The sequence below is a fragment of the Massilia sp. Se16.2.3 genome (assembly GCF_014171595.1).
In the GTDB taxonomy this organism is placed as follows: Bacteria; Pseudomonadota; Gammaproteobacteria; order Burkholderiales; family Burkholderiaceae_D; genus Telluria.
Genome location: NZ_CP050451.1, coordinates 3,870,827 through 3,986,169 on the forward strand (window position 1 = coordinate 3,870,827; position 115,343 = coordinate 3,986,169).

Annotated in this window: 87 protein-coding genes, 22 pseudogenes and 2 riboswitches (2 of these 111 running past the window's edge); of the genes and pseudogenes, 21 read left to right on the top strand and 88 right to left on the bottom strand. The window is 65.1% G+C overall.

Annotated elements, in window-relative coordinates; genetic code table 11:
• The 5 genes and pseudogenes from G4G31_RS17625 to guaB form a co-directional block, all read right to left on the bottom strand.
• Window positions 1–1,986, bottom strand: partial view of a hypothetical protein gene (locus tag G4G31_RS17625; protein WP_182988742.1) — the 5' portion only. It extends 1,314 nt beyond the left edge of the window; the window shows 1,986 of its 3,300 coding nt (coding positions 1–1,986); its start codon is at window positions 1,984–1,986; the stop codon falls past the left edge of the window.
• Between the two features lie 292 nt (window positions 1,987–2,278).
• Window positions 2,279–2,541: pseudogene (locus G4G31_RS17630) on the bottom strand (GMP synthase (glutamine-hydrolyzing)); the annotation flags it as partial.
• A gap of 118 nt (window positions 2,542–2,659) precedes the next feature.
• Window positions 2,660–2,986, bottom strand: a complete 327-nt coding sequence (locus G4G31_RS17635) for a hypothetical protein (protein ID WP_182988743.1) — start codon at window positions 2,984–2,986, stop codon at window positions 2,660–2,662.
• A gap of 201 nt (window positions 2,987–3,187) precedes the next feature.
• Complete coding sequence (guaA, locus tag G4G31_RS17640; protein ID WP_182988744.1) at window positions 3,188–4,798, bottom strand: glutamine-hydrolyzing GMP synthase; 1,611 nt, start codon at window positions 4,796–4,798, stop codon at window positions 3,188–3,190.
• 195 nt (window positions 4,799–4,993) lie between these two features.
• The gene (gene guaB / locus G4G31_RS17645; RefSeq protein WP_182988745.1) at window positions 4,994–6,454 is read right to left on the bottom strand and encodes an IMP dehydrogenase; all 1,461 of its coding nucleotides are present in this window, start codon (window positions 6,452–6,454) and stop codon (window positions 4,994–4,996) included.
• 150 nt (window positions 6,455–6,604) lie between these two features.
• On the opposite strand from guaB, the gene G4G31_RS17650 reads away from it, so the two are divergent.
• On the top strand, window positions 6,605–7,132 hold the full coding sequence (locus tag G4G31_RS17650; protein WP_182988746.1) for a DUF4124 domain-containing protein: 528 nt from the start codon (window positions 6,605–6,607) through the stop codon (window positions 7,130–7,132).
• 52 nt (window positions 7,133–7,184) lie between these two features.
• Here G4G31_RS17650 and G4G31_RS17660 read toward each other — a convergent pair.
• The 3 genes and pseudogenes from G4G31_RS17660 to G4G31_RS17670 all read right to left on the bottom strand — a co-directional run bounded on the left by G4G31_RS17660 (window position 7,185) and on the right by G4G31_RS17670 (window position 9,368).
• Window positions 7,185–8,404, bottom strand: a pseudogene (locus G4G31_RS17660) (diguanylate cyclase).
• 219 nt (window positions 8,405–8,623) lie between these two features.
• The gene (locus tag G4G31_RS17665) at window positions 8,624–8,944 is read right to left on the bottom strand and encodes an RnfH family protein (protein ID WP_182988749.1); all 321 of its coding nucleotides are present in this window, start codon (window positions 8,942–8,944) and stop codon (window positions 8,624–8,626) included.
• On the bottom strand, window positions 8,937–9,368 hold the full coding sequence (locus G4G31_RS17670) for a type II toxin-antitoxin system RatA family toxin (RefSeq protein WP_182988750.1): 432 nt from the start codon (window positions 9,366–9,368) through the stop codon (window positions 8,937–8,939). Before G4G31_RS17670 ends, G4G31_RS17665 begins: the two co-directional genes overlap by 8 nt.
• Window positions 9,369–9,466: 98 nt before the next feature.
• Here G4G31_RS17670 and smpB point away from each other — a divergent pair, with 98 nt between their 5' ends.
• Complete coding sequence (gene smpB, locus G4G31_RS17675) at window positions 9,467–9,916, top strand: SsrA-binding protein SmpB (RefSeq protein WP_182988751.1); 450 nt, start codon at window positions 9,467–9,469, stop codon at window positions 9,914–9,916.
• A 173-nt stretch (window positions 9,917–10,089) separates the two neighbouring features.
• Here smpB and G4G31_RS17680 read toward each other — a convergent pair whose 3' ends face one another.
• Window positions 10,090–11,256: a multidrug effflux MFS transporter gene (locus tag G4G31_RS17680; protein ID WP_182988752.1), complete on the bottom strand. Its 1,167-nt coding sequence runs from the start codon at window positions 11,254–11,256 to the stop codon at window positions 10,090–10,092.
• 165 nt (window positions 11,257–11,421) lie between these two features.
• A pseudogene (gene lepB, locus G4G31_RS17685) lies at window positions 11,422–12,097 on the bottom strand (signal peptidase I).
• A 499-nt stretch (window positions 12,098–12,596) separates the two neighbouring features.
• Between lepB and G4G31_RS26650 the strand changes: the two are divergent.
• Complete coding sequence (locus G4G31_RS26650; protein ID WP_229425629.1) at window positions 12,597–12,701, top strand: excalibur calcium-binding domain-containing protein; 105 nt, start codon at window positions 12,597–12,599, stop codon at window positions 12,699–12,701.
• A gap of 16 nt (window positions 12,702–12,717) precedes the next feature.
• Here G4G31_RS26650 and G4G31_RS17695 read toward each other — a convergent pair whose 3' ends face one another.
• From G4G31_RS17695 to G4G31_RS17705, 3 genes are all read right to left on the bottom strand, one after another.
• Window positions 12,718–13,380 carry a metallophosphoesterase gene (locus G4G31_RS17695; protein ID WP_182988754.1) on the bottom strand — a complete coding sequence of 221 codons (663 nt, stop codon included), beginning with the start codon at window positions 13,378–13,380 and terminating at the stop codon, window positions 12,718–12,720.
• 84 nt (window positions 13,381–13,464) lie between these two features.
• Window positions 13,465–13,641, bottom strand: a complete 177-nt coding sequence (locus tag G4G31_RS17700; protein WP_182988755.1) for a hypothetical protein — start codon at window positions 13,639–13,641, stop codon at window positions 13,465–13,467.
• Window positions 13,638–14,831 carry a PepSY domain-containing protein gene (locus G4G31_RS17705; RefSeq protein WP_182988756.1) on the bottom strand — a complete coding sequence of 398 codons (1,194 nt, stop codon included), beginning with the start codon at window positions 14,829–14,831 and terminating at the stop codon, window positions 13,638–13,640. Before G4G31_RS17705 ends, G4G31_RS17700 begins: the two co-directional genes overlap by 4 nt.
• A gap of 108 nt (window positions 14,832–14,939) precedes the next feature.
• Between G4G31_RS17705 and G4G31_RS17710 the strand changes: the two are divergent.
• A pseudogene (locus tag G4G31_RS17710) lies at window positions 14,940–17,131 on the top strand (TonB-dependent receptor).
• A gap of 169 nt (window positions 17,132–17,300) precedes the next feature.
• Here the strand turns inward: G4G31_RS17710 and G4G31_RS17715 are convergent.
• The 10 genes and pseudogenes from G4G31_RS17715 to ppsA form a co-directional block, all read right to left on the bottom strand.
• Complete coding sequence (locus tag G4G31_RS17715) at window positions 17,301–18,125, bottom strand: SDR family oxidoreductase (protein ID WP_182988757.1); 825 nt, start codon at window positions 18,123–18,125, stop codon at window positions 17,301–17,303.
• A complete protein-coding gene (locus tag G4G31_RS17720; protein ID WP_182988758.1) occupies window positions 18,122–19,042 on the bottom strand; it encodes an SPFH domain-containing protein in 921 nt (306 codons plus the stop codon). The genes G4G31_RS17715 and G4G31_RS17720 overlap by 4 nt, the downstream gene beginning before the upstream one ends.
• Window positions 19,043–19,081: 39 nt before the next feature.
• Window positions 19,082–19,504, bottom strand: a complete 423-nt coding sequence (locus G4G31_RS17725; RefSeq protein ID WP_182988759.1) for an NfeD family protein — start codon at window positions 19,502–19,504, stop codon at window positions 19,082–19,084.
• 28 nt (window positions 19,505–19,532) lie between these two features.
• Window positions 19,533–19,838, bottom strand: coding sequence for a hypothetical protein (locus G4G31_RS17730; protein WP_182988760.1), 306 nt, complete (start codon window positions 19,836–19,838; stop codon window positions 19,533–19,535).
• A gap of 235 nt (window positions 19,839–20,073) precedes the next feature.
• Window positions 20,074–20,487, bottom strand: a pseudogene (locus G4G31_RS17735) (PPC domain-containing DNA-binding protein).
• 40 nt (window positions 20,488–20,527) lie between these two features.
• The gene (locus tag G4G31_RS17740) at window positions 20,528–22,435 is read right to left on the bottom strand and encodes a S41 family peptidase (RefSeq protein ID WP_182988761.1); all 1,908 of its coding nucleotides are present in this window, start codon (window positions 22,433–22,435) and stop codon (window positions 20,528–20,530) included.
• Between the two features lie 562 nt (window positions 22,436–22,997).
• Entirely contained in the window at window positions 22,998–23,156 is a 159-nt protein-coding gene (locus G4G31_RS17745; RefSeq protein ID WP_182988762.1) for a hypothetical protein, read from the bottom strand.
• Between the two features lie 278 nt (window positions 23,157–23,434).
• The gene (locus G4G31_RS17750; protein ID WP_182988763.1) at window positions 23,435–23,968 is read right to left on the bottom strand and encodes a hypothetical protein; all 534 of its coding nucleotides are present in this window, start codon (window positions 23,966–23,968) and stop codon (window positions 23,435–23,437) included.
• Between the two features lie 498 nt (window positions 23,969–24,466).
• A pseudogene (locus G4G31_RS17755) lies at window positions 24,467–25,003 on the bottom strand (putative PEP-binding protein); the annotation flags it as partial.
• 1,667 nt (window positions 25,004–26,670) lie between these two features.
• Window positions 26,671–29,025, bottom strand: coding sequence for a phosphoenolpyruvate synthase (gene ppsA, locus G4G31_RS17760; RefSeq protein WP_229425630.1), 2,355 nt, complete (start codon window positions 29,023–29,025; stop codon window positions 26,671–26,673).
• A gap of 337 nt (window positions 29,026–29,362) precedes the next feature.
• On the opposite strand from ppsA, the gene G4G31_RS17765 reads away from it, so the two are divergent.
• A complete protein-coding gene (locus G4G31_RS17765) occupies window positions 29,363–30,214 on the top strand; it encodes a pyruvate, water dikinase regulatory protein (RefSeq protein ID WP_182988765.1) in 852 nt (283 codons plus the stop codon).
• A gap of 560 nt (window positions 30,215–30,774) precedes the next feature.
• Here G4G31_RS17765 and G4G31_RS17770 read toward each other — a convergent pair.
• The 7 genes and pseudogenes from G4G31_RS17770 to G4G31_RS17795 form a co-directional block, all read right to left on the bottom strand.
• On the bottom strand, window positions 30,775–31,038 hold the full coding sequence (locus G4G31_RS17770; RefSeq protein WP_182988766.1) for a hypothetical protein: 264 nt from the start codon (window positions 31,036–31,038) through the stop codon (window positions 30,775–30,777).
• A gap of 164 nt (window positions 31,039–31,202) precedes the next feature.
• The gene (locus G4G31_RS27690) at window positions 31,203–31,616 is read right to left on the bottom strand and encodes a formate dehydrogenase accessory sulfurtransferase FdhD (protein ID WP_267873625.1); all 414 of its coding nucleotides are present in this window, start codon (window positions 31,614–31,616) and stop codon (window positions 31,203–31,205) included.
• Window positions 31,609–31,974 carry a formate dehydrogenase accessory sulfurtransferase FdhD gene (locus G4G31_RS27695; RefSeq protein WP_267873676.1) on the bottom strand — a complete coding sequence of 122 codons (366 nt, stop codon included), beginning with the start codon at window positions 31,972–31,974 and terminating at the stop codon, window positions 31,609–31,611. The genes G4G31_RS27690 and G4G31_RS27695 overlap by 8 nt, the downstream gene beginning before the upstream one ends.
• Before the next feature lie 87 nt (window positions 31,975–32,061).
• Window positions 32,062–34,364: pseudogene (locus G4G31_RS17780) on the bottom strand (FdhF/YdeP family oxidoreductase).
• 112 nt (window positions 34,365–34,476) lie between these two features.
• On the bottom strand, window positions 34,477–35,709 hold the full coding sequence (locus G4G31_RS26655; protein WP_229425075.1) for an ATP-binding protein: 1,233 nt from the start codon (window positions 35,707–35,709) through the stop codon (window positions 34,477–34,479).
• A gap of 15 nt (window positions 35,710–35,724) precedes the next feature.
• Window positions 35,725–36,171, bottom strand: a pseudogene (locus G4G31_RS29340) (hypothetical protein); the annotation flags it as partial.
• A pseudogene (locus tag G4G31_RS17795) lies at window positions 36,063–36,908 on the bottom strand (PAS domain-containing protein); the annotation flags it as partial. The pseudogenes G4G31_RS29340 and G4G31_RS17795, both read right to left, overlap by 109 nt.
• A 96-nt stretch (window positions 36,909–37,004) precedes the next feature.
• Here G4G31_RS17795 and G4G31_RS17800 point away from each other — a divergent pair.
• Window positions 37,005–37,836 (top strand): annotated as a pseudogene (locus tag G4G31_RS17800) (metallophosphoesterase).
• A 66-nt stretch (window positions 37,837–37,902) separates the two neighbouring features.
• On the opposite strand, the gene G4G31_RS17805 reads toward G4G31_RS17800, so the two are convergent.
• The 18 genes and pseudogenes from G4G31_RS17805 to rpsB form a co-directional block, all read right to left on the bottom strand.
• On the bottom strand, window positions 37,903–38,895 hold the full coding sequence (locus tag G4G31_RS17805; RefSeq protein WP_182988768.1) for a hypothetical protein: 993 nt from the start codon (window positions 38,893–38,895) through the stop codon (window positions 37,903–37,905).
• A gap of 467 nt (window positions 38,896–39,362) precedes the next feature.
• Window positions 39,363–39,950 carry a DUF6151 family protein gene (locus G4G31_RS17810; RefSeq protein ID WP_182988769.1) on the bottom strand — a complete coding sequence of 196 codons (588 nt, stop codon included), beginning with the start codon at window positions 39,948–39,950 and terminating at the stop codon, window positions 39,363–39,365.
• 89 nt (window positions 39,951–40,039) lie between these two features.
• Window positions 40,040–40,824, bottom strand: a pseudogene (locus tag G4G31_RS17815) (TrmH family RNA methyltransferase).
• Entirely contained in the window at window positions 40,821–41,540 is a 720-nt protein-coding gene (gene rnhB, locus G4G31_RS17820; RefSeq protein WP_182988770.1) for a ribonuclease HII, read from the bottom strand. The pseudogene G4G31_RS17815 and the gene rnhB overlap by 4 nt, the downstream one beginning before the upstream one ends.
• Before the next feature lie 106 nt (window positions 41,541–41,646).
• Complete coding sequence (lpxB, locus tag G4G31_RS17825; RefSeq protein ID WP_374011253.1) at window positions 41,647–42,822, bottom strand: lipid-A-disaccharide synthase; 1,176 nt, start codon at window positions 42,820–42,822, stop codon at window positions 41,647–41,649.
• Entirely contained in the window at window positions 42,806–43,606 is an 801-nt protein-coding gene (gene lpxA / locus G4G31_RS17830) for an acyl-ACP--UDP-N-acetylglucosamine O-acyltransferase (RefSeq protein WP_182988771.1), read from the bottom strand. Before lpxA ends, lpxB begins: the two co-directional genes overlap by 17 nt.
• Entirely contained in the window at window positions 43,606–44,103 is a 498-nt protein-coding gene (gene fabZ / locus G4G31_RS17835) for a 3-hydroxyacyl-ACP dehydratase FabZ (RefSeq protein ID WP_182988772.1), read from the bottom strand. Before fabZ ends, lpxA begins: the two co-directional genes overlap by 1 nt.
• Window positions 44,100–45,143, bottom strand: coding sequence for a UDP-3-O-(3-hydroxymyristoyl)glucosamine N-acyltransferase (gene lpxD, locus G4G31_RS17840; protein ID WP_182988773.1), 1,044 nt, complete (start codon window positions 45,141–45,143; stop codon window positions 44,100–44,102). Before lpxD ends, fabZ begins: the two co-directional genes overlap by 4 nt.
• Window positions 45,144–45,213: 70 nt before the next feature.
• Window positions 45,214–45,741, bottom strand: coding sequence for an OmpH family outer membrane protein (locus G4G31_RS17845; protein WP_182988774.1), 528 nt, complete (start codon window positions 45,739–45,741; stop codon window positions 45,214–45,216).
• Between the two features lie 34 nt (window positions 45,742–45,775).
• A complete protein-coding gene (bamA, locus tag G4G31_RS17850) occupies window positions 45,776–48,130 on the bottom strand; it encodes an outer membrane protein assembly factor BamA (protein WP_182988775.1) in 2,355 nt (784 codons plus the stop codon).
• A gap of 188 nt (window positions 48,131–48,318) precedes the next feature.
• Complete coding sequence (rseP, locus tag G4G31_RS17855; protein WP_182988776.1) at window positions 48,319–49,656, bottom strand: RIP metalloprotease RseP; 1,338 nt, start codon at window positions 49,654–49,656, stop codon at window positions 48,319–48,321.
• A gap of 13 nt (window positions 49,657–49,669) precedes the next feature.
• Entirely contained in the window at window positions 49,670–50,845 is a 1,176-nt protein-coding gene (gene ispC / locus G4G31_RS17860; RefSeq protein WP_182988777.1) for a 1-deoxy-D-xylulose-5-phosphate reductoisomerase, read from the bottom strand.
• A gap of 9 nt (window positions 50,846–50,854) precedes the next feature.
• Window positions 50,855–51,688 carry a phosphatidate cytidylyltransferase gene (locus G4G31_RS17865; protein WP_182988778.1) on the bottom strand — a complete coding sequence of 278 codons (834 nt, stop codon included), beginning with the start codon at window positions 51,686–51,688 and terminating at the stop codon, window positions 50,855–50,857.
• A gap of 50 nt (window positions 51,689–51,738) precedes the next feature.
• Window positions 51,739–52,491 (bottom strand): polyprenyl diphosphate synthase, encoded by a 753-nt coding sequence (uppS, locus tag G4G31_RS17870; protein ID WP_182988779.1) that lies wholly within the window; start codon window positions 52,489–52,491, stop codon window positions 51,739–51,741.
• Window positions 52,492–52,586: 95 nt separating this feature from the next.
• Complete coding sequence (gene frr, locus G4G31_RS17875; protein WP_182988780.1) at window positions 52,587–53,147, bottom strand: ribosome recycling factor; 561 nt, start codon at window positions 53,145–53,147, stop codon at window positions 52,587–52,589.
• A 31-nt stretch (window positions 53,148–53,178) separates the two neighbouring features.
• Window positions 53,179–53,895 carry a UMP kinase gene (pyrH, locus tag G4G31_RS17880; RefSeq protein WP_182988781.1) on the bottom strand — a complete coding sequence of 239 codons (717 nt, stop codon included), beginning with the start codon at window positions 53,893–53,895 and terminating at the stop codon, window positions 53,179–53,181.
• A gap of 371 nt (window positions 53,896–54,266) precedes the next feature.
• Entirely contained in the window at window positions 54,267–55,178 is a 912-nt protein-coding gene (gene tsf / locus G4G31_RS17885) for a translation elongation factor Ts (protein ID WP_182988782.1), read from the bottom strand.
• 209 nt (window positions 55,179–55,387) lie between these two features.
• Entirely contained in the window at window positions 55,388–56,137 is a 750-nt protein-coding gene (gene rpsB, locus G4G31_RS17890) for a 30S ribosomal protein S2 (RefSeq protein ID WP_182988783.1), read from the bottom strand.
• 495 nt (window positions 56,138–56,632) lie between these two features.
• On the opposite strand from rpsB, the gene map reads away from it, so the two are divergent.
• Genes map through G4G31_RS17905 form a run of 3 tightly spaced genes read left to right on the top strand, consistent with a single transcriptional unit; the run spans window position 56,633 to window position 60,849 of the window.
• Window positions 56,633–57,457 carry a type I methionyl aminopeptidase gene (map, locus tag G4G31_RS17895; RefSeq protein WP_182988784.1) on the top strand — a complete coding sequence of 275 codons (825 nt, stop codon included), beginning with the start codon at window positions 56,633–56,635 and terminating at the stop codon, window positions 57,455–57,457.
• Window positions 57,458–57,462: 5 nt separating this feature from the next.
• Window positions 57,463–60,051, top strand: coding sequence for a [protein-PII] uridylyltransferase (locus tag G4G31_RS17900; protein ID WP_182988785.1), 2,589 nt, complete (start codon window positions 57,463–57,465; stop codon window positions 60,049–60,051).
• Between the two features lie 51 nt (window positions 60,052–60,102).
• Window positions 60,103–60,849, top strand: coding sequence for a pseudouridine synthase (locus G4G31_RS17905; RefSeq protein WP_182988786.1), 747 nt, complete (start codon window positions 60,103–60,105; stop codon window positions 60,847–60,849).
• Window positions 60,850–61,280: 431 nt separating this feature from the next.
• Here the strand turns inward: G4G31_RS17905 and G4G31_RS29345 are convergent, their stop codons facing one another.
• The 9 genes and pseudogenes from G4G31_RS29345 to G4G31_RS17945 form a co-directional block, all read right to left on the bottom strand.
• Entirely contained in the window at window positions 61,281–61,742 is a 462-nt protein-coding gene (locus G4G31_RS29345) for a hypothetical protein (protein ID WP_374011324.1), read from the bottom strand.
• Between the two features lie 22 nt (window positions 61,743–61,764).
• Window positions 61,765–61,812 (bottom strand): annotated as a pseudogene (locus tag G4G31_RS29350) (hypothetical protein); the annotation flags it as partial.
• 898 nt (window positions 61,813–62,710) lie between these two features.
• Window positions 62,711–63,319 carry a PH domain-containing protein gene (locus tag G4G31_RS17915; protein ID WP_182988788.1) on the bottom strand — a complete coding sequence of 203 codons (609 nt, stop codon included), beginning with the start codon at window positions 63,317–63,319 and terminating at the stop codon, window positions 62,711–62,713.
• 93 nt (window positions 63,320–63,412) lie between these two features.
• Window positions 63,413–64,099: a hypothetical protein gene (locus G4G31_RS17920; RefSeq protein ID WP_182988789.1), complete on the bottom strand. Its 687-nt coding sequence runs from the start codon at window positions 64,097–64,099 to the stop codon at window positions 63,413–63,415.
• Window positions 64,096–64,614, bottom strand: a complete 519-nt coding sequence (locus G4G31_RS17925) for a hypothetical protein (protein ID WP_182988790.1) — start codon at window positions 64,612–64,614, stop codon at window positions 64,096–64,098. Before G4G31_RS17925 ends, G4G31_RS17920 begins: the two co-directional genes overlap by 4 nt.
• Before the next feature lie 98 nt (window positions 64,615–64,712).
• A complete protein-coding gene (locus tag G4G31_RS17930) occupies window positions 64,713–65,126 on the bottom strand; it encodes a hypothetical protein (RefSeq protein WP_182988791.1) in 414 nt (137 codons plus the stop codon).
• Between the two features lie 104 nt (window positions 65,127–65,230).
• Window positions 65,231–65,671 carry an FAD-dependent oxidoreductase gene (locus G4G31_RS17935; protein WP_182988792.1) on the bottom strand — a complete coding sequence of 147 codons (441 nt, stop codon included), beginning with the start codon at window positions 65,669–65,671 and terminating at the stop codon, window positions 65,231–65,233.
• Between the two features lie 33 nt (window positions 65,672–65,704).
• Complete coding sequence (locus tag G4G31_RS17940; RefSeq protein WP_182988793.1) at window positions 65,705–66,469, bottom strand: hypothetical protein; 765 nt, start codon at window positions 66,467–66,469, stop codon at window positions 65,705–65,707.
• Complete coding sequence (locus G4G31_RS17945; protein ID WP_229425076.1) at window positions 66,430–66,663, bottom strand: FAD-dependent oxidoreductase; 234 nt, start codon at window positions 66,661–66,663, stop codon at window positions 66,430–66,432. Before G4G31_RS17945 ends, G4G31_RS17940 begins: the two co-directional genes overlap by 40 nt.
• A gap of 228 nt (window positions 66,664–66,891) precedes the next feature.
• Here G4G31_RS17945 and G4G31_RS17950 point away from each other — a divergent pair, with 228 nt between their 5' ends.
• Together G4G31_RS17950 and G4G31_RS17955 are read left to right on the top strand one after the other, a co-directional pair.
• Window positions 66,892–68,391 (top strand): peptide MFS transporter, encoded by a 1,500-nt coding sequence (locus tag G4G31_RS17950; protein WP_182988794.1) that lies wholly within the window; start codon window positions 66,892–66,894, stop codon window positions 68,389–68,391.
• Between the two features lie 59 nt (window positions 68,392–68,450).
• Window positions 68,451–68,996 (top strand): GNAT family N-acetyltransferase, encoded by a 546-nt coding sequence (locus G4G31_RS17955; protein WP_182988795.1) that lies wholly within the window; start codon window positions 68,451–68,453, stop codon window positions 68,994–68,996.
• Here G4G31_RS17955 and G4G31_RS17960 read toward each other — a convergent pair.
• The 3 genes from G4G31_RS17960 to G4G31_RS17970 are packed head-to-tail and all read right to left on the bottom strand — an operon-like array spanning window position 68,944 to window position 72,162.
• A complete protein-coding gene (locus G4G31_RS17960; protein ID WP_229425077.1) occupies window positions 68,944–70,266 on the bottom strand; it encodes an ATP-binding protein in 1,323 nt (440 codons plus the stop codon). The genes G4G31_RS17955 and G4G31_RS17960 overlap by 53 nt on opposite strands.
• Before the next feature lie 42 nt (window positions 70,267–70,308).
• Window positions 70,309–71,778, bottom strand: a complete 1,470-nt coding sequence (locus tag G4G31_RS17965; RefSeq protein WP_182988797.1) for an ATPase domain-containing protein — start codon at window positions 71,776–71,778, stop codon at window positions 70,309–70,311.
• Entirely contained in the window at window positions 71,779–72,162 is a 384-nt protein-coding gene (locus G4G31_RS17970) for a hypothetical protein (protein WP_182988798.1), read from the bottom strand.
• A gap of 270 nt (window positions 72,163–72,432) precedes the next feature.
• On the opposite strand from G4G31_RS17970, the pseudogene G4G31_RS17975 reads away from it, so the two are divergent.
• Window positions 72,433–74,227: pseudogene (locus G4G31_RS17975) on the top strand (DUF885 family protein).
• A 182-nt stretch (window positions 74,228–74,409) separates the two neighbouring features.
• Window positions 74,410–75,365: pseudogene (locus tag G4G31_RS17980) on the top strand (chemotaxis protein CheB).
• A gap of 54 nt (window positions 75,366–75,419) precedes the next feature.
• On the opposite strand, the pseudogene def reads toward G4G31_RS17980, so the two are convergent.
• The 9 genes and pseudogenes from def to G4G31_RS29365 all read right to left on the bottom strand — a co-directional run bounded on the left by def (window position 75,420) and on the right by G4G31_RS29365 (window position 86,779).
• A pseudogene (gene def, locus G4G31_RS17985) lies at window positions 75,420–75,957 on the bottom strand (peptide deformylase).
• A pseudogene (gene galU, locus G4G31_RS17990) lies at window positions 75,944–76,856 on the bottom strand (UTP--glucose-1-phosphate uridylyltransferase GalU). Before galU ends, def begins: the two co-directional pseudogenes overlap by 14 nt.
• Before the next feature lie 44 nt (window positions 76,857–76,900).
• Window positions 76,901–79,252, bottom strand: a pseudogene (gene ligA, locus G4G31_RS29355) (NAD-dependent DNA ligase LigA); the annotation flags it as partial.
• 7 nt (window positions 79,253–79,259) lie between these two features.
• Window positions 79,260–80,456 carry a cell division protein ZipA C-terminal FtsZ-binding domain-containing protein gene (locus G4G31_RS18000; protein WP_182988799.1) on the bottom strand — a complete coding sequence of 399 codons (1,197 nt, stop codon included), beginning with the start codon at window positions 80,454–80,456 and terminating at the stop codon, window positions 79,260–79,262.
• Window positions 80,453–83,976, bottom strand: a pseudogene (smc, locus tag G4G31_RS18005) (chromosome segregation protein SMC). The gene G4G31_RS18000 and the pseudogene smc overlap by 4 nt, the downstream one beginning before the upstream one ends.
• A 244-nt stretch (window positions 83,977–84,220) precedes the next feature.
• Window positions 84,221–84,469, bottom strand: coding sequence for a hypothetical protein (locus tag G4G31_RS26675; protein ID WP_229425696.1), 249 nt, complete (start codon window positions 84,467–84,469; stop codon window positions 84,221–84,223).
• Window positions 84,456–85,052: pseudogene (locus G4G31_RS26680) on the bottom strand (DUF1631 family protein); the annotation flags it as partial. The pseudogene G4G31_RS26680 and the gene G4G31_RS26675, both read right to left, overlap by 14 nt.
• A gap of 13 nt (window positions 85,053–85,065) precedes the next feature.
• Window positions 85,066–85,566 (bottom strand): annotated as a pseudogene (locus G4G31_RS29360) (DUF1631 family protein); the annotation flags it as partial.
• Complete coding sequence (locus G4G31_RS29365) at window positions 85,502–86,779, bottom strand: DUF1631 family protein (protein ID WP_374011254.1); 1,278 nt, start codon at window positions 86,777–86,779, stop codon at window positions 85,502–85,504. The gene G4G31_RS29365 and the pseudogene G4G31_RS29360, both read right to left, overlap by 65 nt.
• A gap of 292 nt (window positions 86,780–87,071) precedes the next feature.
• Here G4G31_RS29365 and G4G31_RS18015 point away from each other — a divergent pair, with 292 nt between their 5' ends.
• Complete coding sequence (locus G4G31_RS18015; RefSeq protein WP_182988800.1) at window positions 87,072–88,385, top strand: methyl-accepting chemotaxis protein; 1,314 nt, start codon at window positions 87,072–87,074, stop codon at window positions 88,383–88,385.
• Window positions 88,386–88,607: 222 nt separating this feature from the next.
• Complete coding sequence (locus G4G31_RS18020) at window positions 88,608–88,811, top strand: hypothetical protein (protein ID WP_182988801.1); 204 nt, start codon at window positions 88,608–88,610, stop codon at window positions 88,809–88,811.
• A 355-nt stretch (window positions 88,812–89,166) separates the two neighbouring features.
• Here G4G31_RS18020 and G4G31_RS18025 read toward each other — a convergent pair whose 3' ends face one another.
• Window positions 89,167–89,727, bottom strand: a complete 561-nt coding sequence (locus tag G4G31_RS18025) for an ATP-dependent Clp protease proteolytic subunit (RefSeq protein WP_182988802.1) — start codon at window positions 89,725–89,727, stop codon at window positions 89,167–89,169.
• Window positions 89,728–90,002: 275 nt separating this feature from the next.
• Window positions 90,003–90,089, top strand: a riboswitch (glycine riboswitch).
• An 18-nt stretch (window positions 90,090–90,107) separates the two neighbouring features.
• Window positions 90,108–90,210, top strand: a riboswitch (glycine riboswitch).
• Window positions 90,211–90,265: 55 nt separating this feature from the next.
• Between G4G31_RS18025 and gcvT the strand changes: the two genes are divergently transcribed.
• The 3 genes from gcvT to gcvP all read left to right on the top strand — a co-directional run bounded on the left by gcvT (window position 90,266) and on the right by gcvP (window position 94,845).
• Window positions 90,266–91,384 (top strand): glycine cleavage system aminomethyltransferase GcvT, encoded by a 1,119-nt coding sequence (gene gcvT / locus G4G31_RS18030; RefSeq protein WP_182988803.1) that lies wholly within the window; start codon window positions 90,266–90,268, stop codon window positions 91,382–91,384.
• Window positions 91,385–91,434: 50 nt separating this feature from the next.
• Window positions 91,435–91,815: a glycine cleavage system protein GcvH gene (gene gcvH / locus G4G31_RS18035; RefSeq protein WP_182988804.1), complete on the top strand. Its 381-nt coding sequence runs from the start codon at window positions 91,435–91,437 to the stop codon at window positions 91,813–91,815.
• A 144-nt stretch (window positions 91,816–91,959) separates the two neighbouring features.
• The gene (gene gcvP / locus G4G31_RS18040) at window positions 91,960–94,845 is read left to right on the top strand and encodes an aminomethyl-transferring glycine dehydrogenase (RefSeq protein ID WP_182988805.1); all 2,886 of its coding nucleotides are present in this window, start codon (window positions 91,960–91,962) and stop codon (window positions 94,843–94,845) included.
• A 195-nt stretch (window positions 94,846–95,040) separates the two neighbouring features.
• On the opposite strand, the gene G4G31_RS18045 is transcribed toward gcvP, so the two are convergent.
• The 3 genes from G4G31_RS18045 to G4G31_RS18055 form a co-directional block, all read right to left on the bottom strand.
• Window positions 95,041–95,835, bottom strand: a complete 795-nt coding sequence (locus G4G31_RS18045) for a methyl-accepting chemotaxis protein (protein ID WP_182988806.1) — start codon at window positions 95,833–95,835, stop codon at window positions 95,041–95,043.
• 56 nt (window positions 95,836–95,891) lie between these two features.
• Entirely contained in the window at window positions 95,892–96,185 is a 294-nt protein-coding gene (locus G4G31_RS18050) for a HAMP domain-containing protein (RefSeq protein ID WP_182988807.1), read from the bottom strand.
• 112 nt (window positions 96,186–96,297) lie between these two features.
• A complete protein-coding gene (locus G4G31_RS18055; RefSeq protein ID WP_182988808.1) occupies window positions 96,298–96,750 on the bottom strand; it encodes a hypothetical protein in 453 nt (150 codons plus the stop codon).
• A gap of 751 nt (window positions 96,751–97,501) precedes the next feature.
• On the opposite strand from G4G31_RS18055, the gene G4G31_RS18060 reads away from it, so the two are divergent.
• On the top strand, window positions 97,502–97,942 hold the full coding sequence (locus G4G31_RS18060; RefSeq protein WP_210283915.1) for a DUF3108 domain-containing protein: 441 nt from the start codon (window positions 97,502–97,504) through the stop codon (window positions 97,940–97,942).
• A gap of 145 nt (window positions 97,943–98,087) precedes the next feature.
• Here the strand turns inward: G4G31_RS18060 and G4G31_RS18065 are convergent, their stop codons facing one another.
• From G4G31_RS18065 to G4G31_RS18080, 5 genes are all read right to left on the bottom strand, one after another.
• On the bottom strand, window positions 98,088–99,770 hold the full coding sequence (locus tag G4G31_RS18065) for a peptide chain release factor 3 (RefSeq protein ID WP_182988810.1): 1,683 nt from the start codon (window positions 99,768–99,770) through the stop codon (window positions 98,088–98,090).
• 178 nt (window positions 99,771–99,948) lie between these two features.
• Window positions 99,949–103,572 (bottom strand): PilC/PilY family type IV pilus protein, encoded by a 3,624-nt coding sequence (locus tag G4G31_RS18070; protein ID WP_229425080.1) that lies wholly within the window; start codon window positions 103,570–103,572, stop codon window positions 99,949–99,951.
• A 452-nt stretch (window positions 103,573–104,024) separates the two neighbouring features.
• Window positions 104,025–104,537: a hypothetical protein gene (locus G4G31_RS26695; RefSeq protein WP_229425081.1), complete on the bottom strand. Its 513-nt coding sequence runs from the start codon at window positions 104,535–104,537 to the stop codon at window positions 104,025–104,027.
• Between the two features lie 136 nt (window positions 104,538–104,673).
• A complete protein-coding gene (locus G4G31_RS18075) occupies window positions 104,674–105,264 on the bottom strand; it encodes a hypothetical protein (protein WP_182988811.1) in 591 nt (196 codons plus the stop codon).
• Entirely contained in the window at window positions 105,248–106,432 is a 1,185-nt protein-coding gene (locus G4G31_RS18080; RefSeq protein ID WP_182988812.1) for a PilW family protein, read from the bottom strand. The genes G4G31_RS18075 and G4G31_RS18080 overlap by 17 nt, the downstream gene beginning before the upstream one ends.
• A 37-nt stretch (window positions 106,433–106,469) precedes the next feature.
• Between G4G31_RS18080 and G4G31_RS18085 the strand changes: the two genes are divergently transcribed.
• On the top strand, window positions 106,470–106,841 hold the full coding sequence (locus tag G4G31_RS18085) for a hypothetical protein (RefSeq protein ID WP_182988813.1): 372 nt from the start codon (window positions 106,470–106,472) through the stop codon (window positions 106,839–106,841).
• A gap of 17 nt (window positions 106,842–106,858) precedes the next feature.
• On the opposite strand, the gene G4G31_RS18090 is transcribed toward G4G31_RS18085, so the two are convergent.
• The 5 genes and pseudogenes from G4G31_RS18090 to G4G31_RS18105 all read right to left on the bottom strand — a co-directional run bounded on the left by G4G31_RS18090 (window position 106,859) and on the right by G4G31_RS18105 (window position 110,159).
• Window positions 106,859–107,503: a Tfp pilus assembly protein FimT/FimU gene (locus G4G31_RS18090; protein ID WP_182988814.1), complete on the bottom strand. Its 645-nt coding sequence runs from the start codon at window positions 107,501–107,503 to the stop codon at window positions 106,859–106,861.
• Window positions 107,500–107,931, bottom strand: coding sequence for a type IV pilin protein (locus tag G4G31_RS18095; protein ID WP_182988815.1), 432 nt, complete (start codon window positions 107,929–107,931; stop codon window positions 107,500–107,502). The genes G4G31_RS18090 and G4G31_RS18095 overlap by 4 nt, the downstream gene beginning before the upstream one ends.
• Before the next feature lie 166 nt (window positions 107,932–108,097).
• Window positions 108,098–108,498, bottom strand: a pseudogene (locus G4G31_RS29370) (sensor histidine kinase).
• A gap of 118 nt (window positions 108,499–108,616) precedes the next feature.
• Window positions 108,617–109,600, bottom strand: a pseudogene (locus tag G4G31_RS26710) (sensor histidine kinase N-terminal domain-containing protein); the annotation flags it as partial.
• Entirely contained in the window at window positions 109,488–110,159 is a 672-nt protein-coding gene (locus G4G31_RS18105; protein ID WP_182988816.1) for a response regulator transcription factor, read from the bottom strand. The pseudogene G4G31_RS26710 and the gene G4G31_RS18105, both read right to left, overlap by 113 nt.
• A 268-nt stretch (window positions 110,160–110,427) precedes the next feature.
• Here G4G31_RS18105 and G4G31_RS18110 point away from each other — a divergent pair, with 268 nt between their 5' ends.
• The gene (locus G4G31_RS18110; RefSeq protein ID WP_182988817.1) at window positions 110,428–111,237 is read left to right on the top strand and encodes a Crp/Fnr family transcriptional regulator; all 810 of its coding nucleotides are present in this window, start codon (window positions 110,428–110,430) and stop codon (window positions 111,235–111,237) included.
• Here G4G31_RS18110 and G4G31_RS18115 read toward each other — a convergent pair.
• The 5 genes from G4G31_RS18115 to pheT all read right to left on the bottom strand — a co-directional run.
• Entirely contained in the window at window positions 111,194–112,702 is a 1,509-nt protein-coding gene (locus tag G4G31_RS18115) for a CHASE3 domain-containing protein (protein WP_182988818.1), read from the bottom strand. The genes G4G31_RS18110 and G4G31_RS18115 overlap by 44 nt on opposite strands.
• Before the next feature lie 433 nt (window positions 112,703–113,135).
• A complete protein-coding gene (locus tag G4G31_RS18120) occupies window positions 113,136–113,768 on the bottom strand; it encodes a response regulator transcription factor (protein ID WP_056334485.1) in 633 nt (210 codons plus the stop codon).
• Between the two features lie 192 nt (window positions 113,769–113,960).
• Window positions 113,961–114,365 carry a MerR family transcriptional regulator gene (locus tag G4G31_RS18125; RefSeq protein ID WP_182988819.1) on the bottom strand — a complete coding sequence of 135 codons (405 nt, stop codon included), beginning with the start codon at window positions 114,363–114,365 and terminating at the stop codon, window positions 113,961–113,963.
• Window positions 114,366–114,421: 56 nt separating this feature from the next.
• Window positions 114,422–114,781, bottom strand: a complete 360-nt coding sequence (locus G4G31_RS18130; protein WP_182988820.1) for an integration host factor subunit alpha — start codon at window positions 114,779–114,781, stop codon at window positions 114,422–114,424.
• 116 nt (window positions 114,782–114,897) lie between these two features.
• Window positions 114,898–115,343 carry the 3' end of a phenylalanine--tRNA ligase subunit beta gene (gene pheT, locus G4G31_RS18135; protein ID WP_182988821.1) on the bottom strand. The gene runs 1,996 nt beyond the window's last position, so only the last 446 of its 2,442 coding nucleotides appear in the window; the start codon falls outside the window, past its right edge; its stop codon occupies window positions 114,898–114,900.

Below are 115,343 nucleotides of genomic sequence, written 5' to 3' on the forward strand. Positions count from 1 at the left end.
TACCTCTAAGGCCTGTACGTCGACATAAAGCTTGCCAGTTTCAATCTTTGCCCTAAGCTTTTCGGAAAACAGCGTCTCAAGAACCTTATCGCGCTCAGCCCTTAACTCATCCGCATTCCCTGCCCTTGCCGCGATTAGAAAATCAATGATAGCAACACGCTCGTGTATCACCTCATCATTATTCTGAAATTCTATAATGTTGTCCAACTGAGCAGGAACACAAATGTAGCGTAAGAAATAAGCTTCGGCACAGTTCACCTCACCCGCTTCGAAAACTTTCGATGGCTGAAATTGATTTGCATGTTCTAGAAACTCCTCAAACAATTCCGACTTTCGATCCTCCAATCCTAGAACTTGCTCTTTAGAGCAGATATCAAGGACCACCATGGAAAGGACATATTCACGCCGTGTTGACTGACTGTGCTCGATTATACGACTGCATAATTCATTTACTGGCATGTGATCGAAGGCTAGGCTATTCTTTAAATACTCATCGATGAAGAATGCCGCTGCGTCATAGACTCGATTCTTAGCTAACAGATGCGACGATTTTGTGACAAGATAATCGGAATAGATCGGAAACAACGAGGGCTCAATCGAATGCACGTCATCAATTCCGCTGGCGTACCGAAGTACTCGGTAATCTGGTACGGAGTCCGGCACAACTGAGCTTGCTAAAGATTGAAGGCTGGTTCCTCTGGCTTTAGGGGTATTATATCTACCAAGACATTGCGTTTGCCTGCGAAGCAACTCTAGGCGGCCGAGATCATTTGACCCCTGCAATAATGAAAGATGAAATATTAAGGACTTAGCCCAAGGTTCCCGCCTGAACTTAATGCAGATCCGCCGCAGGTACGAGCCACTTTCTCGGCCTATTGGATCTAAAACCAATATTTTTGCGAACTCATTAGCAATTGCGTCGTAAAACGTATGCCCGTCTCCGATTATGCCGCAGTAGACTTTTGCACGAGCATATAGCTCAATGAGGCCTACAACAAGCTCACGCCCCTCATTAATTGCCTGTCTAATCAATGCGATGACTACTTCATACTCTCCACGTGTGTAGCTCGCAAGGATCTCAGAAACCCCTGGATCAATCTCTTCGTTAACGACGACCGCATTTATGAGCTCTGTATCCCCAACAGATTCAGCAAATGCCAATGTAGCATCAATCCACTCAGCATCGGTGTTATTCCTAGCCGCACTATCCATCACGATGGAACGCCATAACATATATTGGTCTAATATTGACCAATCAGAGTAATCTCGTATTGGAGCAAATTTTGGCGTCCGGCCAGGATCGTAACTTATAGGCAACTTATCACAGGACTCAACCGCCCCGTGTTCTTTCGCCGAAGATATTGAGGAACTCCTGTATTCTTTAAGCCTACCTAAAACTGTGTTCACATAAACATTCACAGAATTTGGCTCAGATAAGAGCAACATATCTTTAGTGATATTTGATAGTGCAAGATGGGGGTATTGATCTGGCAATTCCTTGATTATTTTCTTTGTATCTTCGCCACGAAGTTCTTTTCGTATATGAATGGAGTATTCAGTTCCCCACCAAGATTGCGATATATTTCCCACTTCTTCCAGGACATTCAGTGCCCCATCCGAATCACCTAGCAAAACCTTCGCATTAGCCGCAGCACGAAGCTTTAAAAACTTACTAATCTCCGAGCAGTTCCTTTGCAGCAGAGCGAATAGCCAATGTGGGTACGCGGCTGGGCTAACATACTGATAAACGTGCACTGCTCCGTGGAATTTCGTGCCAGTCGGGAAGAGTGGATTAAAGCTTGCCGGCAGCCCGCGATAGGACGCGACCTCTGAAATGAGGTCGAATCGCCCATGAAACGAATAGTGCTTCAGCTGCACCAATATTCTTTGACGTACGAGCGCGTCAGTTTCTCCTCTTGCCTTCACGAAGATCCGCGGATCGATAGCCAATTTGCTTGGGCGAACCTTATCGTTTTTGCGTCTCATAAATTTTTGTTTGTGTTGCAGATTGCTGCAAACCTGTAATCGAAAAAACGTTAGCTCATCGGAGCTAAATATCTAGCGCCTCTGCGTGCCCCTGCTATGTGACATCGCGCCCACTGTATTTTTAGCCTTCGAATGCAAGCTGCCAAGCGACCCAATATCGGGACGAAATCGGGCATAGGGACGACAGCGCTGTAACAATCCGCGATTTGCACAAGGAATCGATAGCTTATAACAAAATAGCCCCTCACGGAGGGGCCTTTTTCTATTCTTCAAGAGAGCTTCGCTAGCCAAGCTATTCCCACTCAATCGTCGCCGACGGCTTTCCCGGATTATCATAGCCAACGCGATTGATCCCGCGCACCTCGTTGATGATCCGGCTCGACACTTCACCGAGCAGCGAGTTCGGCAAACGCGCCCACTGCGCCCTCATAAAGGCGGGCGTCGACACCCCGTACACTGCGACAACGTATTCTAGCTGCGCCCGTCGCCCATCACGCGGACCGACTTCGCCGCCAAGTCCACGGCTAACGCTTGGCTGGTCGCTTCGTACCAGGTCACTGGCGCCTTGCTGGCGTCTATATCGGCCACTGGCGTCAGCTCGAACGGGTGTTGTGCAGTTCTTCGATAAAGGTGGCGACTGGTTACCGTCGCAGACAGGTCTTTCCACCTTACTCTAGTCCTCCTCGAGATACTTAATGACCGTTTGCACCTCTTTCGCGGCAACCTTCAGCAGATGTGAGTAACTCTCATGTCGTCGGGATATCTCATAGCTTTTCCCTTTAACGCCGACCTCAAACACGACGGCAGAGGCATCCTCGTCGGGCTTTGCGACTACGGGGCACCAACCCGCATACGTAATATTTTCTATCTTCTGAAGCGGCGATTTTGTGGCGTTAATGATGTTTTGCGCATCCAATTTGCTTTGCGCGGCGATCACCCGCGTCGGCGCACCGTGGCCGTCGCGAAGGGAAAACTCGTACATTCTGGACTTCGATGGCATGGAATCTCCTCTGTGCCGTAAAATTTGGTATCGCAATGGAAAAGCCACAGAATAACCTTAGGCGGCCGAATATTATTCGATTTTCAAAGTTATGCCTCCATGTCACAGGGTTATTCATCCGCAGCGGAAGACTTATAGATTCGAGAAAACCCGCTGGAGCGGGTTTCGGCGCTTCTTAAAATACCACTCCAGCAGCAATGTTCACTCCCACTCAATCGTCGCCGGCGGCTTCCCCGAAATATCATACACAACGCGATTCAGCCCACGGACTTCGTTGATGATCCGGTTCGACACCTTCCCCAGCAGCGAATGCGGCAGATGCGCCCATTGCGCCGTCATGAAGTCCAGCGTCTGCACCGCGCGCAGGGCCACCACGTATTCGTAGGTACGCCCGTCGCCCATCACCCCCACCGATTTCACGGGCAGGAACACGGCAAACGCCTGGCTGGTCGCTTCGTACCAATTCACCGGCGCCTTGCCTGGGTCGATACCGGCGACAGCCGGCAGCTCGAACGGCGTATTGCGCAGTTCTTCAATGAAGATGGCGTCGGCTTCGCGCAGCAGGTCGGCGTATTCCTTTTTCACTTCGCCGAGGATGCGCACGCCCAGGCCCGGGCCCGGGAACGGGTGGCGGTAGACCATGTTGTGCGGCAGGCCGAGGGCGACGCCGAGTTTGCGCACTTCGTCCTTGAACAGTTCGCGCAGCGGTTCCAGCAGTTTCAAATTCAGGGTTTCCGGCAGGCCGCCCACGTTGTGGTGGCTCTTGATGGTCTGGCCTTTTTTACCTTTACCGGCCGATTCGATCACGTCCGGATAGATCGTGCCCTGCGCCAGCCATTTGGCATTGGTCAGCTTGCCGGCTTCGACCTGGAAGACTTCGACGAATTCGCGGCCGATGATTTTGCGCTTCTGCTCGGGGTCGGTGACGCCGGCCAGGTGCCCAAGGAACTGCGCTTCGGCATCGACGCGGATGACTTTGACGCCCAGGTTCTTCGAGAACATGTCCATCACCATCTTGCCCTCGTCCTTGCGCAGCAAGCCGTGGTCGACGAATACGCAGGTGAGCTGGTCGCCGATGGCGCGGTGGATCAGGGCTGCGGCCACCGACGAATCGACGCCGCCAGATAAACCCAGGATGACGTCGTCGCTGCCGACCTGCGCGCGGATCTTTTCGACGGCTTCGCTGATGTAGTCCGGCATGTTCCAGTCGGATTTGCAGCCGCAGATTTCGTGGACGAAACGGCCGATGATGGCTTCGCCTTGCGTCGTGTGCGTCACTTCCGGGTGGAATTGCAGGGCGTAAAAGCGGCGGTCTTCGTCGGCCATGCCGGCGACGGGGCAGCTGTCGGTGGAGCCCATCAGTTTGAAGCCTTGCGGCATTTCCAGGACCTTGTCGCCGTGGCTCATCCAGACCTTCAGCATGCCGTGGCCTTCATCGGTGACGAAGTCGTTGATGCCGTTCAGCAGTTTGGTGTGGCCGCGGGCGCGGACCTCGGCGTAGCCGAATTCGCGTACCTTGCCGTTTTCGACCTTGCCGCCGAGCTGGGCGGCCATGGTTTGCATGCCGTAGCAGATGCCGAGCACGGGGACGCCGAGCTCGAAGACGGCTTGCGGGGCGCGTGGGGAGTCGCCTTCCAGGGTGGAGTTGTGGCTGCCCGAGAGGATGACGCCGGCGGCACCGTAGTTGCGCACGAAGTCATCGCCGATGTCGTAGGGAAAAACCTCGGAGAAGACGCCGGCGTCGCGGACGCGGCGGGCGATGAGTTGGGTGACCTGGGAGCCGAAGTCGAGGATGAGGATTTTGGAGTGCATTGGGGCAGTCAAAAAGAGTAAGAATTTTTGGTCGCAGGTGGGTGACGCGTCGCGGGGTTTCACATCGTGATACCGCGTGGGCGGAGCCCACCCTACGATTCGGGGCCGATCCAGCAGAATGGCAAGCGCATATTCGTGGCCGATTCAACGGCCGGGCAAGCGCATACAAAAAGCGGCCTTCCGGCCGCTTCTCGATTACTCCGAACGGTAGTTCGGCGCTTCCTTGGTGATCTGGACGTCGTGGACGTGCGATTCGCGCATGCCGGCGGACGTGATCTCGACGAATTCCGCTTTTTCGCGCAGTTCGTCGATGGTGGCGCAGCCGCAGTAGCCCATCGACTGGCGCACGCCGCCGACCAGCTGGAAGATGATCGCGAGTACGCTGCCCTTGTAGGCGACGCGGCCTTCGATGCCTTCGGGGACGAACTTGTCGGCCTTGGACGAGGCGTCCTGGAAGTAGCGGTCGGCCGAGCCTTCGGCCATCGCGCCCAGCGAACCCATGCCGCGGTAGGATTTGTAGCTGCGGCCCTGGTAGAGGATGACTTCGCCCGGCGCTTCTTCGGTACCGGCGAACATCGAGCCCATCATGACGGTGGAGGCGCCTGCGGCGAGTGCCTTCGAGACGTCGCCCGAGTAGCGGATGCCGCCGTCGGCGATGCAGGGCACGCCAGTCCCGGCCAGCGCTTCGGCCACATTGGAAATCGCCGTGATCTGCGGCACGCCGACGCCTGCGACGATGCGGGTGGTGCAGATCGAACCTGGCCCGATGCCGACCTTCACGGCGTCCGCGCCGGCCTCGACCAGCGCTTTGGCGGCCGCCGCGGTGGCGATGTTGCCGCCGATCACGTCCACGTGCGGGTAGCGCGTCTTGATCGATTTCACGGTATCGAGGATGCCTTGCGAGTGGCCATGGGCGGTGTCGACCACCAGCACGTCGACGCCGGCAGCAACGAGCAGCTCGACGCGCTCCTGGTCTTTCGCGCCCACGCCAACCGCGGCGCCGACGAGCAGCTTGCCCTGGGCATCTTTCGATGCGAACGGGTGCTCGTGGGATTTCAGGATGTCTTTCACGGTGATCAGGCCGCGCAGCTCGAAGGCGTCGTTGACGACCAGCACGCGCTCGAGGCGGTGCTTGTTCATCAGGCGCTTGGCTTCTTCGGTGTCCGCTTCCTCGTTCACGTAGACGAGTTTTTCGCGCGGGGTCATCTTGGTGCGGGTTTCCGCATCCAGGTCTTCCTCGAAGCGCAAGTCGCGGTTGGTGATGATGCCGACCACCTGCTTGCCTTCGACGACCGGGAAACCGGAAAAGCCGTGCTGATGCTGCAGGGCGATGACGTCGCGGATCTTCATGCTCGGTGGCACGATGATCGGGTCGCGCAGGACGCCGGCTTCGAAACGCTTGACGCGCGCTACTTCACGGGCCTGGTCGGCTGGACGCAAGTTCTTGTGGATAATGCCGATGCCCCCTTCCTGTGCCATCGCGATTGCCAGGCGGGCTTCCGTCACGGTGTCCATCGCGGCCGAGAGCAGCGGGATGTTGAGCGTGATGTTGCGGGTCAGCTTGGTGCGAAGGGAAGTGTCGGCCGGAAGAACATTGGAGTAGGCCGGGACGAGCAGCACATCATCGAACGTGAGTGCTTTTTGGAGTAGACGCATAGCATTTTCCTATAGGCGCAAAAGCGAATTATACAGAAAGCAGCGAAATCCGTCGCACGTTGGTAAAAATATGACCGCCAAGTCAGGTCCTGATTGACAGCGCTGCCCGATCATGGCGAAATCGTGTAGTTACGTAAGGAAATATTCTTCATGAGCTCATTGCCGTCCCTGTCGCCCCGTTTGGCCGCCCTCGCCCTCTTCTTCTGTGCAGGTCTGGCCCAGGCGCAATTCGTCTGGATCGCCCCGAACGGCACCCGTCATTACTCCGACCAGCCCCCTCCTCCCGGTACGCCGGCCTCCAGAATCCTGAAGTCGCCGCGCGGTGCCGCGCCGGCCCAAGTCATGCCGCCAGCCGAGGCAGGCGCGGACGCGCCGGCCGAGAAGCCGGCCGAGAAGCCGGTCGAGAAGCCGAAGCCACCGACCCTGGCCGATCGCGAACGCGACTACGTCAAGCGCGGCAAGGAGCGCGCGGAAGCCGAGAAGAAGGAACAGGACGGCGCGAAAAAGGCCGCTGCGCGGGTGAAGCATTGCGAAGAAGTACGGAGCGTGAGCCGCCTGTACGATTCGGGCATCCGCATCAGCGAAGTCGGGCCGGACGGCGAAAAGCGTTTCATCAGCGACGCCGAGCGCGCCGAGCGCAAGGCGCGTGCCGACGCAGCGATGAGCGAGTGCCGCTGAGCTCACCCAGCCCTGTCGTGTGAACCGGTAGCCCGGGCTTGCAGCCCGGGGCTTACCCCAAGCTCCCCTTCGCCCCGCCAGCCTTGCGCCGCACCGTGACCGCGCTGCGGGTCGGCGGCGCACTGACGACGCGGTTGCGCCCGCCTGCCTTGGCGTCATACAGGGCGGCATCCGCCCGTTCAATCAGCTCGGCCAAACTCTCGCCGGGTTCGAGCGTGGCAACGCCGATACTCACCGTATGCGCCACCCGCACGCCCGCCGGCGCCAGCGCGGTCGAACCGTCGAGCGCGCTTCGCAGGCGCTCGGCGACGGTCGCGGCCGTGCGGGCATCGGCGTCCGGCAGCAGCACCGGGAATTCCTCGCCGCCCATGCGTGCGCAGCAGTCGACCTGGCGAATCACCTCCTGCGTATGCTTGACCATGTCGCGCAGCACCGGTCGCCGACGGCGTGGCCATGGGTGTCGTTGATGCGCTTGAAGTGGTCGGCATCGAAGATCAGCAGCGACAGGTCCGCGTCCTTGCGCAGCGTGCGTGCGTGCTCGCGCTCGGCGAAGCGGAAGAAGGCGCGGCGCGACCAGGCGCCGGTCAGGTGGTCGTGGTCGGCATCGTAGGCGGTTTCGCGCAGCACCCGGGCATTGGCCATCATCACCGCACCCAGCGTCAGGGCCGGCAGCGCCAGCGCGCCGACGGCCAGGAAACCCACGTTCCAGGCCGATGGGTCGAGGAAGGGCAGCTGGGTATTGAGCTTCGGCGTAATTTGCAGCCCGTAATAGGCCACGCGCGCGCCGTGGCAGATGGCCAGGAAGTAAGCCGCGCGACGGGTGAACCGGAAGGCGTAGCGCAGACGGGGCTCGCCCGTGGTGGGAATGCTCAGGCCGATGGCCACGCAGAGCGCAGCCTGGAAGCTCGACACCAGCACCGAGCGGATGGGCAGCGCGTCGACGCCGAAGTGAAAGAGTGCAAGGCCGGCGAGCGTCGCCATCAGCGCCGCGGCCAGGCGCCCGTTCGGCACCGGCAGCGCAAAGTGGCGGCGAAAGCCAACGTACATGACGGCAATCGACCCGAGGTAACAGGTATTCGCGACTTCGATCGAGAGGAAGTCGGGCAATACGCCACGCGAGGCGAACAGCAGGATCGCCATGACTTCCAGGGCATTGGCCTGGCCCCACTCGCGTATGCCGGCCACCCCACTGTCCCTGAGTGAGGACAGTACCAGCAACATCACGACCGACAAGGCGGTCGTCACCAACAGCAGACTCAGAATACTCAGCATGTCGACATCGAAAGGCAGAAGGCGGCACGGCGCCGGACTCCGGCGTACCCGATTAGGGTGCAAGGAGGCAAGCCATCGATACTAGCAAGTTTCTTTTTTATATGATTTTCGGTAGGAATGAGGCGAAAACCGGGGGTGGCGCCAGCCAGGCCCGAGCGGCGTGGCTGCCCTCGCCGGCCGCGGGTGCGGGGTGCGCTCGGGCGGGGCGTCCGCGGCGCCTCAGGCTGCAGGACGTGCGGCCGCGGCGTCCTTCTTGGCGGCACGCTTGCGGCGCGAGTCTTTCGGGTCGGCTACCAGAGGCCGGTAGATTTCGATGCGGTCGCGCTCGCGCAGTACCGTGTCGAGGGTTTTCTTCTTTGCGTAGATGCCGACCGGCTGGGTGACCAGGTTGATGTCCGGATAGGCCGCCAGCACGCCGGAGAGCTCGATGGCCTGGCCGATTGTCGTGCCGGGCGCTACCCGCAAGGCCTTGAGGAACTCGTCCTTCGCGGTGGCGTAGCAGACATGGACCTGGACGGTCTCGGCCAGCGGTTCAGCCATACACCGCCTCGGCGCGCTTGCAGAAGGAGTCGACCATGCTGTTGGCGATCATGCCGAACACGGGGCCGACCAGCTGCTCGAGGATGATGCTGGAGAACTCGTAATGCATGTCGAAGTCGATCTTGCAGGCGTCGGCGCGCAGGGCCTTGAAGTTCCAGGTGCCCTCCAGCATCTTGAAGGGGCCGTCGACGAGGTGCATCTTCATCTGCGTCGGACGCAGGTTGTGGTTCGAGGTGGTGAAGCTCTGCTTGACGCCGTGGAAGTTGATGCCGAGACTGGCCACCAGCTTGTCCTCGGTGCGCTCGATCAGCTTGACGCCGTTGCACCAGGGGAGGAACTTTGGATAATCTTCCACTTTCGCCACCAGATCGAACATCTGTTCGGCGCTATATCCGAGGAAAACTGATTTGTGCACTACTGCCATTGGTCAACCGTTTGTTATGATGTTGGACAAGTTGCATTTTGCACTCTTCACGAGTGCGGCAGCGCTAGTTTAACCGACCCGCGGATTTTCGCTATTTCATGAGCATCGCTGACAATAAAAAAGCATTTTTCGACTACTTCATCGAGGACCGTTACGAAGCGGGCCTGGTGCTCGAGGGCTGGGAAGTCAAGGCCATTCGCGAAGGACGCGTGAACATCAAGGAAGCCTACGTGGTCGTGCGCGGCGACGAGCTGTTCCTGTTCGGCTGCCACGTCAGCGCCCTGACCACCGCCTCGTCCTTCAGCCACCCCGAAGCGCTGCGCACCCGCAAGCTGCTGCTGCACCGTGCCGAAATCGACAAGCTGCGGGGCAAGGTCGAGCGCTCCGGCTATACGCTGGTGCCGCTCAACCTGCACTACAAGGGCGGCCGCGTGAAGTGCGAAGTGGGTCTTGCCAAGGGCAAGAAGCAGCACGACAAGCGTGCCACCGAGAAGGATCGCGACGCCAAGCGCGAAGTGCAGTCGGCGTTGAAGACGCACCGGCGGTAATTGCCCGCGCGAGACGCGGGCGCGAGTTGCGGAAACGACGCGTTGGATCACCTGGCGACACCGCGTGGGCACAAGTGCCCACCCTACAAACGCAACTTTCGTAGGGTGGGCACTTGTGCCCACGCGGTGTCATCGCCCGAAACCCGGCGCCGGAACCACGACGCCCAACTCCATCACGCCAGCTTGCTCGCCCGCCAGGCTGCAAAGCTGAGCACCAGCCCCGCCCCCACCCCGCAGGCCAGCTTGAACGCGCTCTCGAACAGCAGCGGCGCCACCAGCCCCGACACCAGCGCGAACGACATCATCTGGATGAAACCCAGCATCGACGAGGCCAGCCCGCGGTTGTCCGGGAACAGCCCCAGCGCATTCATCTGCACCGCCGGCATCGCCACGGCGAGACCAAAGGTATAGATCGCCAGCGGCAGCACCGCCCAGGGCACACTTGCGGCGAAAAAGGCGTTGTAGCCGATATTGAGCACGCTTGCCACCAGCATGGTGCCGAACCCGATCCACTTCATGCGCCCGGCCGGCATCTTCGACGCCCGTTTGCCACCCCAGGCCGACCCGAGCACCATGCCGCCGATCAGCGGGATGAACATCCACGCGAACGCCGTCTCCGGCAGGCCGAGGATGACCATCACGAAGTTGGCGGCCGACCCGATATACAACGACAGGCCGCCGAAAGCGAAGCCCACCGACAGCGACAGCAGCAGGAACTGCGGATGGCGCAGCACCTTCAGGTAGTTGCGCGCGATCGTGCCGGGGTGGAAAGCATGGCGCTTCTCGACCGGCAGGCTTTCCGGCAGCAGGCGCCAGGTGAGTACGATCAGGAGGATGCCAAAGGCGGCCAGGAACCAGAAGGTCGAGCGCCAGCCGAAGTGCACGTGCAGCCAGCCGCCCAGCACGGGCGCGATGGCCGGCGCCAGGCCGAACACCATCATGATGTGCGACATCATCTTCTGCGCCTGCGGCCCTTCGAAACGGTCCTGCACGATGGCCTGGCCGATCACCGAGCCGGCACCAGCCGAGAGCCCTTGCAGCGCGCGGCAGGCCAGCAGGAAGCCGAAGGTGGGTGCGAATGCCGCGCCGACCGAGGCAATCGTGTAGAGCACCAGGGCGACCATGATCACGCGGCGCCGGCCGAAGGAATCGGACAGGGTGCCGTAGAACAGCATCATGAAGGCAAAGCAGAACAGGAACACCGACAGGGTCTGCTGCACGGCCACCGGCCCGACGCCGAAGTCGCGCCCGATGGCGGGCATGGACGGCAGATAGGTGTCGATGGCGAGGGCGCCGGCCATGCCCAGGCAGGCAAGGACGACGGTGAGGATTCTGTACATGGGAGGCTTTCGAAAACGAAGGCGCCGCCAGGCAGTAACGGGGCGGCGCGCGAGCCGGAATTGTACAGTTATTCGACGTTTGCCACAGGCGAGGGCCGCGGTGGCTGGCTGGAGGTCAAGCGCCGCGGGAGGCCAAGGGCGAGCGGCGCGGTACCCGCATGCGCCTTACTTCGTGTCGCCCAGCGCCATGCCGAAGCGCTCGAAACGCGGAGCCCAGTTGCCCAGGGTATCGGCCGACACCAGCACGCGCACCGCGCGGCCGATCAGGAGTTCGCGCGGCACGAAACCGATGTAGCGCGAGTCGGCGCTGTTGTCGCGGTTATCGCCCAGCATCAGGTACTGGTCCGGCGGCACCGTCACGGGACCGAAGTTCTTGCGCGCCGACACCGCTCCCGGGATGATCTGGATCGTGCGCGCGTGGCCGCCGAGCGACTCGTGCAGGCGCAGCGCCTCCACCGGCTGCGTGCCGATCGCCTCGACCCCGGCGCGGCGCGTCGTAGTCGGCGCCCTCCCCGTTGATATACAGGCGCTCGTTGCGCAGTTCGACCCGGTCGCCCGGCAGCGCCACCAGGCGCTTGATCAGGCGGGTGCCATCCAGGGGCGAGCTGAAGGTGACGACATCGCCGCGCTGCGGCTCGCCCGTGTGGGCCAGGACGTGGTCGGTCAGCGGCACCTTCACGTTGAAGGCCAGCCGGTTCACGAAGACGACGTCCCCTTCGAGCAGGTTCGGCCGCATCGACGCCGAGGGAATCGGATTCCAGTCCGCGACGGCCGTGCGGAACACGCCGAAAAGCAACATAAACAGCAAAAAGCCTTTGTTGGCGCGGATGAAACTCTTCATGACAGACTCCCTTTGTGGTTGGTATGGGAGACCTTATACCGGGGGCGACTTTGGCGGGGCTTAAGGTTTGGACAACATCAGTCTGGCTTAAGAATTCGGAGAATGGACCAGTCGACACGTCAAGCTTGCGTCGTCAGCGGACCTGCAATCGAGAGCAGTGGAGGTCAGCGAAAATTTTCGTAATAGCAACACTTCAGGTACACTGATCATGTATGGACGTCTGCTGTCAGAGAGCAGCAGGCGTTTGCACACGCCTGAAGAGGCGTGAGCGTTCGCCAAAATTTGTATTCATCACATGAAAAAAATAATCGTGCTGGTCATCCTCGCGGCGCTGGCCTGGAGCGCTTACGACAGGTATCAGCGAAACGCCGAACAGCGACAAATAGCGCAAGAACATGCCGTCGAGGTGGATGATCCCGATGAGGATATTCGTGCGATCGATTTCAAACATGTTAGCCAACCGGCGTTCGCCTGCGACGGCCGTACTCACTGCAGCCAAATGACATCGTGTGACGAAGCAAAATATTTCGTCGATCACTGCCCTGACGTCAAAATGGATGGCGATCATGATGGCGTCCCATGTGAACAGCAGTGGTGCAGTTGACCGCCACGGCAGACGGTCAATTGATCTGCTTTAGGGTCAGCGCCCGCCCAAACACCGCACCTGTATCAATGTAGTGCACGTTCCCCAGCGACATCGGCCGCAGCACGGGCGTGTGCCCGACAAATACCCGGTCGACACCCCCGACACCCGCGTCATCCATGGCCGTAATACGCTCACGGCTGAGCAGACATACTTCCGCGATTGCCGATGCGTCGTCGCCGCCCAGTTCCGACACCATCTCCTCCCAGGAATCGAATGGACAGTCAGCGTGGACAATGCCGACCAGGCCTGAGGGCGTCTCCACTTCCAGCGCGATGGGCAGCGCCTCGAACTGGGCGGCAATCTCGATCTGGCGCGCATAATCGAGGTCGAGGAACCAGGCCCCGCCGTAGATCCGGTAGTCGTCCGGATCGACGTTGCCCTCGAGGTAATCGATCGCAAACTGTTCGTGATTGCCGCGTACGGCGTGGAACCATGGACGGCCGAGCCAGTCCACCACGCCCAGCGACTCGGGACCACGATCGACCAGGTCGCCGACGCTGAACAGGCGATCGCTGTCCGGATCGAACTTCAGCCGATCCAGCTCGGCCGACAGTTTGCTGAAGCACCCATGCACGTCGCCGACGACGAAATCACGGCCGTGCTGGTTTGCATGCACACGCTGAACGGAAACAGGCATAGAAGTAAGCGCATTCGTTTGTAGAGACAACCCTCAGGATAATCGCCGGTGCGACGGCTGCTGTCGCATCGCGTCCTCAAGCCGCTAGCCGCGCTTGCGGCGCAAGCCAAACCACAGAGCGCAACAGACCGGCACCGCCAGCGCGCAGGCGGAGACGATATCCCAGATGCCATCGCCCAGCAGCGCGCTCACCAGCCCGACCATCGTCAGCACGCCCAGCAGGATCGGCACGCCCCACAGTTGCGTGAACGCGCGGTTCAAGGCCCTTCCCCTTCATGCGCCAGCACGGGCGCGGCCTTCTCGCGGGCCTGTGCGACGGCCTGGAGGTGGCGCCTGGCGGCCCTGCCGCGCTGCACCCACAGGTACAAGCCGCTGCCCAGCACGATAATGGTGGCGATGTCGAGCAGCGCCCACAGCAGCTTCATCGGCGCGCCGCCATAATCCCCGAAGTGCAGCGGCTGCGAGATCAGGAGCGCCGTCAGGTACCGGGGCAGCGCGCGCTGGTCGGTGATCTGGCCGGTCTGGGCGTCGATCAGCACCGGCTTGTACAGGCGCGACGAAAACGCCTCGCTGCCGCGCATATAGATGCCGTAGTGATGCGGGCTGGCGAAGGGCGTGCCCGGAAAGGCAACGAAGGCGACGCGCATGCCGGGCGCCGCGCTTTCGGCCAGCTTGATGGCCGCGTCCATCGACGCGCGTTGCGTGGGCGGCGCCGCGCCACGATAGGGTTCGAGCATGGCGGCGATCTCGGTGGCTTGCCAGACCTTCAGCAGCAGGTCGGCCCAGGTGTTGACCATGCCGGTGGCGCCCACCACCAGTGCCCACACCAGCGTGACGATGCCCAGCAGGTTGTGCAGGTCCAGCCACTTCAGGCGCGCGCTGCGTTCGCGCCGCACGGTGCCGAATTCAAGTTTGCGCATGAAGGGCGCATACAGCACCACGCCGCTGACGATGGCGACGATCAAGAGCAGCCCCATCAGGCCGAGGAAGAGCTTGCCGTACAGGCCGGCGAACAGGTCGACGTGCAGGCGGAACATGGTCGACATGAAGGCGCCGCCCTCGAAGGCGGGCTCGGTGATGACCCTGGCAGTGCGCGCGTCCACCGCGATCGGCTTGTAGTGTTCGTCCGTCGGCGTGTCGCCCAGGGTCACGTTCCAGATCGCCGGCTCGTCGATCTCCTGCGAGATGTACATCACCAGCTTGTTCGGGTAGAGGGCGCGCGCGGCGCCAATGACGGCGTCGACGTTCGCGCGCGGCGGTGCGGCGGCAAGTTCCGGCGCGACGGCCGGCGCGAGGGCCGGCGCTTCCACGTCGTTGCCCAGCAGGTGGCCGATCTCGTGGTGGTAGATCAGCGGCAGGCCGGTCAGGCACAGGAGCAGCATGAAGCTCGTTGCGACCAGGCTGCTCCATTTGTGGATCCAGCTCCAACGGCGTATTGACAGGCTTGACATGCGTGATTTGGTAGGACGATGGGCTACAGATAATAATGGTTCTCATTTACAGCCGCAAGCGATGCATGCATAATAATGATAACTATTCTCATTTGGAAACACCGCCTCATGACTACACGCTTCACCCTCACTCCCCTTGCACTGGGCGCCGCCCTCCTCGCAACCAGCCACCTTGCCCACGCCCAGGACGCGGCCACGACCGAACAACCGATCCAGACCGTGGTCGTCACGGCCTCGGCCGACGCATCCGCCCAGGGCCTGCCGAAGGAGTATGCGGGCGGCCAGGTGGCGCGCGGCGGGCGCATTGGCCTGCTCGGCAATGTCGACATGATGGACACGCCCTTCAACACCACCAATTTCACGCAAGCGCTGATCCAGGACCAGCAGGCCAGGAGCGTGGCGGACGTGGTGCAGAACGACCCTTCCGTGCGCGTGGCGCGCGGCTTCGGCAACTACCAGGAGCTGTACGTGATCCGCGGCTTCGCGGTGAACTCCGACGACATGGCCTATAACGGCTTGTACGGCCTGCTGCCGCGCCAGTTCGTCGCGACCGAACTGCTCGAGCGCGTGGAAGTCTTCCGCGGCGCGAACAGTTTCGTCAACGGCGCCGTGCCGGGCGGCGGCGGCATCGGCGGCATGATCAACCTGGTGCCCAAGCGGGCGCCGAACGCGCCCCTGAACCGCGTTACGCTGGGCGTCGAGAGCGGCGGCCAGGTCTACGGCGCGGTCGATGTCGCGCGCCGCTTCGGCCCTGAGGACCGCGCCGGCCTGCGCATCAATGCCGTGCGCCGCGATGGCGACACCGCGATCGACCGCGAGGAACGCACACTGTCCGTGTTCTCGGTCGGTGCCGACTACCGCGGACGGGATGCTCGCGTCTCGGCCGACGTCGGCTACCAGGACCATGCCTTGAACAAGGCCCGCCCGAGCGTGACGGTGGCCGCCGGCCTGCCGATCGTCGCCGCGCCCGACGCAAGCAGCAACTGGGCCCAGCCCCGGACGGTGTCGGAAGAGCGCGACCTGTTCGGCACGCTGCGCGCGGAGGTCGACCTGGGCCAGGATGCCGTGGCCTGGGCAGCGCTGGGCGCGCGCCGTGGCGACGAATCGAACGTGCTGGCGTCAAGCACAGTGAGCGACACCCTCGGCAATGCCGGCATGAGCCGCTTCGACAACGTGCGCGAGGACGACGTGCGCACCGGCGAAATCGGCGCGCGCACCGGCCTGCGCACCGGGCCTGTGAAACACACGCTGTCGGCGACGGCTTCTGGCTTTCACGCGGAATCGCGCAACGCCTTCGCCCTCGGCGGCGCCTTCATCGCCACCAACATCTACCGCCCCATCGATGCACCCGCCCCTGCCTACATGGCCTGGCCGGGCGGCGACATGGCCAACCCGAACCTGACGCGCAAGACCATCCTCTCGAGTGCCGCCGTGGCCGATACCCTCTCCTTTGCCGGCGACAGGCTGCTGCTGACGCTCGGCCTGCGCCACCAGCGCATCAAGGATTATGGCTATGCCTATGACGGCGGCGCGCCGCAAACGGCCTACGAAGAAAGCGCGAACACGCCGATGGTCGGCCTGGTCTACAAGCCGGCACCGGGCGTGTCGCTGTATGCGAACTATATCGAGGCGCTGCAGCAGGGCCAGGCCGGTTTCGGCGCGGCGCTGTCGCCGCCGGTGCGCCTGGTGAACGAGGGCATCCCGCTCGCGCCCTACGTGTCGCGCCAGCGCGAAGTCGGCATCAAGCTCGATGGCGGCAAGCTGGGCATGAGCGCGGCGCTGTTCACGACCACGCAGCCGGTCGGTTCCATCCAGGGCGATACCTTCGGCCTCTTCGGCGACCAGCGCAACCGCGGCGTCGAGATCTCGGCCTTCGGCTTGCCGGCCAGGGGCCTGCGCCTGCTGGGCGGCGTGACGCTGCTGGACACGAAGCAGCGGCGCACCCCGAACGGCGCCTTCGATGGGCGCGAAGCGATCGGCGTGCCCAACATCCAGGCCAACCTGGGCGCGGACTGGGACGTGCCGGTGTGCAGGGGCTTTCCCTGAACGCGCGCACGGTCTACACCTCGGCGCAGTTCGCCGACGCCGCCAACCTGCAGAAGGTACCGGCCTGGACGCGCCTGGACCTGGGCGCCAGCTGGAGCACGCGCCTGTTCGAGCGCGCGCTGACACTGCGCGCGCGCATCGACAACGTGACGGACAAGAACTACTGGGCTTCCAGCGGCGGCTACCCGAACTATGGCTACCTGGTGGCCGGCGCGCCGCGTACCTTCACGGTATCGGGATCGGTCGATTTCTGACTCGGCCGCGTGGGGGCGCCGTGGCCAATGGCCGCGATGACGGCTTCTTTGCCGCGTGCCCACCCTACGGTACTCCGGCGCCACGTGTTCGGGATACGCAGCTGCCGCGTGTGCACGGGGCGCCCACCCTACGATGCAGGGGAGACTGCGTTGGCACCATGACTCCGCTTCAGTGCGGTTTGACCTCGTCCTTCAGTGCCGCCAGCGCCATCCGCTCGACCAGGCCCGGCGCCAGCAGTTTGAGGAAGCGCCCGAGTTTGCCTTTGGTGGTCATCACCACTTCGCGCTTGCGCGCGTTCATGCCCGCGATGATCAGACGTGCGCATTCCTCGACGCTCATCGCGTCCTCTTCCTTCAACCCGCTCGCGCCCGCAGCCTCGCCCTGGGCATTGAAGCCGCGGTAGCGGATTTTGGTGGCAACCACGCCCGGGTAGGCTGTCGTCACGGCGACGCCCGCGCACTTCAGTTCGGCCCGCAGCGCCTCGAAAAAGCCCGTCACCGCGAACTTGGTCGCACTGTAGGCCGTGCGCCCCGGTACGCCGACCAGGCCCGCCAGCGAGGACACGGCGACGATGCTGCCGCGCGCATTCTTGAGGTGCGGGAGCGCGGCCTGGGTGCACCAGACGCTGCCCCACAGGTTCACCCGCATCAGCTCCTCGTACCAGCCGAGGTCTTCCACTTCCTCGAAGAGCGCATGCGCCGAGCGGCCGGCGTTATTCACCAGCACGTCGATGCGTCCGAAGCGTTCGGCCGCGGTCACGATCAGGCGGCGGCACTGGATCTGCACGCCGACGTCCGTCGGCACCGCGAGCGTCTGCGCGCCCGGGGCGGCGCATTCGGCGGCGACTGCCTCCAGCTGGGCCGCATTGCGGGCAGCCAGCACGAGCGCAACGCCGGCGCCCTCCTTCGCTGCCAGCTGGCGCGCCATCTCGGCGCCGATGCCGTCCGAGGCGCCGGTGATGACGATGACTCTCGGCGTTCGTGCCCCGATCATTTTTGCGCTTTGACGATCTGCATCGCGCTGGCAATCAGGCCGCTCATCTCGCCCGGGTTGGCCGGCACGATGATGGAGTTGTTCGTCTTGGCCAGCTTGCTGAAGGCGTCGACATAGTGTTCGGCCACGCGCAGGTTCATCGCGTCCTCGCCGCCCGGCTCGCGAATGGCCGCGCCCACCTGGCGCAGCGCCGTGGCGCTGGCTTCGGCCAGGGCGACGATCGCGTTCGCCTCGCCCTGCGCGCGGTTGATGGCCGCCTGGCGCTCGCCTTCCGAGCGGGCGATGGCCGCTTCGCGCTCGCCGCTGGCGATGTTGATCTGCTCCTGGCGGCGGCCTTCGGAGGCCGCGATCAGCGCACGCTTTTCGCGCTCGGCCGTGATCTGGCGCTGCATCGAATGCAGGATCTCGGCCGGCGGGGTCAGGTCCTTGATCTCATAGCGCAGTACCTTCACGCCCCAGTTCGCGGCCGACTCGTCGATCGCGTTGACGATGGTGGTGTTGATGTGGTCGCGTTCTTCGAAGGTCTTGTCCAGCTCCATCTTGCCGATGACGGAGCGCAGCGTGGTCTGCGCCAGCTGGGTGATCGCCTGGACGTAGTTCGAGGCGCCGTAGGACGCCCGCATGGCGTCAGTTACCTGGTAGTACAGGATGCCGTCCACCTGCAGCTGGGTGTTGTCCTTGGTGATGCAGACCTGGGGCGGCACGTCGAGCGGGATTTCCTTCAATACGTGCTTGTAGGCGATGCGGTCGACGAAAGGTACGACGATGTTCAGGCCCGGCGCAAGCGTGGCGTGGTACTTGCCCAGGCGCTCGACCACCCAGGCATGCTGCTGGGGCACGACGTTGATCGTCTTGAAGACGAACACGACCGCGATGACGAGGATGACGATTGCCACGATTTCGAACGAGTATTCCATAAGCATCCCTTATAAGTCGATTGTTAGTATTTGCTGATCTTATGCATTTGCCACGATCAAGCGGTTGCCCTGCACCTCGACGATGCGGTATTCGCCCGCTTCCGGCAAGGCGCCTGGGCCGAGTTCGACATCCCACTGGGCCCCGCGGTACATCACGCGCGCACGGCCGTTCTGCCAGCCTGGGACGGTGACGCGGCCGCCAATGTCGAGGTTGACGTTGACGTCGCGGCTGGCGCTCTCGCGCGCCGGGCGGCCAAAGCGGCTGCGGTGCAGCAGGCTGGTGGCGACCAGGCCGACGGCGGCGGCAACCAGGGTCGGGATCGCCCCACTAGCCCCCATGAGCGCGGCAATGCCACCGAAGGCCAGGCCGATGGCGATCATCAACAGGTAAAAGGTACCCGTGAACAGTTCCGCCACCACCGGGATCCCGGCCCCGATCATCCAGTTCATCCAGTCCGTCATTTCGTTCTCCTCGGTTGGTGCAGCCTGCTTACTTCGTGGCCGGCTTCTTGACCAGTACTTCCGACTGCGGCGCCGCCTCGATCGTGCAGGAACGGGTGCAGCGCGCGTACTTGTCTTCGCAGGCCGCCGCGTAGCGCATCCGGCGCGTGTCCGTGTTCCGCTGCTCGGTGGCGCGCGTTGCCGGGCTCGGCACCTGGGTCTTTTCGGCCGTGCGCGCGATCTCATTGCGCTGGCGCGACTCGAGCATGATCGGACCGTCGTATTCCTCGCGCGCCAGACCATGAATATCTGCCTTGCACGAACGGCGCTCGCTATCGCACACCGACTTGCACATGCTCGGCTCCGCGGCGAGGCATGCGTTCGACAACAGGAAACCCGCTACGACGCCCAACCACGATTTACCGCGCATCACACTCTCCAGTCAATTCGAAAAAAAACCCCCGCCGCCGCTGGGCAGACGAGGGTTTCCAAAAGTCTAACGGGTTCCGTTAGCGAGTCAAGTTATTTGTTGCTTTTAGGCTATTAACATACTCGTCATACCGTTGGCACGGCCCTGGAGTGACGATCGATCAGGCCACGTCCGGATTTCCCATCGTGCGGATCACCAGCTCGTTGCAGCCGGACTGCGCGTCCGGCTGACGGCTGAACGCCACATCCGGCAGCAGCGCCAGCAAGACCTCCGCCGTCGTGCGCACGATGCACCCAGCCGCGACGTGCCCGCCCATGACGCGCCCCCCTGCGCGTCCGCGACGCTCATGTGCAGGTGCGCACCGTCCGGCGACAGCGAACCCGCCAGCGTCAGGATTTCGAGGTCACCGCGGATTTCGGTGGGTTCGTCCAGGCCGGCATAGCGGATGCGGGCCAACGAGACTGCCGATGCCCTGCAGGACGAAGCCGGCCCGGACGCCTTCGGCGGCCAGCACCGCTTCGAGCGCGCGGCGCAGGTCCTGCTGCGGATACAGGCGAAGGGGCATGGTGTGCATGGAATTATCCAGATCCCGGTCAGGTGAAAACCAGCCGCTGCTAGGGTCGCGCAGCTTGCGTACCTGTCCGATTGTCGGCCTTGCCCGCATCGCCCGCAAGGCCGGCGGCGGGCGCGGTCGTGTCGGCCATGACCCGCACGGCTTCCTCGAGCTGCAGCGCACGTGCCGCATAGGCTGGCAGAATGTCGCCTTCCCTGCGCCGTTCGGCCTCGTCGAGCGACACCTCGCCGCCGCTGCGCAGCGCCAGCGCCCGCGCTTGCCCGTCGACGAGCTTCTGGTAGCGTCCATCGGCCGCCATGCGCGCGCGATGCTGGGCCGACACCGATGGCAGCATGGCGGCGGCCGCACCCTCCTTCGGCGCAGCCGGTACCTGCAGCGGCGTGCCCGGGAATGGGTGGGTCCTGACTTCCCCAGCACCGGCCTCGGCCGCGCCGGGGATGGCGATATCGGGTGCCAGCCCACGGCCCTCGAAGCTGCTCCCGTCGATTCGGTAGAGCTGGGACACCGTGATCGAGAGCTCGCCCAGGCCCGGCGCGAAGCGGTCGAGCGGGATCAGCGTCTGCACGGAGCTGCGGCCCCCGCTGGCCTCGCCGAGCACCGGGGCGCGGCCGCGGTCCTGCAGGGCGCCTGCCACCAGCTCGGCACCGGCCGCCGTGCCGCGGTCCACCAGCACACCCAGCTGACCGCTCCAGGCCGGCGTGCCCTCCGGCACGAATTCGCTGGTGAGCTCACCCTTCCCCGAACCCTGGAGCGCGGCCAGTCCCTTGGGCAGGAACAGCCTCAGGAACTTGACCGACTCCATCAGCGAGCCGCCACCGTTGCCGCGCAGGTCGAGCAACACGGCGTCCACCTTCGCCTCCCTGAAACCCTGCAGCAAGCTGGCGGCCTCGCGCGACGTGCTGGCGTAATCCTTGATACCGGCATTCCGGCTCGCCGCATCCTCGAACATGCCCGGAACCTCGACGATGCCGACACGGTAGCTGGCGTTCCCCTTCGTCACGGTCTCGATGCGGCCACGTGGCGCCTGGCCAGCTTCGCCAGGCAAGGCGCGGACCAGGCTGACACGCTTGCGCGCGGCGTCGAGGCGGGTGCCGGCAGGCAGCGTTTCCAGCACCACGGTCGAGCCGGGCGCACCGCGCAGCGCGTCGAGCAGGTCGCGGCTGCTCCAGCCGAGCACGTCGGCCATCGACCCGTCGGCCCGGCTCACGCCGACGATGCGCTCGCCGGGCTGGAGCTGGCCCGAGCGCGCGGCCGCACCGCCTGGTGTCAGCGCCAGCACCTCGACCGGCGCTCCGCTGGCGAACAGGGTCACGCCGATGCTCGCGCCGTCCTGTTGCGTCGAGGTCGCACGGGCGCCCGCCGCCGGGAAATAGCGCGCATCCGGATCGAAGGAACGGGCATAGGCATTCATGTAGAGCTCGAAGACATCGGCCTGGGTGCGGGCTTTGGCCTCCGCCAGGCGCGTGCTGTAGCGGCGCTCGAGGGTGGTGACGATGTCGGCCTCGCGCATCCCGGCCAGGCGCAGGGTCAGGACCTCGTCGATGAGGCGCTGGCGCCATAGCGTGCGCTGTTCCTGTTCCGACGCGGGACGTGGCGGGGTGGAGCGCACACGCCGGTAGCGCTCCTTGCCGCTGGTGGCGACGAAGGCGCGCAAGGTTTCGCCTGCAAAAGCGGTCAGCAGCGCCAGCCGGTCGAGAAAGCGCTCTTGGATAGCGAAAGGCGCGCCACGGCTGGCTTCCTCCCACAGCGCACGCAGCCGGGCGCGATGACTGTCGATGGCGCCTGCGTCGGCCTGGGTGAACACCAGGCGCTCCGGGTCGAGCGCATCGAGGTAGCCGTCGAGGACGTCCGCCGTCACCAGGCGCGCCGGCGCGGGCGGCTTGTAGGCATAGCGCAGGAGCACGCGCGAGCTCCACAAGGCCGCGTCGGCTTGCACGGGCGTGATCACGGTCGCGGCGGCGTGCGCGCTGAGGCCGATGCCCAGGCCGCACGCGAGCGCGGCCAGCTGGCGCGCGCGCGCGGCCAGGCCAATAGCGCCGCCGTGCCTGCGAGGGCGTGGTGTCGCTGCGGGGCGATGGATGTGGGAGGGGCGTTCGGCTTCATGCAGGACTCCGTTGGATGAGGGCAGAGTCTAGCATGTGGTATTTCAAACAAGAAATATGCGGCTACCCGGTGATGCCGCGCTCAGGATGAGGGGCAGGTTCGGCTTTGCCAAGGGATCTGCCACCGTGCAGGCCGCCACCGCGCCGCGGCGGCAGAGCCCGTGTCCGAATGTCAGACCTGACCCCCGTCGCCTTGACCCCCGTCGCCTGACCCCCGTCGCCTGTGCCCCCCGTCGCCTGGCTGTCGGTAAAGCAGAACGTCTTCATGTAGAGCTCTCTGGTTCTTAAGTAGAAAATTACTTCTAACTGCGCTCTTTTGTGGGGGGGATTATCCTTCACCGAGAGAAGAACCGGCCAGCGCCGCGCTGTTAGCCTTGCTCCAGGCAACGTGACGGGCACGGGATGAGCTCATGTCCAAATGTCAGACCTGACACCTCGCCCAGTAATCACGCGCACCGGGCCGGCGCCGATCTTCTGGCCGATGGCGCGGCCTTGCGTCAGCACGGTGCCGGTGCCTTTCAAAGAGAAACGCTGCTGGGCGTCGGTGGCTTTCTGCTGCGACTTCACGGTTTCCGGACGCGCCTGCTGGATGAACAGTTCAGCGCCTGCTGTGGTGTCGGCAGAGCCGGTGTCCGAATATCAGATCTGACACCTTCACCGTGAGACAAACCGGCGGGCGCTGCACTGTTAGCCTTACTCCAGGCAACATGACGGGCACGGGGATGGGCTCCTGTCCAAATGTCAGACCTGACACCTCGCCCACGCTTCACATCTTGAAAGGCAGGCGAACTTAGGTCAGCACGGCATATTGGCTTAATGATGTATGGGCCGGCAGCCCTTTTTGCTCACTTTGCTGGCGCAACTGTTAGCACGAACCCTTGGGCTTCGCCGGGCCGCTGGTTAAAGAAATACTTGAACTCCACCTCAGCCGTGGAAGAGTTAAACGGTTCAACCACGATAAACTCTCCATGCATAGCGCGCGTGATCACGTTGTTCTCGAATGGGAGCGGCCGCCCCGTTAGACAGTGGACGACTTCTGAAATATTTGGCGCCAGCGTCTCCGAGGATGTGTGAGTTGAAAGGTAGGCACATAACTTCATCCCTATTGCATCTGCTGGCAACGCGCGGCAGGATTTCGATTTGTTTCCAGCTAGCGTTTCCAAATTTAGCGCGACCGAGCGTGAGCCCTCATTACCTAATGCGAACGCGCGAATTTGCTCGCAAGTCTCCATACGACGAGTAGCACTCCATGCACTTGACGAAACGCCAAACATGCAAAGCAACATCATTTTTAGCAGTCGCTCCATTTCGATCCTCAGAATGGCTTCACGTAGCACATGAGCAATGTTTTTTGCTCGTTTGCTGTTTTCTATATGCATCGCGATAATCGTTCAATGCCCCTTTCGTTCGCCGGCGATCGGCGGGGCTAAGAGACAGTTTCGAAACTCGATACGGCCGAGATGTTCTTGCGCACTTTCTGAAATGTGCGCAATTAGCCGTCCGTTCAGCCGTTAACGCGGCATGAAATTGCGCGTAGGCGCGTTGCCACCGGGTTATTAACCTGTCTCTAAGCCGCCCGCGGATCAAACGATATTGATACTAGCCATCGCTTAGCTCAACTACGCCGATTACATTATTGCGAACTATACAATTGGCATAACTATTCCCTAATCCATTACTTGGTCCTGGCGCCGTAGAACCTCGTGCTGCGACAAGCGGTTTATGCCTGGGTTCAGTCGACGCTCGCACCTGCTCAGCACGGTCACCTTGCAGCTATCATTGCAGTGCTATGCCGGAAAAACAAAACCCCGTCCCCTCAAAGGCAGCGGGGTTTGAGAATCCAACTGCGCGCCCTTCGCCGCACGCGTGTGTCGTGCTTACATCGACGCCAGCTTCTGCCAGGTCTCGATCACCGAATCCGCATTGAGCGACATCGATTCGATGCCCTGCTCCATCAGCCAGACGGCGAAGTCCGGATTATCCGATGGCCCCTGGCCGCAGATGCAGATGTACTTGCCCTGGTCGCGGCAAGCCTTGATCGCCAGGCCAAGCATGGCTTTCACGGCAGGGTCGCTCTCGTCGAAATCGGCGGCCAAGAGCGGCATGCCGGAATCGCGGTCCAGGCCCAGGGTCAGCTGGGTCAGGTCGTTCGAGCCAATCGAGAAGCCGTCGAAATGCTCGAGGAAGCGCTCGGCCAAGGTGGCGTTCGATGGCACTTCGCACATCATGATGACGCGCAGGCCGTTTTCGCCGCGCTTGAGGCCATATTTGCCCGGCAGTGCAATGACTTTCTCGGCCTGGCCCAGGGTACGCACGAACGGAAACATCAGCTCGACGTTGGTCAGGGCCATTTCTTCGCTCACGCGCTTTATCGCGATGCATTACATCTCGAAGGATTCGGCGCGGTCCTCGCTTCAGGCAACATCACCTTTACGGGGATGAGTTCGTGTCCAAATGTCAGACCTGACATCTATCCATGAATCGTTTGCCTGTGAAATATTGTGGCCTTGTTTGGCTCTGATTGATTTATGGTTCCGGACTAACTGTGCCACCCCAACAACGCTTCAAAAAAAGTTCGTTCGGGCGCACTTAATCTTAGCCACTGACGGTAGCTACTCTCGTTAGTGGCGTCGGGGAAACATTGCAGCCCGCTCCCCTTTACACTATTCAAAACACGTAGCCCTTCTCGATCATCGATCATACCTATGGCAATAAGTGAATCGCAACGAATGAAATCCTCTTCAGATTCCATTTTAGCCAATCTCGTCAAAACAGGAATAGAGGATCTGTGCCTTATATTTCCAAGTGCACCTATTGCATACCTTCGATTTGGCATCTTAGGATCCATTACCTCTTTTTCCAGTATTGGAACGACTCCACCACCGGCCAGGATTAACGGGTCCATGATTTGATCTTCGGCTTGATCACGTTCATAGAACGTCCGGATTGCGATTTCTGGCGTGGAATCAATCCTAACAATTTTTACCGAAAGCCATGCGAAAAAAGCCAGTAGGAGGATTGCACTTAATGATGCCGCTTTTTTGTATTGTTCATTACGATCCTAACGAACGGTAAGAGGAATCTTATTGTCACGATCGCCTCGCAAATCATTTAGCAGCTTATCGTTTCCGAAAATACCACCACCGTAATCAATACAACCTGCTGATCCATCCAAATATCCGCCATGTAGATAGAAACCAGTCCGACCAAAACGTTTGGTGCCGCGCAGCGGATATATCAAGCGCCAAAGTCGTGATCATATCCCTTATCGACAACGGCATGGATCCCTTCTGCGCTCTTCAAAAATAATTGCTCGTTGGTATCGGGATCATGGACGAGGGCATCGACGTACCAATCATCGCCATCGCCGCTGTAGAGAAGCTCACCTATTTTTTCGAACGATGCGCATACGCTGCCCGCCGTTCTGCATGCATTCGGGGCCGAATGCAAACGCAGTTACTGGGGGAAATAATAGTCCGCTTAGCAGAAAAAAGTTTGCTATCGATTTAATCTTACTAAACATGACTAAAGAAATGAAAAGGCTTATCAGCTGCCACGAGATCGGGATACTCGATACTCACAACAAGCAAAAGAGCGCAGCTATGCATACCCTAGGGCCTAGAGCACACGGAACTTTTATCTGGCTTGACTGGCTAGGGAAGGGAACGATGGAACGATGTAATTAGATCTCTACAACGTATAATCTTTAAGACGTCATCGTTCGCTATAAGATACAGGAACTGCGTTTATTTTGTGACAATATACACATCTCCACTAATAGTCAACTTATCATTCTATTTTATGCTAATTGAATATTTACACCCTGTTTCTAACATGGAGCGCCTCTGGCGTCCACCTAGGTAGGAATGCGCTCCAATCGAACTGCACATTAGTTTCGATAGACCTCGTGCTGCGGCAAGCGGTCTATGCCTGGGTTCAGTCGACGCTCGCACCTGCTCAGCACGGTCACCTTGCACCTATCATTGCAGTGCTATGCCGGAAAAACAAAACCCCGCCGCCTCAAAGGCAACGGGGTTTGAGTATCCAACTGCGCGGCCTTCGCCGCACGCGTCTGTCGTACTTACATCGACGCCAGCTTCTGCCAGGTCTCGATCACCGAATCCGGATTGAGCGACATCGACTCGATGCCCTGCTCCATCAGCCAGACGGCGAAGTCCGGATTGTCCGACGGTCCCTGCCCGCAGATGCCGATGTATTTGCCCTGGTCGCGGCAAGCCTTGATGGCCAGCGAGAGCATGGCTTTCACGGCCGGGTCGCTCTCGTCGAAATCGGCGGCCAGGAGCGGCATGCCGGAATCGCGGTCCAGGCCCAGGGTCAGCTGGGTCAGGTCGTTCGAGCCGATCGAGAAGCCGTCGAAATGCTCGAGGAAGCGCTCGGCCAGGATCGCGTTCGACGGCACTTCGCACATCATGATGACGCGCAGGCCGTTTTCGCCGCGCTTCAGGCCATATTTCGCCAGCAGCGCGATGACTTTCTCGGCCTGGCCCAGGGTGCGCACGAATGGAATCATCAGCTCGACGTTAGTCAGTCCCATTTCTTCGCGCACCCGCTTCATCGCGAGGCATTCCATTTCGAAGGCTTCGGCGAAGTCTTCGGCCAGGTAGCGGGCGGCGCCGCGGAAGCCCAGCATCGGGTTTTCTTCGTCCGGCTCGTAGCGCGACCCGCCGATCAGCTTCTTGTACTCGTTCGACTTGAAGTCGGACAGGCGCACGATGACCGGTTTCGGCCAGAAGGCGGCGGCAATCGTCGCCACGCCTTCGGCGAGCTTGTCGACGTAGAAGGCTTTTGGCGACGCGTGGCCTCTAGCGACCGATTCCACCGCCTTCTTCAGGTCGGCATCGATGTTTGGGTACTCGAGGATGGCCTTCGGGTGTACGCCGATGTTGTTGTTGATGATGAATTCCAGGCGCGCCAGGCCCACGCCGCCGTTCGGCACCGACTGGAAGTCGAAAGCCAGCTGCGGGTTGCCGACGTTGAGCATGATCTTGGTATTGATCGGTGGCAGTTCGCCGCGCGAGACTTCGGTGATCTCGGTTTCCAGCAGGCCGTCGTAGATCTTGCCTTCGTCGCCTTCGGCGCAGGACACGGTGACAAAGGTACCGTCTTTCAGCACTTCGGTGGCGTCGCCGCAGCCGACAACGGCCGGCACGCCCAGTTCACGGGCGATGATGGCCGCGTGGCAGGTACGGCCGCCGCGGTTGGTGACGATGGCCGAGGCGCGCTTCATGACCGGTTCCCAGTTCGGGTCGGTCATGTCGGCCACCAGCACGTCGCCCGGCTGCACGCGTTCCATTTCCGACGGGTCGGTAATCACGCGCACCGGGCCGGCGCCGATCTTCTGGCCGATGGCGCGGCCTTGCGTCAGCACGGTGCCGGTGCCTTTCAAAGAGAAACGCTGCTGGGCGTCGGTGGCCTTTTGCTGCGATTTTACGGTTTCCGGACGCGCCTGCAGGATGAAGAGCTTGCCGTCGCGGCCGTCCTTGCCCCACTCGATGTCCATCGGGCGGCCGTAGTGGTTCTCGATGATAACGGCGTATTTCGCCAGTTCCACCACTTCTTCGTCGGTCAGCGAGTAGCGGTTGCGCATCTCGATCGGTACGTCGACGGTCTTCACCGAACGGCCAGCCTTGGCCTCCTGGGTGAATTCCATCTTGATCAGTTTCGAGCCGATGTTGCGGCGGATGACCGGCTTCTTGCCCTGTGCCAGCATCGGCTTGTGGACGTAGAACTCGTCCGGATTGACCGCGCCCTGCACCACCGTTTCGCCCAGGCCGTAGCTGGAGGTGATGAAGACGACGTCCTTGAAGCCCGATTCGGTGTCGATGGTGAACATGACGCCGGCCGCGCCCAGGTCCGAACGGACCATGCGCTGCACGCCGGCCGACAGCGCGACCTCGGCGTGGGTGAAGCCTTTGTGGACGCGGTAGGAGATTGCGCGGTCGTTGTAGAGCGACGCGAAGACGTGCTTCATCGCTTCCAGGATATTGTCGATGCCGACCACGTTCAGGAAGGTTTCCTGCTGGCCGGCGAAGGATGCGTCCGGCAAGTCTTCGGCGGTGGCCGAGGAGCGCACGGCAAACGACATCTCGGCGACCGAGTCGGCCACCAGGCGTTCGTAATAGCTGCGGATTTCGGCTTCCAGGCGCGGCTGGAACGGAGTTTCGACGATCCACTGGCGGATCTCGGCGCCAGCAAGCGCCAGCGAGCGCACGTCGTCGATGTCAAGGCCCTCGAGGCGGGTAGCGATGCGGCTTGCCAGCGATGGGCCGCCGTCGACCGAGTGCTCGAGGAAGTCGCGGAAAGCTTGCGCCGTGGTGGCGAAGCCGGTCGGCACGCGCACGCCGGCGCTGGCCAACTGGCTGATCATTTCGCCGAGCGAGGCATTCTTGCCGCCGACTGATTCGACATCGGTCATGCGCAGGTTTTCGAACGCGGCGACGTACACACCCGTGCCTTGTTCGGGTTCCTGCAATGCTGCGTTGGACAGGTTAGTCATGGTAAAAACACCCTTCTGATGATGGAAACCTTTTCGGGATCTCGACCAACCGACAACGCGTTACCCAGGGTGTTGCAAGGCCCGGCTCGCGACGGTTCGGCGAGATTCCTGCTTCGTGGGGCGCGGCGCGTTTTCTTGTTATTCTGTTCGCCGTGCAGCACAATGCAAAAAACCGTTGCCGAGCATTCTACCCCGGGCGCCCCGGTTTCACAGCGCACAACACTGCAAACCTGACAGCATTGCTTAAAAAAATACCATGACGCACGATGCCCGCCCTCCGCTTCCTCCACCCACGCGCACCGTGTTTTTCGTCTCCGACGGAACCGGCATTACCGCGGAAACCTTCGGCCACGCGGTGCTCAGCCAGTTCGAGATGCGTTTCCGCCAGATCCGCATTCCATTTACCGACACGCTGGAAAAGGCACGCGACGCCGCCCGCCGCATCAACGAGGTCTATAACGCCGACGGCAAGCAGCGACCGATCGTGTTCTCGACGCTGGTCAAGCACGACCTGTCGGGCGTGATCCGCGCCGCCAACGGCATGCACATGGACCTGTTCCAGACCTTCGTCGCGCCGCTGGAGATGGAACTCGGCGTGAAGTCGACCCACACGATCGGCCGCATCCACAACATCGTCGACTCCGAGGAATACAAGAACCGCATCGAGGCGATTAACTTTTCGCTCGCGCACGACGATGGCCAGTCGCACAAGAACCTGGCCGAGGCCGACGTCATCCTGGTGGGCGTGTCGCGCTCGGGCAAGACGCCGACCTCGCTGTATCTTGCGATGCAGTACGGGATCAAGGCGGCGAACTACCCGCTCATCCCCGACGACTTCGAACGCGGCAAGCTGCCATCGTCCCTGCCGCCGTTCAAGCACAAGCTGTTCGGGCTGACCATCACGCCGGAACGCCTGACGGAAATCCGCAACGAACGCCGCGCCGGCAGTAAATATGCGTCGATCGAGAACTGCCGCTACGAGGTCAACGAGGCGGAGCAGATGATGAAGCGCGAGGGCATCCGCTGGCTCTCCTCGACGACCAAGTCGATCGAGGAAATCGCGACGACGATCCTGCAGGAGATCAAACCGGATCGGCGCGAGTACTAGCACAAGCAAGGCTGGGGTCAGGTCTGACATTTGGACACGGGCTCATCTTTGAACCAGCGTTCAGGGGTGGCGTGGCCCCGTCCAGATACAAGCAACGCGGGGGGTCAGGTCTGACATTTGGACACGGGCTCATCTTTGAACCAGCTTTCATGGGTGGCGTGGCCCCGTCCAGATACAGCTCTTCCTCGAGACCAGCTTGCGGCTGTGCTCGTGTCCAAATGTCAGACCTGACCCCAGCTTTTGCTCTGGCCTTTCTTGCAGTTTTGCCGAGCGTGCCGGTGACAATTTAAGTATTTTTGCAACTTCTTTCTAGAATCCTCGTTTCAATTTGCGCAGGCCCGCAGCTGCTGTATCGCCGGTATGCCCTGGGCGCCTGCCGTGGCGCACCGGTGACACCGGCCGCAACTGGACCTGGGTGCAGGACTCCCGCCGTTTCCACACCGCCTGCTGAGCCTCGGCTACGCCAGCGCCGACGGCCGATTCCACAGCTCGGCCGATGGCGGGAAGAACTGGACGCTGGAGCGCCGGGTGCCGTAAAGGCTGGCCGTGTTGGGCTGGCCTCAGCCCGCCATGCCCTTGCGCAGCAGCTCGGCTGTAAGCGCATTCATGTCCACGCCGCGCTCGGTTGCCAGCGCCTGCAGCTGCTTGACCAGCTCGCCCTCGAGCTTGACCGCGAACGGCACCAGGCCGGCGGCACGTTCGCGCTCGCGCTGTTCGCGGCGGTCCACCGGGCTTGCCGCGGCGCCCCCGAACGCAGCGCCGCGCGCGCCCATCTGGTTCATCAGCTTCTTGGCGTCGCTCTTTGCCAGGTCGGTCTTTTTCATCGTCGTGTCCTTATCTTCTCGAAACCGTCATTTTAGCCGAGGCCGACAACCGCTCGGCGCGGCAGCGGATCGATGCGCAGGAGTACTCAGTCGAGCCCGTGTCCGAATGTCAGACCTGACCCCGGCATTGCACTGGAGTACTCAGTCGAGCCCGTGTCCGAATGTCAGACCTGACCCCGGCATTGCAGGCGCTGCGGCCCGCTGTAGACCACATGCTTGCCGCCACGGACGAAACCGGCCAGCGTGAGTCCGGCGGCATCGGCCATCTGGATGGCCAGCGCGGTCGGCGCCGAGATGGCGGCCAGCAGGGGGAAACCGGCGCGCGCGGCCTTCAGTACCATCTCGTAGCTGGCACGGCTGGTGACGACGGCGAATCCGTCGCGGGGTATGCTGGCGCGTGCCAGCGCGCCCACGAGCTTGTCGAGCGCGTTGTGGCGGCCGACGTCTTCGCGCACGCACAGCAGCTTGCCGTCGCTGTCGGCCCAGCCGGCGGCGTGGACGGCGCCCGTCAAGCCATGCAGCTGCTGGCGCGCCGCCATGTCAAGCATTGCGCGCTGCAGCGCGGCCGCTTCAAACACCTGCGCGGGCGGCGCCGGGCGCTCCTCGACGTCGCAGGCCTCCTCCCCCGAAATACGCCAGGCTGTCCACGCCGCACAGGCCGCAGCCGGTGTTGCCGACCCGTGCCAGGCGCGCGCGCTTGAAGCGTGCCATGGCGCCGGCGGCGATGCGCAGCTCGATGGCGATGCCGCGTTCGCCCTCTTCCACCTCGATGTCGTAGACGTCGGCGGCGCTACGCACGATGCGCTCGCCCAGCGTGAAGCCGAGCGCAAAGTCTTCCAGGTCGAGCGGCGAGGCCAGCATCACGGCCTGGGTGATGCCGTTGTAGCTGAGCGCGACCGGTACCTCCTCGGCCACCAGTTCGATGGCGTCACGCACGGCCGCGCCATCGAAGCGAACGGCGGCCACGCGCTGCGTCGCCGCGGGGGGCGGACCGGCCGACGCCGGGGAAAGCGTCGTGCGCCTTCATCGCGGCTTCCTCCCGCGATCGACGAACACGTCGATCGCCTTCGCCGCCGGCACCTTGCTTTCCCTTCGCGTGGTGCCAGAGCGGGATCAGCGGATTACACTCGGGGAAGTAGCCGGCAATGCAGCCCTCGGGGATATCGTAGGGCACGACGGCCAGGCCGGCCACGCGGCGTTCGACGCCGTCCTCGCTGGCGCAGCGCAGGGTGACGAGGTCGCCTTCGGCAAGTGCGCGCCTGGCCATGTCGGCGCGTGCCATGAAGACCACCATGCGGCTGCCGCGCACGCCGCGGAAGCGGTCGTCGTAGCTGTAGACGGTCGTGTTGAACTGGCCGTCGCTGCGCACGGTGAAGAGGCGCATGGTCGCGGGCGCCCCTTCCAGGTCGGGGTTGCCGGGCAAGCCTTCGGGCACGGTGAATTCGGCCTTGCCGCTCTCGGTCTTCCATTGGCGCCGCGGCGCGCCCAGCGGACGGCGAAAGCCGCCGGGCGTCCACATGCGCGCGTTGAAGTCGTGGAAGATGTCGGGATAGGTCTCGCCGATGGCGTCGCGGATGCGGCCATAGTCGGCCACCCAGGCGCGCCAGTCCAGGCGCGGGTTGCGCGCCAGCGTGGCCTCGGCGATGCCGGCGACAATCGCCGGCTCCGACAGCAGCTGACGCGACGCCGGTTCGGCCATGCCGCGCGAACCGTGGATGCAGGCGGTGCTGTCTTCCACCGTGACGGCCTGCTCGCCGGCCAGCTGGCGGTCGACCTCGATGCGGCCGAGACAGGGCAGGATGTAGGAAGCCTTGCCGTGGATGACGTGGTTGCGATTGAGCTTGGTCGAGATCTGCACCGTCAGCGGGATCTCGCGCCAGGCCGCTTCCATCAAGGCTGTTTCCGGCACCGCGCGCAGGAAGTTGCCGCCCAGGGCGATAAAGGCCGGCACCTGGCGCGCCAGGATGGCTTCGCAGCTTTCCACCGTGTTCATGCCGGGCTCGCGCGGCGGCTCGAAGCCATACTGTTCCTTCAGCTTGTCGAGCGGCGCCAGCTCGGGCTTCTCGGTGATGCCCACCGTGCGCTGGCCCTGCACGTTCGAGTGCCCGCGCACCGGGCATACGCCGGCGCCGGGTCTGCCGATGTTCCCGCGCAGGAGCAGCAAATTGACCACCATCGCCACGTTCTGCACGCCGTTGCGGTGCTGGGTCAGCCCCATGCCGTAGATGCCCATGACGGCCCCGCGCGCGCATGGACATCCGCCGCTTCTTCCAACGCGGTGCGTCTCAATCCCGACTCGCGCTCGATGTCGGCCCATGGGCAGGCGCGCACTGCGGCCGCGAAGGCGTCGAAACCGCGCGTGTGTTCGGCGATGAAGGCCGTGTCGAGCACCCGCACGCCGCCAAGCGCCAGCGCCGCGTCGTCGAGCGCGATGATCGCCTTGCACAGCCCCATCAGCGCGGCCGTGTCGCCACCCGGCTTGACCTGGTGGTACTGGGTGCTGATCGGCGTTTCCTGCCCAGTCAGCATCTCGATGGGCGACTGCGGGTTGGTGAAGCTCACCAGGCCGCGCTCGCGCAGGGGTTGAAGGTGATGACCGGCACCCCGCGGCGGCGCGCCGCCTGCAGCTGGTGCAGCATGCGCGGGCTGTTCACGCCCACGTTCTGGCCGAAGAAGAAGATGCAGTCGGTCTGCTCGAAGTCATCCAGCACGACGCTGCCAACGCCGTCGCCGATGGTCTTTTGCAGCGCCACCGAGGTGCTCTCGTGGCACATGTTCGAGCTGTCGGGCAGGTTGTTGTTGCCGTACATGCGCGCCAGCAGGCCGTACATGTAGGAAGTCTCGAGCGAGGCGCGGCCGGAACTGTAGAACACGACCTTGTCGCGCGCGCAGGCACGCAGGGCCGCGCCGATCTCGGCGAACGCGGTGCCCCACGAGACCTCGCGGTACCTGTCGCTGGCGGCGTCCCAGCGCAGGGGCACCGTCAGGCGGCCCTGGTCTTCCAGCTCATGGTCGCCCCAGGCCTCCAGCTCGGTCACCGTGTGGCGCTCGAAGAAGTCCGGGCCGATGGTCTTGCTGGTGGTTTCCCAGGCCGTCGCCTTGGCGCCGCTTTCGCAGAATTCGAAGGGATGGGGATTGGCCGGCTTGGCCCAGGCGCAGCTGACGCAGGCGAAGCCGTCGGGCTTGTTCTGCTGCGCCAGCAGGCGGCTGTCCTTCAGCGGCACCCGCTGGTCGAACAGGATGCCGGCTACTTCCTTGACCGAACCCCAGCCTCCAGCCGGCATCGATGCCGACCCCGTCCTGACGTCTCCCGCATCCTTGCTCATGCCGCGCTCCTGGTGATGGAGCGATCAGCCTACCCGTCCTTGCGCGGTCCTACCGTTCGCTCGCGCACGCAGACCGGTCCAGCAGGGAGACTGGCGCCTGGACGCGCCGTCATCAGGGGCGCGAACGCCCGCGCACCCCCGCCAGCACCTGCGCCAGCCGGTCGGTATCCATCGGCTTGACGAAGTGGTGTTCGAAGCCGCTCGACTTCGACAGGATACGGTCGTGCGCCTGGCCATAGCCGGTCAGCGCGATGAACAGCGCGCCGCCGGTGGCGGGGTCCGCGCGCAGGCGGCGCGCCAGTTCGTAGCCGTCCATCTCGGGCAGGCCGATGTCGAGGATGAAGACCTCGGGTGGCGCTTCACGCGCGCGCGCGATGGCCTCGCGCGGATGGGCGTGCACCTCGACCCGGTGGCCCTGCGCTCCCAGCAGCTCCGCCAGCGACTCCGCGGCATCGACATTGTCGTCGACGATCATGATACGGGTCGGCACGGCATTGGCCGCTTGCGGGTCGATGCTGCTTGCCGTCGTGCCCAGGCGGGCGGCGTCGATCGCGGGCAGCGTGATCGTAAACGTGCTGCCGCTGCCCGGGCCATCGCTGGCCGCGCCCACGCTGCCGCCATGCAGCGCCACCAGGGTCTTCACCAGCGCCAGGCCGATGCCGAGGCCCCCTTGCGCGCGGTCGGGCGTGCGCTCGGCCTGGGTGAACAGCTCGAAAATCTGCGGCAGCAGCTTGGGCTCGATGCCGATGCCATTGTCGGCCACGCTGATCTCTACCCGCGCGCCTGCGCCGCCATCGCCCTTCTCCAGCACCGCGACGGCCAGCGTGATCTCGCCGTTCTGGGGCGTGTACTTGGCCGCGTTGTTGAGGAGGTTGGCGATCACCTGCACCAGGCGCGTGCGGTCGCCCAGCACGGTCGCCGGGGAGGCGTCGGTGCGGATCGTCAGATGGTGGTGGCGCACCTCGATCAGGGGACGGGCCTGTTCCACGGCGCTGGCCACCGCCGCCTTGATGTCGACCGGTTCCTTCTCCAGGTCGACCAGGCCGCGCGTCACCCGCGACACGTCCAGCAGGTCGTCGACCAGGGCCGTCATGTGCTTGACCTGGCGGCTGATGACTTCGCTCGCTTTCCTGGTGCGGGCGTCGCTTGGGGCGGTCAGGCGCAGCATCTCGGCGGCGGTGCTGATCGGCGCCAGCGGATTGCGCAGCTCGTGCGCGAGCATGGCGAGGAACTCGTCCTTCTTGCGGTTCGATTCGCGCAGTTCGAATTCGGCCTGGTAGCGCTCGGTGACGTCGACCGTCACGCCGCGCAGGCGCACCGGCTTGCCCTCGGCATCGAACTGCACCTTGCCGCGGCTGTCGACCCAGATCTGGCGGCCCGTGTCCGGGCGGATGAAGCGCAGGATCTCCTGGTAGCTGCCGGCCCCCTTGATTGCGCGCGCGCATGCGCCGCCTCGACGCGCTCGCGGTCCTCGGGGTGGATGTGCACGCCGACGGCGCCCATCCGGTCCGGTGCGATGCCGAGCACGGTCGGCACGTTGTCCGAGTATTCCAGTGCCCCCGTGTCCAGGTCCCAGTCCCAGACCACCATCTTGGTGGCGTCGAGCCCGTCGCGCAGGCGCTCGTCGCTCTCGCGCTTGGCCTTCTGGGCTTCCACCGAGTCGGTCACGTCGTAACCCTGGGCGAAGATGCCGATGGTGGTGCCGTACTGGTCCTTGTAGGGCTCGTACGACAGGTCGATGTAGCGCTGGCTGAGCGGTCCGTTCGGCTCGTACTGGACCGCCAGCGGCATGGCGCGCACCGTCCAGGCTTCGCCGGTCTGGTAGACCCGGTCGAGGTGCTCCTCGAAGCCCTGTCCGGCGACTTCGGGCAAGGCTTCCCACACCGTCTTGCCGACCAGTTCGCGGTGGCCGACCAGCTGGTAATAGGCCTCGTTGACCATCTCGAAGACGTGTTTCGGTCCCATCAGCACCGCCACGAAGCCGGGCGCCTGGTTGAACAGGCTGCGCAGGTGCTCGCGTTCGTTGTTGAGGATGCGCGAGAGCGCCTCGTGCATCTGCGCCCGGCTGAAGTTCTCGGCATTGCTGCCACCCGGCGCCGTCAGCTGCAGCGAAGCGACCTGGGAGCCTTCGTCAAAGCGGTACAGTTCGGTGACATCGACCGGGTTCTGGAACACCAGCACCGGTTTGCCGTCCGCGCCCAGCACCGGGGTGTGCACGGTGCTCCAGTAGCGCTCCTCGTACTTCTTGCCGGCCGGGGTGTCGACTTCGACGGCGTAGCGCACGAAGGCGGTGGTGTCCGGCTCGCCCTTGGCCAGCGCGCGCAGCAGCGAGGCCTTGACCTCGGAAATATTGGTCGCCTCGAGGTTCGATTCCTCGGCCGGGAAGGCCTCGAAGACATAGCGGCCGACGATGTCCTCTTCGGTGCGCCCGACCGAACGCAGGTAGGCGCCGCTGGCACCGACGATGGTCAGGTCCGGCGTCATCACCAGGTAGGGGTAAGGCGTGGCCCGGAACAGCGCCTGATAATCCGATAATGTCATCATCCCGGGATTGTCGCATGGGTAACACCGTTCCGTAACAATGTCCTGCGAGCGCAGGAAATGCAGTTTCCCCGCCGTCTTCCCGTATACTGCCCCGCTATGCGCATCCAGCTCTTTTCCGACCTTCACCTCGAACGCTATCCCGATTTCGAGCCCGACATCGCCCCCGACACCGACGTGGTGGTGCTGGCGGGCGACATCGGCTCCTACCAGGCAGGCTCGCGCCTGGCTGGCGAGGACTTCGGCCTGGAGCGCTTTTCGCCGCTGCGCCCGGGCGCCTCCCCTGCCCGCGTCCTGTTCATTCCCGGCAACCACGAATTCGACGGCCTCGATTTCGACGCCACCATGCTGCGCCTGCGCGCCACGTGCAATCGCCTCGGCATCACCTGGCTCGACCAGGAAGTCGTCACCATCGGCAACGTGCGCTTCGTCGGCACCACCCTGTGGTCGGACTTCGATGCGCTGGCAGCCGGCCACGACCTGACGAAGCAGCTACAGCTGCGCAACAAGGCGATCCGGGCCGCCAACTACTACCTCAGCAAGAACACGACACTACGCGGCGGCGAACCCATGCTGGCGGAAAGCCTGCGCGAGATCGGCCTGGCCTGCCAGGACTGGTTGCGCGGCGCGCTCATGCAGCCATTCGAGGGCACGACGGTGGCCGTCACCCACTTCGCCCCCACCCTGCGCAGCGCCGACCCGCGCTACGGCGTCACGCCGGGCACGGCGGGCTTTTTGCAATGCGCTCGACGGCCTGCTGCCCCTGGCCGACCTCTGGATCCACGGGCACCTGCACTGTCCGCACGACTACGTGGTGGGCGGCAGCGAGGACGGCCGCCCCTGGTCCTGCCGCGTGGTCGCCAATCCGCGCGGCTACCTGAGCAAGGGCGAGCAGGAAGGGTTCAAGCCGGAGTTCGTCATCACGCTGTGACGCCGCTGCGTGACTGGATCTGACGTAGTTGTTTCAACAGCACGTGGACCGTACTGGCGGCGCTCCTCAAGCCCGTGCCAATTCGCGCTGCACCCGGTCATGCACAAAACCCGGATGGATGCTTTCGCGCTTTCCGTCTGCAATCCAGGCCCAGGGTACCGGCATGATGCTGCGCTCCAGCGCGGCGACGAGCGCCCTGGCCTCCTTGCCTGCCCCGCACAGGTAGCACGCCACGGCAAAGTGGTTCAGGCCCACAGCGCGGAACCCGTGGCGCGGCTGATGCAGTTTCTCCTCGAGCGTGGCAGGAGTAGCGTTGAGCCAGGCATACAGCGCGGTACTGACGCGGGCCGCGTGCGAGGCGTTGCGCAGCTGCTTGACCGCATTCGCTCCCAGCGCCAGCGCGTGTTCGCAATATGCCAGGGCCACCAGGAAGTGGATCGCACTGCCGCGAGGGGCCCGCTCCGCGCTTTCCTGGGCAAAGCGGAACATCCTCTCGTGGCTGCCGCCCCATTTCTCGGTGGTGACCATGAAATACCGGTAATGCGTCGGCCAGTGCATGGGAACGCGTGCGGTGGCCTGTGCGAAGTATTGGTCGATCAGGTCGCGATCGCCGCTTCTTCGCACTTCCGCCAGGATCAGCCAGGCGAAAGGGTCGGCCGCCACCGCGTCCAGGCGCGCTGCCTCGAGCAGCGGCTGCGGGGCGCCGTTGATCAGGTCAAAGAACGGCTGTACGGCCGCCGGGTCGACGTTCTTGCCATAGGCGCTGCCGCGAATCTTCCATGCCTTGCCGATCATGCTGGCGCCCAGCAGGGTATGTGCGATTGACGAGCCGCTGCGGCTTTGCACCCATTGTTGCGCCAGCTCGACCGCATCGTCGCGCTGGGAGAAGGTGTGGAGCAGGCGCTCGCGCTCCTCGTCGCTTGCGGAGAGCAGCAGCTGTTCGGCTTCCTGGTAGCTGCCGCCGATGACATGCTTGAGCAACTGGCTCATCGATGGCGGCGGTAGGTCGTCGATGACGGCTGCCTTGGGAGTCAGTCCGAGGCTAGAAAGGATGGACATCCGACGATTTTCTCCTGGCAAATGTTTTACGATGAAAAAGCTGCAGGCGGACCTCCTGGTGCGCCATGAACCTGGCGAACCTCAAGCGCGGAGTTGACAGCCTCATTGCGACCGATACCGCCCTGCCGTCAAAGGATAGCAGTCTCCTGTTGAGAAAAATTCCACGGATTGTCACAATGCCAAAATTTGGGCTATTCGGGACGCTGCCTGGCACAATGGCCCAGGGTCGCATGCGCTCGATTCTGGCTTCGGGAGATGGCTGATCCCGGTCAATGAATGCTGTGATGTCCGGCATGGGCTGGAAAAAAATGTCGAGTCACCGACTGCTGCCGACCGATAGCGATCGTGGCTACCAAGCAATTCTTGTTAAGTCACAAACGACTGCTCGTGGACCGGTAGCGCGACGTTCAAACCGCCCAGTGTATGGTGTTGCTGCCAGGACCTGCACTGGGTTTTGTCACGCGCTCCTAGGGCGTGACCGCCGCCCGCTCCTCGCGCGACAGCACCCGCGGCACCCGCACCGGCGCCTCGCCCGCATCGAAGAAAGGATTGTCGCGATAGCCGCCGCCGAGCCGCGCGGCCGTGATCATGCTGCCGATCTTGACCACCGCCAGCGCGAGCCCGAGCGGCGTCGATGGCACGGGACCGTGCGCCGATTTCGTATTCGCGGCGAAGCGCTTGCGCCCCAGTTGCCGGTCCAGCACCTCGGGCGCTTCCATCAGGCAGGCCCGCACCAGCCCGACATACGCCACTTTCGCATCGCGCGGCGTATTCCCGATCGGTGTCCCGCAGCAGGACGCATACCAGCGATAGATCCCGCGCGGACTGAGCGACATGCACGCCAGGTGCTCCAGCCCGCTCGTCAGGCGCACCCCTGACGGCCGCGTCGCCTCGACCTCGGTTCCACCGGCCGCATCGAGTACCTCCCCCTCCTTCTTCAGGAAACGCGCGAAGGCCTGGCAATCCCTGCAATAACACACGGCCCGCGCCACGACCCTGTTCGCGTCCACGCTTCCGCGCAGCTTGCCGCACTTGCACCGCAACTGAATGTCCATATGCACCCCAGGTAGTAAGAAACGAAGCTCGGTACCGGCATGATGCCAGGGCTGCGCCAGCCCGGGTTACCCGGACAGCGACAGACTGCCTATTGCTGTTGCTGGCGTAACTGTTCGAAAAAGCAGACCGCGGCGGCGGCGGCGACATTCAGGGATTCGACCTGGCCGGCGTGCGGAATCACGACCTGGTGCGAGGCCATGGCCATCAGGTCGTCGGCGACGCCCTGCCCTTCATGGCCGAGCAGCCAGGCCACCGGCTGGCGCAGGTCGACCTCGTACAGCTTCTGCGTGGCGTAGCCGCTCATCGCGAGCACCGCGATGTCCGAGGCCTCGATCAGCGCGGCCAGGTCGACGTTCTCGAAGATCTCGAGCACGAAATGCGCGCCCATGGCCGCGCGCAGCACCTTCGGTGACCAGCAGAAGGCGCTGCCCGGGCTGCAGAACACTGGGTGATCCCGGCCGCGCCGGCGCTTCGCAGGATGGAGCCCACATTGCCTGGATCCTGCACGCCGTCGAGCAGCACCGCCGATACGGCCATCTGCGCGGGCGCCGCCGGATGCGGGGTCTCGACCGGGAACAGCAGGTTGATGCCGTGCTCAACCTGGCTCAGCGCCCCGAACAGGGCGTCGGGCAGGACCGTGACGTGCGCGCGCAGGGCTTCGCACCTGGCGGCGATGGCGGCCACTTCCGGGTTCGCCAGGGCGCCCTCCGACACCACGCAGTGCGGTGGCGCGCCGCGCAGGTCGAGCCAGGCTCGGCACAGGTGCACGCCGTCGAGCAGGGTGCGCCCGGCCTTGCGGCGCGCCTGCGAGCTGGCGGCGAGGGCCTTGAGTTCCTTGTAGAAGGGATTGTCGCGCGAGGTGAGGGTCTTCATGCAGTCTGCGCTTGAGTCGGCGCTTCCAGCAGCGCCGCGGCGGGCGCCGGCTCGCCGAAGGCATCGCCAGGCGCCGGCGCGAACAGGTCCACCTGCAGCAGGCTGCGCACCGGCGCGAAGGAGCGGCGGTGCACCGGCGACGGGCCGTGCAGGCGCAGGCGCTCCAGGTGCAGGGCGGTGGAGTAGCCCTTGTGCTGGTCGAAGCAGTACTGCGGATAGGCGGCGTGCAGGCGCACCAGTTCGGCGTCGCGGGCCGTCTTGGCCAGGATCGAGGCCGCCGAGATGGCGTGGCACTTGTCGTCGCCTTCGATCACGGCATGGGCCTTGACGTCCATCGGCGGGCAGCGGTTGCCGTCGATCAGGGCAATCGTCGGCACTAGTTGCAAGGCCTCGACCGCGCGGCGCATCGCCAGCATGGTCGCGTGCAGGATGTTGAGCGTGTCGATCTCTTCGCAGCTGGCCTGGCAGATCGCCCAGGCCAGGGCGTGCTCCCGGATTTGCGGTGCCAGCTCGTCGCGGCGCGCTTCCGTCAGCTTCTTGGAATCGCGCAGGCCCTCGATCGGCCGCTTCGGGTCGAGGATGACGGCGGCGGCGAACACGGGCCCGGCCAGCGGACCACGGCCGGCCTCGTCGACACCGCAGACGATGTCGAGGTCGGTGAACGGCCGCAGCCGCGGCGGCAGGCCGGGATAGAAATTGACGCGCTTCTTGCTCATGGGGCGGTGCGGGAATGAATGGGTCGATGCGGGTGCTGCAAGGGCGCAGTATGCCACGGACGGGCGCCGGCCGTAAGGGCCATGGGAGCGCCGCCGCGGAACCGCGCTAAGTGCGCGCGCCGATCACGCGCAGCACGGCCTCGGCGCTCTCCTGCGCACTGTTGCGCAAGAGGCTATGGTGCATGTCGAGGAAACGCGCCGCCAGGCGGTCGCGCAGCGCCGTATCGTTCAGTTGCGCCCAGACGGCATCGGCCAGCGCGGCGGGGGTCACGGCATGCTGAAGCAATTCGGGCACGAGGAATTCGCGTGCCAGGATATTCGGCAGGCCGATCCAGGGCTGGTAGCCCATGTGGCGCATGATTTCCCACTCCAGGCGCTTGACCTTGTAGGCGACTACCATCGGCTTCTTGAACAGCGCCACCTCCAGCGTGGCCGTGCCCGAGGCGGCCAGCACGGTATCGGCTGCCGCGATCGCCCGGTGCGAGTCCTGGTCGACCAGCGTCAATGGCACGTCGCCCAAGCCCTCCTGCGCGAGCAGTTCGGTGAACAGCGCACGCTGCTTCTCTCCCGCCATCGGCACGACGAAGCGCAAAGCCGGATCGCGCTGGGCGAGCAGGCGCGCGGCACCGATGAAGGGCACCGTCAGGTGCTTCAGTTCGCTCATCCGGCTGCCGGGCATGATCGTCACGACACGTGCGTCAGGTGCCAGCCCCAAGGCGGCGCGCGCGGCGACCGTATCGGGTGCGAGCGGAATCGTCTCGGCCAGCGGGTGGCCGATATAGGTCACCGGCACGCCGGCGTCCTGGTAGATTTTTTCCTCGAAGGGGAAGATCACCAGCATGTGCGACACGGCGCGCTGGATCTTCTTGATGCGCCCTCCCCGCCAGGCCCAGATCTGCGGGCCGACGAAGTGTACGGTCGGGATGCCCTTGGCGCGCAGCTGTTCTTCCAGGCCGAGGTTGAAGCCCGGGTAGTCGGCACCGATGAAGGCCGCCGGGCGTTCCGCCAGCAGGCGGTCGCGCAGCCGGTTCTGGATGCCTTTCAGTTCGCGGTAGCGGGGAATGATTTCCAGCAGGTTGCGTACCGTGAGCGTGTCGAGCGGGACATCCGATACCATCCCCTGCTCGATCATGCGCGGCCCGCCGATGCCATGGAAGCGTACGCCGGGGAGCTGGGGACGCAGCCCCGCCATCAGGCGGGCGGCGAGCATGTCGCCGGAGACCTCGCCGGCCACCAGCGCCAGCGAGACTTCCTTTGGTCCCATGTCAGCGGACGATGCCACGGCTGGCGATGCCGAGAAAGTCGCGCATGGCACGGATACCGCCGGCGGCATCCGGCAAGGCCAGTTCTTCCTGCCCGAGCGCGGCCTTGGCTTCTTCCAGGGTCAGGTTGGAACGGTAGATCAGTTTATAGGCGCTGCGGATGCCGTCGATCTGGCTGCGCGAGAAACCGCGGCGCTTCAGGCCCTCGATGTTCACGCCGCGCGCGCCGGCCGGGTTGCCGGAGACGAGCACGAAAGGCGGCACGTCCTGGGTCAGGCTGGTGTACATGCCGATGAAGGCATGGGCGCCGATCTTGCAGAACTGGTGCACGCCGGCATAGCCGGACAGGATGGCGTGGTCGCCGACGTGCACGTGGCCGGCCAGCTGCGCGTTGTTCGAGAAGATCGTGTGGCTGCCGACCTGGCAGTCGTGGGCCAGGTGGACGTAGGCCGAGATCCAGTTGTCGTCGCCCAGGCGCGTCACGCCTTCGTCCTGGGCCGTGCCCAGGTTCATGGTGACGAATTCGCGAATCGTGTTGTCGCTGCCGATTTCCAGGCGCGTCGGTTCGCCCTTCCACTTCTTGTCCTGGGGCGCGGCGCCGATGGAGCAGAACTGGAAGAACTTGTTATTCTCGCCGATCGTCGTGTGGCCTTCGATGACGACGTGCGGACCGACGACGGTCCCGGCGCCGATGCGCACGTTCGGACCGATGATCGAGTACGGGCCGACCTCGACCGAGCTGTCCAGCTCGGCCTTCGGGTCGACGATCGCGCTCTGGTGAATCTTCGGTACTGCGTTGCTCATTACTGCCCCGCTGCCGCTGCCGGCGCTGCCGCCGAATTCTCGTTTGCCCGGATCGTGCACATCAGCTCGCCCTCGACGGCGACCTTGCCGTCGACGCTGGCGACCGCCTTGTATTTCCAGATGCCGCGCGATACGCGCAGGATCTCGACATCCATCACCAGCTGGTCGCCAGGCCCGACCGGACGCTTGAAGCGCGCATTGTCGATGCCGACGAAATACACCACCGAGTTTTCGTCGGGCTTCACATCCATCGTCATGAACGACAGGATGGCGGCCGTCTGGGCCATCGCCTCGATCATCAGGACGCCCGGCATGACCGGCTGGTGCGGGAAGTGGCCATTGAAGAATTCTTCGTTGACGGTGACGTTCTTGATGGCGGTGATGCGCTTGCCGACCTCGACGTCGAGCACGCGGTCCACCAGCAGCAGCGGGTAGCGGTGCGGCAGGTATTCCTTGATTTCGGTGATGCCGAGGGTGCGCTTTTCAGATGTGGTCATTTTTCTTCTGTGATCGTTCGGATGGTTTTTTCCAGCGCGCGGATCTTGTCGCGCATGGTGTTCAGGTTACGCACGATGGCCGCCGACTTTTCCCACTCGGCGTTCTTGGCGAGCGGGTAGAAACCGGTGTACTGCCCCGGCTCGAGCACCGAGCGCGAGACCATGCTGCCCGAGGAGATATGGACATTGTCGGCGATTTCCAGGTGCCCCAGCACCATCGCCGCGCCACCGAAGGTGCAGCGGCTGCCGATCTTCGCGCTGCCGGCCACGCCGACGCAGCCGGCCATGGCCGTGTGTGCGCCGATGTGGCAGTTGTGGCCGATCTGGATCTGGTTGTCGAGCTTGACGCCGTTTTCGATGACCGTGTCGGCCAGTGCGCCGCGGTCGATGGAGGTATTCGAGCCGATGTCGACGTCGTCGCCGATGACGACGCGCCCGGTCTGCGGGATCTTGATGTAGACGCCCGCTTCCACTGCGAAGCCGAAGCCGTCGCCGCCGATCACCGCGCCCGAGTGGACGATGCCGCGCGCGCCGATGACGCACTTGCGGTGGAAGGTGACGTTGGCAAAGAAGTGCGTGCCTTCGCCGACCATGGCGTCCTTGCCGATGAAGCAGCCATGCTCGATGACGGCGCCGGCTTTCACGACCGCGCCCGCCTCGATGGTGACGAAGGGGCCGATGTGGGCCGAGGGGTCCACCTGCGCGCTCGGGTCGACGACTGCGCTCGGGTGCACGCCGGCGGCGGGCGCCGTTTCTTCGAGCGAGAGGAAGTACTGGGCCGCGCGCGCAAAATAGGCATACGGGTTGGTGGTGACGATGCGGCTGCCGCTGTAGGTGGCGGCGACCGACGGATCGTCCAGCGGCGACAGGATCAGCGCGGCGGCCGCGCTCTGGCCGGCCAGCGCGCGCAGCTTGCTGTTGGAGAGGAAGCTGATCTGGCCGGGACCGGCGCTGTCGAGCGGGGCGATCGCGCTGACGACGAGGTCGGGGTCGCCGACCAGCTGGCCGCCGAAGCGCTCGACCAGGTCCCGCAGGCGCACCTGCGTGCCCCCTGGATGGCCGGGCGCTTGTGCGACTGCTTCTTGATTCTTTTCGCGTTGTTCCAAAATCTTACTTGTCCAGCAGTTTCAGGATCTTGTCGGTAATGTCGATGCGCGGGCTCGACCACGCCGCTTCCTGCAGCACGGCGTCGAGTTTTTCCTGCTCGGCGATCTGCTCGATCATCTTGTAGGCCTTCTGGGCGATGGCGGCGCGTTCCTCGCTCTTGCGCTGGAACAGGTCTTCCTGGAACTCGCGCTGCATGCGCTGCACGTCCTTTTCCATGTCGAACAGTTCGCGCGCGCGGCGGGTGCGTTCGATGTCCGACAGGCGCGGCGCGTCGGCGTCGAACTTCTCGCTCATCTGCTTGAACTTGGCCACCATCTCTTCGGTCGTCTTCTGGCGCTTGGAGAACTCGGCCTGGATCTTGGCGTCGGCCGCCTTGGCCATCTTCGACTCGGTCATCAGGCGTTCGGTGTAGACGAAACCGATGCGGCTCGGTCCCGTCTGCGCCGCGGCCGGCAGCGAGGCCAGCGGAGCGGAAATCACGGCCGCCAGCACCAGGGTGCGTGGCAGCGTGGCAATCAGGGTTTTCAACATATGTCTCCGCGATGAAAGAGGGTAAGCCGGCCCGTCAGAAGCCCGTGCCCATCTGGAACTGGAAGCGTTCGAGCCTGTCGCCCGGCTTCGCGTTCAGGGGCTTAGCATAACTCAAGCGCAGCGGACCGACAGGCGAAATCCAGGACAGGCCGATACCGGCCGAGTAGCGCAGCTCGCCGAGCATGATCTTCGACTTCTCCTGGTACACCTGGCCGCCGTCGGCGAAGGTGAACCAGCGCAGGCTGCGGTCCTTGCTGCTGCCCGGGAAGGGGAACTGCAGCTCGACGTTGCCGATGACGCGCTTGGACCCGCCGATTGCGTCGCCGTAGCGCGGGTCGACCACGCCCAGGGTCGAGCTTTCGAAGCCGCGCACCGAGCCGATGCCGCCGGCGTAGAAGTTCTTGAACACCGGATAGGCGTTGCCGCCGATGCCCTTGCCGTAGTCGAACTCGCCGCGCAGGGCCAGCGTCATCCAGCTGGTGAGCGGACGATACCACTGGTGTTCGTACACCAGTCGGTAGTACTTCGCGTCGCCGATGGCGTCGACCTCGACGTTGGCACGCTGGTAGCGGCCGATGCTCGGGGTCAGCGCGCTGTCGCGGCTGTCGCGGCCCCAGGCCACGGTCAGCGGGATCGAGATGCTCTTGCCGGTGCCGACGCCGTAGAAGGGGTCGCCCACCGTGTTGTTGCCGCCGTTTTGTGCCACGAATTCACGGTAAAGGGTCGGGCTGCTGGTGTCGGTGGTCAGCGAGGTGCGTTCGAGGCCCACGCCGAAGTAGACCGTGTCGGTTTCCGAGAACGGCACGCCGAAGGTCAGGTTGCCCCCGGTCTGGCGCACGGTATAGGAACCGATGTTCTCCAGTGGCGGGCTGGTGGTGCGCAGGTAGACCTGGAAGGCGCGCGAGATGCCGTCGTCGGTGAAGTACGGGTTCGTGTTCGAGAACGCGATCGTGCGGCTGTACTTCGAGGTATTCAGGTCGATGCCGACGGTCTGGCCGCTGCCGGCGAAGTTGGCCTGCTGGACCGATGCCGTGAAGGTGAATTTCTCGGCCTGCGAGAACGAGCCGCCGACCATGAAGTTGCCGGTCGGGCGTTCCTCGACCGTCAGGTTGACGTCGACCTGGTCGTTGGTGCCCGGGGACTCGGGCGTATCGACCTTCACTTCCTTGAAGTAGCTCAGGCGGTCGACGCGGTCGCGCGAGAGCTTGACCTTGTTGGCGTCGTACCAGGCGCCTTCGAACTGGCGGAACTCGCGGCGGATCACTTCGTCGCGGGTGACGGTGTTGCCGGCGATGTTCATGTGGCGCACGTAGGCGCGCTTGCCCGGATCGACGAAGAAGGTGAAGGCCACTTCGCGCTTCTCGCGGTTGAGTTCCGGGTTGGCGTTGACGTTGGCGAAGGCGTAGCCGAAGGAGCCGAGGCGGTCGGCGATGCGCTTGTTGCTCGCTTCCTGCAGCGCGCCGGAATAGGTCTTGCCCGGCTGGAGCAGGATCAGCTGGCGCAGCTCTTCCTCGCGTCCGAAGGTCTCGCCTTCGAGCTTCACGCTCGAGACGGTGTACTTCTCGCCTTCGGTGATGTTGATGGTGAGGTAGATGTCCTTCTTGTCCGGCGAGATCGACACCTGGGTCGATTCGACCTTCGCTTCCAGGTAGCCGCGGTCGAGGTAGAAGGACTGGATCGCTTCGAGGTCGCCGGTCAGCTTGGTCTTCGAATACTGGTCGGCCTTGGTGTACCAGGTGAACCAGCCCGAGGTGTCGAGCTGCAGCTGCTCGCGCAGTTCCTTGTCCGAGAAGACCTTGTTGCCGACGATGCTGATCTGCGCGATGCGCGCGACGTCGCCTTCGTCGACGTTGAACATGACGTTCACGCGGTTACGCTCGATCGGCGTGATGGTGGTCGTGATCTTCACGCCGTACAGGCCATGCGACAGGTACTGGCGCTTGAGTTCCTGTTCGGCGCGGTCGACGGCCGCCTTGTCGTAGATCTTGGTTTCGCCCACGCCGATGTCGCGCAGGGCCTTGACTAGCATGTCCTTCTCGAATTCCTTGGTGCCGGTGAAGTCGACCGCGGCGATCGCCGGACGCTCCTCGACCAGCACGACCAGCACGCCGTTCTCTTCCTCGAGGCGGATGTCCTTGAAGAAGCCGGTGGCGTACAGCGCCTTGATGGCGACAATGCTCTTGTCGTCGTCGAAGGTCTCGCCCACGCGCACCGGCAGGTAGCTGAACACGGTGCCGGCTTCGGTACGCTGGATGCCTTCGATCCGGATGTCCTTGACGACAAACGGATTGACGGCGAGCGCCGGGCCGGCGCACAGGGCCAGCACGGCCGCACCGATCAGGCTGCGGCGAATGAACGGCAGGGCAAAACGATCTGGTTGTGATTTCATTGGCTAAATCGATGAGTCATTGGACAACGTACATATTCTTGGAATCCTCGAATACCCTGCTGCGGCTTGCATTGCCGGCCTGCGATGCTGCGCGTCCGGCCACTACCCTGGCAGCTCGCTACGGTTTCTCGAGGTTCCTCTTGTTCACCGGTGGATGCGGCGCCATGGCGCCGCATCCACCATGGGGTCTACAGCCGCTGCGACAGGTCATTGAAGATGGCGAGCGCCATCAGCATGAACAGCAGGGCCACCCCTGCTCGCTGAGCGAATCCCTGGATGCGCTCGGACAGGGGACGCCCGGTCAAAACTTCCAGCGAATAATACAGCAAATGGCCACCGTCCAGCACTGGAATTGGTAACAGATTCATTACACCCAGGCTCACGCTGACCACCGCGATAAACCCCAAAAACGTGGCGAGGCCCATGCGCGCTGTCTGTCCGGCATAGTCGGCGATCGCGATCGGACCGGTGACGTTCTTCAGCGAAGCCTGGCCGGTGGCGATCTTGCCGATCATCTTGAAGGTCAGCGCCGTCATTTCCCAGGTGCGCGCAGCGCCCTTCGCGAACGCTTCGACCGGACCGGACTGCACCGTGACGCGCTCGAGGGCCGGTGCCAGCTGCACGGCGGCGACGCCCTGCCCTTTCGCGTCAAGCGCCGGCGTGAGCGGCAGCGTCAACACGGTGCCCCCACGGCGCACCTGCAGCTGCATGCTGCGGTTCGGCGCGGCGCGCACCGCGTCCACGAAGTCGACCGCGTGGGCAAAGGACTTGCCGTCGGCGCCGAGCACCACGTCGCCCGGCTGCAGGCCGGCGCGGGCACCGGCACCGCCCTCGATCGCGCGGTCGACGATCGGCATGCCGACCCAGAAGTCCAGGCCGAGCGCGGCCATCACATCGCTGTCGGGATTGGTCTTCGCGATCTCGCCCGCGGGTATCGTCGCCGCGTACTGGCCGCCGTTGGCGCCGCGTACGCTCAGCTTCGCCGCGCCCTTGTCCAGCGCCAGGTGGGTCATCTGCCAGCGCAGGTCGGACCAGGTCGCGACCGGCTCGCCGTTGACGGCGGTGATCGCGTCGCCCCCGCGCAGGCCGGCGACAAAGGCCGGCGTGCCCGGAGTGGTGGCGCGCAGGCGCGTGCCCGGCTCCTCGCTGCCGTGCATGAACAGCGCGGCGAACAGGACGATGGCGAGCAGGAAGTTGGCGACCGGGCCGGCAGCGACGATGGCGATGCGCTTCCACACATTCTGGCGCATGAAGTCGCGCGCGGCGTCGCGCTCGTCCTTCGGCGCGCTGCTCGGATCGCGGCTGTCGAGCATTTGCACATAGCCGCCCAGCGGCAGCGCCGACACCGCCCACTCGGTCTGGTCCGGGCCGAAGCGGCGCGACCAGACGACCTTGCCCATGCCGAGGGAAAAGCGCAGCACCTTGACGCCGCAGGCGCGCGCGACCCAGTAGTGGCCGAGCTCGTGGAAGACGATGAGCGGGCCCGGGGCCAGCAGGAAGGCCGCGACGGTCTTGATCAGTTCCATGGTCTGCCTTCCTTCACGCGCGGGCGATGGCGGCAACGATGTCGCGCGCGGCTTGCCGTGCCCGCGCATCCTGGGCCATCACGGCCTCGATGTCGCCGGCGGCGCCGTGGGCATTCTCGTCCATCACGCGGCGCAGCACGCGGTCGATGTCGCGAAAGCCGATGCGGCGCTCGAGAAAGGCTTCGACCGCAATCTCGTTGGCGGCGTTGAGCAGGGCCGGCGCGGTGCCGCCGGCGCGCAGCGCGTCGAAAGCGAGGGCCAGGCAGGGAAAGCGCGCATAGTCGGGCTGGTAGAACTGCAGCGCCGCCATCTGCGTCAGGTCGAGCTGGGCGACGCCGGAAGCGATACGGTCCGGGTAGGCCAGCGCGTGCGCGATCGGGGTGCGCATGTCGGGGTTGCCCAGCTGGGCCAGCACCGAGCCGTCCACGTAGGACACCATCGAGTGGATCACGCTTTGGGGATGGATCACGACTTCGATGCGCTCGGGCGCCGCGCCGAACAGCCAGTGGGCCTCGATCACTTCCAGGCCCTTGTTCATCATGGTGGCCGAGTCGACCGAGATCTTGCGCCCCATCGACCAGTTCGGGTGCTTGCAGGCTTCCTCGGGCGTCACCGCTTCCAGGGTCTCGACCGCGCGGTTCAGGAACGGGCCGCCGGACGCGGTGAGCAGGATCTTCGCCACGCCCGCCGCGCCCGGCTCGCGCGCGTAGCCGGCCGGGAGCGACTGGAAGATGGCGTTGTGCTCGCTGTCGATCGGCAGCAGGGTCGCCTGCTCGCGCACGGCGTCCATGAAGAGCTGGCCGGACATGACCAGCGCTTCCTTGTTCGCCAGCAGGACCTTCTTGCCGGCACGGGCCGCGGCCAGCGTGGGCGCCAGGCCCGCGGCGCCGACGATGGCGGCCATCACGGTATCGGTGTCATCGCTGGCGGCGATCTCGCACAGGGCCGCTTCGCCGTAGGAGACATCGACCGGCAGGCCGGCCAGCAGGCGCGTCAGTTCAAGCGCGGCTTCAGCGCTGCCGACGACGGCGCGCTGCGGGCGAAACTGGCGGCACTGGGCCGCCAGTTCGTCGACGCGGCTGTGCGCGGACAGTGCATATACCTGGTATTGATCGGGATGACGTGCGAGCACGTCGAGGGTCGAGACGCCGATCGAGCCGGTGGCGCCCAGGATGGTGATGCGTTGCATGAGAATTCCTTAGAGCCAGGCGCCGACCAATGCTGCCAGTGGCAATACCGGAACCAGTGCGTCGATCCGGTCGAGCACGCCGCCGTGGCCGGGCAGCAGCTTGCTGCTGTCCTTCATGCCGGCGCGGCGCTTGAGCTGGGATTCGAACAGGTCGCCGACGATGCTGGCGGCGACGACCAGGACCAGCACGGCCCAGGTCGCGGCCCAGCCCAGGCTGGCCTGCAGGTGTACCGGGAAGGTGTTGGCCAGCGGTTCGCCGGCGAAGACGATGACGAGCGTGGCGATGATGAGGGTGGCGATGCCGCCGCCGATCGCGCCTTCCCAGGACTTGCCCGGCGAAATCGACGGCGCCAGCTTGCGCTTGCCGAAGGCCTTGCCGGAGAAGTAGGCGAAGATGTCGGCGGCCCAGACGATGGCCAGTACCGACAGCAGGTAGAGCGGCGAATGCGTGTAGAGCACGACGATGGCCGCGAAGCAGCCCACCAGCGACAGCGCGTAGGTGACGCTGAGCAGGGTATTGCTGGTGCTCGCGAGCGGCGGCAAACCCATCTTCAAGGTCGGCACGAAGCGCAGCAACCAGAGCAGCACGCTGATGACGAACCAGAAGCTCTGGCCCGCGCCGCGGCCGCTGAAGAAGAAAGCCCAGGCGAAAGCGGCCGTCCAGAACGCGGCCACGATGGCGGCGTTCTTCGATGTCGGGTTAAACAGGCGGAAGGTTTCCCAGATCGCGGCGCCGAAGAAGACGGTCACCACCACCGCGAAGGCCTCGAAGTTGTTGGAATACAGGACTGGCAACAGCACTGCCAGCAGCACGAGCGCGGTGAGGATCCGGGTTTTCAGCATCAGGTTTGGTCGGCTTGGTTGACTCGGTTGGCTTAGTTGGCTTAGTTGGCTTAGTTGGATTGTTTGGCCACTTGTTCGCCGGTGCGGCCGAAACGGCGCTCCCTGCTTTGATAGGACGCGATCGCCGTATCGAGCGACTCGGCCGAGAAATCCGGCCAGTAGGTGTCGGTGAAGTAGAGCTCGGAATACGCGAGCTGCCACAGCAGGAAGTTCGAGATGCGCTCTTCGCCGCCGGTGCGGATGAAGAGGTCGGGCTCGGGCGCGTAGGCCATCGCCAGGTGGGGCGCGAGCATCTCTTCGGTGAACTCGAGCAGGCCGGGATTGGCCGCCACCATCTTGCTGGTGGCCTGCATGATGTCCCAGCGCCCGCCGTAGTTGGCGCAGACGGTGACGGTCAGGCGCGTGTTGCCGGCCGTGCGGCGCTCGGCGGCGGCGATCATCTCGCGCAGCTTGGCGTCGAAGCGCGACAGGTCGCCGACCACCTTCAGGCGGATGTTATTGGCGTGCATTTTTGAGACTTCGCGCTCGAGCGCGGTGACGAACAGGCGCATCAGAAGCGAGACTTCCTCTTCCGGACGGCGCCAGTTTTCCGAGGAAAACGCGAACAGGGTCAGGTATTCGACCCCGCGCAGGACGCAGGCTTCGACCACGCCGCGCACCGCTTCGACGCCCTTGACGTGGCCGGCCACGCGCGGGAGCAGGCGCTTGGTCGCCCAGCGGCCGTTGCCGTCCATGATGACGGCGATATGGCGCGGGACGGCCGGGACGTCGGGTACTACAGTGGTCGAACTCTTGAAGATCATAAATCCATTGCCTTGCGTCGCTACTTGGGAGGGGGATGATACAACACCGCGCGGGGGCGGCAGGAAGGCCGCGCCCGCACGGCCTTCCCTGCTGCTTAGACGGTCAGGACTTCCTTTTCCTTCTCCGCGACCATCTTGTCGATGTCGGCGACGAACTTGTCGGTCAGCTTCTGGATCTCGTCCGAGGAGCGGCGCTCGTCGTCTTCCGAAGCGGTCTTGTCCTTCACCATCTTCTTGAGCTGCTCGTTGGCATCGCGGCGGATGTTGCGCACGGCGATTTTCGCGTCTTCGGCTTCCGACTTGACCAGCTTGACCATTTCCTTGCGGCGCTCTTCGGTCAGGGCCGGGGTCGGCACACGGACCAGTTCGCCGAAAGTCGACGGGTTCAGGCCCAGGTCGGAATCGCGGATCGCCTTTTCGATGGTGCTCAGCATCTTCTTTTCGTAGGGCTGGACGCCGATGGTGCGGGCGTCGATCAGGGTCAGGTTGGCCACGCCCGACAGTGGGGTCGGCGCACCGTAGTAATCGACCATGATGTGGTCGAGGATGCCGGTGTGGGCACGGCCCGTGCGCACCTTGGCCAGATCGGCGCGCAGGGTTTCGATCGACTTGGTCATGCGCTCTTGCGCATTCTTCTTGACGTCAGCTAAGGACATGCTGCTCTCCTGTTTTTCAGTGTTCGTATTGTTAAACGTGTACCAGTGTACCCTCGTCCTCGCCCATGATCACGCGCATGAGCGCGCCGGGTTTGACGATGGAGAACACCTTGATCGGCAGTTTCTGGTCGCGGCACAGCGCAAAGGCGGTCGCGTCCATCACCTGCAGCTGCTTCGAGATCGCCTCGTCGAACGAGATCGATTCGTAGCGGGTGGCATCCGGGTCCTTCTTCGGATCGGCAGTATATACGCCATCGACCTTGGTTGCCTTCAGGACGATCTCGGCCGAGATTTCCGAGCCGCGCAGGGCGGCGGCGGTGTCGGTCGTGAAGAAGGGATTGCCGGTACCGGCGGCGAAGACGACGACCTTGCCCTCTTCCAGGTATTGCAGGGCTTTCGGGCGCACGTAGGGCTCGACCACCTGCTCGATGCCGATGGCCGACATCACGCGCGCGGTGATGCCGACGTGGCGCATGGCGTCGGCCAGGGCCAGCGCATTCATGACGGTGGCCAGCATGCCCATGTAGTCGGCGGTAGCGCGGTCCATGCCCTGGGCGCCAGGCGCGACGCCGCGGAAGATGTTGCCGCCGCCAATCACGACCGCCACCTCGACACCCGCCTTGGCCACTTCCGCGACGTCGGCGACCATGCGGTCGATGGTGGCACGATTGATGCCGAACTGATCGTCGCCCATCAGCGCTTCGCCAGACAGTTTCAGGAGGACTCGTTTGTAGGCTGGTTTGGTCATGATGAAGCGCTCTCCTATGTGTTGTTTCGAATTCGGGTCCGGCCGCGGGTCGACGCCCGGGGCCTCATCTGCCAATGTACAGATGGCGGTGAAACTGGCGCGCACGGGCCGGGCGAGCCCGCGGCGTGTCGCCTTCGTAGGTGGGCACTCCGTGCCCACGCGGTCGTACCGATGCGCGGCGCGCCGTATCAACCTCCCGTCCGGCGGCAATCGACGCGGACGGATGACCGATTACGCCAACACGCATCACAGATTGAATCCGCGTGGGCACGGAGTGCCCACCCTACGAATCCTGGCTGCTTTTGACAAGCAACATTGCCTGACAATAAACACCCAGGTTAAAAAAACGGGCCTTGCGGCCCGCTTTCACATTACTGCTTGTTGGCAGCCATCTGTGCCGCGACTTCTGCTGCGAAGTCGTCCACCTTCTTCTCGATGCCCTCGCCCACGACGTACATCGTGAATGCCTTCACCGTGGTGTTGGTGGCTTTCAGCATTTGCTCGATCGACTGCTTGTCGTTCTTCACGAATGCCTGGTTCAGCAGCGACACTTCCTTCAGGTACTTCTGGACCGAACCTTCGAGGCGCTTGGCCAGGATTTCCGGCGACTGGGCCGGCTTGCCTTCGGCAGCGGCTTTGTCCGCATCTTCCTGGGCCTTCAGCTGGGCGACCGAACGCTCTTTCTCGATCATTTCAGCTGGCACCTGGTCCGACGACAGGGCGACCGGCTTCATTGCGGCGATGTGCATCGCGACGTCCTTGCCAACCTGCTCGTCCGCGCCTTCGTAGTCGACCATGACGCCGATACGGGTGCCGTGCAGGTAGGAAGCGAGCTTGCCGGTGGTTTCGAAGCGCTGGAAGCGGCGCACGGTCATATTTTCACCGATTTTGCCGATCAGTGCAGTACGCACTTCGTCGAAGGTCTTGCCGCCTTCGACCGGCAGGGCTGCCAGGGCAGCGACGTCGGCCGGGTTGTTCTCGGCGACGAGCTTGGCCGCCAGGCTGGCCATGGCCAGGAAGTCGTCGTTCTTGGCGACGAAGTCGGTTTCGCTGTTGATTTCGACCAGCGCGCCGATGTTGCCGGCGATGTAGCTCGAGACCACGCCTTCGGCGGTGATGCGTGCCGATGCCTTCGAAGCCTTGCCGCCCAGCTTGACCCGCAGGATTTCTTCGGCACGGCCCATGTCGCCTTCGGCTTCGGTCAGTGCCTTCTTGCATTCCATCATCGGCGCATCGGTCTTCGCGCGCAGTTCGCCCACCATCGCTGCAGTAATCGCTGCCATGTTTCTCTCCTAAATGTGATCAGTGTGCACGTGCTTGACAGCCACCTGCACGATATTGCAAACGCCGCCAGGGCGTCCGCACGATATTTTCTTGCTAATTCGGTGCTTAAAAAAAGGGGTGCTCAGCAATGGCTCGGCACCCCTTCCTGGGTCACGCGGGCAAGCCGCATGCGGCAGGCCCGCGGGGCCCGCCCTTACTCTATTAAGACTTAAGCCTGCTCGGAGACTTCGACGAAGTCGTCGCCGCCGGCCTTGACCATCTCAACGACTTCGTTGGTGGCGTTGGCACGGCCTTCCAGGATCGCATCGGCAACGCCGCGTGCGTACAGGGTGATGGCCTTCGACGAGTCGTCGTTGCCAGGGATCACGTGGGTGACGCCTTCTGGCGAGTGGTTGGTATCGACCACGCCGATGACCGGGATGCCCAGCTTGCCGGCTTCGGTGATGGCGCCCTTGTGGTAGCCGACGTCGACGACGAAGATTGCGTCAGGCACGCCGCCCAGGTCCTTGATGCCGCCGATCGATTTCTGCAGCTTGATCATTTCGCGCGAGAACATCAGCGCTTCTTTTTTCGACAGCTTCTCGACCGAACCGTCTTCCACTTGCGCTTCCATGTCTTTCAGGCGCTTGATCGAGGTCTTGATGGTCTTGAAGTTGGTCAGCATGCCGCCCAGCCAACGCTGGTCGACGTAAGGAACGCCGGCGCGCTGTGCTTCAGCAGCGATGATGTCGCGTGCCTGGCGCTTGGTGCCGACCATCAGGATGGTGCCGCGGTTCGACGAAATCTGCTTGATGGTCTTCATCGCATCCTGGTACATCGCCATGGTTTTTTCCAGGTTGATGATGTGGATCTTGTTGCGATGACCAAAGATGAACGGTGCCATCTTCGGGTTCCAGAAACGGGTCTGGTGGCCGAAGTGAATACCGGCTTCCAGCATTTCGCGCATAGTAACGGACATGTAATTCTCCAGGGTTAAGTCTTGAATAACGGCCAGTCACCCTATGGGCACCCTTGTCGGCCGCATTCGCGATTTGAATAAATAAATGGACTACTTTTGACAACATTGCCGGACCTCAGTCCAAGCAACCCGAGATTCTAGCGGGATTCGGGTGGATTTTCAAGCTTTGCGTGCTGCATTCGGGCGTCCGGGCGCTTCGCGTGCCTGGCTGAAGCGCTGCATACGACGTACCGCGTGGGCTCGAGAGCCCACCCTACGAACGGCGAAGCAATTCGATTTTGTAGGGTGGGCTCTTGAGCCCACCTTACGAACGGCGAAGCAATTCGATTTTGCAGGGTGGGCTCTTGAGCCCACGCCGTTAACCCGCAGAACATTCGCAAACCCACCCTCGCCTCGGCAAGCCACTGCACATCCCTTATAATGAAAAGAATATTGCACCGGGCGCGACTGTTGCTCGGCTGTTACGAATACTTACCGTTAGTCGAATCCTCATCCATGACCATCTCCATCAAGACCCCCGACGAAATCGAAGGCATGCGCCTGGCCGGCCGCCTCGGCGCCGAAGTGCTCGACTACATCACGCCTTTCGTCAAGCCGGGCGTGACCACGGGCGAACTCGACCGCCTGTGCCACGAATACATGGTCAAGGTCCAGGGCACCGTGCCGGCGCCGCTGAACTACGCGCCGCCGGGTTACCCGCCCTTCCCGAAGGCGGTGTGCACCTCGGTCAACGACGTGATCTGCCACGGCATCCCCGGCGACAAGGTCCTGAAAAGCGGCGACGCCCTGAACATCGACGTCACCGTCATCACGAAGGATGGCTTCCACGGCGACAACAGCCGCATGTTCCTGGTTGGCCAACCCTCCCTGCTGGCGCGGCGCCTGTCGGAAGTGGCCTACGAGTGCATGTGGCTGGGCATCTCGAAAGTGAAACCGGGCGCGCACCTGGGCGACATTGGCCACGTGATCCAGCAGCACGCCGAAAAGAACGGCTACAGCGTGGTGCGCGAATTCTGCGGCCACGGCATCGGCCGCGTCTTCCATGAAGAGCCGCAGGTGCTCCACTACGGCAAGCCCGGCACGCTGGAAAAGCTGGAAGCGGGCATGATCTTCACGATCGAGCCGATGATCAACGCCGGCCGCCGCGAAATCAAGGAAATGCCGGACGGCTGGACCATCAAGACGCGCGACCGCAGCCTGTCGGCCCAGTGGGAGCACATGATCCTCGTCACCGAGACCGGCTACGAGGTGCTGACCCAGTCGGCCGGCACCCCGCCGCCGCCGGCCATCGTCCTGCCAAAAGCCGCCGTCCCGGCGTAGGCAGCATGTCTCCGATGGCGCTCGACGGGATCCGTCCCGCTCTCAAGGCCAGGCTCAAGGCCGAGCGCCATGCCTTGTTTGCCGCGTTCAAGGATGAGGGCAAGCCGGAGAAGCTGCTGCGCGGCCTGCGCCAGTGCGTCGACGACATCCTTGGCGAAGCCTGGGACGCTGCCCGCCTGCCAGGCAACAGCGCCCTGGTCGGCGTGGGCGGCTACGGCCGCGGCGAACTGTTCCCGCATTCCGATGTCGACCTGCTGATCCTGCTGGGCGAGCCGGCCGACGCCATCACCCAGGCCCGGCTGGAAAGCCTGGTGCAGCTGCTGTGGGACCTGGGCCTGGAAATCGGCCACAGCATCCGCACCGTCGACGAATGCCTGGTCGAGTCGCAGGCGGACATCACCGTGCAAACGAGTTTGCTGGAAGCGCGCCTGGTCGCAGGCAGCGCGGCGCTCTTCGCCCAGCTGGAAGGACGCTACCGGGAAGCGCTCGATCCGCAGGCCTTCTTCCAGGCCAAGACCGCGGAAATGCGCCTGCGCCATGCCAAGTACGAATACACCGCCTTTGCGCTGGAGCCGAACTGCAAGGAGAGCCCGGGAGCGCTGCGCGACCTGCAGGTGATCCTGTGGGTGGCCAAGGCGGCGGGCCTGGCCGCTTCCTGGAGCCAGTTCGCCACGCGCGGCCTGATCACCCACGAGGAAGCGCGCCAGTTGATGGAAAAGGAGCGCGCCTTCAAGGATATCCGCGTGCGCCTGCACCTGCAGACGAACCGGCGCGAAGACCGCCTGCTGTTCGACGTGCAGACGGCGATCGCCGAGTCTTTCGGCCTGACCGACGACGCACCAGGCCCGGGGGCGCGGCGGGCCTCTGAATACCTGATGCAGCGCTACTACTGGGCGGCGAAGACCGTCACCCAGCTCAACACCATCCTGCTGCAGAATATCGAGGCCCAGCTGTTCCCGCAGCCGGCCGTACCGCTGCCGCTCGCCGGTCCTGCCGGCGCCTGCTTCAACGACGTCAACGGCTTCATCGACATCGCGCGCGACGACACCTTCGAGACCGACCCGGAAGCCATCCTCGGGATTTTTGTTGCCATGACCGAGCGCCCGGACATCAAGGGCATGACCGCGCGCACCACGCGCGCGCTCTGGCATGCGCGCGAGCTGATCGACGATGCCTACCGCGCCGACCCGGCCAACAAGGCGAACTTCCTGCGCATCCTGAAGGCGCCGGTGGGCCTGGTGCACGCGCTGCGGCGCATGAACGACTTCGGTGTGCTGGGACGCTACCTGCCGAACTTCCGCCGCATCGTCGGCCAGATGCAGCACGACCTGTTCCACGTGTATACCGTCGACCAGCACATCATGATGGTGGTGCGGAACCTGCGCCGCTTCACGATGAGCGAGCACGCCCACGAATATCCCTTCTGCAGCGGCCTGATCGCCAACTTCCGCGACCGCTGGCTGCTGTATGTCGCCGCCCTCTTCCACGACATCGCCAAGGGCCGCGGTGGTGACCATTCGGAACTGGGCCGCGAGGACGCCCTCGCCTTTTGCCAGGAACATGGCATGCGCGAGGAAGACACGGAGCTGGTCGTGTTCCTGGTCGAACAGCACCTGACCATGTCGCAGGTGGCGCAGAAGCAGGACCTGTCCGACCCCGACGTGATCGCCTCGTTTGCGGCCGTGGTGAAGGACGAGCGCCACCTGACCGCGCTGTACCTGCTGACGGTGGCCGACATCCGCGGCACCAGCCCCAAGGTGTGGAATGCCTGGAAGGCCAAGCTGCTCGAAGACCTGTACCGCATTACCCTGCGCGTGCTCGGGGGCGAGCCGCATTCGGCCGACCGCGAACTGCGCGCGCGCCAGCAGGAAGCGCTGGCCACGCTGCGCCTGTTCGGTTTACCGAGCGATGCCCACGAGGCGCTGTGGGACCAGCTTGACGTGGTCTATTTCCTGCGCCACGACGCTTCCGACATCGCCTGGCAGACGCGCTTCCTGCACGACAAGGTGAACCACCCCCGTCCGGTGGTCAAGGCGCGGCTGGCGCCGATCGGCGAAGGCCTGCAGGTGGCGGTCTACATCAAGGACCAACCCGACCTGTTCGCGCGTATCTGCAGTTACTTCGACCGCAAGAATTTCAGCATCCTCGACGCCAAGATCCACACGACGAAGAATGGCTATGCGCTCGACAGCTTCCTCGTCACCGCCGAGGGTTTCGCCAGCCACTACCGCGACATCATCAGCCTGATCGAGCACGAACTGTGCGAGCTGCTGGTAAGGCAGGCGCCGCTGCCGCCACCGACGCGCCCGCGCCTGTCGCGCCTGTCGCGCCACTTCCCGGTCGCGCCCAGCGTCGACGTGCGCCCGGACGAACGCGGCCAGTACCTGCTGTCGATCGCGGCCAACGACCGCACCGGCCTGCTGTACGCGATCGCCAGCGTGCTGACGCGCTACCGCATCAGCCTGCACACGGCGAAAATCATGACGCTGGGCGAACGCGTCGAGGACGTGTTCCTCGTCGACGGCGCCAATCTCACCAATCCGCGCGTGCTGGTGCAGCTCGAGACCGAGCTGCTTGACGCGCTGGCAGTCTGATTGCGCGCCCTGCCCGTCAACTGAAACACTTCATCTCACTTCATAAGATCCATGACCGAACCGCTCCGCCTCTCCAAACGAATGTCCGAACTGGACCTGTGCTCGCGCCGCGAAGCCGATGAATGGATCGCGCGCGGCTGGGTGCGGGTCGACGGCAAGGTGGTCTCGGAACTGGGCAGCAAGGTGCTGCCCAGCCAGCGCATCACCGTCGAACGCCAGGCCGCGGCCGAGCAGTCCAAGCGCGTCACCATCCTGATCAACAAGCCGATGGGCTATGTGTCGGGCCAGGCCGAGGACGGCTACACACCGGCGGTCGCCCTGATCAAGCCGGAGAACCGCTGGGCGGAGGACCCGGCGCCGGAACAGTTCCACCCGACCCAATTGCGCTCGCTGGTGCCGGCCGGGCGCCTCGACATCGATTCCGTGGGTTTGCTGGTACTGACCCAGGACGGGCGCATCGCCAAGCAGCTGATCGGCGAAAACACCGCGATCGACAAGGAATACCTGGTGCGCGTGGAATACACGAAACCGGGCAAGCTGCCCGAGTCGGACCTGAAAAAGCTGAACCACGGCCTGTGGATGGACGGCAAACCGCTGCTGCCGGCGAAGGTGCGCTGGCAGAACGAAGACCAGCTCAGCTTTACCCTGCGCGAAGGCAAGAAGCGCCAGATCCGCCGCATGTGCGACATGGTGGGCCTGAAGGTAGTGGGCCTGAAACGCGTGCGCATCGGCCGCGTCAAGCTGGGCGATTTGCCGGTGGGGCAATGGCGCTACCTGTCGCCGGACGAGACGTTCTGACGCGCCGCCGCAAGGCTGGGGTCAGGTCTGACATTCGGACACGAGCTCGACCGCCGCAAGGCTGGGGTCACGCCGCAAGGCTGGGGTCAGGTCTGACATTCGGACACGAGCTCGACCGTAAGGCTGGGGTCAGGTCTGACATTCGGACACGAGCTCGACCGTTGGCCGGCAGTGATTCCGCCAGACCCACGCTGAACGCGCATGCAGAGGATTTTCGATAGCAAAGGCAGAGCTCGTGTCTGAATGTCAGACCTGACCCCACCGTACTTGTGAATGTCAGACCTGACCCCACCGTACTGTGACCCCACCGTACTCTGTGACCCCACCGTACGCTGCTCTTGCGACCCCGCTGCTCTTGCCGCCTTACCTTCGCCCGGCGCGGCAAGATGCCTGCAACTGCGGGTCGGCGCCCAGTTCGCGCAGGAGCGCCATCATGGTGTCCAGCCCCCACTCCTGCGCCACCCCATAGGCGGTGCGGCAGTCGGGCGCGACGCGATTGACCTGGGCGCCAGCCGCAACCAGCTTGCGCACCACCTTCTCCAGGCGGGCTTCGCGCTCGCGCACCGCGGCGCTTTAACTGGCCCGCGCACGCCGTCGACGAACCCGTGCGCCTGCATCAGCTGCATCAGGACGCTCATGCCCTCGCTTGACCCGCTCCCCTCGTCCGGCTTTGCGCCGGCTTCGAGCAGCAGGTCCATCATCGCCAGGTCCAGCGCCAACGCCGCATGCGTCAGCGGCAACCGGTCGCGCGCGGCGTTGACGTCGGCACCGTGGCGCAGCAGTGTACGCACCATGTCGCGGTCGCCGCCGACCGGCGGCGATGCCCAGTGCCGTCCTGCCTCTGCTTCCGGTAGCGTCCGGCCCGGTCGAGGGCGGATCGGCGCTGGCGCCATGCGCGAGCAGGAAGTCGACCATGCCGGCGTCCCCCATCTCGGCCGCCGTCGTGAGCGCGGTGCCGCCCATTGCATCGATGCGCGCACCGTGCTCGAGCAGCAGGGGGCCACCACGTCGCGCCGCTTGGCGCGCACCGCGCTGTCGACCGGCGCAAAGGCCGCGTAGCCCGGCTCGACGATACGCGGGTCGCGCGCAAGCATCGTGCGCAGCTTGCCGAGATCGCCCGTGCGCACCGCCTCGGCGAATTCGGCGCCACGGCGCTCCACGATCGCCTCGGCCTGGCGCTGGGCAATCTGGTCCGGCCTCAAGAGCAGCCTGGCCAACGCATTGCTCAGGCGGTCAGCATCGGGGTGACGCAGCTCCTCGGCGGTGCGTTCGGTGTCGTTCGATTCAAGGGCCAGGAGGGGCCGCTGCAGCGTGCGGCCGTCCACGTACACGCTCAGGAAACCGAAGTAGTTCAGCAGGATCGGCCTGCCGCCCTCGTTACCGATGACCTTCTTGTCGGAGGGCGTAAACCGCACCGGCTTGAAGGCCATGACCTCGCGGATGAACGCATCCAGGCGTGTCGGATCCAGACCCTTGCACGGGCGCTTTTCCTGCTTGTACAGCGTGCAGACCCCAGCCCTGGATGCGGTCTTGACATACCAGTGCGCCACCGGGTCGCCCGCGTGACCGTCCGGTCGTTCGATCAGCAGCGAAGCCTCGATCGGCTCGCCGCTGTAACTGGCCAGCCGCTCGTGGATCGGCCGCTGCGGGAAACGCCCGGGCCAGAAATGCATGAACTCGTTGTGCGCGATCGGATGATCGCGCAGGGCGCCCTCGTAGGACAGGTCCCATTTCAGGTCGGCGCCGGCATGCACGCAGCCGGCCCAGAGGGCGCCTGCCAGCAGGCAGGCTCCGGCCAGCGCATGCCGGCCCCAGCGCAAAGCGTTCGTTGTCATGCTTCCCTTCGGGACGGGCCTGCCGTTCAGTTGTGGATGTACTTGGTGAACACGTCGCTGAAGTCGCGCTTGGTATGCGTGTCGAGCATGGCCGTGTTCAGGGCCGCCAGCAGTTCGCCGTACTGGCTGACGAGGCTGCCGGCACCGGGCGCGATATTAAGCTTGTGGACCGAGGCGGTGGCATCGAGCGTGCGCAGCGCGTTGTCGCGGCACACGGCATCGCGGTGCTGCTGCTTGCCGATCGTGATCAGGGCCTTGTAGATGTCCTTCAGCTGTTCGATGAAGGTTTTCTTGACGTCGATCGAGAAGCGCGTGGCGTCGAGGTTGAATTTCAGTTCGATATCCATGTCGAGCGTACCGGCGGTCTCGATGCTGACATTCGTAATCTGGTGCGAGGCATAGTCGTAGCGCTTGATCGAGCGCTTCGAGGACACGGCCGAATCGCCATCCACGTGGATCAGCGCCAGGTTGGTGAAGCAGTACTCGTCCTTCTTGCTCTTGATGAGAAAGAAGATCTGCTCGCCGTCTTCGCTGAACAGGTAATCGTCGGCGTCGACCTTGTTGAAGTCGGCAGGCCCGACAATGACGCCGATATCGCTGATGCCCAGTGCTTCCGCTGCCAGTCTCTTGAACATGTTGTTCCTCGTGTGAAAGAAGTCGCTACCTTAGCATTATTTCATCATGGAAAGAACCCTCGGGGTAGCCCGCCGACAGCCAATCCGGGCATCTCATTGCCCGCGCTCTGTTGCCGGTTCGGGCTTGCGCGCCCTCGATGCCTCGTCCAGCTGGAACAGCCTGTTCAAGGCGTCGAGCATGCGCCCGGCGTGCGGATGCCGCTTGTCCCTGGCGACCATTCCCGTCATGCCTGTCTCGAGCGTGGCAACCGGGCGCTGCAGCGTGCGTCCATCGATGCTCACGCTCAGCAATTGGTAGTAGTTCATCAGGATCGGTGTACCCGTCGCCTTGTCCACACCGACGGCATGTTCGCCGTCGGGAACGGGATCGAGCGGCGCGAAATGCATCACTTCCCGGATGAACGCCTCGGTGCGTGCGGGGTCGAGCGGCTGGCAGTCATCCTCCCGGTCGTTCGTCACCACGCACACGCGGGCCGCGCTGCGGGTCCTGATATACCAGGTCGCCATCGGATGCTTGCTCTCCGGCGCCTCGAGCAGCAGGGATGCCTCGATCGGCTCGCCACTGTAGCTGGCCAGCCTTTCCTGGATGGCCCGCTTCGGATAACGCGTGAGCAGGTAGCGCAGCATCTCGTTGTCGCGCAGCCGATGGCGGCGCAGGGCTTCCTTGTACGTCAGGTCCCATTTCAGGTTGGCAGCGGCCTGGGCCCGCGGTATCGACAGGCAGCCCGCCAGGACGAGGCAGCCAGCCAGCAGCAGCCCGCAGCGGTTTGCGGGCGTCACGGACCGCCCTCCTTCGATGCCTTCAATGCCTTCGTGCCAGCGGCAGGCTGTCCGACCGCGGCTTCCACGACGGGATAGAACTTCCCGACGCTGTGTTCGAGTCCATCCTCGTAGATGCGCTGCACCTTGACGATGGGATTGATGACGACACCCTTGGGCAGGGCGACGAAGGGGCCGGTCCCGAGCTTCTCGACGTCCCCCGGCGCGGGATAGGTCCACTTGCCGTCCAGGTTGCGGATGAAGACTTCGCCCGCGTAACACCCCATGACGCGCACCAGGGCTTCCACCTTCTCAAGCGGAAATTTCCGCGTATGGAAGTCGTTCATCATGCCGTCGACGTAGCCGAGGCTGCGCGGCGAGAAATCCAGGGTCACGCCGTGCGTGCGCCTGGCGAACTCCAGCGCCGAATCCGTGCATTCGGCCAGCCTGGCCTGCGGCACCAGAGGCGCCTGGCAAAAGCCGTGCGCCGATACCAGCGACAGCGATGCCGCGAACAATAGCGTGGATGGTTTCATGGACAAGTGCGAGCCCGTTCAGGTAAACAAGCGCAGCGAACCCCGGCCGCTTGCGGCACCGGGTCTCGCACGAAAACGCCGAGGCCTGGGCGCTCTGCTTATTTACGCTTCGGGCCAGGCGGCATGCCTGCGGACGCACCGGCCGAACCAGCGAGGTCCGGTTTGACCGCGGCCGGCAGGCCGACCTGCTTGCGGCAGGTATTGCGCATCGCCAGCTCCTCGGCATTGCTCTGCTCCAGCGTGCCCGGCGGCGCCTTGCCCGGATTGGCCTGCCTGTAGGCCATGGCCTTCATCGCGCGCGCGGCGAACTTGGGCGCGAAGCAGTCGCAGTATGCCCCGAGTTTCGGATTGTCCTTCAGGTCCCATTCGCCGAAGGGCTTGGGGGTGTCGGCCGATTGCCTGCACATCTGGGCATACGAGTCGTTCATGGTCGCAGCCGATTGGGCATGGACCGATGGCAAGGAGGCGACGAGCAGCGCGGCGATGCCGGCGCGGGTGAAGTGGCGGATCATGGGGACTCGCGAAAAATTGAACAGCGCGAATATAGCACGCAACTATTGTGCTGCCGACAATATTTTTGAGGGCCGATGCGGCGCCGCTTCCTCTGCGACCTGGCTCACGGGCAGCCTCGCGGCCGGCCCGCGGCCACACGGCGGACGACGCCTGCCAGCCCATCGTAGAGGCGCGCTTCGATCGCCAATGTTTCGGGACGCCCCAGGTCCGCCAGCACGACCTCAGCCGCGAGGAAACCCGACTTCACCGCCCCTTCCATCGTGCAGGGCATGCGCGTCTGCGTCCAGTCGCCAGCCAGCACCAGGCCAGGCAAGGGCGTGCGCTGGGCCGGTCGGCGCTCCTCGAAACCGACCAGGGGACAGGGGAATCGCCATCGGCACCCGGTGCACGCGCGCGTGCAGCAACTTCGCCGACGCCGCGTCCGGTGCGAACTCGGCCAGTTCGCGTACGGTGGCGGCAACGATGGCGTCGTCGTCCATATGCGCGGCGCGGTGGCTGTAGATGATGTTACTGGCGATGACCGACGGCCGTCCCGCCCAGCCATGGCGGATCTGGCCCAGCTCGTAGAAATCGTAGTTCAGGCGCTCGGGCGACCACAGGTGCGAGGTAAAACGCTCGGCCTTGATGTCGCGGTCGAACCAGAGATAGCAGCAGATGTAGGGACTGGGCTCGAACCAGTCGAGTGCCGGCAGCGCCGCGGCGCGCTGCCGGTCGCGGTCAGGAGCGGCGCCAGCGCCATTGGCGGCAAGGCGCTGACGACGACATCGGCGCGGAGGCGGGCGCCGTCGGCCAGCAGCACGCCGTCGACGCGCCCCTCCCCGACAGTGCGCGTACCGGCGTGTCCAGCAGCACGCGCCCGCCACGCGCCTCGATGTAGCTGCGCGCCTGCCCGGTAGGCCAGTTCCCCCAGCCCGACGGCGGCAAAGCCGAAGTGCAGGCCGGCGTAGCCGCTCAGCTGGGCATGGATGCGCAGCAGCGAAGCGCTCGAACAGCGCTCGAGCGGCACGTTCGTCACCACCATGGCGGCGAATCGCCACCACCAGTCGATCATGCGCTCGCTCACGCCCTGGCTGCGGAAGAAATCGAGGGCACTGATGCGGTCGAGCCCGGCCACCTGCTCTTCGCCGAAGCGCATGCCGCGCCAGCCGGTCTTGAGCATCGACAGGTAGTCGGGAGCCTTCAAACCGGGCGCGCGCAGCATGCTCGGCATCAAAGTGAAGGGCGCGGGCAGCGGCGCATGGCGCAAGGCCAGCGGTGCCGGGCTGGTCGCCAGCGTCAGTACGTGGCCAGGCTGCCAGGTGATCAGGTGGCTGCTGCCCAGCTGCCGGAGGAAGCCGAGCATGTTGTGGTATTCGGGTGGAAGATGTGCGGGCCGATGTCGACCGTATCGCCAGTATGCCCGTCGCGCCAGCTCGATGCCCTGCCGCCCAGGCGCTCGCCTGCTTCCAGCACCGTCACCTCGACCCCGCGCCCGGCCAGCGCCACCGCGCAGGACGAACCCGCCAGGCCGCCACCCACCACCACTGCTGTCGTCATCGATCGTCCCTGCCCGGTTTGCCAGCCCACAGTCTCCAGGGAGGCGGGCGGAGCCATCGGTACGGCCACGCACACAGGCGCCAGGCAGCGCTTGCGCAAGCCACTTCCTGAACAGGCCGGCTGCACCTCTGTCATGATTGCATCTTCTGTTGTCGTCGCGTAGCATGCAGTCGCGAAGCGACGGCCACGAGCTCGCCGCGAGACAAGTTCATCCAACAAGGAGACAAATTGAAAACGGAAATCCTGCCGTACAGCCAGACCCGCTCGTTCGTGACGGTGTGGCTGATCGAGTTATGGGAGCGCTTCGGCTATTACGGCATGCAGGCGCTGATCGTGTACTTCATGGTGCAGCGCATGGGCTTCGACGACAGCCGCGCCAACCTGGTCTGGGGCGCCGCCGCGGCCCTGATCTACGTCGCCCCGGCCATTGGCGGCTGGATCGGCGACAAGGTGCTCGGCACCCGTCGCTGCATGTTCCTCGGCGCGATCATCCTCTCGCTCGGCTACGCCCTGATGGCGATCCCGACGACCAATACCTGGTTCCTGTTCTCGGCCCTGGGCGTGATCGTGGTCGGCAACGGCCTGTTCAAGCCGAACACCGCCAACCTGATCCGCAAGATCTACGAAGGCGACGACTCGAAGATCGACAGCGCCTTCACCATGTACTACATGGCCGTGAACGTGGGCTCGACCGTCTCGATGCTGGCCACGCCGGCGATCAAGGACTACTTCAACGCCACCCATGGCAACGAAATCGGCTGGCACGTCGCCTACGCCTTCTGCAGCGTCGGCCTGGTCGTCGGCATCCTGACCGGCCTGATGATGCGCGCCACCATCCGCCACGTCGGCTCGCTGCCGGACGAACGGCCGCTCGACATGACGAAGCTGGCCATGGTGCTGGCCGGTGGCGTCGTGGCCGTCGGCCTGTCGGCCGTGATCCTGCAATACCAGAGCCTGGCGCGCGTCTTCGTGTATCTGGCCGGCCTCGTCGTGCTCGGCATTTTCGTGCACCTGATCCGCAAAAGCGAAGCGAGCGAACGTGCCGGCCTCGTCGCCGCCCTGGTGCTGACGCTGCAGACCGTGTTCTTCTTCATCTTCTACCAGCAGATGTCGACCTCGCTGTCGCTGTTCGCGCTGCGTAACGTCGACCTGGAATTCACCCTGTTCGGCGCCCACCTGTGGACCTGGTCGCCGGCGCAGTTCCAGGCACTGAACGCGATCTGGATCATGGTGCTCAGCCCCGTCCTTGCATGGATGTACTCGCGTGCCGGCCGTACCGGCTCGGACCTGTCGATCGCCGGCAAGTTCGTGCTCGGCTTCGCCGTCGTGGCCGCCGGCTTCTTCACCTACGGCGTCGCGGGCCAGTTCGCCGTGAATGGCCTGACCTCCTCCTGGATCATGATTGCCGGCTACGGCCTGTACTCGCTGGGCGAACTGCTGGTGTCGGGCCTGGGCCTGGCGATGGTGGCGCGCTATGTGCCGGCACGCATGGGCGGCTTCATGATGGGCGCCTATTTCGTCGCCACCGGTATCTCGCAATACCTGGGCGGCGTGGTCGCCAACCTGGCCGCGGTCCCCGAGGGCATGTCCGACCCGCTGCAGACGCTGCCGATCTACACCAGCCTGTTCAACAAGCTGGGTATCGCCGCCGTGATCTGCACGCTGATCGCCCTGTCCGTGCTGCCGATGATGCGCCGCCTGACCGCGACCCACAACGCGCACCAGTAATCGTCGCGGGAATCCAGCCCAGGGGCTGCTTCGGCGGCCCTTTTTCATGAAAGGACAGCATGACCATCCTCGCTACCGAACGCCTGCGCCTGGAGCCGCTGGACGACCGCCACTTCGACGGCCTGCATGCGATGAACCGCCTGCCTGACGTCATGCGTTACATCAGCGGGGAACCGGAGACGCCCGAACAGACACGCGCGAGCATCGCCGTCGTCAAGGAACGCTGGACGCGCCATGGCTTTTCCTGGTGGGCCTTCATCGAACGCGAGACGGACCGGCTGGTGGGCGCCGGCTGCATCCAGTACCTCGGGCGCGATCCCGCCAATCCGCTGGAGATCGGCTGGCGCCTGGTGCCGGACAAATGGGGGCAAGGCCTGGCCACGGAGGCGGCCAGCGCCATGATGGCCTGGGCCTTCGACACGCTGGGCGCGCCGCTGCTGGTGGCGATCTGCCACCCGGAGAATGCCGATTCGGCCAGGGTGATGGGACGCCTGGGCATGCGCTACCGCGGGCTGGAGAACTGGTACGGCAAGCCGCACGCGGTGTACGAGATCAGCAGCGCTCGGCCACCAGCGCCAGCAGCGCGTCCGGATCGACCGGCTTGACGAGGTAATGGTCGAAACCGGCCCCCAGTGCGCGGGCGCGGTCTTCGGCCTGGCCGTAGCCGGACAGCCCGATTGCGACCGGGCGCGTGCCGCCGGGCGCGGCGCGCAGGCGCGACACCACTTCAAGGCCATCCATGCCCGGCAAGCCGATGTCGCAGACGACGACATCGAACTGGCCCGCCAGCAACATGTCCAGCCCCCTGGCACCGTCGTGTGCCATGCTGGTTTCATGTCCTTCCATGTCAAGGAAGGCCTTGAGCGTTTCGCAGGCGTCGATGTTGTCTTCGATGAGCAGCACCTGGCACTGTTTCGTCGCCACCGCGCCGGTATCCTGCGGCGGTGGTTCGGCCGCGGGCATGTCGTCCAGGGGCAGGCGCACGCGAAAAACGCTGCCCCGGCCGATCCCTTCGCTGTGCGCTTCCACCGTGCCGCCATGCATGGACACCAGGTTGCGTACCACGTTCAGGCCGACGCCCAGGCCGCCTTCCGAGCGGGCCAGCGAGCGCGGCCCCTGGGTGAACAGATCGAAGATGTGCGGCAGCACTTCGGGTGCGATGCCGGTCCCGTTGTCGCTGATGGTGGCCACGGTCTGGCCATCCTGGACCTCCACAGCGAGTTCGATGTTGCCGGCGTCGCCGGTGTACTTCGAGGCATTGCTGAGGAGATTCGTGAACACCTGGGTCAGGCGCACACGGTCGCCGCGCGTACCGACCGAGGGGGGCGGCAAATGGAGGTGCAGTTCCTGGCGCCGTTCGCGGATGCGCGGTATGACGGTCTCGACCGCGTGGTCGATGATTTCCGCCAGCGACAGCGGCTCGAGGTTGAGGGTGATCTTGCCGCTGCTGATGCGCGCGGCGTCGAGCAGGTCGTCGAGCAGGCGTGACATGTGGTCTACCTGGCGCCGGATCACGCGCGAAAAATTCAGGACCTGGGGCGAGGCGTCGGCCGAGCGTTCCAGCAGCATCGACGACATGCTGATCGGTACCAGCGGGTTGCGCAATTCGTGCGCGAGCATGGCGAGGAATTCGTTCTGGCGGCGGTTGGCAGCTTCGGCCTCTTCGCGCAGGCCCTGGTCGCTGATCGCCGCCAGCACCAGGTGTTCATTGGCCTCGCGCAGGCGGGCGGCCGTTTCTTCCAGCGTTTCCTTTTCACGCGCAACCTGGCGCAGGCGCTCGACTTCGGCTTCGAGGCTGGCGATATGGCGCTGTAGCGTTGCGGTATAGGGGTCCTGGCGCAGGCCTGGCAGCTCCGACTCCAGGGATCGCTGCATCGAACCGCTTTCGTCTTCGTGAAACATTCCCGCCCTTTTCCCTTATTGGTTGGTCACGCGCAAGGCGCTGCCGCCCGTGAGCACACCTTCGATCTCGGTCGGCAATTCCTCGACCTCGAAACCCTGTTCGGTGATGCGAAACTCGCGCAGGTCGTTGCTGTGTGCACAGCCACGCACCTTGACCACCGAGATGAACTTGCGCAGGCGCCCGCCAACCTCGGCATAGCGCATGCTGAGCACCGCATCGACCAGGTAGGAAATATTCGCCTGGCTGAAATGGAGCCCGGTGAAGTCGTCGTCGAGTCCGGTCGTCACGATCGTTGTCACTCCGTGCTTGGCCACCGTCGCCAGCAGGCGGAACACCGCCTGGCGCTGGTCGGCCTGGAACTCGGGCGCCATGTACAGGCCGAACTCGGACAACGAATCGATCACCAGGCGCTTCGCGCCGGTACGCTGCAGGGTATCCTGCAATTCGTCGATCAGCTCGTCGACCGTCAGGTCGAGCATGCGGCTTTCCACCACCGATACGTGGCCATTTTGCACCAGGGCGGCCAGTTCCGCATTTCGCAAGCGTGCGGTGCCCTTCTCGAAATACATCGCCACGCCCTTTTCGCCCTGGCGCGCGCCCTCCTGCAGGAAGCGCGTGGCGAGGATGGTCTTGCCGGCGCCGGTCGGACCGACCGCCAGCATGGTATGCCCTTGCGGCAAGCCGCCGTGCAGGAGGGCGTCGATGCCGGGGACCCCGACCGAGACGCGGCGGGGTTCCTGGTCGACCGGGTGGCCGGGCAGGCGGTCGCTGGCCAGCTCCGGCAGCACGCGCGGATAGACGCGCAGGCCGTCGCGGGTGATGCGGAAGTTGTGCGACCCGGCCAGGTGGGCACGGCCGCGCATCTTGACGACGCGGATCTTGCGCACCACCGTATTTTGCTGGTGCGCCTGGTTCAGCGCCAGCATGCCGTCGGCCACCGTCATGATCGGATTCGCCTCCGGGTCGGTGTGCGCGTACTCGCCGATCAGGAAAGTGGTGGCCTGCCAGCTGGTCATGCGCGTACCGAGCTCCTGCACGAAATACTGCAAGTCGGCAACCCCTTCGTTGCCGCCCTTGGCGGTCTGGACCACCGAGCGGAAGGAATCGACGAAGACCAGCGAAGGCTGGAAATCCTCGACCTCGGCCATGATGCGCTCGAGCACGCCGCCGAAGTCGCCGGTGCGCAGGTTTTCGCTCAGGTTCACATAGCGGATGGCCGGGCCGACCTTGCTGACGTCGAAAAAGCTGAACTGCTGCTGGTAGCGCAGCATCTTCAGGGGCGGCTCGCCGAGCACCGTGAAGAACAGCGCGCGCCGCTCGGGCGTGGCGAGGGCGAACATGATCTGGTGCGCCAGCGTCGTCTTGCCGCTGCCGGGAGGCCCAGCGAGCAGGTTGAAGGAAAACTCGGGCAATCCTCCGCCCAGGAGTACATCGAGTCCCGGCAGGCCTGTGCTCAAGAGTCCCAAGGCTACTTTGTCGGTCATTTACTTCTGCTCCTGTCCATGCTTCCGCCCGTCCGCGCTCACCAAGGCGATGTGCAACAGCTGTTTTGTTAACGCTTCACCGATCAAGGTACCCAGCAGCGTGGTAAAGGTGCCGAGCAAGGCGTCGTTGGCACGTGCGGCTTCCTCGGGTCCCGTCTCGTTCAGGACGTTGGTCAGGGACGCGAACAGATCGGCCAGAGGACGCGCCGAGGAGCATCTGGCAAGCGCTTGCACGCTCGGGCCGGCAGTGCGCAGCGCGCGTCCGAACAGCGCGCAAAAGCCGCTCTCGCCGATCATCGGCGTCAGCTGGTCGGCCAGGCGCAGCCAGGGCCTGACCATCGCGCTCGCCCAGGCAGCGTTCCCGGCACCGTCTTCTCTGTTCATCTTGTCGGCTTCCTCTAGCGACCGGGGCCGTCCGCCTTCTGTATGGTCCATGCGCGCTGATCAGCTGTCGTTTGTTATATGCACGCCTGCCGACTGGCGGGCTGGTTCGCTATTATAGATGCGATGTAAATGTTTTTTACAATCGCAGTGACATTTAACGAAAACCTTACCGAATCCGGCTTGCCGGGGGCGCACGCCTGTGGCATCGGGCCGGTCCCTGCGCCATAATGCGACGAGGCAGTTGCCTCAACGACATATAGCGGGGACACAATGAAACACACCTTCGGCGCCGGCTGCGGCGCGGCACTTATCCTGCTCGCCTGCGGCGCCAGCCCGGCCGCGGCGGCGGCGACGCCGGCAGGGGCGGCAGCCCATGCAAGGACCGCGACAACAGCAGATGCCCGCTTCCAGGCCATCCACGCCGCCGAATGGGCCTGGCGCGTCAAGGAAGGCCTGGCGCGCGAGGACGATACGCGCGGCCGCGTCAGCCCGGAGCTACCGCGCGTCGATGCGCGCAGCCAGCAGCGCCGTTTGTCCCACTGGCAAGGTGTGCTGACACAACTCGATGCGCTCGGCCAGGGCGCATTGTCGGCCGCCGAGCGCGTGAACTACCAGGTCTACCGTGCCCAGATCGCCGCTTTTGTGGAAGCGCTGCGTTTTCGCGAGTACGAAATGCCGGTCAATGCCGACAGCGCCTTCTGGACCGACGTGACCTACGGTGCGCGCCAGGCGTTTGCCCGGCCCGACGACTACCGCGACTACCTGGCCCAGCTGGCCGACATGCCGCGCTATTTCGGCGAGCAGGTCGAGAACATGCGCGCCGGCCTGGCGCGCGGCTTCACGCCGCCGCGCGTGACCCTCAAGGGACGCGACAGCGCCCTGGCCTCGGTGGCCGGCGCCCGCCCCGAGGACACCGTGTTCTACACGCCTTTCAGGGACATGCCGGCCGCGATTCCGGCAAGCGAGCAGGCGGCGCTGCGCGCCCAGGCCGTCGCCGCCATCCGCGAACGGGTGCAGCCGGCCTATGCCAGTACCCTCGCCTTCGTGCGCGACGAATACATCCCGCAGGCACGCACCTCGCTGGCGGCCGGGAGCCTGCCCGGCGGCCAGGCCTACTATGCCTCGAAGATCGTCGAATTCACCACCACGGCGATGAGCGCCGACGAGATCCACCGCATCGGCCTGGCCGAGATGGCGAAGATCCGCGCCGAGATGGCCGACATCATCAAGCAGACCGGCTTCCAGGGCGACCTGCCCGCCTTCCTGCAATTGCTGCGCACCGACCCGCGCTTTTATGCGAAGACGCCGGAGGAACTCCTGATGCGCGCCGCCTGGGTGGCCAAGAAGTTCGACGCCAGGGCCGGCCAGTATTTCGGCTACCTGCCGCGCCAGCGCTTCGCGATCCGCCCGGTGCCGGACGACCAGGCGCCCTACTACACGGCCGGGCGCGGCGGCCCCGGCGTCTACCCGGTCAACACGGAACCTGCCGGCGCGCGCGCTCTACAGCCTGCCGGCCCTGACCCTGCACGAGTCGGCGCCCGGCCACGCCTTCCAGGTGCCGATCGCGCTCGAGCAGAAAGGCGTGCCGCCGTTTCGCCGCGCCTACATTTCGGCCTATGGCGAAGGCTGGGCGCTCTACACCGAGCGCCTCGGCGTCGAGATGGGCATCTACGAGACGCCCTACGAAGTCTTCGGGATGCTGAGCTACCAGGCCTGGCGCGCGGCGCGCCTGGTGGTCGATACCGGCATCCACAGCAAGGGCTGGACGCGCGAACAGGCATTGGCCTACCTGCGCGAGAACACCGCGCTGTCGACCCACGAAGTCGAAACCGAGGTCGACCGCTACATCTCGTGGCCGGGCCAGGCGCTGTCCTACTACCTGGGGCAGATGGCCATCATGGAAGCGCGCGCCAGGGCGGAAAAGGCGCTGGGCGACAAGTTCGACATCCGCGCCTTCCACGACACCGTGCTGCAGCTCGGCTCGGTACCGCTGCCGGTGCTCTCCGCGCGCATCGACCGCTTCATCGCCGAGGGCGGGAAAAGCCCCTATCCGCCGCAAGCGTGAAGGGGGCTTCGCGGCGGCGAGCGGGCGCCGGGATAGCGGCGCCGGCGTCGAACCGCGCGCCGCCGCCGCCGGGGATGCGCTAGTTTCCACTATCGGCATCATCGACTCCTTCCCATGCAAAAAATCGTTGTCATCGGCGGCTCCGCCGGCAGTATCGAAGCCCTGAAACACATCCTGGCGCCTTGCCGCGCGACTTTCCGGCAGCCATCCTGATCGTCGTCCACATCGGCGCCGGGGACAGCCTCCTGCCAAGCCTGCTCGAACGGCGTTCCGCGCTGCCCGTGCAGCATGCCGTCCAGGGCGCCCCATCCTGCCCGGACACGTGCTGGTCGCGCCCTCGGACTTGCACCTGACGGTCGCCAGGGACGGCGAACGTGCCTATGCGCGGCTTTCGCGCGGGGCCAAGGAAAACCATTCGCGCCCCGCCATCGATCCGCTGTTCCGCTCGGCCGCCTCGGTGTTCGGTAGCGATGCGATCGGGGTCGTGCTGTCCGGTTTTCTCGACGACGGCACCGTCGGACTGCAGGCGATCAAGGCGCGCGGCGGCATTGCGGTGGTCCAGGATCCGCTCGATGCCGAGGCGCCCGACATGCCCGCCAGCGCGCTGGCGCATACCGAAGCCGATTTCGTGGGCCGGGTGGACGAGATCGCGCCGACCCTGGTGGCGCTCATGCAGCGGACGCCGCCCTTGCCCGAGGCCGCCAACGAGGCCGAACCAGGCGACTGGATCGCAGTCGAAAATCACATGTTCGACGGGAGTAGCAACATGGAGGATCTGGACCGGATCGGGGCGCGGGCGCAGCTGACCTGTCCCGAATGCGGCGGTGCCATCTGGGAATTGCGCGGCGACGGCCCCTTGCGCTACCGCTGCCATACCGGGCACGCGTTCACCGCCAAGGTGCTCGAAACGCTGCAGAGCGGCGAAACCGAGGAAGCGCTATGGGCCGCCGTGCGTGCGCTGCACGAGCAGGAACAGCTGTACCGGCAAATGCACGGCAAGCCGCCGGCGCACCACCGCAGGGGCGCGCTCGCCGACAAGGCCGGGGACGAATACCTGATGAAGGCCGAACAGGCACGGGAACATGCGCAGCTGCTGGCCGAGCTGATCAAGTCGCGCGTGCTCGTGGCGGCCAAATGAGGCCGGCTGCATGCGAGCGAGGCAGGACGGCCCGGGGCGGGCCGCCGGCGGCGCTCAGTCGTCCGCGTTCGGGTCCATCCCCGGAAACATCACCTCGGTAAAAGCCGAAGCGTGAAAAATCCTTGATCCGCATCGGGTACAGGATCCCCAGCAGATGGTCGACCTCGTGCTGGACCACGCGCGCATGGAAGCCCTCGGCCTCGACCCGGATCGGGCGGCCGAACTGGTCGACGCCCTCGTAGCGCAGGCGGGTATGGCGCGGCACGCTGCCGCGCAGGCCGGGCACCGACAGGCAGCCTTCGAAGCCCTCTTCCATCTCGTTCGACAGGGGCGTGAGGACGGGATTGAGCAGCACCGTTTCCGGCTTTTGGGGCGCGTCGGGGTAGCGCGCATTGTGCTGGAAGCCGAAGATCACCAGCTGCAGGTTGACGCCGATCTGCGGCGCCGCCAGGCCCGCGCCATTGGCCGCGTGCATGGTGTCGAACATGTCGGCCACCAGCGCGTCCAGTTCGGGCGTACCGAATTCGCGCACGGGCTCGGCCACGCGCAAGAGGCGCGGGTCGCCCATCTTCAGGATCTCACGTACCGCCATGGCCGTTCTCCCGTGTCATGTCAGCTGCCAGCTCCTTCAGGAAGGCGCGGAAGCCCTCGCCCGTCTCCGGGTGCTTGAGCCCCATCGCGGCGGTGGCCTGCAGGTAGCCGAGCTTGGAGCCGCAATCGTAGCGCTGGCCGTCGTAGCGGTAGGCCAGCACGCGCTCGACCTGCATCAGCGCGGCGATGCCGTCCGTGAGCTGGATTTCGCCGCCGGCGCCCAGTCCCGAGGTTTTCCGGGTGCTTGAAGATCGCGCCGCTGAGCACATAGCGGCCTACCACCGCCGGGGTCGACGGCGCTTCCTCGGGCTGGGGCTTTTCGACGATGCCGGAGACCAGTTCGAGCCGCGGCTTGTGCGGCGTGGCGCTGACGATGCCGTACTGGCGCGTATGCGCGCGCGGCACGTCCTGCACGGCCAGCAGGCTGCATTTCTCGTCGCCATAGGCCTCGGTCATCTGGGCCAGCACCGGCCGGGTGGCGCCGCTCGTGTCCATGAAGTCGTCGGCCAGCAGCACGGCGAAGGGCTCGTCGCCCACTACCGGACGCGCGCACAGCACGGCGTGGCCCAGGCCCAGCGGGGCCGACTGGCGGATGTAGATGCAGGTGACGTTCTTCGGGATCACCTGGCGCACGAGGTCGAGCAAGGCCTGCTTGTTGTGTGCTTCCAGTTCCGCCTCGAGCTCGTAGGCCTTGTCGAAATGGTCCTCGATGGCGCGCTTGTTGCGGCCGGTGATGAAGATCATCTCCGTGATGCCGGCCGCCACCGCTTCCTCGACCGCGTACTGGATCAGCGGCTTGTCGACGATGGGCAGCATCTCCTTCGGCTGCGCCTTGGTGGCGGGAAGGAAGCGGCTGCCGAGGCCCGCGACGGGAAAGACTGCCTTGCGTATCCTGGTCATCGATATCTCCTGTTGCGGTTTCAAGAGCTGCTGCCAGCCTGGGCCAGCAGCGCCAGCAGGCCTTCCTCGTCGAGAATGGCCACGCCCAGGCTTTCCGCCTTGGCGAGCTTGCTGCCCGCCTCGCTGCCTGCGACGACGTACGAAGTCTTCTTCGACACCGAGCCGCTGACCTTGCCGCCGGCGCCTTCGATCAAGGCCGCGGCCTGGTCGCGCGACAGCGACGGCAGCGTCCCGGTCAGCACGAAGGTCTGGCCGGCCAGCGGGCCGTCGCTACCGGCCTCAATCGGCAGGGCGTCGAGCTGGGCCAGCAGTTCGCTGCGCAGGGTCGAGAGCGCCTCGACTTCCTCGCGGCGGCCGGGTTGCGCCATCCACGCGTCGAGCGAGGCGACGACTGTCTCGGGCAGGCCGAACACGCCGAACACCTTCAGGTGGGCCAGGTCCGCCAGCGTGCGGCCGTCGAGCAGCTGGCGCGCGCGCGGCTCGGTCAGTTTCGGAATGCCGAGCGCGGTGAGCAGGCCCACTTCGTCGAGCCGCTCGCGCAGCGCCGCCCTGGGCGGATGCTCGCCCGGGGCGATACCCCGGCGGCCAGCAGGGCGTCGAGCGCGGCCTGGTTTTTCGGTTCCGCGAAGAAGTCGGCAATCGCTTCAGCCACGGTGCCGCCGATGTCGGGCAACACGCGCAACAGGGCCGCCGGTGCACGGCGCACCAGTGCCAGGCTGCCGAGCCAGTCGGCCAGGGTTTTCGCCGTGGATTCGCCCACATGGCGGATGCCGAGCGCGAACAGCAGGCGCTCGAGCGGCGGCTGGCGGCTGGCGGCAATCGCACCCAGCAGGTTGTCGGCCCATTTGGTGGCGACCTTGCCCTTGGCCGCTGCCGGTGCCGCTTCAGCCGTTCCGCCTTCGCTCGCTTCGCGTTCGTCGGCCATGCGCTTCATCTTCAGCAGATCGTCCAGCGTGAGCTTGTAGAGGTCCGCCACGCCGTGGATCAGGTCGCACTCGACCAGGCTGTCGATGTAGCGGTCACCGAGGCCTTCGATGTCCATCATGCGGCGGCCGGCGAAGTGACGGATCGCTTCCTTGCGCTGGGCCGCGCAGGACAGGCCGCCGGAGCAGCGTGCGATGGCCTCGCCCTCTTCGCGCACCACGTGCGAGCCGCAGACGGGGCAGGTGGCCGGCAGTGTGTACACGGCCGGCGCCGGCTCGGGGCGGCGCTCCAGCACGACCGACAGCACCTCGGGAATGACGTCGCCGGCGCGCCGGACCACGACCGTATCGCCCACACGCACGTCTTTCCGGCGTACTTCGTCCTCGTTGTGCAAGGTGGCATTGGTGACGGTGACGCCGCCCACCGATACCGGCACCAGGCGCGCCACCGGCGTGATGGCGCCGGTGCGTCCGACCTGGACGTCGATGGCGGAGACCAGCGTCAGCGCTTCCTCGGCCGGGAACTTGTGCGCCAGCGCGAAGCGCGGCGCGCGCGAGACAAAGCCCAGCAGGCGCTGGTCGGCCAGGCGGTTGACCTTGTAGACGACGCCGTCGATCTCGTAGGGGCAGCGAGGGGCGCTTTTCGCCGATGCCCCGGTAGTAGGCCAGCAGGCCCTCGCGACCCGTCACCACGGCCCGCTCTTTCGACACCGGCAGGCCGAGCCGGTCGAACCAGTCGAGCACCTCCGAATGCGATTCCGGCATGGGAACGCCTTCCAGCTGGCCGATGCCATAGGCGAAGAAGCGGAGTTTACGCTGGGACGTGATGCGCGCATCGAGCTGGCGCAGGCTGCCGGCGGCGGCGTTGCGCGGGTTCGCGAATTCCTTCTGGCCGGCGTCGCGCTGGCGCGCGTTGAGGCGCTCGAAGTCTTCCTTGAACATCAGCACTTCGCCGCGCACTTCCAGCACCTCGGGGATGTCGCTGCCGTGCAGGCGCAGGGGAATGACGCGCACGGTGCGGATGTTCGCCGTGACGTCCTCGCCCGTGTAGCCGTCGCCGCGGGTGGCCGCCTGCACGAACACGCCCTTTTCGTAGCGCAGGCTCATGGCCAGGCCGTCGAATTTCAGTTCGGCCGCGTAATCGACCTTGGCCGCGTCGAGGCCTTCGCGCACGCGGCGGTCGAAGTTGTCGACATCCTCATCCTCGAAGCCGTTGTTCAGCGAGAGCATCGGCACCGCGTGCGTCACCTGGCTGAACTCGGGAATCGGCGCGCCGCCCACGCGCGAAGTCGGCGTGTCGTTCGACACCGCTTCCGGATGGGCCGCTTCCAGCGCCTGCAGTTCGCGGAACAGCTTGTCGTACTCGGCGTCGGGGATGGTCGGCGCGTCGAGCACGTGGTAGTTGTAGATGTGGCGGTTCAGTTCCTCGACCAGCCACGCCATGCGTGCGATATAGTCCGGCTGCTCGCTCATCGAGGCCTCAGCTGAACAGGCGCAGCGCGCGTGGGGAACCTGCCGGGATGTCGGCCGTCTCCATCTCCGCGTAAAAGTCCTTCACCTGGCCGGCGATCTCGTCCAGCGCGGCATCCATCAGCGGCTGCTCGTAGTCGTCGACGATCGTCGCGTCCAGGCGCAGCATCAGGTCCCTGGCGCACTTGAGCATCGCGCCGAAACCGTCGCGGCTCGGGGCCACGCAAGGCACATCCAGCAGCAGCGTCAGGCGGTCGGTGCTGTCCGCACCGAGGGTGACGTTGGTCGAGAGCGTGAACAGCACGCCGCCCGCCTCGTCGAGCATGGCGAAGCGCCCGTCCGGGCGCACGTCGAAGCCGGCATTTTCCAGCGCGCCGATCAGGGTCGACATCGGCCAGGGCGCAGCGTTCGAGCGCAGGTTCACGCCCAGCTGGGCATCGTGACCGGCGACGAACTTGTGCAGGGTGCGCGCGTCGCTCATCACCTCGATCATGTCCGGCACTTCCGGCTCGGCGCCGATTTCGTCGGCCACGGCGCGCAGGCGCGTGACCAGTTCCGAGTATTCCAGTTCGTTCAGGGCCGTGGTGCGGGTGGCCATCTGCACGCCCGCCTGCAGCTTGGTGTAGACACCGCCATGCACGATCGGCGCCCAGTCGCCGCCGACCGCCAGGCCAATGTAGTGGATCGGCTTGTTGCCGACGCGGCGCAGTTTCAGGAGCGCCGGCAGCATGCGCTCGCCGCGGCCGGGCGCTTCCAGCGCCAGCGGGATGATGCAGTCGATCAGCGGGTCGACCAGGTTCTCGGCCGCGTCAAGCGGTACCGCGGGGGCAGCCGGTGCGCTGCTGCCGGCCAGCGGGGCCAGCGGATCGGCGCTGCCGAATCCCGTGCCTGAGGTGGCACCCGAGGTGGCGCCCGAGGCCGCACCCGAGGCGGCACCCGATGGCGCCGTGACGGCACCCGACGCTTCCGGCGCATCCGGCGCGGTACCGAAGCTCGGCTCGGCCGCCTCCAGGCCCGGCATGCCGACGTCGAGCACGGGCTCGCTGCGGTCGGCGCCGCTGCTGCGCATCAGGACGTCGTCGTGGTCTGAGGCGAAGGCGCGCTCGACGCTCTTGCGTGCCTTGTGCTCCTGCCATTTGTTATAGGTGATGACGCCGACGACGAATACGCCGCCGGCCGCGATCAGGCTCATTTGGAAGTCTGTCATGCTGCTTGTGCCTCTTGTGCGAAAGACGCGGCGGACTCCATGTCCACCGCCACGATGCGCGATACGCCCTGCTCCTGCATCGTCACACCGATCAGTTGGTTGGCCATTTCCATCGCAATCTTATTGTGCGAAATGAAAAGGAATTGGGTATGTTCGGACATGCGCTTGACCATGCGGCAGAAGCGCTCGGTATTGGCGTCGTCCAGCGGCGCGTCGACCTCGTCGAGCAGGCAGAAAGGCGCCGGGTTCAGGCGGAACATCGAGAACACCAGGGCGGTCGCCGTCAAGGCCTTCTCGCCGCCCGAGAGCAGATGGATGGTCGCGTTCTTCTTGCCGGGCGGCTGGGCCATCACCTGCACGCCGGAGTCGAGGATCTCGTCGCCCGTCATCACCAGCTTCGCGTTGCCGCCGCCGAAAAGGATAGGGAACAGCTCGGAGAAATGCGTGTTGACGCGGTCGAAGGTATCCTGCAGCAGGTCGCGCGTTTCCTTGTCGATGCGGCGGATGGCGTCTTCCAGCGTGGCGATGGCTTCGTTCAGGTCCGCGTTCTGGGCGTCGAGGAAACGTTTGCGCTCGCTGGCCGTGGCCAGTTCCTCCACCGCCGCCAGGTTCACCGCGCCCAGCGCGGAAATGGCATTGGTCAGGCGCGTGACCTCGCCCTGCAGGTATTGCGGCTTCATCTCGGGGTCGAGCTTCTGCGCGAGCTGGGCTTCGTCGGCGCCGGTGGCGGCGAGCGCCTCGGCGAACTGCTCCTGGTTCAGGCGCGCGGCCTGCTCCTTCAACTGCATTTCGGTGATGCGGTCGCGCTGGGGCTGCAGTGCCCGTTCGGTGCCCATGCGGCCTTCCTCGGCATGGCGCAGCTGCTGCGCGACCTGGTCGAGTTCATGGCGGGCGTCCGCCAGGGCTTTCTCCTGGCTTGTCCTGCGCTCCAGCAGTTCCTGCAAGCCCTCGTGGGCCGTGCCGCTTTCCAGTGCCGCCAGTTCCGCCTGGCCGCCAGCCAGGCTCTCGGCCACCTGGGCCGCCTGCGTGGTGGCGGTCGCGATCGAGCGGCGCAGCTCCTCGATCTTCGCGCGCCCGGTCTTTTCCGCGAACAGCGCTTCCTGGGCGCCGCGTTCGAGTTCGCGCAGCTTGTCACGCGCCTCTGCGAGCGCGCTTTCGCGCTGCAGGAACAGGGTCTGGCCGTCTTCGAAGCTGGACTGGACCTCGGCCAGCTCCATGTCGAGTTCCTCGAACTGCTGCTCCGCCTCGTGCTGGACCATGCGCTGCTCTTCTTCCTGGGCCGCGATCTCGGCCAGGTCGACATCGATCTGGCTGCTCCTCTGGTTGAAGCGCGACTCGACCTCGTTCTGGCGCACCACCTCGATCTGCAGCGCGTGCGTTTCGCGCTGCAGCGTGGCGATGCGCGCACGCGCATCCTGCAGGCGGCGCGTCAGTTCCGTCACCGCCGCGTCGGCGCGGGTGGCGCGCGAACGTGCTTCGTCGAGCAACAGGGCCTGGGCACGCAGCTGTTTGCCGATGTTCTCGATGTCGTGCTGGCGCGCGAGCATGCCGTCCTGCTCGGCGTCGGCCGCGTAGAAGCGCACGCTGGAGCTGGTGATCACATGGCCCGGCGCGTGACGAAGCAGCCGCCCTGCGGCAGGCGCGCGCGCTCGGCAAAGGCTTCGGTGGCGCTGTCGGCGGCGAACACCAGGTGCAGCCAGTCGTTCAGTACGCCGCGCAGGCCCGGGTCGTTCAGCTTCATCAGGCTGGCGAAGGTCTTCAGGCCGGGCACCTGCGCCGCTTCCGGCGCTGCGGGCGCCGGCGCATACAGGGCCAGGCGGCTCGGGGGGCGTCGCCGACAAAGGCTTTCGCCCAGTCGATGTTGGACAGCTCCAGCGCGCCGGCGCGTTCGCGCAGCACGGACTCCAGCGCCGTCTCCCAGCCCTCTTCCACGTGCAGCTTTTGCCACAGGCGCGGCAGCGCGTCGAGTTCATGCTTTTTCAGCCAGGGCGTGACCTTGCCCCGGGTTTGCACGCGTTCCTGTAGTTGCTTCAGGGCCGACAGGCGTGCTTCCAGCTGGGCGTTGGTGGCGGCCTCGCGCTGCGCCAGCGCCCGGGCTTCGCGTCGCTCCGTTTCCGCCGCGTCCTGCAGCGCGGACGCTTCTTCCTGCAGCAGGGTCTGTTCTTCCAGCGCCGCCTGCTTTTTCCTCGAGCTGCATGCGCAGGTTGGCCAGGTGGGCACTGTCGGGCGGCGCCAGCGATTTCTTCTCCGCCTGCAAGCGCTCGCGCCGCGTCGCCAGGCCGTTCAGGATATTGCCGGCATTGCGACCATGGGCGGCGGCCAGCTCGATGCGCTGGCGGACCTCGCCGATGCGGGCGCGCGACTCATCGGCGCGGCGCTGGGCTTCGCGCCAGGCGGCATCGAGTTCCGGCAGGCGTTCCTGCTGGGCTTCGACGGCGATCTGGGCGCCCTCGGCGCGCGCCGCCAGTTCCTCGACGCGGAACGTCGCTTCCTCGATCTGCTCCTCGAATTCGGCTGCCTGCGCCAGCCAGCCATCGCGCTGCGCCGCCAGCGTGCCGAGCTGGTTTTGCAGGCGCGTGCGCGACTCGATCACGAACTTGATCTGCGCTTCCAGGCTGCCGATCTCGGAATTGGTCTGGTACAGCGCGCCCTGCGCCGTGTGCAGGCGGTCGCCCACGGCGAAGTGGTGCTGGCGCAGGTGTTCCAGTTCCAGTTCGACGTTGCGCAGTTTCGCGGTCTGTTCTTCCAGGTTGTTTTGGGCTTCTTCCATCTCGCGGAAGTAGCGCGTTTGCTCGGCCTGGGCTTCGTTCCTGCGCAGCAGCCAGAGCAGCTTCTGCTTTTCTTCCTGGTCGCTTTGCAGCTGGTGGAAGCGGTTCGCGACCGCCGCCTGGGCTTCCAGCTTGTCGAGGTTGGCGTTCAGTTCGCGCAGGATGTCTTCCACGCGCAGCAGGTTTTCGCGCGTGTCGGACAGCCGGTTTTCGGTCTCGCGGCGCCGTTCCTTGTACTTCGAGACGCCAGCCGCTTCCTCGAGGAACACGCGCAGTTCTTCCGGGCGCGACTCGATGATGCGCGAGATCATGCCCTGGCCGATGATGGCATAGGCGCGCGGACCCAGGCCCGTGCCCAGGAAAATGTCCTGGATGTCGCGCCGGCGCACCGGCTGGCTGTTGATGTAGTAGGTGGAAGTGCCGTCGCGCGTGAGGGTGCGCTTGACGGCGATTTCGGCGTACTGGCCCCACTGGCCGGCGGCCTTGCCGAGGCTGTTGTCGAAAGTGAGTTCGACCGAGGCGCGGCCCGAGGGCTTGCGGTGGGTGGAGCCGTTGAAGATCACGTCCTGCATCGACTCGCCGCGCAGCTCGGACGCTTTCGATTCGCCCAGCACCCAGCGCACGGCATCGATGATGTTCGACTTGCCGCATCCGTTCGGGCCGACCACGCCGACCAGTTGTCCAGGCACCTGGAAATTGGTTGGATCGACGAAGGACTTAAATCCCGACAATTTAATGGAGGATAGTCGCACCTTGCTTCGGCTACTCGGGAATCGTTAAAGGACGCATCATACCATCTGTTGCTTGCTTTTCGGCCAAGCTTGCGGGGCGAACGCGAGCGAGCCCCGCGGTGGCGGTGGCAGGCCCCAGAGGATTGACGATTGGAAATTGAAGGGCGCTGCCGGGGCGAGCACTTGCGCGATGCGCGTGCCTGGGACGGCTGCGATCCCCTGAACCGGAGAACGGCGGCGGACGCCTGGCGGCGGCCGCCCGGTCTCAGCCGACGGCCTGGAGCGCCGACGGCGCCGGGTCGTTGACCGCTTCCTGCAGCGCCTCGGTCAGCACGCGGCCGACCACGCCTTCGAGCGCGACGACGCTGACGCTGCCGGCGCGGAAGGCTTCGGCAAGTTTTTCGGCGGACAGCGAGAACGCTTTCTCGGCGGCGCCCGCGCGAGAAGATGAAGAGCGTGCGCAGCGGGCTGACCCAGGCCAGCTTGACCTGGCGCACACTGCCGTCCGGCGCACGGAACGCCAGGCACATGCCGCGCTCCAATTCATCGACGCGCTGTGTCGCTTCGTCCTTCTCCGCCGTTTCCTCTTCGGCGGCTGCGGCCTGCTCGCGCGCGATGCGGCGCAATGCGTCCTGCTGGGCCGCCTCGACGGCCAGCTCCAGCTGGCGCTCAGGAGCCAGTTCCAGCGGCGCCCGCACAATCGACAGGTGGCAGCGGGCCAGCTCGGCGAAAAATTCCAGGCGCTCGGCATCCTGCCATTTGATGGCATCGAGCCATTTGTTCAGGGTCATCAACAGTCCCGGCAGCTTGGCGATCAGCACCTTGCGCTGCTCGGCCGTCGCCTTCGGCTTGACGGTCCAGACCAGCTCGTCCATGGTCTGGGTCGCATTCTCGACCGCGCCCGGGCGTTCCTCGTCGATCAGGTAGGCAAAGGTCATCACGTCGACCCAGCGTTTCTCGAGGAAGGTCGAGACGGTGGTGACGAGCTCGCCGTCGGCCACACGCACGGCGATCACCTGGCGCGCGGTGCGGGCGGCGACCGCCTGCTTTTTCCACCTTGACGGCATGCGCGATCGGCGCCGCGATGGCTTCCTCATGCGCCTTTTCTTCCGCCTCGAGCTGGGCTTCCAGTTCGGCCACGGCCTCCGCGAAAACGGCGGGCTGGCCCTCCTGGTCGCGGCCGATGCGGTCGACCCCGCGGCGCATGGCCTGCATCACCGGATCGTCGGCGCCCTTGCGCCCTTCCCAGCCCATGCGCGAGAACAGGTCGATCATGCGCCGCGCAGGGTGGGCTTCCTCGAAGAAGAAGCCCTGGTCGACCAGCGCCGCGCGCAGCACCGGCACCTGCAGGAAGCGGATGAGTTCGCGCGTCTCGGACGGGATGGTGTCGTCGAGCAGCACGGTCTCGAAAATGCGCGACAGCAGGTCCAGCGTGTTTTCTTCGCCGCGCGACAGGAGGCCCGGCGGCAGGCTCTGCTTCAGGCGCGGCAGGTAGAACACGTTATGGGGGATGGCCATGGCGGAGGCGTCGGCAAATGCCTGTGTCTCATCGGATCCCTGCGCCGATCCCTGCGCCGATCCTTGCCCCAGTCCCGGCATCTGGCCGATGCCTGCGCCATGTGCCGGCGCTCCCTCGTGTCCGAAAGCGGCACCGGGCGTCCCTGCCTGCCCTTGTACCTGAGCCAGGCTCAGGCTCGAGAGCAGGTTCAGCAGGGAACCGGCCGCGGCGGCGCTGGCGGCGTCCAGGCCCGGGATGCCGGCGAAGGCCGCGCCGCCCTGTGCAGGGTGCGATGGCGCCGGGGCGAAACCGCCAGCGGGCGTGGCGGCGGCGCCGATGCCGGCAGTGCCGGCCTGGGCTGGCGCAGCATGGGGCGCAGCACCCGCGGCCGCCGGGGCCGTCGGAGCGAAACCGGGCGCGGCGGGGGCGGTGGCGGTGCCGCCGGCGACCGTGAAGCCGGTCGCGGCGCTCGGCCGCCAGCCATTGCCTTGCGGCATGTCGGGCAGATCCGGCACGAGTGCGGCGCCGGCCGCCAGCTGCGCGCCCGGGACGGCGTTGCCGCTGCCCGGGGAGCGCGCGCAACTGCTGGGCCAGCTCCGCATCCATGGGGGAGCGGCGCCGGTCGCGCCTGGCGGACGCTTCGCTCGACTTATGGATATGGAAGCGTTCGCGCCCCGCCTTGCTGCGCGCGCGCAGGGCGGCGTCGATGGCGTCGAACATCTGCCCGAGGTCGAGGAAGAGCTCCGGGCGCAGCATCGGCAGGATCAGTGAATGCGAACCTTCGTCCGGCTCGAACTCGCGCCAGGCGCTGTGGACGGCTTGCAGGAACACTTCGGGACGGAAGGGATTCTGGCCGGGACGCAGCACATCGCGCCCGAGCAGCAGCCCAAGGCGTACGCACAGGCTGGCCAGCACTTCCGAATGGGCGATGTCGAAAGGACGCGACAGGGTGCCGAAGGCCACCTTGCTGTCCATCTCCTCCATTGGCACCAGGCTCAGCAGTGCGAGGTCGGCACTGCCGCTGGTGCGCGGGGACAGGCCGTCGACTTCGGCGCGCAGGGCGCGTTCGATCGCTTCGCCGGCCAGGTGCACGAAGGCGTAGGCATTGCTCTTGAGCAGGTGACCGGCGCGCGTGCGCCGATACGCCACCTGGGCGTCGTTGCCGGCCGTCGTCATGTCGGCCATCGCATCGGCGAGCCGTGTGGCGAGCGAGGTCAATTGTTCGTTCGCCATCGCGATCGCGGTCCGGACGAGCTCCGCCAGCACCTCGCGCTGCGGCGCCTGGGTCTTGCCGGGGCTAGGATTCTCGTTGGGAGCGTGAGCCATGATCGATATCGATTCGTCCTGGTAGCGGAAACGCCATACCTTTATTGTGACACATTATTTCCGTAAGGCAATGGCGAACACAAATAAATGTTCGTATTTACCCAAACTGGGTAGAAACATGTCCTGCATGAAACTCATGTTATCTACCTGCTATCCGCTGTTATATGCGTGTCATCGAAGACGCAAGCGTCGTTTCGTGTCCAGGCAGCATCTTCAGCTTGCGCTACCGCAAATGTCAAGCTAGCTGTTTCCCTACCATAAGATTTTGCCCCGTCCAACCGGAGGATTTTCCATGAATGCGGTACGCCAACTCGACATCCGGCCCAAGATCGCTGCGGCGCTGGGCCTGCCTTTCGTCCTGAATGCCACGCTGGTGCTGTGGCTGCTCTCGCGTTCGGAGTCGGGCACCCTTCCCGGCCCCGCCAGCGTGCTGTTCAGCCTTGCCGCCTGCCTTGCGCTGGCCGCGGCGCTGGGCGCCTGGCTGGCGCGCGAGGCGACGCGTCCCCTGCACGAAGCCCTGCAGCTGGCGCGGCGCGTGGCCGATGGCGATCTGCGCGTGCGCACCATCAGCGCCGGGCGCGGCGACGGCACCCTGATGCTCTCGGCCCTGGCCGCCCTTGCCGCAAAGCTCGCCGGCGTGATCGAACAGGTGCGCCAGGGCGCGGCCCGGGTGACCGCCGGCAGCAGCGACATTGCGGCCGGCAACATGGACCTGTCGACCCGCACCGAGCAGCAGGCCGCTTCACTGGAAGAAACGGCCGCGTCCATGGAAGAGCTGACGGCGACGGTGCGCCAGAACGCCGAGCATGCCCACCAGGCGCGCACGCTGGCCCTGTCGGCGTCCAGCGTGGCCATCAAGGGTGGCGAAGTGGTCGGCGACGTCGTCGGCACCATGGCTTCGATCAACGATTCCTCGAAACGGATCGCGGAGATCATCGGCGTCATCGACGGCATTGCCTTCCAGACGAATATCCTTGCCCTGAACGCGGCGGTCGAGGCGGCGCGCGCCGGCGAACAGGGGCGCGGTTTCGCTGTCGTCGCTTCCGAAGTGCGCAGCCTGGCCCAGCGCTCGGCGGCAGCGGCCGTGGAAATCAAGGAGCTGATCGACGATTCGGTTGGCAAGGTCGAGGCCGGCACCAGCCTGGTCGACAAGGCGGGCCGCACGATGGCGGAAGTGGTTGCCAGCGTCAAGCGCGTGACCGACATCATCGGGGAAATTGCCGAGGCCAGTGCGGAGCAGACGGCTGGCATCGAGCAGGTCAATGGTGCGATCGCGGCGATGGACGGCGCAACCCGGCAGAACGCGGCCCTCGTCGAGGCGTCCGCCGCCGCCTGCGCCGCCCTGCGCGAACAGGCGGCGACGCTGGCGGACGCCACTGGCGGCTTCGTGCTGGCCGACAAGCCCGTTGCGCCTGGCGCGGCCCCGGCCGCCGCTGCACCGAAGCGCAGCGCCACGCGCGCCCCGCCAGGCCGAAGCTGGCCGCGGCAAGGAAGGCAGCGCGGCCGGCCAGCCCGGCCCCTGCCGCCGCACGCGCGCAACCCGCAGCCCGCTCGTACGACAAGCGGCAGCGCGGCCAGGCACGACCCTGATTGGGAAGAATTTTAAATGCGCATTTGAAATGCGTTTCGAAGTCGAGCTATCGAAATGCGCGCACGAATCAAGAATGACGATTATCCTTTATGTGTAGGCGAGTATCCTACACGGGCTCAGGCGGTTATCCGATACCGATAAAACTGCTCGGCTCGCATGATTGCAAAACCGAAACCTGCTGATACAAGATCCAGTAATTCGGCGAGTGACTGTTATCCAACATCGAAAGGAATAATCATGGCCTCGAATCAAAAACGCACCCAGGGCGGTACCCCTGAGCAACACGCTGAAGCCGGTCGTCAAAGCCACAAAAACGACGGCAACAAACAATCCGGTTCGGGCTCGGGTTCGCGTTCGGGCGGCAATTCCGGCACGCGCGGCGGCTCCCCGGAGCAGCACGCAGAAGCCGGCCGTCAAAGCCACAAGAACGACAAGCGTTAATTTCCTTTCAGTCGTCGCATGACGCGACGGTGAAAAGAATCAGCCCGGCGCATATTGCGTCCGGGCTTTTTTGTTTTTGGTAAATAGTAAAAGCCGAACAGGCCGGACATATTGATGGGCTTACTCAATTGCTCATCAATAAATATGGAAATGCGCTGTCGGGATAATCCGACATAATTTCAGCCCAATGCATGCAAAGGATATTTGCACCTGCATGGCATTTGGCAAATAGTATATGCATGGATTACTTCCATTGCGGAGCAAAGCGGCATGAAAAAAGCCGCAGAGAGGTGACGCACCGCTGGACGGGTGCGTGCCTGTCTGCGGCCCTGGCCGCCCTGCCGCTGCCGTTTCGTCAGATATTGCGCAGGACAGCCCCTTTCGGCGGCGCGAAGTCGACGATGTCATTGATCATGCCGGCGATCTTGGCGTCGCGGGAATTGAGGTGCAGGTCGGAATACTGGTGGATGCCCCACTGCTCGGGCGTCAGTTCGATATGCTTGCGCAGGATCGATTCCGTGCGTGCGTCGTCCGCGCGCAGGCCCTCGACGATGATGTTGAGCGCATCGGGACGCGAACCCGGCGAGGCCGTCGCGTGCGACTTGTGCACCATGAAGCGGGCCGTTTCGCTGGCATAGCGGCGCGTTCCCGCCAGGTACATGATGACGGCAATCGAGGCCACCGCCCCGCCGTTGTACATCACGAACTCGATCGGCGACTTCGACATGAAGTTGTACAGGCACAAGCCGTCGCTCACGTAGCCGCCGTTCGACTGCACCAGCACGTGCGCCGTTTCGATGCCGTCCTCGCTCATGTGGCTGGCCGCCTCGAACACCCGGTGCACCATATCGCTGTTGACGTCGCCCGACAGCGTGAACCAGGCTTCCTTGCTCTGTTTGGTTTGTTCTTCGCTCATAGTCTTTTTCTACCTGCAAAGTGTGAATCTCAGTGTAACAAATGACGAAAAAACCCCGCGCGCACGCCCTCCAACGGTGCGCGCATACCCGCTGCGGCTCGCCAGCCCGACGCACGCCGGCTTGGCGGGCCTGAGAAAACCGTCAGAGCAAGGCGCGGCGACGAAGACGGTACATTTGTACGGCCAGGAGCCGCAACGCGGCTATGGCGGTTTTGTCAGGCGCTCCTATTCATCCTGCCAAGATTGACAGGGCTGCGGGGCTGACATATCCTCCACAGTCTTGATCGGGAGAGCGCAGCGACATGCTGCCGCCGAAGGGGCATCACCCAAAAACTCTCAGGCAAAAGGACCGTTCAAGGGCCGGTGCGTACCAAGCGTGCCGGACCAACTCTGGAGAGCGGCCGCGGCGAGACCCGCGGCCCACCGAAGGGGCAGGCGGACCCGTTCCGCTATCTCTCAGGTACCAAGGACAGAGGGGCGCAGCGCGCGCTGGCATCGGCCGGCGTGCGGCTCCCCTATTCACTGCCCTGAGGATTCCATGACGCTCAAAGCGACCCCGCTCAATTCCGCACACCGCGCACTCGGCGCCAAGATGGTCGATTTCGGCGGCTGGGACATGCCGGTCAACTACGGTTCGCAAATCGAAGAGCACCACGCGGTGCGTACCGACGCGGGCATGTTCGACGTCTCGCACATGTGCGTGGTCGACCTCGAAGGCGCGAACGTGCGTGGTTTCCTGCGCGGCCTCCTGGCCAACAACGTCGACAAGCTGCAGACCCCGGGCAAGGCCCTGTACTCGTGCATGCTCAATCCCGAGGGCGGCGTCATCGATGACCTGATCGTCTACTTCTTCCGCGAAGACTGGTTCCGCCTGGTCGTCAACGCCGGCACGGCCGAGAAGGACATCGCCTGGATGCGCCAGCAGAACGACGCCACTAGCAGCGGCTTGACGATCACCGGCCGCCGCGACGGAGAGAACGCGATCGCCCTGGTCGCCGTGCAGGGGCCGAACGCCCGTGCCAAGGTCTGGGAAGTGCTGCCGGCCGCGAAAGCGGCTTCGCAGGACATGAAGCCCTTCAACGTCGTCATCGTGCCGGATACGGCCTTCGGCGAAGCGATGGTCGCGCGTACCGGCTATACCGGGGAAGACGGTTTCGAGATCGGCGTGCCGGCCACGCAAGTGGAAGCACTGTGGAAGGCGCTGATTGCCGCCGGCGTCAAGCCTGCCGGCCTGGGCGCACGCGACACGCTGCGCCTGGAAGCGGGCATGAACCTCTACGGCCAGGACATGGACGAAACGGTCAACCCGCTCGACGCCGGCCTGGCCTGGACCATCGACCTGGTCTCGGAACGCGACTTCATCGGCAAGGCGGCACTGCAGGCCAAAGGCCAGCAGGCGAACTTCGCCGGCCTGATCCTGCGCGAAAAAGGCGGCATCCTGCGCGCCCACCAGAAAGTCGTGGCAGCCTCGGGCAACGCCGGTGAAATCACCAGCGGCACCTTCAGCCCGTCGATGCAGCAGGCCATCGCGCTGGCGCGCGTGCCGATGGACGTGCAGATCGGCGACACCGTCCACGTCGAGATCCGCGACAAGAAGCTGGCCGCCACGGTCGTCAAGCTGCCGTTCGTGCGCAACGGCAAAGTGCTGGCATCTTAAGCTTCCAACACAATTTATAATATCGCGTCAAACCAACCTGGAGCCCTTACATGAACATCCCGACCGACCTGAAATACACCGAGTCCCACGAGTGGGTCCGCCTCGAAGCTGATGGCACCCTCACCGTCGGCATCACCGAGTATGCGCAGGACGCCTTGGGCGACATCGTGTTCGTCGAACTGCCGCAGGTCGGCAAGAGCTTCACGGCCGGCGACGACGCCGCCGTGGTCGAGTCGGTGAAGGCCGCCAGCGACATCTACGCGCCGGTAGGCGGTACCGTGGTTGCGGTCAACCAGCCGGTCGCCGACGCGCCGGACTCGATCAACCAGGATGCCTACGGCGCCTGGCTGTTCAAGCTGCAGCCGACCGACGCAGGCGCGATCAACGGCCTGATGGACGCCGACGCCTACGGCAAGACCACCGACAACTGATCGTCACGCGCCTTCGGGCGTTGAAATCCCCTGCGGCGCCCGCATCTGGGTGTGCCGCAGGGCGCAACAGCAGCACAGCTTACTCGTCCATTTGACCCGCGCAGGCAGCGCCCGCGCCACCGTCCCTTCTTTTTGGCCACCACCATGACCCGCACCAGCCTCACCCAACTTGAAGCACGCGATTCCTTCATCCCGCGCCACATCGGCCCATCGGAGTCCGAAGAAGCAGCGATGCTCTCGACCCTCGGCTACCCATCGCGCGCGGCCCTGATCGACGCGGTCGTTCCCGCCAATATCCGCCGCAAGGACAAGCTCGACCTGGGCGAATTCTTCGAGCCGCTGCCCGAGCAGGCGGCGCTGGCGAAACTGAAAGCCATCGCGTCGAAGAACAAGGTGATGAAGTCGGTCATCGGCCAGGGCTACTACGGCACCCACACGCCGCCCGTCATCCTGCGCAACATCTTCGAAAACCCGGCCTGGTACACCGCCTACACGCCTTACCAGCCGGAGATTTCGCAGGGCCGTCTGGAAGCAATCCTGAACTTCCAGCAGATGATCACGGACATGACCGGTATGGGCATCGCCAACTCGTCGATGCTGGACGAGGGCACGGCTGCTGCCGAAGCGATGACGCTGATCCAGCGCGTCGGCAAGTCGAGCTCGAAAGTGTTCTACGTCGCCGACGACGTGCTGCCGCAAACCCTGGAAGTGATTCGCACGCGCGCCGAACCGATCGGCGTCGAAGTGCGCACGATCGCGGCCGCCGACATCGAATCGCTGAACGAGACCTGCTTCGGCGTGCTGCTGCAATACCCGGGTGCGAACGGCGACGTGCGCGACTACCGCGCAGCTGTCGAGAAGCTGCACGCGGCCGGTGCGATGGTGATCGCCGCCGCCGACCTGCTGGCCCTGACCGTGCTGACGCCACCGGGCGAATGGGGCGCGGACGTGGTCGTCGGTAACAGCCAGCGCTTCGGCGTCCCGCTCGGTTTCGGCGGCCCCCACGCCGGCTACCTGGCCACCCGCGACGAATACAAGCGCTCGATGGCGGGCCGCCTGGTCGGCGTCACCGTCGACGCCCGTGGCAACTCGGCCCTGCGCCTGGCGCTGCAGACCCGCGAACAGCACATCCGCCGCGAAAAGGCGACCTCGAACATCTGCACCGCGCAGGTGCTGCTGGCCGTGATGGCCGGCATGTACGCGGTCTACCACGGCCCGCAGGGCCTGACCCGCATCGCCCGCCGCGTGCACCGCATGACCGGCATCCTGGCAAGCGGCCTGCAGCAGATGGGTTACCAGCTGGCCAACGCCAGTTACTTCGACACGCTGACCGTCGTCACCGATCGCGCCGCCGAACTGCACGAGGCCGCAACGAACGCCGGCGTGAACCTGCGCCGCGTCGACGATGGCCACGTGGGCCTGTCGCTGGACGAAACCACGACCCGCGAAGACATCGCCCTGCTGTTCTCGATCTTCGCCAACGGCGGCGCGGTGCCGGATGTAGAGTCGCTGGACAAGGATGCGGCTGACGCTTTCCCGTCGGTTCTGGCCCGTACCAGCGCCTTCCTGACCCACCCGACGTTCAACCGCTACCACGCCGAGCACGAGATGCTGCGCTACCTGCGCAGTCTTGCCGACAAGGACCTGGCGCTGGACCGCACCATGATCCCGCTGGGTTCGTGCACGATGAAGCTGAACTCGACCTCCGAGATGATCCCGGTCACCTGGCCCGAGTTCTCGAACATCCACCCGTTCGCACCGGATGACCAGACCGTCGGCTACCGCGAAATGATCGGCCAGCTCGAAGCGATGCTGTGCGCCGTCACCGGCTACGCCGCCATCTCGCTGCAGCCGAACGCCGGTTCGCAGGGCGAATACGCGGGCCTGCTGGTGATCCAGAAGTACCACCAGTCGCGCGGCGAAGGCCACCGCAACATCTGCCTGATTCCATCGTCGGCGCACGGCACCAACCCGGCATCGGCCAACATGGTCGGCATGCAGGTGGTCGTCACCGCCTGCGACGAGAACGGCAACGTCGACCTGGCCGACCTGAAGAAGAAAGCCGAGCAGCACAGCGCCAACCTGGCCTGCGTGATGGTCACCTACCCGTCGACCCACGGCGTGTTCGAAGAAGGCATCCAGGAACTGTGCGAGATCGTCCATGCGCACGGCGGCCAGGTGTATATCGACGGCGCCAACATGAATGCGCTGGTCGGCGTGGCCGCACCGGGCGCCTTCGGCGGCGACGTGAGCCACCTGAACCTGCACAAGACCTTCTGCATCCCGCACGGCGGCGGCGGTCCTGGCGTCGGTCCGATCGGCGTCGGCGCCCACCTGGCGCCCTTCCTGCCGAACCAGCTCTCGACCGGCTACGTCCGTGACGAACAGGGCATCGGCGCGGTCAGCGCCGCGCCCTACGGTTCGGCCTCCATCCTGCCGATCTCGTGGATGTACATTGCGATGATGGGTGGGGAGGGGCTGACGAATGCCACCGAAACGGCCATCCTGAACGCCAACTACATCGCGCGCCGCCTGGCACCGCACTATCCGGTGCTCTACACCGGCCACGACGGCCTGGTCGCGCACGAATGCATCATCGACCTGCGTCCGCTGCAGGACAAGACGGGCATTTCGAACGAAGACGTCGCCAAGCGCCTGATGGACTTCGGCTTCCACGCGCCGACCATGAGCTTCCCGGTGCCGGGCACGCTCATGATCGAGCCGACCGAGTCCGAGTCGAAGATCGAGATCGACCGCTTCATCGAGGCGATGATCACGATCCACGCCGAGATCGTGAAGGTCGAGCGCGGCGAGTACGACAAGATGGACAACCCGCTCAAGGGTGCGCCGCACACGGCCGAAGTGGTGACGGCCGACGACTGGCAGCACACCTACACCCGTGAAGTGGCGGCCTTCCCGGTGGCCTCGCTGCGCAAGAAGAAGTACTGGCCGCCGGTGGGCCGTGCGGACAACGTGTATGGCGACCGGAACCTGTTCTGTGGTTGTGCGCCGATCAGCGATTACGAATAATCGCTAGGCACTGACCTTGGCGGCGGCGCGGGGAGCGATCCCTTCGCCGCCGTTGTCGTTTCTGGCTGACGTTGCGGCTGCGGATCTGTACGACCGCGTGGGCACGAGTGCCCACCCTACGGTGCACCGCCGTTGTAGGGTGGGCACTCGTGCCCACGCGGTACGACGTACGATGGTCGAGACGTCCAAACGACATCAATCCCTCCTCGACGCCAGCCGCAAATGCGGCCTTGGCGTCTTCCTGCGCTCGCCCCGGCCGGGCTGGCTGGCGTCGCGCCGGCCGTCCTTCAACACGTCGCGCATGTCGATGTCGGCCACGCTCGACGGCGGCGTGGCCACATCGGGTGCTGTCACCGCTTCGTCGAGCCGGAACGCGGCCACCGCGCGCGACAGCGTCAGGGCCTGCATCTGCAGGTTGCGTGCCGACTCGGCCGCTTCTTCCACCAGCGTCGAATTGCGCTGCGTGACCTGGTCCATCTGCACGATCGCCTGGTTCACGTCCAGCAGTCCGCTGGCCTGCTCGGCACTGGCCGAACTGATCTTGCTGATGATGTCGCCCACCTGCTGGACCGAGGTGGCGATGGTGGCCATGCTGCTGCCGGCCTGCGCGGCCCAGGCAGTGCCGCCCTCGATCTCCGCGACCGATTGCGCCACCAGCTCGCGGATCTCGCGCGCGGCGGCGCCGGCGCGCAGCGCCAGCGAACGCACGTCACCGGCCACCAGCGCGAACTCGCGCCCGCCCTCGCCCACGCGCGCCGCCTCCAGGGCCGCGTTCAGCGCCAGCGTACCCGTCTCGACGGCGATAGCGTCGATGCGCGCGCCGATCTCGCCCACCTGCCGGGCGCTGCCCTTGACCGTGGCCAGCGTCGTTACCAGCCGGTCGACCACGCTCTCGCCTTGCTGGGCCACGTTCGACGCGGATTCGGCCAGGCGGTTCGCTGCCCGGGCGCTGTCGGCCGTGAGGTTGACGGTGGCGGCCAGCTCCTGCATCGACGAGGTCGTGTGCTCGAGCGAACTGGCGCGGAAGGTGGCGCGCGTGGTGAGGTTCAGGTTACCCAGGCCAGGTCGCGCGACGCCGTGCCGATCGAGCGCGCCGATTCGAGGATGGTGCGCAGCGTCAGGTTCAGGTTGCGGATGCTGGCGTTGAGCGCGCGCGAGGTTTCCCCTATCTCGTCGTTGCCATACACGCGGTCCTTGACCGTCAGGTCGCCGCTGGCCAGGTCGACCGCCGCAGCCCCGATGCCGCGGATCTCGGCCAGCAGCGTGCTGCGCACCGCCACCGTGATGCGCAGCGAGACGGCAATGGCCAGCGCGATCACGCAGGGCATCAGCCAGGTCATCGTGCGGAAGTCGCTTGCTGCCGTCGCCGAGGCCTCCTCGGAGAGCGTCTGCTCGAGCTGGGCGGGGCATTGAGGCGCTGGGCGACGACGGCGAAGGCCGCTTCCGCCTTGCTCATGGCGTTGGCGCTGATCGACTGGTCATCGCGCACCAGTTCGATCGCGTCGCGCACGGCACGCACGTACACCGCATGGGCGGCCGCGGCCTGGTCGACATAGCGCCGCCCGCGCTGCCGGCAGGGGTCATGCGCGCCACCCGCTCCAGCCCTGCATGGGTCAGCGCGTGCTGGCGGTGGATGTCCGCGATCAGGGGCTCGATGCGGCGGCGCGGGAAGCTGCCGCCGATCCAGGTATGCAGCTGGTAGATCTCCGCGTGGCTGCGCTGGGCGGTGAAGACGAGCTCGCTCGCGGCGCGCATGTGCGCCGCGCGCTGGCCGACGATGTCCTCCAGCGAGGCGTTCTGGCGCACCATCGCGTACCAGGCGCCGCTCGAGAGCAGGACCAGCAGCACCAGCACGACGCCGGGCGCCAGCAGCAGTTTGGGGCCGATCCGCAGGCGCGACAGCATGGCTCAGGCCCCGCGGCGTTGGGAGGGGAAGGCGGCGGCAAGGGCCGCGGCCGGGAAGTGCTGGGGAATGTGCATGATGGCCTCGTCAATGGGCGCCGCGCGACAGTACGCGACTTCGCGATAGGTACCGAAGTTTCTCTATCGCATTTGATCAATCTAAGTCATCCGTCCGGCGCTGCCTTTGAGCAATCGCAACACCCTCCCCGCCATGGACAATTGCCGCCACGCAGGTACACTAGCGGGATGAAGATTGCCGTCCACCTGGCGCGCAACCGGCGCCTGCTGGCGTGGTGCGCGTTGTCTGTCGTCCTGCACCTGCTCCTCATGCTCTGGGTCGACGCGCGCTTCACGCCGCCCCTGCTGCCCGAGGTCGGCACGCCGCTCGCGTTGCGCCTGGTCCCCACGCCCCAGCCTGCGACCGCGCCGCAGGCCGATGCGCCCGCGGCCGCCGCCCAGGCATCCGCCGCGGCGCCAATGCCGCTGCCGGCACCGGCACCGGCACCGGCGCCGGCGCTACGATCGGTTCCCCTCGACGCGGCAGGCGACGCGCCGGCACCGGCGGCAAGCCCTGCGCAAGCACAAGACCGGGCCACCGGCATCCTGCCCCAACAGATGCCCGGACGCTACCAGGTGCGCCCGCCCCCGTCCGCCAGCATCGGCTACACCGTGATCCGTACGCGCCCCGGGGCTGAGGCCGAACCGGCCGCCTCCGCCCGGCTGTCCCTGGCAGCGCAAGGCTGGCCGCTACCAGTTGACACTGGACGGCGTGCTCGGCGAATTCGAGAGCGAGGGCGGCGAGGACGATGCCGGCATGGCGCCCGCGTCCACGCGCGAGCGCTCGCCGACCGGGGGCGCATGGGTCACGCGCTTCAACCGCGAGGAGAACCGGATCGACTATGCGGGCGGGGCTGCTCCCCCCCCGGGCGTCCAGGACCGCGCCTCGGTGCTGATCCAGCTGGCCGGCATGGGCCTGGCCGAGCCCGACCAGATGCAGGACGTGATCGAGATCGTCGTGGGAGGCGCCGCCGGCACCGGGATCGCGCGCTTCCGGGTCATGGGGCAGGAAGAGATCGACACCGGCATCGGCCGGCTGGCCGCGGTGCACCTGGCGCAGCTGGCGCCGTCCGGCGAGCGCCGCGTGGAGCTCTGGCTGGCACCACAGCAGCACTGGCTGCCGGTACGCATCCGGTGACGGAACCGGACGGCACCGTCGTCGACCAGGTCGTGCGCACGCTGGACCTGGAGGCGCCCGCCAGCAGCGGGGCGCAGTGAGGCGGGGCCCGCCGACGTGAAAACGGCCGGCATGCCGCCGGCCGTTCGTGTAGCGCGCCAGCGGCTTACGCCAGCTTGGCCGCGTGCTCGCGCGTCGCGTGGAAGGTGAGCTTGGGCCAGCGCTCCTGGGTCAGGCGCAGGTTCACGCCGGACGTCGCCAGGTAAGCGAGGTTGCCGGCCGCGTCGTAGGCCACGTTGTGACCCAGCTGCGTCTCGAAGTCGGACAAGGCCTTCTTGTCGTCGCTCGACACCCAGCGCGCGCTGCTGATGCTGGAGCCCTCGAAGACGGCATCGACGCCGTATTCATTGAGCAGGCGGCTGGCGACGACGTCGAACTGCAGCACGCCGACCGCGCCCAGGATCAGGTCCGAGCCCAGCACCGGCTTGAACACCTGCACCGCGCCCTCCTCGCCCAGCTGCTGCAAGCCCTTGTGCAGCTGCTTCATCTTCAAGGGATTCCGGATGCGCACCGTGCGGAACAGGTCCGGGGCGAAGTACGGGATGCCGGTGAAGGTGAGCATCTCGCCTTCCGAGAAGCTGTCGCCGATCTGCATGTTGCCGTGGTTCGGCAAGCCGATGATGTCGCCGGCGTAGGCTTCTTCCACCTGCTCGCGGGACGATGCCATGAAGGTCACGACCGACGACAGCTTGACTTCGCGCCCAAGGCGCAGGTGCTTGACCTTCATGCCCTTTTCGAAACGGCCCGAGCACACGCGCAGGAAGGCGATGCGGTCGCGGTGGGCCGGGTCCATGTTGGCCTGGATCTTGAAGACGAAACCGGAGAACTTCGGCTCGGCAGGCTCCACGGCGCGCACGGTGGCGTCGCGCTCGCGCGGGGCCGGCGCCCAGTCGACCAGGGCCGAGAGGATTTCGCGCACGCCGAAGTTGTTGATCGCCGAACCGAAGAACACGGGAGTCTGCACGCCCGACAGGAAGCGCTCCAGGTCGAACGGGTGGCTGGCGCCATGCACGAGCTCAACTTCCATCTTCAGCTGCTCGATCTCGAGCGGGAACATCTCGGCCAGCTTCGGATTGTCGATACCCTTGAGGATCTCGAAAGCGCCGTCGGCTTTTTCTTCGCCGGCCTTGAACAGCATGATCGTGTCGTTGAGCAGGTGGTACACGCCGCGGAAATTCTTGCCCATGCCGATAGGCCAGGTCACCGGCGCGCATTCGATCTTGAGCACCGACTCGAGTTCATCGAGCAGCTCGAGCGGGTCGCGGGTTTCGCGGTCGAGCTTGTTCATGAAGGTGACGATCGGGGTATTCCTCATGCGGCAGACGTCGAGCAGCTTGATGGTCTGTTCTTCCACGCCCTTGGCGGCGTCGATCACCATCAGCGCCGAATCGACGGCCGTCAGCACGCGGTAGGTGTCTTCCGAGAAGTCCTGGTGGCCGGGGGTGTCGAGCAGGTTGATGACGTGGTCGCGGAACTCGAACTGCATCACCGAGGAGGCGACCGAAATGCCGCGCTGCTTCTCGATGTCCATCCAGTCGGAGGTGGCATGGCGGCCGCTCTTGCGGCCCTTGACGGTACCGGCGAGCTGGATCGCGCCCGAGAACAGCAGCAGCTTTTCGGTCAGCGTGGTTTTACCGGCGTCGGGGTGGGAAATGATGCCGAAGGTGCGGCGGCGCGCCACTTCGCGCGCGATGGCGGCCGGCGGGCGCGCAGAATCGGCAGCGGCAGCGGCAGTGGTGTCAAGAGCGCTGCCTTCGTCGGCGGCAAGGATGTCAGGTTCGTTGGACATAGTCGAGCCCGGATGGCCCCAATGGAGAAAACCCTCGATTTTACCGATTCCGGCGCCGCTCGTGTGAATAGAATGCGGCCCGGCGGGAGCGATTGCTCCGGCCGGGCCGCCTGGGGCGTCGTATCGCCCTGTCCGGAACCCGCGTTCCCGCGGTCCCGTAGTTTCCCTCTTCCCTACCTCATTCGCGCACCCGGCGCCAGCCGGAAATCTTCGTTGTCAGCGGCAACGCGTTGACGGCGGTGGTGCTGATGATGCCGCCGTCGGCATTGGTGGTGATCTGGCGCAGGTCGCCCGACGGCAGGCTGATCACGGTGGTACCAACCGCAGCCGCCGAGTTCGACAGTGTCTGCCCCGCGGCCGCCACGTACGTGGTCCGGTTGCCGCTGGTGACGGCGACGCTCATCAGGGGCTGGGCGGTACACACATTGAGCTGGTAGACATTGCTGCTGCCGCCCACCTTGCAGCCGGTCGGCGTCGTTGGCACGTTGGTCACGACGTTGAGCGCGCCGTCGATGATTTTCGGGTCGAGGTTGACGCGTTCGCCCAGGTTGCGGTCAAAGCGCATGCTCCAGCCATCGGCCGTGCCGAGAGCAAGATTGACGTCAGGGCCGCTGATGGCATACGCCGTCCCGGTGCCGGCGATGACGCTCAGCTGGCGGTTCACCATCGTCGCGACCGGCACACTGCCGAGCGCCTTGCCGTTATCGGCCAGGACGTAGGCGGCCTGGACGCTCGTGTCCCGGATGTCGCCCTGGTCGAGCAGCCGCCCGGTGCCGAAGGCCACCACGCGCCGGCTCACCACGGTACCGTCGGGGTTCCTGGCCTCGCAGATCGTGACGTCCGGCCGGGTCGTGATTGGCTGGTTGACGCCGGCGTCGCCCATTTTCAGCAAGCGGGCGTCCCCACCGGCGCTGTAGTCGAAACGCCACATACGGCCGAGGTTGTCGCCGCCGTAGACGTGGGTCACGCGCGGATCGGTGTGCGGGTCCTTGCTGATCGCCGTGATGCGCGCCAGGCCTGAAGGCGTCTCGACGCTGCCGTCGGTCCCGGTCTTCGACAGGATGGTGCCGTTGGCAATGTCCACGACATACAGCCAGCCCTTGCCGGTGCCGACGGTGACGCCGTCCGTGCCGGGGATGTTGTTGTAGCCCGAGCTCAGGAAGGCGGCCCAGTGCTTCCCGCCACTCCCATCCGTCCAGACGCCGATTTGCGGGTTGCCGAAAGTCAGGCCGATGTCGTCGTCGTGCTTGCCGCACACGGCGGCGTCGGCGCAGAGTTCCCACAGCAGCTTCGGATCGGCCGGATCGGTGACGTCGAGCGCATAGTAGCCGCGGCCGCCGGCATTGAGCCCGCCGACCAGCACGGTGCGCCATGCGCCGTCGATCTTCACGTCAACCACTTCGGGCGAACCGTCCACCGTGAACTGGTGGTTGGTGCCGTAGGTCGTGCTCGCCTGGCGGTAGAGCTTCTTCATGGTGATGCGCGGCACATAGGCCCACAGCTCGTCGCCGGTCTCGCCGTCGAAAGCATGCAGCATGCCGTCGTTGGCGCCAACGAAAACGGTGGGGGCGCGACTGGCCTTGGCCGACTTGAACGCGCCGTAGCCGGAGATGAACGCCGGGTCCTTCACGTCCGGGTCATCGAAATCCTCGTAATTCTTGGTCGGCCGGCGCATGTAGGCGGGCTTGGACGAGGCGATGTCGCCCAGCACCAGCGGCAACTGCCCCAACGCGGCTTCCGGATCGGCGGCCTTGCGCGCGTATTCGCGCAGTACCCTGTTGTTGGCAAACTGCTGCTGGCCGCGCAACCAGCCGACGATATTGCGGCCATCGTTGACGACCAGGCGATCAAGCACGGTCAGCGTCGGGCATTGGTCGAGCTGGCCGCACTTGTTGTCGAACCAGCCCTGCTCGGTCGGCGTCATCAGGTTATAGCGGAATTCCTTCAGGCCGCCCGTGTCGACGTCGCGCATGAGGATCCTGCGCGTATCGGTCAGCGCGCCCACTTTTGCGCCCAGCAGGGTCGAGGTGTTCCACTTGGCGACTCGCGATACCGCGCCCGTGGAGACGTCGATCTCCTTGCTCTCGAGTTCGCCGTACCACTTCACGGTCGTGAAGGTGGCGGCGAACAGGTCGTTGTCGTCCACCGACACGTTCGGGGTCGAGGTCGCGGCGGCCGAGGCGGCGCCCTGCTTTTCCTGGATATCCGACAGCGCGCTGGAGAGGCCGGCGACGACCTCCAGCGGCGCCGAGGCGCTGAAGTACTTGCCGTGTCCGTTGATCGCCGCGTGCCACAGGTCGTCGACGCGCGACTGGTAGGTGGCACCGCCGGTATCGTCGTTCGTCGCCGGATTCGGCCAGACATAGGGGCCGTTGTTGTTCCACGGGCAGCCGGTGGCGACACCGGTGATCAGTTTGTGGAAGTCGGTGCCGGCCGTGGGCGACCCGTAGTTCTTGTCATAGGTCATGATGCCGTCGACGCCCAGTCCCAGCGTGTAGGTATTCATGTGCAGGCGCTTGTTGTCGATACCGGTCCTGCCCGGCACCAGGCCTTCGTTGTCCCAGTTTTCGAGCGTGGTACGCAGCGAAGTGCTCTCGGTGTTCGAACCGCCGTTGTACCAGTACAGGGCGATGTCGGCCAGCGAGTTGGCCGATTGCGGGGTCGGATCGACGCAGCCCTTGTCCTTCGAGCAGAAGCGCGTCGTGCTCTCGACGTTGTCGTTGCTGACGACGTCCGCGGCCGCCGGACCATTCCAGTAGCCGTCCGTGGTCATGAAGGTGAAGTTCTGCTCGCACGGGAAACGCACGACCTCGTTGCCGGCGGAACGCTTGTAGGGCGCCAGGTTCGCATACATCTTGCCGACGGCATGCAGGGCCTGGCGCAGCGGTGTCGAGTTGTTGCCGTTCATCTTGTAGAGCGCGTCGTACCAGTCGGCGCGCGCCTTGCCGATGAAAGGTTGCGGGATCGTCATGCCGCCCTCGGCGGCCGCGGTCGACAGCGACACGATGCCGACCTTGTAGCCCTCGCCCACCGGCTGGAAGGCCAGGCCGACCGAGGTCTTCATCATCTGGTTGCGCGTCTTGTAGTACGCGTACCAGTTGGCGAAGTTGGTCATCTCCTCGTCGTAGGTGCAGGTGGTGCCGGCGCAGTCGCTGCGCTCGGTGACGCGCGGGTAGCTGTTCCTGGCCGGGACAATGTCCACGCGGCTGAACACCGAGGCGCCCAGCCCGAGCGTCGTGGTCGGAATGCCGTCGGCGGCGGCCGGCTTCTGGGTGAAGCTCAGGTTGCCGTTGCTGGTGAGGGCGCCGACCGTGATGGCCTGGCCGGCACGGTTCGCCCGGGAGCTCACGAGGCACAGGGTGGTGTCGGGCGCAGCGGCGCAGGCCGGCGGACTGTTCGCGGTGCTGCCGACATACGCGCGGATGATGCCGTTGGTGCCGATCCTCTCGGCAAGCGCAATCGCCACGCCATTGGCGCTGGCGTTGTTGTCGAAGGTGATTTTCGTGTTCAGCAGCTGGGTGCTGCCCAGCAGCAGCGAGGACAGTTCGGTACGCTTGCCGTTGTTGGCGCGGCCGGAGATGGTCAGGAGCGCGGTCACCGTGTCGTCGGCACCGACGACCAGGTCGACGCCGGCGCGGCTGCCGTCGCTGACCGGCGTGCATGTCGTGCCGTTGCAGGTGATCGGCACCACCGCCACGATGGCGTCGCTGCCCAGCGAAATGTCGTAGCTCGAGCAGGCCGGCACGCCGAGCACGGTCGGCGTGCGCACGCAGGCCGTGTACTGCCTGTCGCGCTTGGCCACGATCGACGCGGCCAGTGCGTTCGCGGCGGCCGCCTGCTCGGCCGCGGTGTCGGTGCCGTTGTCGGCAAAGACAGCGGTGCTGGTCAGGGGTGATGCTGCCTGCCGGCGTGATGGCCTCGACGGTCTTGATGCGGGTACGGTTGCTGGTGGTGGAGGCGCGCACCGTGATGCTGCCGTACCAGTCCGGGACGCGGTTCGGATCGGAGAAGCGCGGGTACTTGTAGGCGCCGACATATTTCGCCCGGCAGGTGGTCAGGGCGCGGCTGTTACACCAGCGCAGGGGTGCCGCCACCGGATAGCCGGCCGGCGCGGCCCCGCCCACCGTGGTCACGCGGCAATCGGTCAAGGTGGCGTCGGTGCAGTATTCGCCGACGTTGATGTTGTAGTAGTACGGGTTCGCCAGGAAGTACACCGGCGTGTAGCGGGTGTCGCTCGGGTACGAATAACCCAGTTCATTCTTGACGCAGTTGGCACTGCTGGTGTCGCACCAGGCCAGGTCGGGGAAGCCCTGGGTCAGGTCGATCATGGTCTGGCCCTGGCCCAGCAGGTCGGTCTTGTTGATGCCGAAGGCGTCGGCCGGCACCTGGGTCCAGTTCGTCGTCTTTTGCCTGGTCATCGAATCGAAGGACACGCCCGTGTCCCTGACCGGCGGCAGATAGCGCACCTTCGGGTTGTAGTACTGCTTGTTGAAGTCGGCGCTGGCAAACGGCGGATCGCCGATGCGGCAGCCGCGCGTGCCGCTGGCCAGGGGTGCCGCGCGAGCGGCACGAGCCGGTGTCGTCCACGTAGTCGGGCGTGAAGGTGCTGGCCATCGAACCCGAGTTATCGTAGAGCAGCATCAGGTTCGGCTTCACCGTGCCGGTGCCGTCGATGTTCAGCAGCGGCAGGTTGGCGATGGAGGTCGGCGCCGCCTGGCTGGCCGGGGCCAGGAGCAGCAATGCGATCAGCGAGAGTATGCGCTTCATACGTATTTCCATTCTCATTACCCGGCTGCGAGCCGGTCTTGGGCGCCGACCCGGTTGCGGGCCAGTCTTGGATGCCGGCCCTGTCCCGGGCCGGTCTTGCTGCCGGCCCTGTTCCGGGCCGGTCTCGGTGCCGGCGTCAGGGGCCGACCAGCACCACCATCTGGTTCACGACATTACCGCCCCGCTTGCCTGCAATCCGGGCGGTGACGACGAAGTGCACTTTCGGCGGCCGGCGGTAGCGCGGCGCGTCGATCGCCAGGCTTTCGCCCGGCCCGATCTTCCTGCGCGCCAGGTTGTCGGCGGTCATGACACAGCCGTTGCTGGTGCCGTCCGCCGCCATGCCCGAGCTACCTTGGACCGAACACAGGCGATGGATGACGTACTCCACCGGCTGGCCCTCGAAGGTCACGGACCGGCTTCCGGCCCAGAATTGTTCGGAGCGCGTGCTCAGCCTGGGGTGGAGCGTCGCGACGTAGCCGGTACTTGGCCCTGTCTCATTGAGCGTGCCGGCACTGGTCTTCACGGTCACATTCAACCACCGGTAGCCCTCCATCAATCCGAAGTCGACCGCACGCGCCTGGGCCGAATCGTAGGCCAGGTTGGCTGCCGTCATCGTGGTCGAGTTGGTGGACTTGAGCAGGTAGATGCTCGACATCAGCATCACGGCCAGGATGATCAGCGTGACGGGCATGGCCAGGCCCCGCTGGGCCTTAATGGACGGCTGCATTGTTCGGGCTCCATTGTGAATTGCGCATTGGCATGACGGTTTCGAACACGCGATAGCGGTAGCAGCGCCAGTCGACGGGGTCGCCAGGCACCGCCACGTCGACCTCCATCGGCACGGCGTTCACGCCCACTGGCGACTGGCTCGCGAACACGGTCGGCCGGGCTGTGGTGGCCGTGCAGCCGCCCTGCTGGCTTTCGCGCTTCTTGCTGCGTGCGACGACGGCAATGCGCAGCGCGACGATACGCTGGTAGTCGCCGCGGTTGCCGACCCCCCCGATTCCGTCGGCATCGATCATGGTAGGCGACCACTTCCCGACACTCAGGATTTCGCGCTTGACGAAATTCTCCTCGTCGCGGGTATCGAAGCCGTACTGGGCCTTGATCGACACGATGTTGTCCGCCACCGTGGCCGGCAGCCGGCTGGCGCCGGCCATGTCGGTCGCGCGCAACTGCAGGAAGCCCTGATCGACCGACCAGGTATGGAAGGACAGCGCCCCCGCCCGGCCGAGGTGGAAGACACGCATGTTGCCTGGCAGGACAGGGATACCGATGCTGCCTTCGTTGGCGTTGTAGCGGAAGTCGACGTCCACCTCCGCCACTTTCAGGACGGGATTGGCTGGTGAAATGGGCTTGACCGGGTCGGCGGACACCTGGGCCAGCGCGCAGTCACCGCTGCCGTCTTCGGCTGCGAGGACGACGACATCGCCCCGCGAAAATCCGTAGGGCTCGCCGCCGAGCTGCAGGCTCGTGGGCAAATTCGCGTCGTATCCGACGACGCGCGCCGTTCCGCTGCCCCCCTGGCTGCTGCCCGAATACAGGGTGATCGTATCAGGCCTCGTACCGTTCGATTCGATGAGGGCCGGCACCAGGGGATGCAGCCCCCCCGCCGCCGCCAGCTCGTAGCCTTCGGTATCGCGGAAGAAGGTGTTGCAGCCGACCAGCAGTGGATCGTTCAGGCCGTAACCGGCCTGCTGGGCGTCGCCGCTGATCGAGAACATCGCCAGCATGCCGTTCTGCATCGAATCGGAGGTGGCGATCGCGGAGGACTTGGCCGATTCCGCGCCGGTGACGAGGCGGGTGGCAAAGCCCAATGCCAGCAGGCCGATGGCCACGCTGACCAGGAGCTCGACGACCGAGAAGCCGCGCATGCGGGGGAGACTGGAACGCATCGGGTTCTCCTAGATGTAAGCGCGGATAACGTGCCTGTTGGCGGGCGCGGTGGCCTGGCGCTGCCAGCCGATGGTGATGGTGACCTCGCGCGGTTCGTTGATGGGGCCCTCGCCCACCGTGATCGCGATCGTCGCACCGGGAATGGCGGTGCGGGTCGCCTGGTACCCGGTGCCAGCTGGCTGCTGGGCGTGCCGCCGGGTAGGCATACCCGGACAGTGCTTCCTTGTTCGTCGCCATGGTTCCCATCAGGGTTTCCGCCGCGAGGGTGGCTTCGGCGCGCATGCTGGCCTCGGACAGGGCGGCGTACGAGCGTGCCTGCAGGCCGACGGTGCCGAGCAGGCCGATGGCCAGCAGCACGGCCGCCATCAGCGCTTCGAGCAGGGCGACGCCGCCCCGGCGCCGCATTGAAAGGGAAGGCATCTTCTTCATGGTGGGCACCTCTGGGGGTCGTTTTGGGTGGCGTCGGGCTTGCAGCGGCTGGCAATGCCGGCCAGGGTCAGGGCGACCGCGACCTTCGGGGTGGCGCCGGCACGGCTGCCACGGGGCTCGAGCACGATGCGGCGCAGCCCGTTGGGAACGGTCGTGTCGACCCAGCCGAGCGGCGTGAAGTACACCGCATCGGCCGTGGCCGGCGTGAAGGTCTGCTGCAGGACGGCCGCGGCCGGGAGTGCGTCGGCGGGGCGCAGGACAGACTTGAATCCGGTCGCCCCGGCCGGGTCGTCCGCCGCCGCGGCCTCGAGGGTCGACCAGTTGTCGCTCTCGCGCGTGCAGGGTGTTTCCGGGGTCGGGAAGCAGATGTCGACCTGCCAGTCCTTCTGGCCATTGCCGTTCGGAGTCAGCACCATGCGGCCGAAACTGTTGTTGCTCAGGGCCTGGTTGCGGGCCATGACCAGGCCTTCGGAGTAGAACTGGGTGGCGCTGGCGACCTGGTTCTTGTAGGTCCATTCGCTCATCATCGGCACGCCGATCGACAGGATGATGGCGAGGATGGCCAGCGCGACCATCGCTTCGATCAGGGTGAAACCGCGCCGGGCCAGGGCGCCAGGCGAGCGCCTCGTCGGCCACGTCATTGGCTGCACCCTCCTTCTTTGGTGCGTACCCAGCAATTGTTCGGCCTGGCCCAGCCGGCCGGCGCGGACACGGTCCTGCGGTTGCCGCCCTGGTCGATCGAGAACACGAAGCCGGCGGTCGGGCCAGTGCCGCTGCCCGTGGCGGTGACGGTGAAGGTGGTCGCGGTGTCGTTGCTGACGCTGAAGACGAAGTCGGCAGTGCCCGCCGGCAACTGGCCAGGGGTCGTGCCGAAGCCTTCGTAAGTGCGGTTGGTCGACCAGTACTGCTCGGCGATCGGCTGCGTGCCCGCAAGGCCCGAATACGCATCCGTGAGCCGGGTGCGCAACACGTAGCTGCCGTAGTTCGGGATGGCGATCGCCGTCAGGATGCCGATGATCGCAACGGTGATCAAGAGTTCGATGAGCGTAAAGCCGGTCTGCCGTTTCATTGTTATCCCCAGAAGGACGGCTTGGCCGTCTACGCGGCTTGCCGCAAAAAAAGTTTCCTCTGGAGAATCATACCTCAGCAAGCTTGCATTACCCTGAGGAAATGCTGACAGGGAGCTGACAAACTGGTCTTTCCGGAGCTAAATACGCCCGAATCGGGCGATGCGCTCAGGGAAAACTGACCGTGAAGACCGCGCCGCCCTGGGCCGCATCCTCGATCCGGACATCGCCTCCGTGCAGCCTGGCGATGTCGCGCACGATGGCCAGGCCCAGGCCGCTGCCGGCCGTGTTCTCGTCGAGGCGCACGAAGCGTTCGAACACCGGGCGCGCAGGTGCGGAGCGATGCCCGGGCCATTGTCTTCGACGCGCAGGAGCGCCCCCCCGCCGGCGCGCCTGCCGCAGCCGACCGTGACCCGCCCTCCCCGCGGCGTGTAGCGCAGCGCGTTGTCGACCAGGTTGTCGACCAGGTCGCGCAGCAGGGAAGACGTCGCCCCGGACGGGCGCCGGCTCCAGTTCGAAGCCGAGGTCGATTTCCTTGACGGCCGCCCGCTCCACGAAAGTCTGGACACTGTCGGCGACCACCTGCGCCAGGTCGAGCGGCACCGGGCGCGCGCGCGCGAAGCGCTGCGGTTCGGCGCGCTCGAGCGAGAGCAGCTGGTTGGTCTGGCGGATCATGCGTTCGTTCGCGCCCAGCATCATCTCGACCGACCTGCGCGTCTCGGGGTCGTCCGCATGGCGCGCCGCCAGCCATTCGAGCTGCAGGCGCAGCCCGGCCAGGGGCGTGCGCAGCTGGTGCGCCACGTTCGCGCGAAACTCGTCCCGGGCGCGCGCGCCGGCCTCGATCCGGCCGAGCAGCGCGTTGAAGGCGTCGACCACGGGCGCCAGTTCGCGCGTCAGGCCGGCATCGTCCGGGAGCGAGATCGCCGCTGCCGCGCGCATCGAGGCGGGCGCGCAGCCGCGCCAGCGGCGCCAGGCCATTGCCGACCGAAAACCAGACCCGGGGCCACCGGGGCCAGGCTGAACACAATCTCGAGCAGGACGAGCGAGCGCAGGATGGCGGCGCGCGCGCCCCGGCGCGCACGCACGGTGCGCGCCACGCTCACGCGCACCGGCCCGGCGCCCGTGGCGGGCTTCGGCGACGGCGACGCGTACCGGTTCGCCGTGCATGCGCGCGTCGGCCAGGCCGGGGCCCTTCGGTGCCGGTAGCGCGGCGGCACCGGCCAGGCGCCGTCCGTCCAGGTCATGCACGGCAACCCAGCCTGCCTCGCCGGCGTTGTCGGCGATCGATGGCGGACCGAGCGAGGCCAGGTTGCCGCCGCGCACGCGGCCCGCAGCGGCCGCCGCGGCCGCGGCCGCGCGCAAGCCCTCGTCGAACGCGAGCTGGGCCGGCGTCCAGGCCAGCAGGTAAGTGAGCGTGGCGGCGCCCGGGTTGAAGACCGGGATGGGCGCGACGAGCCACTTGAGCAGGCGCAGGCGGATGCTGCCGGCCTTGCCGCTCGCGCGGCGCTGCGGGCGCTGGCGCGTTTCGCGGATCATGGGTGGCGGCCCGGGTCGCGCTTCACGTGGCCGTGCCCGCTTCCAGCAGGTAGCCGAAGCCGCGAATGGTGCGCAGCTGCAGGCCGGCGCCGTCGAGCTTGAGCCGCAGGCGCGAGACATAGACTTCGACGGCATTCAGGGTCAGGTCGTCGCCCCGTGGTGCGATGGCATCGATGATCTGCTGTTTCGACACCACCCTGCCCGCCTGTTGCAGCAGGTATTCGAGCACGGCCCACTCGCGCGCCGACAGGTCCAGCGCACGTTCGCCCACGCGGGCGCGGCGGGCGCCGCTGTCGAAGACGAGGTTGCCGAGGGTGAGAACGGTGCTCTTGGGCGCATTGCGGCGGCCGAGGGCGCGGATGCGCGCGACCAGCTCGGGCGTGGCGAAGGGTTTCACGAGGTAGTCGTCGGCGCCTGTTTCCAGGCCGCGCACGCGGTCCTCGACGGCATCGCGCGCGGTCAGGAGCAGCACCGGGGTGGCGTCGCCGCGCGCGCGCAGACGCCGCACCACCTCGAAGCCGTCAATGCCCGGCAAGCCAATGTCGAGCACGGCGACCAGCGGCGGGTTGCGCTGCAGCGCGAGGTCGGCCTGCAGGCCGTCGCGGGCCAGCTCGACCTGCATGCCATGCCCCTGCAGAGTACGGATCAGGCCATCGGCCAGGACGGCATCGTCTTCGACAAGTAGGACATGCATGCGGGAATGGAGGGGCGCGGGGGTTGTAATTGCGCCCATTATGAGCCAGATCCTTGCGTCAGCTCAATGATTCGGCTGATTTTCGGCATCTTTCCCAGTAGGACTGGACTGACAAGACACCATGCATACAGCCTACACGGGGGCAACCCCTAATCTTATGTTCGGCACCGGACTATAGCTTTAATGTACACACATCGCGATGAGGCAGTGTCAACAGTGCCCCCCAAGAGTCGCACTCCATGCAGTACGTTAGATAAGAGGACAGAAAATGAACAACGCTCAACTCGGTGGTGTCACGCAAAAAGCACAATCGGTCAACCAGCTCCCCCTGACCAAAGAGGAAAACAAAGCGGCGTCCCGTCCAGTTGTCAGCTTCAGCGGTACCCAGCAGAACGAACTGCTGGCCGCCCTGCCGCGCCAGGACCTGGAAACCCTGTTCGAGCACCTGGAACTGGTTCCTATGCCTTTCGGCAAGGAATTGTTCGAGTATGGCAGCAAACTGGAATACGTGTATTTCCCGACGACTTCAATCGTGTCGCTGCTGTACGTGATGGAAGACGGTGCCACCACCGAGATCGCCGTGGTCGGACACGAAGGCGTGGTTGGCGTGTCGCTCTTCATGGGTGAGCGCGCCATGTGCAGCGCCGTCGTGCAGAGCGCCGGCTACGGCTACCGCCTCAAGACCCAATACCTGCGCGACGCCTTCAACCGCGGCGGCGCCCTGCCCCAGCTGCTGATGCGCTACACCAACGCGCTGTTCGCCCAGATGGCCCAGAACGCCGTCGGCGGCCGCCACAGCTCGATCGAGCAAAAGCTCTGCCGCTGGCTGCTCGACCGCCTGGACCGTTCGCCAGGCAACGAGCTGAAAGTGACCCAGGAACTGATTTCGATCATGCTGGGCGTGCGCCGCGAAAGCATCACGGCCGCTGCCGGCAAGCTGCAGGACGAAGGCCTGATCCAGTACCGCCGCGGCAACATCACGGTGCTCGACCGCGCCGGCCTGGAAGAATATGCGGGCGAGTGCTACAAGGTCGCTAAGACCGAATATGACCGCCTGCTAATGGATGTAGCCCGCTAAAGGCAAGCTCGGCAAGATCGTCGTCTTCCGTCGCCGGCACGACCGGCGATGGAACCGGCGGCTTCGATGGCGGGGCCTCCGCGACGCTCGCCACGACCGGAATGCGTGCCCGCACGCAGGTTCCGACTCCGTTGATCCCCCGTCCCACCTCGAGTTTTCCACCCAATAGCAAGGCGCGCTCGCGCATTCCCAGCAGGCCGTGCGACTTCGTGCGCGCCAGGGCATCGTCGCCGATGCCGACACCGTCGTCGCTCACTTCCAGTGCCAGTGCGCCGTCTTCGAGCGCCAGGTGCACGATGACGCTGCCCGCGCGCGCATACTTGGCGATATTGTTGAGCGCTTCCTGCACGATACGGAACAGCGCGATCGCATGCATCGGGCTGACGCTGTCGATGTCGCCGTCCACCAGCACGTCGCAGTCGAGCGCGGTCACGCGGGCGTAATCCTCGCAATAGCTCTGCAAGGCCGCCGACAGGCCAAGGTTGTCGAGCAGGCTGGGGCGCAAATCCTCGACGATGCGGCGCTTGAGCTGCACGGTATCGACCAGCGTGGCGCGGGCGCGGGCCAGCATCTCGACGAGATCGGGGCGCGTGGCACGCAGTTGTTCGCTTACGCTGCTGAGGTCGATACCGATCGCCGTCAGGTTCGCGCCCATTTCGTCGTGCAGTTCGCGCGCCAGGCGCGATTTTTCGTCCTCGGCCACGTGGATCAGGTGGCGCGACAGTACGGACAATTGCTCGGTGCGGCGCGCAACCATGGTCTCGAGCTGTTCGTTGGTCTGTTGCAGGGCATACTCGGCATCGAGGCGGGCACCGAAGCTGCGCTGCACCAGGCGATAGAACAGGAGCAGCACGGCAATCGCGGCGGCGTTGATGCCCAGGCCCAGCATGGCCGCGTGACGGTACTGGGCGTAGAAGGCGGCGCTGCGCGCGGCCAGCAACTCGTTCTGTTCGCTCAGCATGATGACGACCTGCATGCGGATTTCGTCGCCCTCGCCTTCGCCGGCAGCACCGGTGATGGCGAGGATTTCGCGCAGGCCGCCGTCCTGGTAGATGGCCAGCGCCTGGTTCATCATGCCGAGCTGGCGCTCGACCGCCAGGCGCAGCTGGGCCAGGTTTTTCAGCTGGGCAGGATTGTCCGCCAACAGGGTACCGACCTTGCGCAGCTGCTTGTCGATCTGGTCAGGCGCCCCTTGCACGCTGCTCAGGTAAGTCGGGGCCCCGGAGAGGAAATAGCCGCGCAAATTGCTCTCGGCATCGGTCACGAGCAGGTTCAGGTGCTGCAGCTCGTCGGCCACTTTCGTGGTCTGGTCCTGCAGGCTGTTCGCGGCCTTCAGCCCCTCGAGATTGCGCAGCAGGCTGACGCCATTCGCCACGAGAATGAGCACGCAGGCAAAGCACAGCAAGGTCTTGTACCAAGGCAAGGCGCGCTGGCGCGCGGGCATGGGACCACTGGTAAAGTACATCTGCTGGCTTCCTTTCGCGCAACTGTGCCGGACCGGAAGATTATAGTCCCCTTGGGAATCTATTGCAGCCTGGCAGTTCTGTGGAGTGGGCGGGATACGACAGATGTGCGGAGCAGCATGCCCGCTCGACAAGGGCCTGTCGGTGGGTGACGCCTGGCGAAGGCGTGCGGGCGGCAGGGCCGCCTTGCCGGCAGCCCGCGTTGACATGGGCGGACCGGCCAGGGCGGACGCCGGGCGGCGTCCGCGAACCTGCTAAGTACTCACCCAAAAATAAATGTGTTTTTGGCTTCCATAACCGGCGCGTTGCTGCGTTGGCTCGCGTCCGCTTGCGGGGCAGTGCTCGCACTGCGGCGCGCTCGCCGCCTTGCACCGCATCCGAACCGGCACGTCCGGTTCTGTTTGCCAAAATTCACATTTATTTCTGGTCGAGTACTTAGTCGAGCAGGTTGTTCTTCATGGCATAGTAAGTCAGGTCACTGTTTGACTGCAGGCCCATCTTTTCCATGATGCGGGTACGGTAGGTGGAAACGGTCTTGATCGACAGCGACAAGGCATTGCCGATGTCGGACACCGTTGCACCCTTCGCCAGGCGCAGGAACACCTGGAACTCGCGGTCCGACAGCTCGGTGTGCAACGCTGTGTTCGGATCGCGATCGAAACTCTGCGCCAGCAGTTCGCCGACGGTGGAGCTGACATAACGGCGGCCCTGGAAGACGGTGCGCACGGCGGTCTTCAGTTCGTCCGCGTCGCATTCCTTGTTCAGGTAGCCGTTGGCACCCATCTTGAACAGGTTCAGGGCATATTGTTGTGCCGGATAGCCGGACAGGATCAGCACCGGCAGGTTGGGCTGGCCCTGGCGGATGGTGCGCAAGATGTCGATCCCGCTCTGGTCGGGCATCGCGATGTCGAGCAGCAGCACGTCGCAGATCTCACGACGGGCAATATCGAGCGCCTCGCGGCCGGTGGCACCCTCAGCGACGACTTCGAAATCGCCGGACGACGAGAAAATCTGTTTGAATCCTGCTCGAACTATCTGGTGATCGTCACAAATGGCAACGCGTATCATTGTCTTCCCTTAAATTTTCCTGGCACAGGAAAGAGCCGGAAACATTGCCCGGCTGTCATGCGTTGAATGAGCTAAACCGCATGTAACATTTTAGCACTCCCTCGGCCTTCTACAACAGGGCGCACGAATGCTGGGCTAACGGAACCGTGCAGAATGCGCGCGGCTTCCGGCAGCAGCGGTTCGACAGGGGTGTCAGGCCGGCCGTATGCCCTGCTTGAGCAGTGCGACGACCTCCAGCAATTCGGCACGCAGTCCGGCGAGATCGACGACGGGCGCCGCCTCCACCGGGGCTTCCTCGACGCCGCCGGCGATGTCGCGGGCGCGGCCGTCGAGCTTGTTGCGGGCACCGCTGATGGTAAACCCTTGCTCGTAGAGGAGTTCGCGGATGCGCCGGATCAGCAGCACTTCGTGGTGCTGGTAGTAGCGGCGGTTGCCACGGCGTTTGACCGGCTTGAGCTGCGTGAATTCCTGCTCCCAGTAGCGCAATACGTGCGGCTTGACCCCGCACAATTCGCTGACTTCGCCGATCGTGAAGTAGCGCTTGGCCGGAATCGGCGGCAGCGCGGTCAGTTCAATCTTGTTCGGGCGATCGTTCATGGCTCACTTATTGGGCACGCGTAATGGCATGCTGGTTGGCACCCTGATCTGCACGCTTATGCCGCACGCGCCAGCGGCGACGACGGCGGGCTGGTCTCTTCGACCATGCCCTTCAGCTTCTGGCTGGCGTGGAAGGTCACGACGCGGCGCGCCGTGATCGGGATCTCTTCGCCGGTTTTCGGATTGCGGCCCGGCCGCTGCGGCTTGTCGCGCAACTGGAAGTTGCCGAAGCCCGACAGCTTCACGGCCTCGCCGCGCTCGAGCGCATTGCGGATTTCGTCGAAGAAGGTTTCGACCATGTCCTTGGCTTCGCGCTTGTTCAGGCCGACCTGCTCGAACAGCAGCTCGGCCAGCTCGGCCTTGGTCAGGGTCGGCAAGTCCTTCGCCGCTTCCTTGCGCACCCGCGCCACTTGCATCGCACGATGCAGGTCGGCCGCCAGTGCCTCCTGGAATACGGCCGAATCAACGTCGTTGTTATTAATTTTGCAGCCCTGCCTCTAGATGGACGTGTTTTAGCACCAAAGTTTCGGAACTAAGCGCGCAATTTTGCGCTGTGTTTTTCTGTTGCGGCGTCGACCACGGCAGCCATCACGGCCTCCACGTCGGCGTCCTGCAAGGTCGATTGAGTATCTTGCAAGGCAAAGCGGAAAGCAAGCGATTTTTCGTCCGTCTCCAGGCCCTTGCCGCGGTATTCATCAAACAAAACAACGGCTTGCACGATCTTGCCAAGCGGATGCTTAGCCACGGCAGCGTTGAATGTGTCGACCACCGCCTGGGCCGGAACATCCTGTTTCAGCACCAGTGCGAGATCGCGGGTGGCGCCCGGGAACTTCGAAATCTCGGTATAGCTCGGCACGACGCGTTCCTGCAGCGCGGCGGCATCGACTTCGAACAGCACCGGCGCCTGCGGCAGGTCGTATTTTTGCAGCCAGCGCGGGTGCAGCTCGCCGATGAAACCGACGACCGCGCCGTCGAGCT

Excerpts from the sequence above, each read along its gene's own strand:
- G4G31_RS17635 (WP_182988743.1), bottom strand. The coding sequence starts at position 2,986 with ATGCCATCGAAGTCCAGAATGTACGAGTTTTCCCTTCGCGACGGCCAC.
- guaA (WP_182988744.1), bottom strand. The coding sequence starts at position 4,798 with ATGCACTCCAAAATCCTCATCCTCGACTTCGGCTCCCAGGTCACCCAA.
- guaB (WP_182988745.1), bottom strand. The coding sequence starts at position 6,454 with ATGCGTCTACTCCAAAAAGCACTCACGTTCGATGATGTGCTGCTCGTC.
- G4G31_RS17650 (WP_182988746.1), top strand. The coding sequence starts at position 6,605 with ATGAGCTCATTGCCGTCCCTGTCGCCCCGTTTGGCCGCCCTCGCCCTC.
- G4G31_RS17665 (WP_182988749.1), bottom strand. The coding sequence starts at position 8,944 with ATGGCTGAACCGCTGGCCGAGACCGTCCAGGTCCATGTCTGCTACGCC.
- G4G31_RS17670 (WP_182988750.1), bottom strand. The coding sequence starts at position 9,368 with ATGGCAGTAGTGCACAAATCAGTTTTCCTCGGATATAGCGCCGAACAG.
- smpB (WP_182988751.1), top strand. The coding sequence starts at position 9,467 with ATGAGCATCGCTGACAATAAAAAAGCATTTTTCGACTACTTCATCGAG.
- G4G31_RS17680 (WP_182988752.1), bottom strand. The coding sequence starts at position 11,256 with ATGTACAGAATCCTCACCGTCGTCCTTGCCTGCCTGGGCATGGCCGGC.
- G4G31_RS26650 (WP_229425629.1), top strand. The coding sequence starts at position 12,597 with ATGACATCGTGTGACGAAGCAAAATATTTCGTCGATCACTGCCCTGAC.
- G4G31_RS17695 (WP_182988754.1), bottom strand. The coding sequence starts at position 13,380 with ATGCCTGTTTCCGTTCAGCGTGTGCATGCAAACCAGCACGGCCGTGAT.
- G4G31_RS17705 (WP_182988756.1), bottom strand. The coding sequence starts at position 14,831 with ATGTCAAGCCTGTCAATACGCCGTTGGAGCTGGATCCACAAATGGAGC.
- G4G31_RS17715 (WP_182988757.1), bottom strand. The coding sequence starts at position 18,125 with ATGATCGGGGCACGAACGCCGAGAGTCATCGTCATCACCGGCGCCTCG.
- G4G31_RS17720 (WP_182988758.1), bottom strand. The coding sequence starts at position 19,042 with ATGGAATACTCGTTCGAAATCGTGGCAATCGTCATCCTCGTCATCGCG.
- G4G31_RS17725 (WP_182988759.1), bottom strand. The coding sequence starts at position 19,504 with ATGACGGACTGGATGAACTGGATGATCGGGGCCGGGATCCCGGTGGTG.
- G4G31_RS17730 (WP_182988760.1), bottom strand. The coding sequence starts at position 19,838 with ATGTGCAAGTCGGTGTGCGATAGCGAGCGCCGTTCGTGCAAGGCAGAT.
- G4G31_RS17750 (WP_182988763.1), bottom strand. The coding sequence starts at position 23,968 with ATGCATATAGAAAACAGCAAACGAGCAAAAAACATTGCTCATGTGCTA.
- ppsA (WP_229425630.1), bottom strand. The coding sequence starts at position 29,025 with ATGACCGATGTCGAATCAGTCGGCGGCAAGAATGCCTCGCTCGGCGAA.
- G4G31_RS17765 (WP_182988765.1), top strand. The coding sequence starts at position 29,363 with ATGACGCACGATGCCCGCCCTCCGCTTCCTCCACCCACGCGCACCGTG.
- G4G31_RS17770 (WP_182988766.1), bottom strand. The coding sequence starts at position 31,038 with ATGAAAAAGACCGACCTGGCAAAGAGCGACGCCAAGAAGCTGATGAAC.
- G4G31_RS17805 (WP_182988768.1), bottom strand. The coding sequence starts at position 38,895 with ATGTCCATCCTTTCTAGCCTCGGACTGACTCCCAAGGCAGCCGTCATC.
- G4G31_RS17810 (WP_182988769.1), bottom strand. The coding sequence starts at position 39,950 with ATGGACATTCAGTTGCGGTGCAAGTGCGGCAAGCTGCGCGGAAGCGTG.
- rnhB (WP_182988770.1), bottom strand. The coding sequence starts at position 41,540 with ATGAGCAAGAAGCGCGTCAATTTCTATCCCGGCCTGCCGCCGCGGCTG.
- lpxA (WP_182988771.1), bottom strand. The coding sequence starts at position 43,606 with ATGAGCAACGCAGTACCGAAGATTCACCAGAGCGCGATCGTCGACCCG.
- fabZ (WP_182988772.1), bottom strand. The coding sequence starts at position 44,103 with ATGACCACATCTGAAAAGCGCACCCTCGGCATCACCGAAATCAAGGAA.
- G4G31_RS17845 (WP_182988774.1), bottom strand. The coding sequence starts at position 45,741 with ATGTTGAAAACCCTGATTGCCACGCTGCCACGCACCCTGGTGCTGGCG.
- bamA (WP_182988775.1), bottom strand. The coding sequence starts at position 48,130 with ATGAAATCACAACCAGATCGTTTTGCCCTGCCGTTCATTCGCCGCAGC.
- rseP (WP_182988776.1), bottom strand. The coding sequence starts at position 49,656 with ATGGAACTGATCAAGACCGTCGCGGCCTTCCTGCTGGCCCCGGGCCCG.
- ispC (WP_182988777.1), bottom strand. The coding sequence starts at position 50,845 with ATGCAACGCATCACCATCCTGGGCGCCACCGGCTCGATCGGCGTCTCG.
- G4G31_RS17865 (WP_182988778.1), bottom strand. The coding sequence starts at position 51,688 with ATGCTGAAAACCCGGATCCTCACCGCGCTCGTGCTGCTGGCAGTGCTG.
- uppS (WP_182988779.1), bottom strand. The coding sequence starts at position 52,491 with ATGATCTTCAAGAGTTCGACCACTGTAGTACCCGACGTCCCGGCCGTC.
- frr (WP_182988780.1), bottom strand. The coding sequence starts at position 53,147 with ATGTCCTTAGCTGACGTCAAGAAGAATGCGCAAGAGCGCATGACCAAG.
- pyrH (WP_182988781.1), bottom strand. The coding sequence starts at position 53,895 with ATGACCAAACCAGCCTACAAACGAGTCCTCCTGAAACTGTCTGGCGAA.
- tsf (WP_182988782.1), bottom strand. The coding sequence starts at position 55,178 with ATGGCAGCGATTACTGCAGCGATGGTGGGCGAACTGCGCGCGAAGACC.
- rpsB (WP_182988783.1), bottom strand. The coding sequence starts at position 56,137 with ATGTCCGTTACTATGCGCGAAATGCTGGAAGCCGGTATTCACTTCGGC.
- map (WP_182988784.1), top strand. The coding sequence starts at position 56,633 with ATGACCATCTCCATCAAGACCCCCGACGAAATCGAAGGCATGCGCCTG.
- G4G31_RS17900 (WP_182988785.1), top strand. The coding sequence starts at position 57,463 with ATGTCTCCGATGGCGCTCGACGGGATCCGTCCCGCTCTCAAGGCCAGG.
- G4G31_RS17905 (WP_182988786.1), top strand. The coding sequence starts at position 60,103 with ATGACCGAACCGCTCCGCCTCTCCAAACGAATGTCCGAACTGGACCTG.
- G4G31_RS29345 (WP_374011324.1), bottom strand. The coding sequence starts at position 61,742 with ATGGCGCCAGCGCCGATCCGCCCTCGACCGGGCCGGACGCTACCGGAA.
- G4G31_RS17915 (WP_182988788.1), bottom strand. The coding sequence starts at position 63,319 with ATGTTCAAGAGACTGGCAGCGGAAGCACTGGGCATCAGCGATATCGGC.
- G4G31_RS17925 (WP_182988790.1), bottom strand. The coding sequence starts at position 64,614 with ATGAAACCATCCACGCTATTGTTCGCGGCATCGCTGTCGCTGGTATCG.
- G4G31_RS17930 (WP_182988791.1), bottom strand. The coding sequence starts at position 65,126 with ATGATCCGCCACTTCACCCGCGCCGGCATCGCCGCGCTGCTCGTCGCC.
- G4G31_RS17935 (WP_182988792.1), bottom strand. The coding sequence starts at position 65,671 with ATGGCTGGGCGGGACGGCCGTCGGTCATCGCCAGTAACATCATCTACA.
- G4G31_RS17940 (WP_182988793.1), bottom strand. The coding sequence starts at position 66,469 with ATGCTCGGCTTCCTCCGGCAGCTGGGCAGCAGCCACCTGATCACCTGG.
- G4G31_RS17945 (WP_229425076.1), bottom strand. The coding sequence starts at position 66,663 with ATGACGACAGCAGTGGTGGTGGGTGGCGGCCTGGCGGGTTCGTCCTGC.
- G4G31_RS17955 (WP_182988795.1), top strand. The coding sequence starts at position 68,451 with ATGACCATCCTCGCTACCGAACGCCTGCGCCTGGAGCCGCTGGACGAC.
- G4G31_RS17960 (WP_229425077.1), bottom strand. The coding sequence starts at position 70,266 with ATGCAGCGATCCCTGGAGTCGGAGCTGCCAGGCCTGCGCCAGGACCCC.
- G4G31_RS17965 (WP_182988797.1), bottom strand. The coding sequence starts at position 71,778 with ATGACCGACAAAGTAGCCTTGGGACTCTTGAGCACAGGCCTGCCGGGA.
- G4G31_RS17970 (WP_182988798.1), bottom strand. The coding sequence starts at position 72,162 with ATGAACAGAGAAGACGGTGCCGGGAACGCTGCCTGGGCGAGCGCGATG.
- G4G31_RS18000 (WP_182988799.1), bottom strand. The coding sequence starts at position 80,456 with ATGACAGACTTCCAAATGAGCCTGATCGCGGCCGGCGGCGTATTCGTC.
- G4G31_RS29365 (WP_374011254.1), bottom strand. The coding sequence starts at position 86,779 with ATGGCTCACGCTCCCAACGAGAATCCTAGCCCCGGCAAGACCCAGGCG.
- G4G31_RS18015 (WP_182988800.1), top strand. The coding sequence starts at position 87,072 with ATGAATGCGGTACGCCAACTCGACATCCGGCCCAAGATCGCTGCGGCG.
- G4G31_RS18020 (WP_182988801.1), top strand. The coding sequence starts at position 88,608 with ATGGCCTCGAATCAAAAACGCACCCAGGGCGGTACCCCTGAGCAACAC.
- G4G31_RS18025 (WP_182988802.1), bottom strand. The coding sequence starts at position 89,727 with ATGAGCGAAGAACAAACCAAACAGAGCAAGGAAGCCTGGTTCACGCTG.
- gcvT (WP_182988803.1), top strand. The coding sequence starts at position 90,266 with ATGACGCTCAAAGCGACCCCGCTCAATTCCGCACACCGCGCACTCGGC.
- gcvH (WP_182988804.1), top strand. The coding sequence starts at position 91,435 with ATGAACATCCCGACCGACCTGAAATACACCGAGTCCCACGAGTGGGTC.
- gcvP (WP_182988805.1), top strand. The coding sequence starts at position 91,960 with ATGACCCGCACCAGCCTCACCCAACTTGAAGCACGCGATTCCTTCATC.
- G4G31_RS18045 (WP_182988806.1), bottom strand. The coding sequence starts at position 95,835 with ATGCAGGAGCTGGCCGCCACCGTCAACCTCACGGCCGACAGCGCCCGG.
- G4G31_RS18050 (WP_182988807.1), bottom strand. The coding sequence starts at position 96,185 with ATGACCTGGCTGATGCCCTGCGTGATCGCGCTGGCCATTGCCGTCTCG.
- G4G31_RS18055 (WP_182988808.1), bottom strand. The coding sequence starts at position 96,750 with ATGCTGTCGCGCCTGCGGATCGGCCCCAAACTGCTGCTGGCGCCCGGC.
- G4G31_RS18065 (WP_182988810.1), bottom strand. The coding sequence starts at position 99,770 with ATGTCCAACGAACCTGACATCCTTGCCGCCGACGAAGGCAGCGCTCTT.
- G4G31_RS26695 (WP_229425081.1), bottom strand. The coding sequence starts at position 104,537 with ATGAAGCGCATACTCTCGCTGATCGCATTGCTGCTCCTGGCCCCGGCC.
- G4G31_RS18075 (WP_182988811.1), bottom strand. The coding sequence starts at position 105,264 with ATGCAGCCGTCCATTAAGGCCCAGCGGGGCCTGGCCATGCCCGTCACG.
- G4G31_RS18080 (WP_182988812.1), bottom strand. The coding sequence starts at position 106,432 with ATGCGTTCCAGTCTCCCCCGCATGCGCGGCTTCTCGGTCGTCGAGCTC.
- G4G31_RS18090 (WP_182988814.1), bottom strand. The coding sequence starts at position 107,503 with ATGACGTGGCCGACGAGGCGCTCGCCTGGCGCCCTGGCCCGGCGCGGT.
- G4G31_RS18095 (WP_182988815.1), bottom strand. The coding sequence starts at position 107,931 with ATGAAACGGCAGACCGGCTTTACGCTCATCGAACTCTTGATCACCGTT.
- G4G31_RS18105 (WP_182988816.1), bottom strand. The coding sequence starts at position 110,159 with ATGCATGTCCTACTTGTCGAAGACGATGCCGTCCTGGCCGATGGCCTG.
- G4G31_RS18110 (WP_182988817.1), top strand. The coding sequence starts at position 110,428 with ATGAACAACGCTCAACTCGGTGGTGTCACGCAAAAAGCACAATCGGTC.
- G4G31_RS18115 (WP_182988818.1), bottom strand. The coding sequence starts at position 112,702 with ATGTACTTTACCAGTGGTCCCATGCCCGCGCGCCAGCGCGCCTTGCCT.
- G4G31_RS18120 (WP_056334485.1), bottom strand. The coding sequence starts at position 113,768 with ATGATACGCGTTGCCATTTGTGACGATCACCAGATAGTTCGAGCAGGA.
- G4G31_RS18125 (WP_182988819.1), bottom strand. The coding sequence starts at position 114,365 with ATGAACGATCGCCCGAACAAGATTGAACTGACCGCGCTGCCGCCGATT.
- G4G31_RS18130 (WP_182988820.1), bottom strand. The coding sequence starts at position 114,781 with ATGCAAGTGGCGCGGGTGCGCAAGGAAGCGGCGAAGGACTTGCCGACC.